At 61.0% G+C, this 115,343-nt stretch carries 105 protein-coding genes, 1 tRNA gene and 2 rRNA genes (2 of these 108 only partly in view); 33 read left to right on the top strand and 75 right to left on the bottom strand.

Annotated elements, in window-relative coordinates; all coding sequences use genetic code 11:
* Positions 1-212, bottom strand: the start of a protein-coding gene (locus AC1PQG_RS08040) for a pyridoxal phosphate-dependent aminotransferase (RefSeq protein ID WP_481122076.1). The gene continues 949 nt to the left of window position 1, outside the view; the window shows 212 of its 1,161 coding nt (coding positions 1-212); it begins with the start codon at positions 210-212; the stop codon falls past the left edge of the window.
* Between the two features lie 109 nt (positions 213-321).
* On the opposite strand from AC1PQG_RS08040, the gene mtnA reads away from it, so the two are divergent.
* From mtnA to AC1PQG_RS08015, 5 genes are all read left to right on the top strand, one after another.
* The gene (gene mtnA / locus AC1PQG_RS08035; protein ID WP_481122075.1) at positions 322-1,377 is read left to right on the top strand and encodes an S-methyl-5-thioribose-1-phosphate isomerase; all 1,056 of its coding nucleotides are present in this window, start codon (positions 322-324) and stop codon (positions 1,375-1,377) included.
* Between the two features lie 22 nt (positions 1,378-1,399).
* Positions 1,400-2,086, top strand: coding sequence for a class II aldolase/adducin family protein (locus AC1PQG_RS08030; RefSeq protein ID WP_481122074.1), 687 nt, complete (start codon positions 1,400-1,402; stop codon positions 2,084-2,086).
* A gap of 11 nt (positions 2,087-2,097) precedes the next feature.
* Positions 2,098-6,744: a response regulator gene (locus tag AC1PQG_RS08025; protein WP_481122073.1), complete on the top strand. Its 4,647-nt coding sequence runs from the start codon at positions 2,098-2,100 to the stop codon at positions 6,742-6,744.
* Positions 6,745-6,767: 23 nt separating this feature from the next.
* The gene (locus AC1PQG_RS08020) at positions 6,768-7,922 is read left to right on the top strand and encodes an HD-GYP domain-containing protein (RefSeq protein WP_481122072.1); all 1,155 of its coding nucleotides are present in this window, start codon (positions 6,768-6,770) and stop codon (positions 7,920-7,922) included.
* 91 nt (positions 7,923-8,013) lie between these two features.
* Positions 8,014-10,818 (top strand): putative bifunctional diguanylate cyclase/phosphodiesterase, encoded by a 2,805-nt coding sequence (locus AC1PQG_RS08015; protein WP_481122071.1) that lies wholly within the window; start codon positions 8,014-8,016, stop codon positions 10,816-10,818.
* Here AC1PQG_RS08015 and AC1PQG_RS08010 read toward each other — a convergent pair whose 3' ends face one another.
* From AC1PQG_RS08010 to AC1PQG_RS07990, 5 genes are all read right to left on the bottom strand, one after another.
* A complete protein-coding gene (locus tag AC1PQG_RS08010) occupies positions 10,819-11,274 on the bottom strand; it encodes a glycine zipper 2TM domain-containing protein (protein ID WP_481122070.1) in 456 nt (151 codons plus the stop codon).
* A 151-nt stretch (positions 11,275-11,425) separates the two neighbouring features.
* Positions 11,426-11,965 (bottom strand): LEA/WHy family protein, encoded by a 540-nt coding sequence (locus AC1PQG_RS08005; RefSeq protein ID WP_481122069.1) that lies wholly within the window; start codon positions 11,963-11,965, stop codon positions 11,426-11,428.
* A 2-nt stretch (positions 11,966-11,967) separates the two neighbouring features.
* The gene (locus AC1PQG_RS08000; protein ID WP_481122068.1) at positions 11,968-12,837 is read right to left on the bottom strand and encodes an NAD(P)-dependent oxidoreductase; all 870 of its coding nucleotides are present in this window, start codon (positions 12,835-12,837) and stop codon (positions 11,968-11,970) included.
* Between the two features lie 2 nt (positions 12,838-12,839).
* A complete protein-coding gene (locus AC1PQG_RS07995; RefSeq protein WP_481122067.1) occupies positions 12,840-13,712 on the bottom strand; it encodes an NAD(P)-dependent oxidoreductase in 873 nt (290 codons plus the stop codon).
* A gap of 75 nt (positions 13,713-13,787) precedes the next feature.
* Positions 13,788-14,933: a PQQ-dependent sugar dehydrogenase gene (locus tag AC1PQG_RS07990; protein ID WP_481122066.1), complete on the bottom strand. Its 1,146-nt coding sequence runs from the start codon at positions 14,931-14,933 to the stop codon at positions 13,788-13,790.
* 180 nt (positions 14,934-15,113) lie between these two features.
* On the opposite strand from AC1PQG_RS07990, the gene AC1PQG_RS07985 reads away from it, so the two are divergent.
* From AC1PQG_RS07985 to AC1PQG_RS07970, 4 genes are all read left to right on the top strand, one after another.
* Positions 15,114-16,013, top strand: a complete 900-nt coding sequence (locus AC1PQG_RS07985; RefSeq protein ID WP_481122065.1) for a hypothetical protein — start codon at positions 15,114-15,116, stop codon at positions 16,011-16,013.
* A 98-nt stretch (positions 16,014-16,111) separates the two neighbouring features.
* Entirely contained in the window at positions 16,112-17,044 is a 933-nt protein-coding gene (gene ybiB, locus AC1PQG_RS07980; RefSeq protein ID WP_481122064.1) for a DNA-binding protein YbiB, read from the top strand.
* A gap of 131 nt (positions 17,045-17,175) precedes the next feature.
* Positions 17,176-17,973: a caspase family protein gene (locus AC1PQG_RS07975; RefSeq protein WP_481122063.1), complete on the top strand. Its 798-nt coding sequence runs from the start codon at positions 17,176-17,178 to the stop codon at positions 17,971-17,973.
* Between the two features lie 187 nt (positions 17,974-18,160).
* The gene (locus AC1PQG_RS07970; protein ID WP_481122062.1) at positions 18,161-20,893 is read left to right on the top strand and encodes a nitrate reductase; all 2,733 of its coding nucleotides are present in this window, start codon (positions 18,161-18,163) and stop codon (positions 20,891-20,893) included.
* Positions 20,894-20,927: 34 nt separating this feature from the next.
* On the opposite strand, the gene AC1PQG_RS07965 is transcribed toward AC1PQG_RS07970, so the two are convergent.
* The 3 genes from AC1PQG_RS07965 to AC1PQG_RS07955 are packed head-to-tail and all read right to left on the bottom strand — an operon-like array spanning position 20,928 to position 22,882.
* Complete coding sequence (locus AC1PQG_RS07965) at positions 20,928-21,806, bottom strand: hydrolase 1, exosortase A system-associated (protein WP_481122061.1); 879 nt, start codon at positions 21,804-21,806, stop codon at positions 20,928-20,930.
* On the bottom strand, positions 21,803-22,633 hold the full coding sequence (locus AC1PQG_RS07960; protein WP_481122060.1) for a hydrolase 2, exosortase A system-associated: 831 nt from the start codon (positions 22,631-22,633) through the stop codon (positions 21,803-21,805). The genes AC1PQG_RS07965 and AC1PQG_RS07960 overlap by 4 nt, the downstream gene beginning before the upstream one ends.
* Positions 22,634-22,882 carry an acyl carrier protein gene (locus AC1PQG_RS07955; protein WP_481114879.1) on the bottom strand — a complete coding sequence of 83 codons (249 nt, stop codon included), beginning with the start codon at positions 22,880-22,882 and terminating at the stop codon, positions 22,634-22,636. It abuts the gene before it with no gap.
* A 175-nt stretch (positions 22,883-23,057) separates the two neighbouring features.
* Between AC1PQG_RS07955 and AC1PQG_RS07950 the strand changes: the two genes are divergently transcribed.
* The 4 genes from AC1PQG_RS07950 to AC1PQG_RS07935 all read left to right on the top strand — a co-directional run bounded on the left by AC1PQG_RS07950 (position 23,058) and on the right by AC1PQG_RS07935 (position 28,176).
* Positions 23,058-23,834, top strand: a complete 777-nt coding sequence (locus tag AC1PQG_RS07950; protein WP_481122059.1) for an N-acetyltransferase family protein — start codon at positions 23,058-23,060, stop codon at positions 23,832-23,834.
* Positions 23,835-23,947: 113 nt separating this feature from the next.
* Entirely contained in the window at positions 23,948-25,198 is a 1,251-nt protein-coding gene (locus tag AC1PQG_RS07945) for a glycosyltransferase (RefSeq protein WP_481122058.1), read from the top strand.
* 132 nt (positions 25,199-25,330) lie between these two features.
* Positions 25,331-26,935, top strand: a complete 1,605-nt coding sequence (locus AC1PQG_RS07940; protein ID WP_481122981.1) for an acyl-CoA ligase (AMP-forming), exosortase A system-associated — start codon at positions 25,331-25,333, stop codon at positions 26,933-26,935.
* Positions 26,932-28,176 carry a pyridoxal-dependent decarboxylase, exosortase A system-associated gene (locus AC1PQG_RS07935; protein ID WP_481122057.1) on the top strand — a complete coding sequence of 415 codons (1,245 nt, stop codon included), beginning with the start codon at positions 26,932-26,934 and terminating at the stop codon, positions 28,174-28,176. Before AC1PQG_RS07940 ends, AC1PQG_RS07935 begins: the two co-directional genes overlap by 4 nt.
* Positions 28,177-28,280: 104 nt before the next feature.
* Here the strand turns inward: AC1PQG_RS07935 and AC1PQG_RS07930 are convergent, their stop codons facing one another.
* From AC1PQG_RS07930 to AC1PQG_RS07800, 27 genes are all read right to left on the bottom strand, one after another.
* Positions 28,281-28,574 carry a DUF3579 domain-containing protein gene (locus AC1PQG_RS07930; protein ID WP_079433608.1) on the bottom strand — a complete coding sequence of 98 codons (294 nt, stop codon included), beginning with the start codon at positions 28,572-28,574 and terminating at the stop codon, positions 28,281-28,283.
* Between the two features lie 290 nt (positions 28,575-28,864).
* Positions 28,865-29,164, bottom strand: a complete 300-nt coding sequence (locus tag AC1PQG_RS07925; RefSeq protein WP_481122056.1) for a DUF2818 family protein — start codon at positions 29,162-29,164, stop codon at positions 28,865-28,867.
* A 49-nt stretch (positions 29,165-29,213) separates the two neighbouring features.
* On the bottom strand, positions 29,214-30,680 hold the full coding sequence (gene nuoN, locus AC1PQG_RS07920) for an NADH-quinone oxidoreductase subunit NuoN (protein ID WP_481122055.1): 1,467 nt from the start codon (positions 30,678-30,680) through the stop codon (positions 29,214-29,216).
* Between the two features lie 40 nt (positions 30,681-30,720).
* Positions 30,721-32,202 (bottom strand): NADH-quinone oxidoreductase subunit M, encoded by a 1,482-nt coding sequence (locus tag AC1PQG_RS07915; RefSeq protein WP_481122054.1) that lies wholly within the window; start codon positions 32,200-32,202, stop codon positions 30,721-30,723.
* Positions 32,203-32,289: 87 nt separating this feature from the next.
* A complete protein-coding gene (nuoL, locus tag AC1PQG_RS07910) occupies positions 32,290-34,359 on the bottom strand; it encodes an NADH-quinone oxidoreductase subunit L (RefSeq protein ID WP_481122053.1) in 2,070 nt (689 codons plus the stop codon).
* A 12-nt stretch (positions 34,360-34,371) separates the two neighbouring features.
* Entirely contained in the window at positions 34,372-34,677 is a 306-nt protein-coding gene (gene nuoK, locus AC1PQG_RS07905) for an NADH-quinone oxidoreductase subunit NuoK (protein WP_481114889.1), read from the bottom strand.
* A 32-nt stretch (positions 34,678-34,709) separates the two neighbouring features.
* Entirely contained in the window at positions 34,710-35,312 is a 603-nt protein-coding gene (locus tag AC1PQG_RS07900) for an NADH-quinone oxidoreductase subunit J (protein WP_481122052.1), read from the bottom strand.
* A 42-nt stretch (positions 35,313-35,354) separates the two neighbouring features.
* Positions 35,355-35,843, bottom strand: a complete 489-nt coding sequence (gene nuoI, locus AC1PQG_RS07895; protein ID WP_481122051.1) for an NADH-quinone oxidoreductase subunit NuoI — start codon at positions 35,841-35,843, stop codon at positions 35,355-35,357.
* A 10-nt stretch (positions 35,844-35,853) separates the two neighbouring features.
* Positions 35,854-36,903, bottom strand: a complete 1,050-nt coding sequence (gene nuoH / locus AC1PQG_RS07890; RefSeq protein ID WP_481122050.1) for an NADH-quinone oxidoreductase subunit NuoH — start codon at positions 36,901-36,903, stop codon at positions 35,854-35,856.
* The gene (gene nuoG, locus AC1PQG_RS07885) at positions 36,903-39,251 is read right to left on the bottom strand and encodes an NADH-quinone oxidoreductase subunit NuoG (protein ID WP_481122049.1); all 2,349 of its coding nucleotides are present in this window, start codon (positions 39,249-39,251) and stop codon (positions 36,903-36,905) included. Before nuoG ends, nuoH begins: the two co-directional genes overlap by 1 nt.
* A 7-nt stretch (positions 39,252-39,258) precedes the next feature.
* On the bottom strand, positions 39,259-40,569 hold the full coding sequence (gene nuoF, locus AC1PQG_RS07880; RefSeq protein ID WP_481122048.1) for an NADH-quinone oxidoreductase subunit NuoF: 1,311 nt from the start codon (positions 40,567-40,569) through the stop codon (positions 39,259-39,261).
* Entirely contained in the window at positions 40,566-41,042 is a 477-nt protein-coding gene (gene nuoE, locus AC1PQG_RS07875) for an NADH-quinone oxidoreductase subunit NuoE (protein WP_481122047.1), read from the bottom strand. Before nuoE ends, nuoF begins: the two co-directional genes overlap by 4 nt.
* Positions 41,043-41,110: 68 nt before the next feature.
* The gene (locus AC1PQG_RS07870) at positions 41,111-42,364 is read right to left on the bottom strand and encodes an NADH-quinone oxidoreductase subunit D (RefSeq protein ID WP_481122046.1); all 1,254 of its coding nucleotides are present in this window, start codon (positions 42,362-42,364) and stop codon (positions 41,111-41,113) included.
* Entirely contained in the window at positions 42,357-42,959 is a 603-nt protein-coding gene (locus AC1PQG_RS07865; RefSeq protein ID WP_481122045.1) for an NADH-quinone oxidoreductase subunit C, read from the bottom strand. The genes AC1PQG_RS07870 and AC1PQG_RS07865 overlap by 8 nt, the downstream gene beginning before the upstream one ends.
* A 12-nt stretch (positions 42,960-42,971) precedes the next feature.
* The gene (locus AC1PQG_RS07860) at positions 42,972-43,448 is read right to left on the bottom strand and encodes a NuoB/complex I 20 kDa subunit family protein (RefSeq protein WP_079433620.1); all 477 of its coding nucleotides are present in this window, start codon (positions 43,446-43,448) and stop codon (positions 42,972-42,974) included.
* A gap of 45 nt (positions 43,449-43,493) precedes the next feature.
* A complete protein-coding gene (ndhC, locus tag AC1PQG_RS07855; protein WP_481114897.1) occupies positions 43,494-43,868 on the bottom strand; it encodes an NADH-quinone oxidoreductase subunit A in 375 nt (124 codons plus the stop codon).
* An 83-nt stretch (positions 43,869-43,951) separates the two neighbouring features.
* A tRNA-Leu gene (locus AC1PQG_RS07850) sits at positions 43,952-44,036 on the bottom strand.
* Positions 44,037-44,099: 63 nt separating this feature from the next.
* Positions 44,100-44,450, bottom strand: a complete 351-nt coding sequence (gene secG / locus AC1PQG_RS07845) for a preprotein translocase subunit SecG (protein ID WP_481122044.1) — start codon at positions 44,448-44,450, stop codon at positions 44,100-44,102.
* A gap of 21 nt (positions 44,451-44,471) precedes the next feature.
* A complete protein-coding gene (gene tpiA, locus AC1PQG_RS07840) occupies positions 44,472-45,233 on the bottom strand; it encodes a triose-phosphate isomerase (RefSeq protein ID WP_481122043.1) in 762 nt (253 codons plus the stop codon).
* A 104-nt stretch (positions 45,234-45,337) separates the two neighbouring features.
* Positions 45,338-46,177, bottom strand: a complete 840-nt coding sequence (gene pstB, locus AC1PQG_RS07835) for a phosphate ABC transporter ATP-binding protein PstB (RefSeq protein ID WP_481122042.1) — start codon at positions 46,175-46,177, stop codon at positions 45,338-45,340.
* Between the two features lie 10 nt (positions 46,178-46,187).
* A complete protein-coding gene (pstA, locus tag AC1PQG_RS07830; RefSeq protein WP_481114901.1) occupies positions 46,188-47,033 on the bottom strand; it encodes a phosphate ABC transporter permease PstA in 846 nt (281 codons plus the stop codon).
* Positions 47,033-47,968, bottom strand: coding sequence for a phosphate ABC transporter permease subunit PstC (gene pstC, locus AC1PQG_RS07825; RefSeq protein ID WP_481122041.1), 936 nt, complete (start codon positions 47,966-47,968; stop codon positions 47,033-47,035). Before pstC ends, pstA begins: the two co-directional genes overlap by 1 nt.
* Positions 47,969-48,165: 197 nt before the next feature.
* Positions 48,166-49,203: a phosphate ABC transporter substrate-binding protein PstS gene (pstS, locus tag AC1PQG_RS07820; RefSeq protein WP_481122040.1), complete on the bottom strand. Its 1,038-nt coding sequence runs from the start codon at positions 49,201-49,203 to the stop codon at positions 48,166-48,168.
* A gap of 146 nt (positions 49,204-49,349) precedes the next feature.
* On the bottom strand, positions 49,350-50,702 hold the full coding sequence (gene glmM, locus AC1PQG_RS07815; protein ID WP_481122039.1) for a phosphoglucosamine mutase: 1,353 nt from the start codon (positions 50,700-50,702) through the stop codon (positions 49,350-49,352).
* 63 nt (positions 50,703-50,765) lie between these two features.
* Positions 50,766-51,587 (bottom strand): dihydropteroate synthase, encoded by an 822-nt coding sequence (gene folP, locus AC1PQG_RS07810; RefSeq protein WP_481122038.1) that lies wholly within the window; start codon positions 51,585-51,587, stop codon positions 50,766-50,768.
* Between the two features lie 71 nt (positions 51,588-51,658).
* Positions 51,659-53,551 (bottom strand): ATP-dependent zinc metalloprotease FtsH, encoded by a 1,893-nt coding sequence (gene ftsH / locus AC1PQG_RS07805; protein WP_481122037.1) that lies wholly within the window; start codon positions 53,549-53,551, stop codon positions 51,659-51,661.
* Between the two features lie 113 nt (positions 53,552-53,664).
* Positions 53,665-54,285, bottom strand: coding sequence for an RlmE family RNA methyltransferase (locus tag AC1PQG_RS07800; RefSeq protein ID WP_481122036.1), 621 nt, complete (start codon positions 54,283-54,285; stop codon positions 53,665-53,667).
* A 38-nt stretch (positions 54,286-54,323) separates the two neighbouring features.
* Here AC1PQG_RS07800 and yhbY point away from each other — a divergent pair, with 38 nt between their 5' ends.
* Complete coding sequence (yhbY, locus tag AC1PQG_RS07795) at positions 54,324-54,779, top strand: ribosome assembly RNA-binding protein YhbY (RefSeq protein ID WP_481122035.1); 456 nt, start codon at positions 54,324-54,326, stop codon at positions 54,777-54,779.
* Between the two features lie 10 nt (positions 54,780-54,789).
* On the opposite strand, the gene AC1PQG_RS07790 is transcribed toward yhbY, so the two are convergent.
* The 7 genes from AC1PQG_RS07790 to AC1PQG_RS07760 all read right to left on the bottom strand — a co-directional run bounded on the left by AC1PQG_RS07790 (position 54,790) and on the right by AC1PQG_RS07760 (position 64,224).
* Positions 54,790-55,251, bottom strand: a complete 462-nt coding sequence (locus tag AC1PQG_RS07790) for a DUF4149 domain-containing protein (RefSeq protein WP_481122034.1) — start codon at positions 55,249-55,251, stop codon at positions 54,790-54,792.
* A gap of 11 nt (positions 55,252-55,262) precedes the next feature.
* Positions 55,263-55,739: a transcription elongation factor GreA gene (gene greA / locus AC1PQG_RS07785; protein ID WP_481122033.1), complete on the bottom strand. Its 477-nt coding sequence runs from the start codon at positions 55,737-55,739 to the stop codon at positions 55,263-55,265.
* Complete coding sequence (gene carB, locus AC1PQG_RS07780; protein ID WP_481122032.1) at positions 55,736-58,960, bottom strand: carbamoyl-phosphate synthase large subunit; 3,225 nt, start codon at positions 58,958-58,960, stop codon at positions 55,736-55,738. The genes greA and carB overlap by 4 nt, the downstream gene beginning before the upstream one ends.
* Positions 58,961-59,031: 71 nt before the next feature.
* Positions 59,032-60,174 (bottom strand): glutamine-hydrolyzing carbamoyl-phosphate synthase small subunit, encoded by a 1,143-nt coding sequence (gene carA / locus AC1PQG_RS07775; protein ID WP_481122031.1) that lies wholly within the window; start codon positions 60,172-60,174, stop codon positions 59,032-59,034.
* A gap of 158 nt (positions 60,175-60,332) precedes the next feature.
* The gene (locus AC1PQG_RS07770) at positions 60,333-62,906 is read right to left on the bottom strand and encodes a response regulator (RefSeq protein WP_481122030.1); all 2,574 of its coding nucleotides are present in this window, start codon (positions 62,904-62,906) and stop codon (positions 60,333-60,335) included.
* A gap of 116 nt (positions 62,907-63,022) precedes the next feature.
* The gene (gene dapB / locus AC1PQG_RS07765) at positions 63,023-63,829 is read right to left on the bottom strand and encodes a 4-hydroxy-tetrahydrodipicolinate reductase (RefSeq protein ID WP_481122029.1); all 807 of its coding nucleotides are present in this window, start codon (positions 63,827-63,829) and stop codon (positions 63,023-63,025) included.
* A gap of 47 nt (positions 63,830-63,876) precedes the next feature.
* Positions 63,877-64,224: an outer membrane protein assembly factor BamE gene (locus AC1PQG_RS07760; protein WP_481122028.1), complete on the bottom strand. Its 348-nt coding sequence runs from the start codon at positions 64,222-64,224 to the stop codon at positions 63,877-63,879.
* 122 nt (positions 64,225-64,346) lie between these two features.
* Between AC1PQG_RS07760 and fur the strand changes: the two genes are divergently transcribed.
* A complete protein-coding gene (fur, locus tag AC1PQG_RS07755; protein ID WP_481122027.1) occupies positions 64,347-64,799 on the top strand; it encodes a ferric iron uptake transcriptional regulator in 453 nt (150 codons plus the stop codon).
* 12 nt (positions 64,800-64,811) lie between these two features.
* On the opposite strand, the gene recN is transcribed toward fur, so the two are convergent.
* Together recN and AC1PQG_RS07745 are read right to left on the bottom strand one after the other, a co-directional pair.
* The gene (gene recN / locus AC1PQG_RS07750) at positions 64,812-66,479 is read right to left on the bottom strand and encodes a DNA repair protein RecN (protein WP_481122026.1); all 1,668 of its coding nucleotides are present in this window, start codon (positions 66,477-66,479) and stop codon (positions 64,812-64,814) included.
* Between the two features lie 26 nt (positions 66,480-66,505).
* Positions 66,506-67,390 (bottom strand): NAD kinase, encoded by an 885-nt coding sequence (locus tag AC1PQG_RS07745; RefSeq protein ID WP_481114918.1) that lies wholly within the window; start codon positions 67,388-67,390, stop codon positions 66,506-66,508.
* Between the two features lie 131 nt (positions 67,391-67,521).
* Here AC1PQG_RS07745 and hrcA point away from each other — a divergent pair, with 131 nt between their 5' ends.
* From hrcA to AC1PQG_RS07730, 3 genes are read left to right on the top strand one after another with little or no spacing between them, the layout of a single operon-like run.
* Positions 67,522-68,550, top strand: coding sequence for a heat-inducible transcriptional repressor HrcA (gene hrcA, locus AC1PQG_RS07740; protein ID WP_481122025.1), 1,029 nt, complete (start codon positions 67,522-67,524; stop codon positions 68,548-68,550).
* Between the two features lie 11 nt (positions 68,551-68,561).
* Positions 68,562-69,662 (top strand): ferrochelatase, encoded by a 1,101-nt coding sequence (gene hemH / locus AC1PQG_RS07735; protein WP_481122024.1) that lies wholly within the window; start codon positions 68,562-68,564, stop codon positions 69,660-69,662.
* A 46-nt stretch (positions 69,663-69,708) separates the two neighbouring features.
* Complete coding sequence (locus AC1PQG_RS07730) at positions 69,709-70,053, top strand: phage holin family protein (protein WP_481122023.1); 345 nt, start codon at positions 69,709-69,711, stop codon at positions 70,051-70,053.
* 9 nt (positions 70,054-70,062) lie between these two features.
* On the opposite strand, the gene AC1PQG_RS07725 is transcribed toward AC1PQG_RS07730, so the two are convergent.
* Entirely contained in the window at positions 70,063-70,587 is a 525-nt protein-coding gene (locus AC1PQG_RS07725; RefSeq protein WP_481122022.1) for an AP2 domain-containing protein, read from the bottom strand.
* Positions 70,588-70,741: 154 nt separating this feature from the next.
* On the opposite strand from AC1PQG_RS07725, the gene trxC reads away from it, so the two are divergent.
* Positions 70,742-71,191 carry a thioredoxin TrxC gene (gene trxC / locus AC1PQG_RS07720; RefSeq protein ID WP_481122021.1) on the top strand — a complete coding sequence of 150 codons (450 nt, stop codon included), beginning with the start codon at positions 70,742-70,744 and terminating at the stop codon, positions 71,189-71,191.
* A 7-nt stretch (positions 71,192-71,198) separates the two neighbouring features.
* Here the strand turns inward: trxC and AC1PQG_RS07715 are convergent, their stop codons facing one another.
* Positions 71,199-72,560: a protein kinase domain-containing protein gene (locus tag AC1PQG_RS07715; RefSeq protein ID WP_481122020.1), complete on the bottom strand. Its 1,362-nt coding sequence runs from the start codon at positions 72,558-72,560 to the stop codon at positions 71,199-71,201.
* Positions 72,561-72,723: 163 nt separating this feature from the next.
* Between AC1PQG_RS07715 and grpE the strand changes: the two genes are divergently transcribed.
* From grpE to AC1PQG_RS07695, 4 genes are all read left to right on the top strand, one after another.
* Positions 72,724-73,314: a nucleotide exchange factor GrpE gene (gene grpE / locus AC1PQG_RS07710; RefSeq protein WP_481122019.1), complete on the top strand. Its 591-nt coding sequence runs from the start codon at positions 72,724-72,726 to the stop codon at positions 73,312-73,314.
* A 92-nt stretch (positions 73,315-73,406) separates the two neighbouring features.
* Positions 73,407-75,344, top strand: a complete 1,938-nt coding sequence (dnaK, locus tag AC1PQG_RS07705) for a molecular chaperone DnaK (protein ID WP_481122018.1) — start codon at positions 73,407-73,409, stop codon at positions 75,342-75,344.
* A 105-nt stretch (positions 75,345-75,449) separates the two neighbouring features.
* Positions 75,450-76,577 carry a molecular chaperone DnaJ gene (gene dnaJ / locus AC1PQG_RS07700; protein ID WP_481122017.1) on the top strand — a complete coding sequence of 376 codons (1,128 nt, stop codon included), beginning with the start codon at positions 75,450-75,452 and terminating at the stop codon, positions 76,575-76,577.
* A 127-nt stretch (positions 76,578-76,704) separates the two neighbouring features.
* Positions 76,705-77,868, top strand: a complete 1,164-nt coding sequence (locus AC1PQG_RS07695; protein WP_481122016.1) for an ABC transporter substrate-binding protein — start codon at positions 76,705-76,707, stop codon at positions 77,866-77,868.
* Positions 77,869-77,927: 59 nt separating this feature from the next.
* Here AC1PQG_RS07695 and cysS read toward each other — a convergent pair whose 3' ends face one another.
* The gene (cysS, locus tag AC1PQG_RS07690) at positions 77,928-79,310 is read right to left on the bottom strand and encodes a cysteine--tRNA ligase (protein ID WP_481122015.1); all 1,383 of its coding nucleotides are present in this window, start codon (positions 79,308-79,310) and stop codon (positions 77,928-77,930) included.
* Between the two features lie 225 nt (positions 79,311-79,535).
* Here cysS and AC1PQG_RS07685 point away from each other — a divergent pair, with 225 nt between their 5' ends.
* The 4 genes from AC1PQG_RS07685 to AC1PQG_RS07670 are packed head-to-tail and all read left to right on the top strand — an operon-like array spanning position 79,536 to position 81,982.
* Complete coding sequence (locus AC1PQG_RS07685; RefSeq protein WP_481122014.1) at positions 79,536-80,138, top strand: tetratricopeptide repeat protein; 603 nt, start codon at positions 79,536-79,538, stop codon at positions 80,136-80,138.
* Positions 80,135-80,704, top strand: a complete 570-nt coding sequence (locus AC1PQG_RS07680; RefSeq protein WP_481114931.1) for a peptidylprolyl isomerase — start codon at positions 80,135-80,137, stop codon at positions 80,702-80,704. The genes AC1PQG_RS07685 and AC1PQG_RS07680 overlap by 4 nt, the downstream gene beginning before the upstream one ends.
* A 27-nt stretch (positions 80,705-80,731) precedes the next feature.
* Entirely contained in the window at positions 80,732-81,226 is a 495-nt protein-coding gene (locus AC1PQG_RS07675) for a peptidylprolyl isomerase (protein WP_481122013.1), read from the top strand.
* Positions 81,227-81,247: 21 nt separating this feature from the next.
* On the top strand, positions 81,248-81,982 hold the full coding sequence (locus AC1PQG_RS07670) for a UDP-2,3-diacylglucosamine diphosphatase (protein ID WP_481122012.1): 735 nt from the start codon (positions 81,248-81,250) through the stop codon (positions 81,980-81,982).
* 147 nt (positions 81,983-82,129) lie between these two features.
* On the opposite strand, the gene purF is transcribed toward AC1PQG_RS07670, so the two are convergent.
* From purF to fdxA, 25 genes are all read right to left on the bottom strand, one after another.
* Positions 82,130-83,659, bottom strand: coding sequence for an amidophosphoribosyltransferase (gene purF / locus AC1PQG_RS07665; protein WP_481122011.1), 1,530 nt, complete (start codon positions 83,657-83,659; stop codon positions 82,130-82,132).
* Between the two features lie 10 nt (positions 83,660-83,669).
* Positions 83,670-84,161, bottom strand: coding sequence for a CvpA family protein (locus AC1PQG_RS07660; protein WP_481122010.1), 492 nt, complete (start codon positions 84,159-84,161; stop codon positions 83,670-83,672).
* A 12-nt stretch (positions 84,162-84,173) separates the two neighbouring features.
* Entirely contained in the window at positions 84,174-85,037 is an 864-nt protein-coding gene (locus AC1PQG_RS07655; RefSeq protein WP_481122009.1) for an SPOR domain-containing protein, read from the bottom strand.
* Positions 85,038-85,050: 13 nt separating this feature from the next.
* Positions 85,051-86,325, bottom strand: coding sequence for a bifunctional tetrahydrofolate synthase/dihydrofolate synthase (gene folC, locus AC1PQG_RS07650; RefSeq protein ID WP_481122008.1), 1,275 nt, complete (start codon positions 86,323-86,325; stop codon positions 85,051-85,053).
* 3 nt (positions 86,326-86,328) lie between these two features.
* Positions 86,329-87,204: an acetyl-CoA carboxylase, carboxyltransferase subunit beta gene (accD, locus tag AC1PQG_RS07645; RefSeq protein ID WP_481122007.1), complete on the bottom strand. Its 876-nt coding sequence runs from the start codon at positions 87,202-87,204 to the stop codon at positions 86,329-86,331.
* Positions 87,201-88,013, bottom strand: a complete 813-nt coding sequence (gene trpA, locus AC1PQG_RS07640; protein WP_481122006.1) for a tryptophan synthase subunit alpha — start codon at positions 88,011-88,013, stop codon at positions 87,201-87,203. The genes accD and trpA overlap by 4 nt, the downstream gene beginning before the upstream one ends.
* Positions 88,014-88,072: 59 nt before the next feature.
* The gene (gene trpB, locus AC1PQG_RS07635) at positions 88,073-89,284 is read right to left on the bottom strand and encodes a tryptophan synthase subunit beta (protein WP_481122005.1); all 1,212 of its coding nucleotides are present in this window, start codon (positions 89,282-89,284) and stop codon (positions 88,073-88,075) included.
* Positions 89,271-89,894 (bottom strand): phosphoribosylanthranilate isomerase, encoded by a 624-nt coding sequence (locus tag AC1PQG_RS07630; RefSeq protein ID WP_481122004.1) that lies wholly within the window; start codon positions 89,892-89,894, stop codon positions 89,271-89,273. Before AC1PQG_RS07630 ends, trpB begins: the two co-directional genes overlap by 14 nt.
* Before the next feature lie 5 nt (positions 89,895-89,899).
* Positions 89,900-90,694 carry a tRNA pseudouridine(38-40) synthase TruA gene (gene truA / locus AC1PQG_RS07625; protein ID WP_481122003.1) on the bottom strand — a complete coding sequence of 265 codons (795 nt, stop codon included), beginning with the start codon at positions 90,692-90,694 and terminating at the stop codon, positions 89,900-89,902.
* Positions 90,691-91,296, bottom strand: coding sequence for a CbiQ family ECF transporter T component (locus AC1PQG_RS07620; RefSeq protein ID WP_481122002.1), 606 nt, complete (start codon positions 91,294-91,296; stop codon positions 90,691-90,693). The genes truA and AC1PQG_RS07620 overlap by 4 nt, the downstream gene beginning before the upstream one ends.
* A 29-nt stretch (positions 91,297-91,325) precedes the next feature.
* Positions 91,326-94,199, bottom strand: coding sequence for a motility hub landmark protein FimV (locus AC1PQG_RS07615; RefSeq protein WP_481122001.1), 2,874 nt, complete (start codon positions 94,197-94,199; stop codon positions 91,326-91,328).
* A 253-nt stretch (positions 94,200-94,452) separates the two neighbouring features.
* Positions 94,453-95,577 (bottom strand): aspartate-semialdehyde dehydrogenase, encoded by a 1,125-nt coding sequence (gene asd, locus AC1PQG_RS07610; RefSeq protein WP_481122000.1) that lies wholly within the window; start codon positions 95,575-95,577, stop codon positions 94,453-94,455.
* Positions 95,578-95,613: 36 nt separating this feature from the next.
* Positions 95,614-96,675: a 3-isopropylmalate dehydrogenase gene (gene leuB, locus AC1PQG_RS07605; protein WP_481121999.1), complete on the bottom strand. Its 1,062-nt coding sequence runs from the start codon at positions 96,673-96,675 to the stop codon at positions 95,614-95,616.
* A gap of 45 nt (positions 96,676-96,720) precedes the next feature.
* Positions 96,721-97,359 (bottom strand): 3-isopropylmalate dehydratase small subunit, encoded by a 639-nt coding sequence (gene leuD, locus AC1PQG_RS07600; RefSeq protein WP_481121998.1) that lies wholly within the window; start codon positions 97,357-97,359, stop codon positions 96,721-96,723.
* Entirely contained in the window at positions 97,359-97,484 is a 126-nt protein-coding gene (locus tag AC1PQG_RS07595; protein ID WP_481121997.1) for an entericidin A/B family lipoprotein, read from the bottom strand. Before AC1PQG_RS07595 ends, leuD begins: the two co-directional genes overlap by 1 nt.
* A gap of 20 nt (positions 97,485-97,504) precedes the next feature.
* Positions 97,505-98,914 carry a 3-isopropylmalate dehydratase large subunit gene (gene leuC / locus AC1PQG_RS07590; protein ID WP_481121996.1) on the bottom strand — a complete coding sequence of 470 codons (1,410 nt, stop codon included), beginning with the start codon at positions 98,912-98,914 and terminating at the stop codon, positions 97,505-97,507.
* Between the two features lie 34 nt (positions 98,915-98,948).
* Complete coding sequence (locus AC1PQG_RS07585; protein ID WP_481121995.1) at positions 98,949-99,791, bottom strand: M48 family metallopeptidase; 843 nt, start codon at positions 99,789-99,791, stop codon at positions 98,949-98,951.
* Positions 99,792-99,829: 38 nt separating this feature from the next.
* A complete protein-coding gene (locus AC1PQG_RS07580) occupies positions 99,830-100,972 on the bottom strand; it encodes an MFS transporter (RefSeq protein WP_481121994.1) in 1,143 nt (380 codons plus the stop codon).
* Positions 100,973-101,053: 81 nt separating this feature from the next.
* A complete protein-coding gene (locus AC1PQG_RS07575) occupies positions 101,054-101,296 on the bottom strand; it encodes an HP1242/YdcH family protein (protein ID WP_481121993.1) in 243 nt (80 codons plus the stop codon).
* A gap of 87 nt (positions 101,297-101,383) precedes the next feature.
* On the bottom strand, positions 101,384-102,523 hold the full coding sequence (gene aroC, locus AC1PQG_RS07570; RefSeq protein ID WP_481121992.1) for a chorismate synthase: 1,140 nt from the start codon (positions 102,521-102,523) through the stop codon (positions 101,384-101,386).
* 99 nt (positions 102,524-102,622) lie between these two features.
* Complete coding sequence (gene ilvN / locus AC1PQG_RS07565; RefSeq protein WP_481121991.1) at positions 102,623-102,958, bottom strand: acetolactate synthase small subunit; 336 nt, start codon at positions 102,956-102,958, stop codon at positions 102,623-102,625.
* A 19-nt stretch (positions 102,959-102,977) separates the two neighbouring features.
* Positions 102,978-104,642, bottom strand: a complete 1,665-nt coding sequence (gene ilvB, locus AC1PQG_RS07560; protein ID WP_481121990.1) for an acetolactate synthase large subunit — start codon at positions 104,640-104,642, stop codon at positions 102,978-102,980.
* Between the two features lie 273 nt (positions 104,643-104,915).
* Positions 104,916-106,592, bottom strand: a complete 1,677-nt coding sequence (locus AC1PQG_RS07555) for a long-chain-fatty-acid--CoA ligase (RefSeq protein ID WP_481121989.1) — start codon at positions 106,590-106,592, stop codon at positions 104,916-104,918.
* A gap of 228 nt (positions 106,593-106,820) precedes the next feature.
* The gene (locus AC1PQG_RS07550; RefSeq protein ID WP_481121988.1) at positions 106,821-107,270 is read right to left on the bottom strand and encodes a CBS domain-containing protein; all 450 of its coding nucleotides are present in this window, start codon (positions 107,268-107,270) and stop codon (positions 106,821-106,823) included.
* A 161-nt stretch (positions 107,271-107,431) separates the two neighbouring features.
* Complete coding sequence (fdxA, locus tag AC1PQG_RS07545; RefSeq protein ID WP_481114957.1) at positions 107,432-107,755, bottom strand: ferredoxin FdxA; 324 nt, start codon at positions 107,753-107,755, stop codon at positions 107,432-107,434.
* Positions 107,756-108,108: 353 nt separating this feature from the next.
* Between fdxA and trxA the strand changes: the two genes are divergently transcribed.
* The 6 genes from trxA to tnpC all read left to right on the top strand — a co-directional run bounded on the left by trxA (position 108,109) and on the right by tnpC (position 113,620).
* Positions 108,109-108,435, top strand: a complete 327-nt coding sequence (gene trxA / locus AC1PQG_RS07540) for a thioredoxin TrxA (RefSeq protein ID WP_481121987.1) — start codon at positions 108,109-108,111, stop codon at positions 108,433-108,435.
* Between the two features lie 164 nt (positions 108,436-108,599).
* Positions 108,600-109,859, top strand: a complete 1,260-nt coding sequence (gene rho, locus AC1PQG_RS07535; RefSeq protein WP_481114959.1) for a transcription termination factor Rho — start codon at positions 108,600-108,602, stop codon at positions 109,857-109,859.
* 205 nt (positions 109,860-110,064) lie between these two features.
* The gene (locus tag AC1PQG_RS07530) at positions 110,065-111,156 is read left to right on the top strand and encodes an IS5 family transposase (RefSeq protein WP_481120044.1); all 1,092 of its coding nucleotides are present in this window, start codon (positions 110,065-110,067) and stop codon (positions 111,154-111,156) included.
* Positions 111,157-111,350: 194 nt separating this feature from the next.
* Positions 111,351-111,710, top strand: coding sequence for an IS66-like element accessory protein TnpA (gene tnpA / locus AC1PQG_RS07525; RefSeq protein ID WP_481121986.1), 360 nt, complete (start codon positions 111,351-111,353; stop codon positions 111,708-111,710).
* Positions 111,707-112,048 carry an IS66 family insertion sequence element accessory protein TnpB gene (tnpB, locus tag AC1PQG_RS07520; RefSeq protein WP_481121985.1) on the top strand — a complete coding sequence of 114 codons (342 nt, stop codon included), beginning with the start codon at positions 111,707-111,709 and terminating at the stop codon, positions 112,046-112,048. Before tnpA ends, tnpB begins: the two co-directional genes overlap by 4 nt.
* A 66-nt stretch (positions 112,049-112,114) precedes the next feature.
* Complete coding sequence (gene tnpC, locus AC1PQG_RS07515; protein ID WP_481122980.1) at positions 112,115-113,620, top strand: IS66 family transposase; 1,506 nt, start codon at positions 112,115-112,117, stop codon at positions 113,618-113,620.
* Positions 113,621-113,757: 137 nt separating this feature from the next.
* Here the strand turns inward: tnpC and rrf are convergent.
* Positions 113,758-113,870 (bottom strand): 5S ribosomal RNA (gene rrf / locus AC1PQG_RS07510).
* 117 nt (positions 113,871-113,987) lie between these two features.
* Positions 113,988-115,343, bottom strand: a 23S ribosomal RNA gene (locus AC1PQG_RS07505); it runs 1,528 nt beyond the window's last position.

The raw sequence follows: 115,343 nt of genomic DNA, 5'->3' as shown, positions 1-115,343 counted from the left end.
GCCGGCGTTCCGGCCATCGGCGCATACTGATTGTGGCCGCTGCGCATCCAGTGGGCGACCCGCTCGAACAGCAGGTCCTCCGCGTTGAAATCGGGAAAGCCCTGGGACAGGTTGATCGCCCCGCACTCCTGGGCCAGGCGGGACATCACGGTGAATACCGTCGTTCCCACTTCGGGCAGACGGGAAACGAGCGGCATGGGAAAAGACGGCATCGCAAATACACTCCGGATCAGGCTCTCCGATTCTGGCAGATCGACCGCGGCAGAGCCAACCGGTGTCAGGCGCCGCTACAATCGGGCCGCCATCCAACAAGGAACCACCGTGTCCGACACCTGCCCTACCCTGCGTCGCGACGGCGACCAGGTCGTGATTCTCGACCAAACCCGCCTGCCTTACCGGGAAGTCTTCCTCCGCCTCGACAGCCTCACCGACGCTGCCACCGCGATCCGCGACATGCAGGTGCGCGGCGCCCCGCTGATCGGCGCCACCGCTGCCTTCGGCATCGCGCTGGCCTTGCGTGACGACGCCTCCGATGCCGCGCTGCAGGCCGCCGATGCCTGTCTGCGCCAGACCCGCCCCACCGCCGTCAATCTGCATTGGGCACTGGACCGCATGCACGCGGCGCTCGCCCCGCTGCCGGCCGGCGCGCGTAGTGCCGCCGCCTGGGCCGAGGCCGAGGCGATCCGCGCCGGCGACGCCGCCGCCAATGCAGCCATCGGCCAGTACGGCCTCGAACTGCTGCGCCAGCTGCCAGGCGCCGGCGAACGCCCGCTGCAGCTGATGACCCACTGCAATGCCGGCTGGCTGGCCACCTGCGGCCACGGCACCGCGCTCGCACCGATCTACGCCGCCCACACCGCCGGGCTGCCGGTCCACGTGTGGGTCAGCGAGACCCGGCCGCGCAACCAGGGCCTGCTCACCGCCTGGGAGCTGGCTCGCGCCGGTGTGCCGCACACGCTGATCGCCGACAACGCCGCCGGCTGGCTGATGGCGGAAGGACGCGTGGACGGCGTGATCGTCGGCGCCGACCGCATCGCCGCCAACGGCGACACCGCCAACAAGGTCGGCACCTACCTCAAGGCTCTGGCCGCCGCGGCACATGAGGTTCCGTTCTACGTGGCCGCACCGCGCTCGACCATCGACTTCCACTGCCCCGACGGCCGCCACATCCCGATCGAGGAGCGCAGCGCCGACGAAGTGCGCACGATCAGCGGCCTGGCCGACGACGGCGAGGTGCATCGTGTGCAGCTGATACCGCCGCGAGCCTCCGCATGCAATCCGGCTTTCGACGTCACGCCCGCGCCATTGCTGGATGGCATAATCACCGATCTGGGCATATGCCCACCCGACGCGCTGGGCCCACTGGCCCACCGATGATCCCGTCCCCAGGGGGCCTCTGATGAACGAAAACGTACTTCGCGAAGGTCTGCTCGCCACCGCCCGCAGTATGGCTGCCAGTGGACTCAATGCCGGCACCGCCGGCAATGCCAGCGTGCGCTGTGCGCGAGGCTTCCTGATCACCCCCAGCGGCCGCCCCTACGAAGACTGCAGCGGTGACGACATGGCCCTGGTGGCGATGGACGGCAGCTGGACGGGCCCCTATGCGCCGTCCAGCGAGTGGCGCATCCATCGGGACATCTTCATCGCGCGGCCTGAAGCGGGCGCCGTGCTGCATGCCCACTCCCCCTTCGCCACCGCGCTGGCCTGCCACCGGCGCGACATCCCGGCCTTCCACTACATGATCGCCCGCTTCGGCGGCGACAGCATCCGCTGCGCCCCGTACGCGACCTTCGGCACCCAGGACCTGTCGGCCTCCGCCATCGCCGCACTGGAGAACCGCAACGCCTGCCTGCTGGCCAACCACGGCATGCTGGTGTTCGGCGAAGACCTGCGCCACACGCTGGCCCTCGCCATCGAGTTCGAGACCCTCTGCGAGCAATACTGGCGGGCCTGCCAGCTCGGCACGCCAGTCGTGCTGGGCCCCACCGAAATGGCCGAGGTGATCACGAGATTCAAGACCTACGGCCAGGCCAAGGCCGCCAACGTCCCGGAAGCCATCAATCCTCCGTCCCCGGACCTGGACTGACGGCCCGGCCGATGCCCCACCCGACCTCCAGCGCCGCCCCGCGGCAAAGCCTTGCGCGCAGTCTCCTGTGGCGCATGTCGGCCGTTTTCGTGGCCTGTCTGCTGGTATTCGGCGGCGCCTTCCACTACCTGGTCGTCGCACCGGCCACCCAGACGCTGGCGCGCGTCCAGCTCGACTTGGCGACGCGCCAGATCCAGGCCGAAGTCGAACGACGCTTCCGGCACATCGAGATCGAACTACGCACCGCACGTTCGCTAGGGGAAGCCGGCCGCCTCGATTTCAACGACGTCGAAGCCTTCAACACCGCCCTGCTGCCGGTGCTGAATGGCGGCACCTTGATCACGGCCATCCACCTGGCCGCTGCCGACGGCCGGGAATTGAGCCTGAGGCGGGATGGAAAGGGCTGGACCAACCTCATCACGCCGCCCGTGGGCCAAGGCGGCGGTAGCCGCTGGTGGCACTGGACAAGTGCCGGCAAGCTGCAGCACGAACAAACCGGCGAAGAACGGGAGGATCCGCGCCGGTCCCCGTGGTTCGATACGGCCCTGCAGGCTCCCGCCAACGACCCGCTGGCCTGGTCGTCCCCCTACCGCAACACGCCCGACGGGGACGGCGGGATTGCCATCGCGACGCGCTGGAAAGGCGGCGACGGCAAGGCCCGGGTCCTCGCCTTCGAGATCCAGCTCGCCGACATGTCACAGCTGACCATGGACAGCCCAATCGGAGAACGGGGTGGCAGTGCAGTGCTCACCGCGGCCGGGGAAGTGGTCGGCGTCCCGCGCTACCCACGCTTCGCCAACCGGGCAGACCGGCACGGCGCCATCCTGCGCCCGGCCGCCGAGCTCAATGTGGACTTCCTCACCCATGGCTATGCCCGCTGGCTGGACAGCGAGCGGCAAAGCGAAAAGATCCTTCACTTCGAGAACGAACACGAAAGCTGGCTGGCGGAATTCATCCCGGTTCAGCTGGGTAGCCAGCAGTGGTGGGTCGGCGGCTTTGCCCGCGAGGCGGACTTCATTCCGGCACGCCTGCGCGACGTGGCACCGGCCCTCGCCTTGCTCATCGTACTGGCTGCGCTCGCCGCGGCCCACCTGGCCCGCCGCGTGTCCCGACGCATCGAAGCGGATCTCGCCACCCTGGTCGAACGCAGCGAACGCATTGGCCGCCTCGATCTGTCGCCCGGCCCCCCCATCGACACGCCATGGCGGGAGGTCGCCGAACTGGCCGAGTCTCACGAGAACATGCGCGTCCAGCTGCAACGGGCGGCGGACGAACTGCTCCAGGCGCGCAGCCAGCTCGAAGAAAAGGTCGACGAACGCACCCACCAACTGGAAGAGAAGACCCAGGCAGCGGCCAACCAGCTGCTGTTCATCGAAGTCCTCATCGATGCCCTGCCCAACCCGGTGTTCTACAAGGACCCCGCTGGACGCTTCCTGGGCTGCAACCTGGCCTACGAGGACGCCTTCGGCACCACCCGCGCCTTCCTCCTCGGCAAGACGGTGCTCGAACTCCCCTACCTGCCGCCGACCGAACGCATGGCCTTCCACGAGGAAGACCTGCAGATCATCGCAAACGCCGGCGCATCCCACACGGAGCGCAGCCTCCCCTTCGCCGACGGCCGCGAGCACGACGTCCTCTACTGGGTCTCCGGCTTCCGCCTGGCCAACGGCGAGCCCGGCGGCCTGCTCGGCGTCATCGTGGACATCTCTGCGCAGAAGACCGCCGAACGCAAGGCTCGCAGTGCCGACGAGTGGAGCCGGCGCATGCTCGAATCGAGCCCGATCGCCGTGGTCATCAACCGCCCGGACGGCACTCCGTTATTCGCCAACACGCGGGCTCTGGTGCTGGCCGGCACCGACATGCAGACCTTCATGCAACGCTCCGTCACCGGCTGGTTCCGCGACCCGTCAGTGGGCGAACGGGCCCTCGGCCGTTTACGCGACGGATGGCCGGTACAGGACATGGAGGTCGAGTTCCAGAACGTCGACGGCACGCCGTTCTGGACACTGATGACCATGGAGCAAATCGAGATGAGGGGCGCACCGGCCCTGATCAGCTGGAGCTATGACATCACGGCCCGCAAGGCGGCCGAACAGGAGCTGCGCAAGCTTTCCCTGGCCGTCGAGCAGAGCCCGTCGATGCTCGTCATCACCTTGCCAGGTGGTGCAATCCAATACGCCAACCCACGCTTCCGCCAGGTCTGCGGTTTCAGCACCGACGAGCTTAGCGGCACGCAACCGGACTTGCTCGACGCCCAAGGCCTCCCCTTAGACTTCCACGCCGAACAGTGGGACGCACTGCGCACCAATGGTATCTGGCGACGCGAATGCCAGCTCCGGCGGCGCAGCGGCGACCCCTTGTGGGTCGGCCTGTCGGTCAGCGGGCTGGCCGAGGACAACGGCGAGATCACGCACTGCATCTGGGTCTTCGAGGATCTCGCCCTTTACCGCCAGGCCGTGGTGACGCTGCGCGAAGCCAAACGCCTGGCGGAAGAGGCGGCCGAGTCCAAGGCCCGCTTCCTGGCCAACATGAGCCACGAGATCCGCACCCCGATGAACGCCATCATCGGACTCGCCAGCCTGTGCCTGGGCACCGAACTGCCGCCGCGCCAGCACGACTACGTTACGAAGATCCACGCCGCCGGCACCTCGCTGCTGCACGTGGTCAATGACATCCTCGACTTCTCGAAGATCGAAGCCGGCAAGCTGAGCCTCGAACACATCACCTTCGCCCTCGATCAGGTGCTCGACAACGTACTCACCTTCGTCGGCCAGAAGGCCCGCGACAAATCCCTCGAGCTACTACTGCAACTCGCGCCGGATGTTCCGCAGGACCTCATCGGCGATCCGCTGCGCCTGGGCCAGATCCTGACCAACTTCCTCGGCAACGCCGTCAAGTTCACCGAAAAAGGCGAAGTGGCGGTCCAGGTCGATGTAGCGGAACAGGCCCTGCGCCATGCCGTACTGCGCTTCACCGTCCGCGACACCGGGATCGGCATGAGCACCGAACAGCTTGACCGTCTGTTCGAGGCCTTCGCCCAGGCAGACGACTCGATGACCCGCCGTTTCGGTGGCACCGGGCTGGGCCTGTCCATTTCCCGTCATCTGGTCGAGATGATGGGTGGAAAACTGGCCGTACGCAGCATTCCCGGCCAAGGCAGTTGCTTCAGCTTCGATCTCCGTTTCGAACTCGCCGAGCCCCGCGCACCGCGCGCCTTGCCGGGTGTCCTCGAGGGCCTGCGGGTCCTGGTGGTGGACGACCATCCGGTGGCCCGCACGGTGCTGCTGGACCTGCTGCGCAACTTCCCCTTCCGCAGCGAGGCCGTGTCCTCCGCGGCCGAAGCCGTGGCCGCGGTGCGCCGGGCCGACGGCGGCGATCGCTTCGGACTGGTGCTGATGGACCTGCGCATGCCCGAGCAGAACGGCATCGAGGCAACCCGCCGCATCAAGCAGGACCGCAGCCTCACCTCCCCACCGACGGTGATCCTGCTGACCGCCTTCGGCGATGAAAACACCTCGGCCGACGCCGCCGAAGCCGGCGCCGACGGTTACCTGCACAAACCCGCCACGGCCTCCACCCTCCTCGACGCCATCGTCAGCGCCTTTGGCACCGACGCTGCACTGCCGGCCCGTGGCGCACTCGCCCACGCCCCCAGCCTGGCCGGGCTGCGCGTGCTCGTCGTCGAAGACAACGACATCAACCAGCAGATCGCCTGCGGCATTCTGCAGCGGCTCGGTGCCCAGGCCGACGTGGCCGACAACGGCCGGATCGCCGTCGACACCCTCAACGCCATGCCGGACGCCTTCGATGTCGTGCTGATGGACCTGCAGATGCCCGAAATGGATGGGCTCGAGGCCACCCGGCGGATCCGTCGCAATCCGCAGCTGGCCCGGCTGCCGGTGATCGCGATGACCGCCCATGCGATGGCCGACCAGCGCCAGCGCTGCCTCGAGGCCGGCATGAACGACCACGTGGCCAAACCCATCGTGCTCGAACACCTGGTCGAGGCCATCCTGCGCCACACCCGTGGCGGCTGCACCACCCTCACCCCACGGCCGCCGGCCACCGTCGGCCTGCCGCCGCTCCCCGGCCTCAACGTGGCCGCGGCCCTGCGCCGGGTCGGCAACGACGCCAGCGAATACCTCGCGCTGTTGCGCCACTTCACCCGCAGTCAGGCCGACTGCCCGCAACGCATCGATACCGCAGTGTCCGCCGGCGACCTCACCACCGCCGAACGCCTGGCCCACACCCTGCGTGGCACTGCAGCCAACCTCGGCGCCACGGCCTTGCAGGAAGCTGCGGCAGCCGTTGAAAGCGGCCTGCGCAAGGGCCAATCCACCGATACCGCACGCAGCACCCTGCACGCCGAACTGAACGCACTGCAGGCATTGCTGATGCGCACCCTCCCGCCCGAGGAGGAAGCCGATGCAGGCAGGCAGCTCAGTGACGAAGCGTTCGACGCCGCCCTGCGGGAGCTGGCCCATCTTCTCGACACTGCCGACGGTACGGCACCGACCCGCTTCAAGCAGATCCGCGCCGATCTCACCGCCCGCCTGGGCAACGAGATCGCCGGAGAAATCGCTAGCGCTCTGCAGGCTTACGATTATGATCAGGCTTTGGCCTGCCTGTCCCCGCATACCCAGCCGAACGGCGCTTAGCACTCGCCCGGAGCCTCTCACCGATGCCCTCTACCGACCCTCGCAATCCGCTGATCCTCGTGGTCGATGACGCGCCCGACTCCATCGAGCCGATCGTCCACTGCCTGCACCGCGCCGACTTCCGCACCCGCATCGCCACCAACGGCGCCCGCGCGTTGGCACTGGCGGCCAGTACGCCGCAGCCCGACCTGATTCTGCTCGACGTGACGATGCCGGACATCGACGGCTACGAGGTATGCCGGCGCCTGATGGGGGACCCGCAGACCGCGAGTATTCCAGTGATCTTCCTGACCATCCGTAACGAGGAAGTGGACGAGCAACTCGGCTTCGATGCCGGCGCGGTGGACTACATCACCAAGCCGATCAGCCCGCCGCTGGTCCTCACCCGGATCCGCAACCACCTGACGCTGAAAGCAGCTAGCGACTTCCTGCGCGACCGCAATGCCTACCTGGAGCAGGAGGTCGTGCGCCGTACCCGCGAGCTGGGGCTGATGCAGGACGCCACCATCGTCGCAATGGCCTCCCTGGCCGAAACCCGTGACAACGAAACCGGCAACCACATCCGGCGCACGCAGATGTATGTGCGCACCCTCGCCCGCCACCTGCAACACCACCCGCGCTTCGCCACCGAGCTGAACGACGAGAATATCGAGCTGATGTACAAGTCGGCACCGCTGCACGATATCGGCAAAGTCGGCATCCCCGACCGCATCCTCCTCAAACCCGGCCGCCTGACTCCAGCCGAGTTCGAGATCATGAAGACCCACACCACCCTGGGCATGGAGGCCATCAGCAAGGCCGCGTCGCTGTTTGGCCTGTCCGCCAGCTACCTGCGCTACGCCAAGGAGATCGCCCATTCCCACCAGGAAAAATGGGATGGCAGCGGCTATCCCCAGGGCCTCGCCGGCGAACGCATTCCGTTGTCGGCCCGCCTGATGGCCGTTGCCGACGTCTACGACGCACTGATCAGCAAGCGCGTCTACAAGCCGGCCTTCACCCACGACGAAGCCAGCGAACTCCTGCTCCGTGGACGCGGCAACCACTTCGACCCGGACATCCTCGACGCCTTCATCGAGCTGCAGGACGAATTCCGCGCCATCGCGCAACGCTTCGCCGACGTAGAAGTAGACCACGAACACGAAGCCGAGCGGCTGCGCCTGGTCTTCGGCGAGGACTAGGACGGTCCGGGACTCAAGATTGGGCGGCTGCGACCGTTAAGTCCGCGGGAGGATCCGCCGACAGAGATCCGTTCATCCTTCAGGAGACTCGATGACCCGCAGCACGACATCCGCTCAGGTTGTCAACGTGTTTCGCCGCTACGGGCTGGCCGTACTCGTCTTTACCCTGGTTCTTGCCTTCACGCTGAACAGTTACCACGCCACCATCCTCGAGGAGCGGGAGGCGGCAGGCGTGCGCTTCCAGCAGCTGGCTCGACAGCACATTGCCCAGTTGCGCGAAAGGACGGAGGGCCTGGTCACCCTCAGCGAGGTCATGCGTCGCCACGTGGCCCAGGCGCCGCGGATCGACGAACGGGAGTTCGCGGATTTTGTCGCTCCGCTGCGAGCCCACTATCCGGAAATCCGCCGGCTCGGCGTACTCCGCCTGAGCGGCGACGACGCCTTGGTGAGCGTATCAGTGGAGTCCGATGGCGAGCCACCGTCCGGCGCAGCCTTCGTCGCCCCATCCCACCTTCCGGACGAACCCAGCCGCACCGCCCTCCGCCAGTTGATCGTTGACACCGCCAACGGCGAGGCCGGCGTCGCCAGCCATCTGCACACACAGCGCCAGGGCAAGGCCGACGACGGCGACGACCTCCTACTGCTCGCCCCCGTAAAATCTCTCGCGACGCCCCATGCAACCGCCCATGAGCTGGTGTTCATCGAAGTCCCGCTGAGCCGGCTGCTTCGCGAAATGCTCGTCCCGGCGACAGGCGAAGGCCGCACTCCGCTGGAATTCGAGCTCATCGATGCCGATGACGGCGCCCACCGCCTGTTCGCGACCCCGAACTACCGCCTGAGCGACCAATCCTACGCGGAAGCCATCCAGCTCTACGGTCGCCGCTGGCTGCTGATTGCCGCCCCCGACGCCCGGGAACTGCTCCTGGATCCGGGGCCGGATGCGGGTGCCCAGCTCTTTTCCGGCCTGTCCCTTGGGCTGCTGGCCGCGCTGATCCTGTACGTGCTGCAAACCCGCGCCGACGCGATCCGCAAGCAGGTCACCGAAAAGACCCTCGCACTGGCGGACGCCAACGAGGCCCTCGGCCAGTACATCAGTGCGCTGGCCGAAACCAACCGCCTGCTGGAAACCGAGGTCGAGAAGCACGCCCGCTCCGAAGCCCTGCTGCGGGAGACCACCTCACTGCAACGGGCGATTCTGGACTGCGCCGAATACGCCATCGTTTACACCGACTCCAACGGCATCATCCGAGTCGTAAACCCGGCCGCCGAACGTCTGTTCGGCCATTCGGCCGAAGAACTCGTCGGGCTGGAAACACCGTTGGTCTTCCATACCGCCGAAGACATCGCCCGCTGGACCCTCGCCCACCGCAACAACGGCTTTGCCGCCCTCGCCGAAGAAGCCAGCGCCAGCAACCACACGGAGCCACGGGAGATCAACCTGCGGCGACGGGACGGCAGCATCTTCCCCGCCAACATCGCCATCTCAGTGGTCCACGACAGCAGGAAGCAGATCCGCGGCTACCTGGGCATCATCGCCGACATCACCCAGCGACGGGCAGCCGAAAGCCGCATCCGCCACCTCGCCCACTACGACAATCTCACGTCGCTGCCCAACCGCACCCTGCTCAACGAACACCTGGCCGAAGCAATCGGCCTAGCCTCCCAGCTGCAACGGGGCGTAGCCGTGCTGTTCACCGACCTTGATCGCTTCAAGTTCGTCAACGACACCCTCGGTCACCAAGCCGGCGACCAACTACTACTGCTGGTTGCCCAACGCCTGCGCGCCTGCGTGCGCGACGGCGATCTGGTGGCACGCACCGGCGGCGACGAATTCGTGGTTGTCCTCGGCGACCTCGAGGAAGGCTCCATGCCGGAGGACGTAGCTGAGCGCATCCTTACCAGCCTGGCCCGCCCCTTCGATCTGTCCGGCCAACAGTGCACGGTGACCCCGAGCATCGGCATCGCCCTCTACCCGGGCGACGGCCTTGACGGCCACGCGCTGATAAAAAACGCCGACGCCGCCATGTACCTGGCCAAGGAGCGGGGGCGCAACAACTACCAGTTCTTCGACCATAGCTTGTCTGCCCGCTACAGCGAGCGCCTCGAACTGGAGAACCGCCTGCGCCAAGCCGTCGACGCCAATCAGCTCGAACTGTTCTACCAGCCCCAGGTGGACACGCTCTCCGGCGAACTGATCGGCCTGGAGGCGCTGATCCGCTGGCGGCAACCGGACGGCACGATGGTGTCGCCGGACGTCTTCATCCCGATCGCCGAAGAGTGCGGCCTGATCGTACCGATCGGCGCCTGGGTGCTCCACGAGGCCTGCCGGCAGAACCATGCCTGGCTGCAGGAAGGCATCTGCCGCGTGCCGGTGGGCGTCAACCTGTCCGCTCGCCAGTTCGACGACGCGGACCTGCTCGACACCATCAAGGCCGCACTGGCAGGCGCGCGCCTGCCGCCAGCCTACCTCGACCTGGAGCTGACCGAGAGCCTGGTTATGCGCAATCCGGAACACACCCGCAGCCTGCTGGCCGAATGCAAGAAGCTTGGCCTGCAGCTGTCGGTGGATGACTTCGGAACCGGCTATTCCAGCCTCGCCAACCTCAAGCGCTTCCCGATCGACCGCCTGAAGATCGACCGTTCCTTCATCAAGGACATCGTCAGCGAACCCGACGACGCCGCCATCGCCCAGACCATCGTTGCAATGGCCCATACGCTGCGGCTGGAAGTGATCGCGGAGGGCGTCGAGACCGAAGCCCAACTGGCCCTGCTGCGCCGCTGGCGCTGCGACGCCTACCAGGGTTACCTGTGCAGCAAGCCGATCAGCGCCACCGAGATGACCTCCATGCTGCGCGGCCTGCGCGCTTCACGGCTGGTGTCGTTGACGCCGCTCTGATCAGTACGGGTAGCCGGCCATCCGGCCGCCGACCACGCTGCCCAGCACCGCACCGACTGCAGTGGCCGCCACGCGGCCACCGCCGCGGCCGATCTGGTTGCCGATCACCCCACCCGCCAAAGCGCCCACCGCCTGACCAACCACCCGGTTGCCGTCGTAGCGCGGATAGGCGACGGCCGGCTGCGGCGGGTAATAGGCCTCGGGTTGCGGCTGGGCGTAATACACCGGCCGGTCGCGATACACGATGCGTTCCCGGTACACCACTTGCGGCGGGGCTTGATAGACAGCCGGCGGCGCCTGATACACCACCTGCGGCTGCTCATAGACCACCACCGGACGGCCACCGTGACGGTAGCGATGATCGCAGTGATCGTCATCATCCCAACCATGGTCGGCAAAGGCGTTGGCGCTGAAAACGACAGCGGCCAGAACCGCCGGGATCATGAGCTTTTTCATCGTTCTACTCCTGCTGGAATCGGGCGGCGCAATTGCCGCCCCTTGCAGGAAATAACGCGGCACCCACGCCGGCGTTGGCGTCGGGTTGTAAGCCGATGTTCGTTTGTAAGCGGACCGCAGCTAACCTGTCGCCGGTCCGGCGTCCAGCGCTTCAGAAGCTCTCCGACGGCCCCTTGTCCGGCGTCGGCTCGGTCTTCGGCCCGTTGCTGCCGCCGAGGATCTTCGGGAAGGCTACCTCACCGCTCTTGTCGAAGTCGAAGCCGCCCAGGTTGCCGGTCACCAGGCGCCCGCGGATGCGGTAATCGACCCTGTCGCGGCCCCGGCCCAGCCCGCCGAACTGACGCAGCAGCTTGTCCAGCCCGGTGGTGGCGGTCACCTCCAGCACCGCCTCGCCGAGCCGTGGCACCACCACCGGCTGATTGCTGACGCCGTGCGCAAAGGGCTGGCCATTGATATCCACATTGAAGTTGAGCCCTTCGATGGGAATCTCGGCGTTGTTCGGGTTGGTGATGCGCAGGCTCACGATGAAGCGCTGTTCGAACAGGCCGGCGTCCAGCAGCCGGATGCCGGCCACCTTCACGTCGGGCTTCTTCAGGCCCAGCGACAACCCGGCGCAGCCACCCAGTACGGTTGCCCCCACTGCGGCGCCCAACAACAGCGCAAAGCGTCGGCGTGAAATTGGCGTCGTCACGATCATTCTCCCGCGGGTTCGAGCACTTTCAAGAGGCTCGCCGTATCGTCCCGGCCGCCGCCCAGCGCCATCAGCGCGTTGAGCTGCTGCCAGGTCTGGGCCGCCACCGGCAAGGGTGCGCCGAGCTGACGGGCCTCTTCCATCAGGATAGCGAAGTCCTTGTGATGCAGCCGCGACTGGATGCCGGCGACAAAATCCCGCCGGGCCATGCGGTCGCCCATCACGTCGAGCACCCGCGAACCGGCCGAGCCGCCCAGCAGGGCCTCCCGCACACGGGCCAGGTCTACACCGTGGGCACCGGCCAGACGCATGGCTTCCGCGCAGGCCTGGATCGCATTGACCATGATCATCTGGTTGCAGGCCTTGGCCACCTGGCCAGCACCGGCCGGCCCGATGTGCACCACCGTCTTGCCCATGCAGGCCAGCACGGGCCGCACGCGCTCCAGCACCTCGGCTTCGCCGCCGGCCATGATCGCCAGCGTCGCATCCCGCGCGCCGATCTCGCCGCCGGACACCGGCGCATCCAGCCAGCCGATGCCGCGCTCCGCATAGCGAGCCGCCACCTTGCGCGCAGTCCCCGGCGCGATGGTACTCATGTCCACGTGGATGCCGCCCGGTGCGAAACCCTCGATGAGGCCATCCGCGCCGAGGGCCAAGTTCTCCACGTCGGCGCTGGCCGTCACCACCGAGATCACCACCTCGCAACGGCTGGCCAGTTCGGCCGGCGTCGCACACACCCGCGCGCCGGCTTCCACCAGCGGTGCCGCCGATTCCGGCCGCCGTGCCCACACGGCCAGCTCGTGGCCAGCCGCCAGCAGGTGGCCGGCCATTGGCCGGCCCATCACACCCAGTCCGACAAATCCGACCCGCACCGTCACTCTCCCGACAGGTTTTCCAGCAGCTTGAGGGCGGCAATAGAGTCTTCCTCGCCCATGCCGCTGCCGACCAGCGCGTTGAAGAGCTGGGCCGTGGCCGCGCTGCTCGGCAGCATCAAGCCGAGGCGGTGGGCTTCCTGCATGACGATGTTCATGTCCTTCTGGTGCATCCAGGCCTTGAAGCCCGGCTTGAAGTTGCGATCGAGCATGCGCTGACCATGGTTCTCGAGGATGCGGCTATAGGCAAAGCCGCCGAGCAGCGCCTCACGCACACGGCCAGCATCGACACCGCTCTTGCGGGCGAAGTTGAAGGCCTCGGCCACCGCCATCACGCCGACGCCGGTGAGAATCTGGTTGCAGGCCTTCGCCACCTGACCGGCGCCGGGCCCGCCGATCAGCGTGGCGGCCTTGCCCATGCAGGCGAACAGCGGCTTGGCCGTCTCAAAGGCCCCCTCATCGCCGCCAACCATGATGGTCAACGCGCCATTGATTGCCCCGACCTCGCCACCGGACACCGGCGCGTCGAGCATCATCACACCCCGCTCGGCGAGCCGTGCCGAAATCGACTGCGCAGCAGCCGGCGCAATGGTGCTCATGTCCACGTAGATCAGCCCAGCCTTGGCGCCTTCGGCGACACCACCGGCGCCGAGGGCTACCTGCTCCACATCGGCAGCGTCCGCCACCATCGAGAACACCACATCACAGGCCGCAGCCACCGCCGCACTGTTGGCCGCCCCCTTGGCACCGGCTTCCAGCAGCGGGGCCATGGACTCGGCGCGGCGCGCCCACACGGTCACGTCATAGCCGCCCTTGAGGAGGTTGAGTGCCATCGGGCGCCCCATGATGCCCAGACCGATGAAACCGACTTTCATTGCTTGCGTCCTCGCGACTGAAAAGGACGCAGCCTAGCCGCCGCCGCCCGGTGATGCAATCGGGGAAACGCGCGCTTACGAACCGCCGCCGTAGCTCACCCGATAGATCGCGCCGGCCTGATCGTCGCTGATCAGCAGCGAACCGTCCGGCAACACCAGCACATCGGCCGGCCGCCCCCACACGCTTTCCTGGCCGCCGGCGTCCACCTGCAGCCAGCCTTCGGCAAAGACCTCCTCGCGCAGGACCTTGCCGGCCTGGTCCACTTCGACGCGCACGACGCGGTAGCCGGACTTGCGGCTGCGGTTCCACGAGCCGTGCTCGGCGATGAAGATGTTGTTGCGGTAGGCCGCCGGGAACATGCGGCCGGTGTAGAAGCGCATGCCCAGCGCCGCCACGTGGGCCCCCAGCTTCGCTACCGGCGGCGTGAACTCCTTGCACGTGTGCTTCGCGCCGAACTCCGGGTCGGTGGTATCTCCCTGGTGGCAATAGGGATAGCCGAAATGCTCACCACTCTTCGTCACCCGGTTCAGCTCGTCGGACGGCAACTCGTCACCAAGCAAGTCGCGGCCGTTGTCGGTGAACCACAGGCTGCCATCCGCCGGGTTCCAGTCGAAGCCGACGGTGTTGCGCACGCCCCGCGCCACCACCTCGGCACCGCTGCCGTCAGGGCGGATGCGCTGAATGTTGGCGTAGCGCCGCTCGTCCGGCTCGCAGATGTTGCACGGCGCGCCGACTGGCACGTAGAGCCAGCCATCCGGGCCAAACGCGATGAACTTCCAGCCATGGTGCGTCTCGGTGGGGAAACGGGCGCTCAAGGCCCGCGGCGCCGGCGGTTTGTCGAGATGGCGGCCGACGCCGTCGAGGACCACGATGCGCGACACCGCCGACACGAACAGGCTGCCGTTCCGGTAGGCTACGCCCACCGGCTGCTCCAGCCCGCTGGCCAGCGTGTGCACGCGCGTCGCCCGCCCCTTGTCGATCTCCACCCCATAGACCTTGCCAGCCGTGCGGCTGCCAACATAGATCACGCCGCGCCCATCGGCGAAGTCACCGAGGCTCATCCCGCGGGCGTTTGGCACCTGATCGGTGAGCACTTCGACCCGGAAACCCGGTGGCAGGCGCAGCGTATCCACCTGCGGCGCGGCCAGCGCCGGAACGCACAAGCCCACGCCCAACAGCGCGGCAGCGTTGCGCAGAACTCTCCAGAAAACGGATCTCACACCCTTTCTCCCTTTCGATTCACGTCAGCCGCCAGCATGCCGCCGCGGTGGCGCAGCTGCCACCGGCCACGGCACCCAGACGAAGACGTGACATCGTCATTGTCTTTGGCGCTGACGGCATCTATCTTGGATGCGGGGCGGCTCCACAGCGTAAGACCCCTCCATCGAGGAGAGTTCATCATGGCCGAACGCGCTTTGCCCCCTTACGCCGCCGGAGGCAGCTACCTGAGCATCGACGGGGCCATCTTCCCGCTAGTGGATTACACGCTGCCCGAGATCAACTGGTCGGTTCACGAACCCGGCACCGGCGTCCCAACGTCGCGAAACGACATCCAGATTGGCGAACCGGAGCTCGGCAAGCTGATCCTGTCCCTGCAACCGCAGTCGTTCCCGTTGCTGGCGAAGTGGGTGCTCGAACTGGGCGGTGGCGGTCATCACCTGCTCGACCTGGAAGTGCTGCGCACGGATCTCAACGGCAATGTCCAGGAAGGCTTTCGGCTGGCCGGCTGCGTGCTCACCGAACTGCACTTCCCACCCTGCTCCGCCACGCTGAAGGATGTCTACGTGGCCCGCGCCGTCCTCCAGCCCGAGCGGATCGCCGCACTCCCGCCCGGCAATCCGGTGAAGCCACCCCTCGGCGTCAAGCAGCGCCCGTGGCTGGTGTCCACCTTCGGCTTGAGCGTCGATGGCCTGCCCACCAGCGGCACCCTGAAGATTGATGGCCTCGATCTGACCCGCGACATCTCTGCCCGCAAGGTCGGGGAACAGCGCGAGCCCCTGACCTACTACGGCGTCGCCCGCTGCTCGCCCCTGATACTGACGATCGGCGGCCGGGACTACCCCGCGTGGCGCGACTTCGCGCTGAGGCAGCTCGGCAGCGGCGCACCAACCAACGCCCTGGGCGCCAGGCTGGTCTTTCTCGATGCCAGCCTCAAGCAGGAACTGGGCAGCCTGAAGCTCTCGCTGGCGGGCCTCGCCGGATTCCAGTTTGCCCGCGTGACGTCCCGCGGCGACGAGGCGGTGGGCCCGCAGGGAGTGGCCCGGTTGCCGATCCGGGACATCGCGCTGGACATCCCATAGGCCCTACCCTCACCGCCCGACGCGACCCCGTATCGCCAGCCGGAGCGGCGCTTCCGATACACTTCGGCGGTCATCCACCGATACGCGCACTCTTCCCCATGTCCTACGCCCCATTCATCAAGGAGATCGGCCGCGGGCCGAAAGGCTCCAAGCCCCTCACCATCGACCAGGCCGAGTCCCTGTTCGGCGACATGCTCGACGGCCGCGTGCCCGATCTGGAACTGGGCGCCATCATTCTGTCGATGCGCATCAAGGCCGAGTCTACAGACGAATTGCTGGGCTTCCAGCGCGCCCTCGACGCCCGCACGGCCCGCATCCGCGTTCCCGCCGGTCCCCGCATGGTGGTGTTGCCCACTTACAACGGCGCCCGTCGGCAGGCCAATCTGATGCCCCTGCTGGCCCTGCTGCTGGCGCGGGACGGCGTGCCGGTGCTGATCCAGGGGCGCCACGACTTCGACAGCCGGGTCAGCCCCTTCGAACTACTGGCGGCCCTCGACATCCATCCGGCGGCAAGCCTCGCAGAGGCGGAAGCCCAACTCGCCGAAAAGCATCTGACCTGCCTTCCGCTGGAAGCCCTGGCGCCGGGGCTGGCGCCGCTGCTCGCCCTACGCCCGCGTCTTGGCGTACGCAACAGCGGCCATACGCTGGCCAAGCTGCTCGATCCGGCGCCGGGCCACAGCGTGCGGGTCGCCTCGATGACCCACCCCGAGTACCTGGAACGCATCCACGAGCACCTCGTCGCCACCGGCGGCGTATCCATGCTGCTGCGCGGCACCGAAGGTGAAGCCTTCGCCAATCCGCGCCGCCGACCGCGGCTGGAAGTCTTCGTGAATGGCAGCGCACAGATCGCCTTCCCGGCCGAGGAAGGCGGCGCGCCGCCGGTCGAAGGACGTGCCGACGATCCGGAAGTCGCCGCCAACGCCGCACTGATCCACGCCATGCTGGCCGGCGAGATGGCGATTCCGCAGCCAATCCTCGATCAGGCCAGCGCGCTGAAGGAACTCAGCCGCGTCCCCCGCGCCACGGCCTGAGGCCGCGCCCGCACAGGCTGTCATTGACCTTTCCCCGCCCCGTGCTTAAATCCAAGGGCCATGCCAGTGCAATGATCTGGGCCGCCAGGCTCTGCATGGCCCAAACGACATGAGAGAGGGGGGAGAAGATCATGAGCAAGAAAGCCTTGTGTATCGGCATCAACGACTACCCGGGCACGCAGAACGACCTGAGCGGCTGCGTCAACGACGCCACCGACTGGGCCGCCGCACTCACTGCGCGCGGCTTCGCCGTCACCAAGCTGCTCGACAGCCAGGCCACCAAAGCCGCGATGGTCGGCGCCATGACCGACCTGATCGGCGGCGCGGCCAAGGGCGACTCCATCATCATCACCTACTCCGGCCACGGCACCTGGGTGCCGGACCAGAACGGCGACGAACCCGACGGCCGCGACGAGGGTCTGTGCCCGTGGGACATCAGTTCCGGCAATGTGCTGCTGGACGACGAGATCGCACCAATCTTCACCCACCATGCTGCCGGCGTGCGGGTAGTACTGATCTCCGACAGCTGCCACTCGGGTAGCGTCACCCGCGGCAACTCACTCGACCTCGACCCAGGCTTGCCCCGCGCCCGCTTCCTCCCGCCCGAGGCATGGATGAAAGCAGCTGACCTGCCGGCCCCACGCGTCGCTAAGCTACCCACCTCGGGCGGCCTGTCGCGCAGCGGTGGTGACCTGCTGCTGGCCGGCTGCACCGACAGTCAGTTCAGCTGGGACACCAGCTTCAAGGGCCGTCCGAACGGGGCCTTTACCTACTACGCACTAAAGGCGCTGGCTTCACTGCCGGCCACCGCCAGCTATCAGGACTGGTTCAAGAAGATCACGCCGGGCTTCCTGCCGACCAATCAGTTGCCACAGGCCCCGCAGATCTTCGGCACCCGCACGGCCCGTTCCTGGAAGGTGTTCGCCTGATCGACCGCCTTCATCGACCCTGAGCCGCTGTAGCCGCGCCCATTCCTGGTGCGCGGCTACAGCGGCCGCACCATTTAGACACCACGCCGCCACTCTTTGGTGCGCGCGAATGGAGCCAAGCAAGGAAAACAGCGACTTAGGCGGATGGCACGACGCTTGCTGGACTCCCTCCACCAAAGGAGTCGTGATGGCAGAAACCAAATCCACCTGTTGTTACTGCGGCGTCGGCTGCGGTGTCGTAATCGAACATGAAGCCGGTCGCATCACCGGCGTCCGGGGCGACCCGGACCATCCGGCCAACTTCGGCCGCCTGTGCACCAAGGGCGCCACACTACACCTGACCGCCGCGCCCGACACCCAGATCGCCCGCGCCCTGTACCCAGAGCTGCGCACCGATCGCAGCAGCACCCGCCAGCGCGTGAGCTGGGACGCGGCCCTCGACACGGCCGCCGAGCGCTTCGCGGCGATCATCGCCGAACACGGCCCCGACGCGGTCGCCGTCTATGGCGCCGGCCAGCTACTGACCGAGGACTACTACGTCTTCAACAAGCTGATGAAGGGCCTCGTCGGCAGCAACAACCTCGATACGAATTCCCGCCTGTGCATGTCCAGCGCGGTGGCCGGCTACAAGCTGAGCCTGGGCGCCGACGCGCCGCCCTGCAGCTACGCGGACATCGCCCACACCAACGCGCTGTTCATTACCGGCAGCAACACCGCCTTTGCGCACCCGATCGCCTTCCGCCGCATCGAGGACGCCCGCAAGGCCAACCCGGACATGAAGCTGGTCGTCATCGACCCGCGTCGCACCGATACAGTCGAAGCCGCCGACCTGCACTTGGCCCTGCTGCCCGGCACCGACATCGCGCTGTACAACGCGATGCTCCACGTGATGCTGTGGGAAGGCTGGGTGAACCGGGACTACATCGACGCCCATACCGAAGGCTTCGACGCGCTGAAGAAGACCGTCCGCGAATACACGCCAGCGATGGCGGCCACCATCTGCGGGCTGGACAAGAAGCGCATCGAGGAGGCGGCACAGATCTTCGCTACCTCGAAGGCCACGATGTCCATGTACTGCCAGGGGCTCAACCAGTTCTCCTTCGGCACCCATAACAATTCGGCCCTGATCAACCTGCACCTGGCCAGCGGCCAGATCGGCCGCCCTGGTGCCGGCCCCTTCTCGCTGACCGGCCAACCCAATGCGATGGGTGGCCGCGAAGTCGGCGGCCTGGCCAATCTGTTGTCCGCCCACCGGGACATGGCCAACCCCGAGCACCGCGCCGAAGTCGCCGCCTTGTGGGGCGTGGACAGCGTACCCGACAAGCCGGGCAAGAGCGCCGTCGAACTGTTCCGCGCACTGAAGTCCGGTGAGGTGAAGGCCGTCTGGATCGCCTGCACGAACCCGGCTCAGTCCATGCCAGACCAGGCCCTGATCCACGAAGCCCTGCAGGCCGCCGAATTCGTCGTCGTGCAGGAAGCCTTCAACCAAACCGAAACCTGCGCCTACGCCGACCTGCTGCTGCCCGCCACCACCTGGGGCGAGAAGGACGGCACCGTCACCAACTCGGAGCGCGCCATCAGCCGCGTCCGACCTGCCGTGTCCGCGCCGGGCGAGGCCCGCCACGATTGGGCGATCGTGGTGGACTTCGCCCGGCGTCTGGGCGCCCGCCTCGGCAAGGGCGAGCTGGCCGCCCGCATGTTCCCCTATGGCAAGCCGGAAGAGATCTGGAACGAGCACCGGGAATCCACCCGTGGCCGTGACCTGGACATCACCGGCCTGAGCTATGCGACGCTGGAGAACGTCGGCCCCCAGCAATGGCCCTTCCCCGAAGGCGCCAGCCAGGGCAAGGTCCGGCTCTACGAAGACGGCGTCTTCCCGACCCCGTCCGGCAAGGCCCGCTTCGTCGTCACCGAGCACCGCATCACCGCCGAGTCGCCGAGCGCCCGCTACCCGCTGCACCTCAACACCGGCCGCCTGCGCGACCAATGGCACGGCATGAGCCGCACCGGCCTGGTGGCCCGCCTGTACAGCCATGAGCCGGAGCCCATGCTGCACATGCACAAGGACGACATGGAACGCCGCAGCCTCGCCACCGGCGATCTGGTCAAGGTGAAGAGCCGGCGCGGTGAAGTAGTGCTGAAGGTGCTGGAAACGGCAACGCTGCGCCCCGGCCAGTGCTTCGTGCCGATGCACTGGGGCGGCAACACGATGGGTGGCCAGGGCGTTAACGTCCTGCTGCCCGGCGATTTCGACCCCTACTCGAAGCAGCCCGAACTCAAGCACGCCGCCGTGCAGGTGGAGAAATACACGGCCGGCAAGGCTCTGGTGGCGATGCGGCGCACCGAGATGGGTGAGGACGGACAACTCCATCCCAACCCGCTCGCAGTCATGGAAGGGCTGCGCCGCTGGCTGCCCCACTTCCCCTACGCCAGCCTGACGCTGGCCGGACGCACTGCTCCGGTGGTCGTGCTGAAGGCCCGCGGCGAGGAGCTGGAACCCGCACTGCTGGAAGCCCTGGACAAGGAACTGGCCCTCGACGACCCCACCAAGGTGCTGTCCTACCAGGACAGTCGCAAGGACATCGCCAAGCGCGCCCTCGTGGAAGGCGACTCCCTCACCGCGGTGCGCCTGGCCGGCGAGACCAAAGCCGCCGACTGGCTGGCCGACATGATGGTGCAGGGACACTCCGCCGCGGCCGTCCGCCAGTGGCTGCTGGCACCGCTGACCCAGCCGCCCGCAGGCCAGGCCGCCCGCGGCAAGGTGATCTGCAACTGCTTCGACGTGGCCGAGGACGACATCCTGGCCGCCTTCCGGGCCGGCGAATCCCTCGAGGCTCTGCAGACCCGCACCAAGTGCGGTACCAACTGCGGCTCCTGCGTGCCCGAACTGAAGCGTCTGCGTCAGAGCGTCTCGAACTGATGACGACGGGTCGGGCAAACACCCGGCCCGTCGCTCACACCTGAGCGAACCCCTTGGCCACGAGCCAGCTCAAGGTTGCCTCCGATACGGCAGCCACGTCACCAGGCCCGGACAAGGTGTGATCGGCATCCGGGAAGCGTTTCACATCCGCCCCCCGACATGCCACCAACCTCTGCCACCCGGGACTGGCTGCCAGGACGTCATCGAACTCGCGCGCCACGTAGTCACGGCCACTCAGAAAAATGGCCAATGGCTCGTTTTCCCGCACTGCCAGACCACGCATCATCCGCTCAGGCAGCACTACATCATGATCCTTGGACGGCACCGGTCCCTCAGACACGGCACCTCGTGCGGCCTTCGCGGTCGAAAAGAAGGAACGCACCGACTGCCCAATATTGACTCCGCCGCCCAGCAGCTTTTTCCAGAATGAAGGGTCAGTGAGTCTCTGCAGATAATAGTGCTTGAGAAACACCTTCGCCTCACCCACTTCGGTGTGGACCCAAGGGTTCAGCAGGATGGATCCCGCGACACGCGGATCATTGGCGGCGGGATAAAAGCAGATCGCACTGGCGCCGTCACACAGCCCCCATAACACGATCTGCCGCAAGCCGGGCTGGGTCTCGAGGAAGGCGCCGATTGCCGCCTCGATATCTTGGCTTACGTTCTCGAAACTGCGTTCAACACCACGGGAGTCGCCCATGCCTCGATAGTCAAAACGCATGCATGGAACCCCATGCGCCGATAGATATCTTGCCAGCAAGACGAACTGCCGATGAGAACCGACCCGGTATTGAGGCCCACCCACCACGACAAGGACACCGACCGCGGCCTCCTTCTGGGGCGCCGAGACAATACCCATCAGAGATTCGCCAGCACATTCGAAGATGACTGGAACATCGCGCCAAACGCTCATGAGAACGTCTCCAGAGCGCGTACGGACGCATCGATCAGTGCCGAACTGGTTTCGATCTCCAGCGTCTGCCAAAAAGCAGCACCTGCCACGGATTCGGCTCTCGCCTGAATTCCAGCACTCTGCCAACGGTCAATGAGTATCCGCAACGCTGGCGTCACGTCCTCGCGGCCTTCGCTCCCCACTTCAAGTGCCACCACCGGCGCCGGATAAGCATCCGGCAAGCCCAGGCTTGCCGTCTCCAGACCGTTAGCGACCGCGGGCGGCAAGGCATAACCGGCCACCAGCACGGATTCACCAGCCTTCAACGACGACCTGGCCGCATCCATGGCGGATTTGGCATCGGTGTCGGCCATCATTTCAGCCGCTGCCTTGAGACGCAGAAACTGGGTCAGATGCTGGCGCCCGTTACCCACCGGTTGCCATAGCAACAGCGGAGCTGCAATTCCCGTGGAACGAAGCAGATCAGCCAGAAGCAAAGCCCCCGTGCGCATCCCCCACAACACGAGTCGTCCCGGCAGATTGGCCGTCGCCCATACCCAAGCATCATGGCAATCCTGGACCCAAGCACGCCAGGAGGCTTCACCAAACTCCCCGCCGCTATCCCCACAACCGGTCAGATCGATCTGCAGCGTCGACCAGCCCTGCGAAGCAAAGGCCTCGGCAGCCAGTGCCACCATTCGCCGGGATTTGTTCATCTCCTCGGCAAACGGGTGCACAAAAATCAGCGTACCGATCGGATCGGGAGCACGAGTCAGAAGACAGAACCGTCCACCGAGCAGGGGCCCCGGGAGATAAAAAGCCTCCCGCCGCGGCCTCGGCAGAGTCATTCAGGCAAGCTTTCCATTCACAAAGGCAATGACGGAACCAACGGTCTCGAAGGTCGAGCCATCGATCTCGTCATCCTCGACGATGAAACCGAACCGCTCTTCCAACATGTTGATCACACCGACGACGGCCATCGAGTCCAGGTCCGGCAAAGCACCCAGCAACGGGGTGTCTACATCGAACTGGGCCGTATTCCCCCCCAGGCTCAAGACTTCGTCGAGAATCGACAGAACTTCCTTCTTCGTATCCAAAAGCTAACTCCAATCGGGTAAGCAAACACTAAAACAGCATCCGGAACACAAGGCCCGGCAACAGCAAGACTGATATCATTATATGCGAGCCGATCATCGTACGGACCGTGATATAGGTAGCAAGCTTAGCGCATGCTCTTGCCTCCTCCGCTTCCACGCGCTCCACGCACCGTCTTTGAACGCGAACAGCGCCAGTTCGGCCATCGCCCAGTCGTTCCATCGCGAAACCAACCACATGCCTCTCAAGCGCATTCGCAATAACTTCATTCAACTGGGCACCTTGAATGGCGGCCTGTATCTCCTCGACTACGCATTGCGCAAACTCAGCGCCGGTCGCGCCTATATCAAGCGCTACTACCTCGTCGCTCAACCGGTACAAGACCGACCTGCCTGCCGCCCATCGACCAAGAATCCGGTCGTTTTCCTTGAGCCTGGCTCTCCGCTGACGTCGGCCTTCCCTCGCCCACCGGAGGTCATTGCCAAGCGCATGAGTGATGGCGCCCATTGCTTCGTTGCCTTATCCGGGGAAGAGTTTGCGGGATTCCTGTGGCTGGCCTTCAATGCCTATGACGAAGATGAGGTACGTTGCCGCTACGAACTTGCCGACCCCCAGCATTGCGTCTGGGACTACGACGTTCATGTGGAACCGAAATATCGGATCGGTCGCACCTTTGCCCGGCTGTGGGACAGTGCCAATGCTCACCTGAGTGGACATGGCATCAGTTGGAGCATCTCACGCATCTCGGCCTTCAATCCAGCATCACTGGCCGCACATGGTCGCCTTGGCATTCGCACTCTCTTCAGTGCCAATTTCCTGTGCTTGGGCCCGATTCAGATCACCATCATCAGTGCTGCGCCCTGGTTCCATGTAAGCCTGTCGTCGTCATCGCGCCCTTGCGTGCGGCTACAGGCGCCGAAATGCGCAAATGAACGTAGCTTGTCGCGGAATTAGCACATCCACTCGGTTACACTGCCGCAGCTTATCCACAATCAATTTTTCAGCCATTGCCACTCTCTGCGAGGCTGCGCTACAAAGCGCCCTTTCAAGGAGCGAGACACGTGCCCATGCCTGATCGACGCGTACTGATGATCGCTTACCACTACCCCCCCGTGCGGGTCAGTAGCGGAATCCAACGTACACTGAAGTTCTCCCAATATCTTCGCGACCACGACTGGGAGCCAATGATCCTGACGGTTTCGCCTCGGGCCTATGAGGCCATCGGCGATGATCAGATGAAAGAAATCCCACCGGGCCTTATCGTGGAGCGCGCCTTCGGTCTCGACACGGCTCGCCACCTCTCGCTCAAGGGACGTTACTTCCGATGGATGGCTCAACCAGACCGCTGGGTGAGCTGGTGGCCGGCGGGAGTGATAAAGGGCCTCAAACTGATTCGCAAACATCGCCCCAAGGCAATCTTTTCGACCTTCCCCATCGCCACGGCCCACCTCATCGCGCTGACCCTCCATCGCCTCTCCGGACTTCCGCTCATTGTCGACTTTCGAGATGCCATGACGGAGCCGGGCTATCCGACCAATCCTGCCACTTGGCGGGCCCACAGGCGGCTGGAACAGGCGCTGATCAAGCATTGCACCCACGCGATATTCACCACTACTGGCACACGGGACATGTACGCGGAGCGCTACCCGAACAAGCCAGCAAGTTGCTGGGCGGTCATCGAAAACGGGTTTGACGAAGACAATTTCCGCGACGCAGAAACAGGACTCGACGCCAGCCGTATCGGCCTTCCAGGACAGATGGTCCTTATCCACAGTGGTCTACTCTATCCAGAAGAACGAGATCCCAAGCCGTTTTTTGCTGCACTGAAAGAGATGAAGGCTGCTGGAGAAGCATCCGAGGAAACACTGCATGTCATTCTGCGTGCTACAGGCAGCGACAGTTACTACACCAAACTGCTGTCAGAGTATGGCATCGACGATATTGTCTCGATTGAGCCTTCAATTGCTTATCGGAGTGCCCTGCAAGAAATGATGCGCGCCGATGGCTTGCTGCTGCTGCAAGGCGCAAGCTGCAACAAGCAGATCCCAGCCAAACTCTACGAGTACGCACGTGCCGGTCGGCCGATCATCGCGCTGACAGACTCCGCCGGCAGCACTGCAGCTCTGATGAAGAAGCTGGATGCCCCCTGGATTACTGATATAGCCAATACTTCCGCTATTCGAAGTCTGCTGAACGAGGCTCTGCACCAGTGGCACAACCAGCAATTGAGCGGAGTTCTGCGCAGCTTGGCCGACACCTGCTCACGCCGCTCAAGAACTGCCGAACTTGCGCGCCTGTTAGACGGCCTTCCTCAATAGCCAGTCAAGATTTGTCATATGGTGTAATCCTGCACGCAGCCCACAGAGGAAAGCTAGGATAGACTTCAACAGCCCCGATGCTTGATGCATCTGCCCCGCACCCACGTGGCTCGACAATCGTTCTCTCAATCAATGCTCAACACCACCCTACTCCACGAACTGATCAGTGCCTCGGCCGAGCGAGCACCCACATCACCAGCTCTGACAGCGGGCGCCACAACCCTAAGCTATGCGGACCTGGACGCACAGGTGGGCGGATTTTCTGCCGGCCTAGTTGGCCTAGGGCTTGAACGCGGTGAAAGAATCGGCATTTTTCTGGAAAAGCGCATCGAGACAGTCGTCGCCAGCTTCGGCGCCGCCCGCGCCGGCTGCGCCTTCGTTCCGATCAATCCAATTCTCAAGGGCGAGCAGGTCATGCATATCCTGCGCGACTGTAACGCCCGTGTGCTGGTGACCTCTGCAGAGCGCTTGCCCCTGCTCGCGGATACACTGCCCCATTGCCACGATCTACGCCATATCGTGCTGATCACCACACCGGCAACCGCGCCCAACCTCACGGGCGTGAACATCGTGCATTGGAAAGATCTCCTCTCTGCCAGCAAGCAGGCGGGACATCGGATCATCGACACAGATTTGCTGTCCATCCTGTATACATCAGGCAGCACTGGACGACCGAAAGGCGTTGTACTGTCCCATCGGAACATGGTGGCCGGGGCCAAGAGCGTAGCCAGCTATCTCGGCAACAGTCCGGATGACACGCTACTGGCCGCTCTGCCCCTGTCCTTCGATGCGGGCTTTTCCCAGCTCACAACGGCCTTCCACTCCGGCGCAAAAGTCGTGCTGTTGAACTACTTGCTGCCGCAAGACGTACTCAAGACCGTCGTCCGCGAGAGAGTCACCGGCCTTACCGCTGTCCCTCCGCTATACATTCAGCTCGCTCAGCTAAAATGGCCAGCCGAGGTTACAGACCATCTGCGCTACTTCGCCAATACTGGCGGACGCATGCCGCTGGAGACCCTCAAGCTGCTCCGTAGCCAGTTACCCAAGACAAAGCCCTTCCTGATGTACGGGCTCACCGAAGCATTCCGCGCCACCTTCCTGCCACCTGAGCAAGCCGATATCCGGCCAGACTCGATTGGCAAAGCCATTCCCAACGCCGAAGTGATGGTGCTGCGGGAAGACGGTTCTGAGTGCAGCCCCAATGAGCCTGGTGAGTTGGTCCAACGCGGTGCATTGGTTGCAATGGGCTACTGGAATGACCCGGACAAGACTGCCGAGCGCTTCAAGCCCCTGCCGAACACTGCTCCCGGCCGTCAGTCGGGCTTCGTCCTGCCGGAAATCGCGGTGTTCTCGGGAGACACCGTTCGCCGTGATGAAGAGGGCTATCTTTACTTCATCGGACGCCGTGACGAAATGATGAAGACCTCCGGCTATCGCGTCAGTCCTACTGAAGTCGAAGAGATCCTGTACAGCACCCAACTGGTCGGCGAATGCGTGGCCTTCGGCGTGCCGCATCCTAGCCTCGGTCATTCCATCTGCGTCATCGCCACTGGCAAGGACGGCGCACCGCTTGACACCGCGGCCTTGCTCAACGAGTGCAAACAGCGCATGCCCGCCTACATGGTTCCTGCCGCAATCGAAGCTCGCGAGGGTCCGCTACCGCGCAATCCCAATGGCAAGATCGACCGCAAGGCACTTTCCACCGAATACGAAATGGCCCACAAGGTACAGCAATGAGTGATGCAAGCCGCGACAAGCCGGTCCATGTCGCCATGGATCAATTCCAGTCCGCCGACGGCGAACTGCTGATCGGCGGTATTCCCCTCCGCCGCCTGGCTGAGCGTGTCGGACAGACCCCCTTCTACGCCTACGACCGCAGCCTGCTGACCCGACGTGTCGCTGAGCTGAGAGCCGCCTTGCCGACCGGCATCAAGCTCCATTTCGCGATGAAGGCCAATCCGATGCCTGCGGTGGTCGATCATATGGCCCGTCTGGTGGACGGCATCGACGTGGCCTCAGGACGCGAACTGAGGATTGCCCTTGACAGCGGCACCAATCCCCGCGACATCAGCTTCGCAGGGCCGGGCAAGCGTCATGAAGAACTGCGCCAGGCCGTCGCCGCGTGCATCCTGATCAACGTGGAATCCTTCCGCGAAGTGACAGAACTGGCCGCCATTCGCCAGGAGAGCGGCTGGCCGGTGCGCGTAGCTGTGCGCGTAAATCCCGATTTCGAATTAAAGAGTTCCGGCATGAAGATGGGCGGCGGCCCCAAACAGTTCGGCGTCGATGCCGAACGCGTACCCGACCTGCTCGCCGACATCGGTCGGGCCGGTCTTGCGTTCGAGGGCTTCCACCTCTTTGCGGGATCCCAGAACCTGCGCCCCGACGCCATCGTTGAAGCCCAGCGCAAGTGCTTCGATCTGGCCCTGAGGCTTGCCGAGGCTGCTCCAGCGCCGGTCAAGTTTCTGAACCTTGGCGGAGGCTTCGGAATCCCGTATTTCCCCGGCGAACAACGCTTGGACCTTGCTGCAATCGGTGCGAATCTCAAGACCATAGAAGAGGAAGCGGCCGCCAAACTTCCTGGTGCCGAGATCGTCATCGAACTGGGGCGCTATCTGGTGGGCGAAGCCGGTGTGTATGTCTGCAAGATCGTAGACCGCAAAGACTCCCGCGGTCATACCTTCCTCGTTGCTGACGGCGGCCTGCATCATCACCTGTCAGCCTCCGGAAATTTCGGCCAAGTCATCCGCAAGAACTACCCAGTCGCCATTGGTGATCGCATGGATGAGCCCTCCAGTCAGAGCGTATCCGTTGTAGGCCCTCTCTGCACACCGCTCGATATCCTGGCCGACCGGATGCATCTTCCCGATGCAAAGCCCGGCAATCTCGTCGTGGTGTTCCAGTCGGGCGCCTACGGCGCAAGCGCAAGCCCTCAGGCTTTCCTCGACCATCCGCGCGTCGTAGAAATTCTGGTCTGAGCAGACCACATCCCCAATGATAATGGGCCACGCACAGCGTGGCCCATTATCATTTCACGACATCAATTAGAACACCGGCAAACCGACAACGCCGCTGAACACTGTCAACCAAAATGGTCATCAGGCAGTGACTCCACCTGCAGATCGTTGTCCTTTGCAAAATTACGCAGGAAATTGTAGGCCAGCGGTTCAATATCGTGGATTCTCGCATCCACCAACACCGTCTTGTCTCCCCTCAAATTACACGCAGGCCTTACATAGGGCGAATAAGTCATGCGATTGTCCGCTCCGAATACGGACATTATCCCGCACAAGCGATCCGCCCAATCACTAGGACGAAAAGTCCTGCCATCACTAGTGCGCCCAACAATAACGAAATTTTCGATTTTTTGAATCATGTGCGATGACTGAAATGATTTCGCCAAACTACGGCCTTACCACAAGCACTCCCCTCGTCTCCCTTTCGATGAGAGGCCCCGAAAATTTCATTTTGAAACGTAATTCTATCCAGCTCCAATAAGCAAAAAACACGGTTGACTGAATGCTAGACGATCGTTTCAGGACATACAAACACGCCCCGTGCCCCAAAAAGCAAAACTGTGGACCAAGGTCCACAGTTTCACATGATCACTTCATCCATCTGCATACACATGTATCCGATACCCGATGGGACACGCAATGCGCGCGCCTAGGAATTCAACTCACGTGACCACAGGTGACGATAAACAAACCCTGGGTATGCAAAAACAGCAAACAGGCACATCGTGATCGCAAAGAACTCCCAATTCTGGGCATAACGGGAGCCATTCTCAGCCACTTCCCTGGCGCCAAGAAATACGCCCGCCACGAAGTAATAGGCCACAAGCTCCAGCATTCTCAGAAAAACCGCCTTCTTCTTCGCCAGACGGATTACGAAGAACAGCCGCTCACTGAAGAAAGGCAGGTTCGCCAGAGCAAATAACAGGACGAACTCTCCAAAATTCTTCACTTGCCGCCTGCCTTTTCAGTGATGTTAGAAATTATTGCCTCAAACGCGCCTAGAGCGAGCCCAGCAGCGAATAGGCACACAGAGACATCAATGCCTGCGGAGCCAAGCCCAACACAGCGATGGCGATACCGTTCAGGGACAGCAGCGCCCGCATGTCAGCCGGAGCAGAAATGGGCGTCGCATCCAGCGGCTCGTCGAAGAACATGATCTTCACGACGCGCAGGTAGTAGAACGCACCAATCAGCGACATCACCACAGCCAGGATCGCGACCCAGATATAACCAGCCGCAACGACGGCCTGCAGAACGGAAAACTTCGCAAAGAAACCCACGAAGAACGGGATACCCGCCATGGAGAACATCACCATGGCCATCACGCCGGCAAACCAGGAATTACGCTTGTTCAAACCCTTGAAATCGTCAAGCGCTTCGGCCTCGAACCCTGCACGCGACAGCAGCAGCAGCACACCGAAAGACGCCAGGCTCATCAGTACGTAGGACACGACGTAGAACATTGCAGAGCTATAGGCGTTGAGCGCGAAATGACGATCACCGCCAACTACGCCGGACACCAGGCCGAGCAACATGAAACCCATGTGGGAGATACCGGAGTAACCCAACATGCGCTTGAGGTTCGACTGGGCGATCGCAGCCAGGTTACCCAGTACGATCGACAAAACAGCCAGCACCATCAACATCGACTGCCATTGCTCGGCGAACTCGAAAAGACCATTGACCAACAGACGCATGGCCATCGCAAACGCGGCGAGCTTCGGGGCGGAGGCGATGAAGAGCGTGATGGACGTCGGGGCGCCTTGATAGACGTCCGGAATCCACATATGGAACGGAACCACACCGAGCTTGAAGGCCAGACCAGCAACGACGAACACCAGGCCGAACAGCAGCACCGTCTTGTTGCCGGCCTGCTGGTAGATGGCCTGGGCCACGCCCGAGATCTCCAGCGTGCCGGCGGCGCCGTACAGCATCGAGATGCCATACAGCAGCAGACCGGAAGCCAGCGCACCCAGCACGAAATACTTCATGGCCGCTTCGGTTGCACGAGCGGAATCGCGCAGCAGAGCAACCATCGCGTAAAGGGCCAGAGACAGCAGTTCAAGTCCCAGGTAGATGGTCAGGAAATGGTTGGCGGTGATCATCACCATCATGCCCAGCGTCGCAAAGATCGCCAGCACATAGTACTCGGTGGTCTCGATCTTGCGATCGTTCATGTAGCTGCGCGAATACAGCAGCGCGATCGCCACAGCGAAGTAAACGACGAGCTTGAGGAAATCGCCCATCAGATCATCCACGTACATGTTACTGAACGTGAAGCTCACCTGCCCGTCCATCGTGAACAGCGTGATTGCTGCCGCACCGATCAGCGTGAGCTGGCTCAGAGCGTAAACCACGTTGCGCGGCTGCTTCGTGAACGTCCCCGCAAGGAGGATCACGAAGGACATTGCAACGACGAATAACTCAGCCGCTGCCGGGTAAAAATCAGGGATTACAAAGTTCATCTTAAGGCCACATTCCGCTGGTTTCGTATCCGTTACAGGCTCAAAGCTTGCTCACCGCAACATGCTTGAGCAGTTCATTGACCGACGCGTGCATGACTTCCGTTACCGGGAAGGGATAGATACCCATGGCCAGAACACACACGGCAAGGATCGCAAGGAAAACGAACTCGCGATTGTTGATGTCGGTCAGTTCGGCCACGTGATGGTTGGCAACTGCACCGAATACCACACGCTTGTACATCCACAGCGTGTAAGCAGCACCGAGGATCAGCGTGGTAGCGGCGCCGAAACCGATCCAGAAGTTGAACTTCACGGCACCGAGCGCAACCATGAACTCCCCGACAAAACCAGACGTAGCCGGCAGCCCGGAGTTTGCCATCGCGAAAAGCATGAATAGTGCAGCGAACTTCGGCATCACATTTACCACACCACCGTAGTCCGAGATCTGACGGGAGTGCATGCGGTCGTACAGCACACCGATGGAGGCGAACATCGCTGCAGACACGAAGCCGTGGGAAATCATCTGGACGATCGCCCCTTCAATACCCAGCGGGTTGAAGATGAAGAAGCCCAGGGTCACAAAACCCATGTGGGAGATGGACGAATAAGCAACCAGCTTCTTCATATCCGTCTGCACCAGCGCCACGAAACCGATGTAGATCACCGCAATCAGGGACAGGGTGATGATCAGCGGTGCGAAGGCGTGGCTAGCATCAGGAGCGATCGGCAGGGCAAACCGCAGGAAACCGTATGCGCCCAGCTTCAGCGCAATGGCTGCCAACACGATCGAGCCGCCGGTTGGTGCCTCCACGTGGGCATCAGGCAACCAGGTGTGCACCGGGAACATCGGAACCTTGACAGCGAAGGAAACAAGGAAGGCCAGGAAAATCAGACTCTGCACATCCATGCCGAGCTTGAGTTGATGCCAATCCAGAATGTTGAAGCTACCACCGGACTCCATGAACAGGTAGAGCAGCGCGATCAGCATCAGCAACGAGCCGGCAAGGGTATAGAGGAAGAACTTGATCGCGGCATACACCCGGTTAGCCCCGCCCCACACACCGATGATGATGAACAGCGGAATCAGCGAAGCCTCGAAGAAGACATAGAACAGCACGCCGTCGAGCGCGGAGAAAATGCCGTTGATCAGGCCGGACATGATCAGGAAGGCCGCCATGTACTGGGCGACTTTCTCCTGGATCACCTCCCAGCCAGCCACCACGACGATCACGGTGATGAAGCTATTGAGCAGAACGAAGAGCACCGAAATGCCATCGACACCGAGTACGTAGTTGATGTTGAAGCGCGGAATCCACGGATAGGCTTCCACGAATTGCATGGAGCTCGTGGTGACATCGAAGCCCGTGTAGAGCGGTATGCTGACGGCCAGACCCGCTAGCGCGAAAAACAGCGCAACAAATCTCGCGACCGACGCATTACGGTCCGACCCCGAAGCGAGCGCTAATAGGCCACCAACGATCGGAACCCAAATCGCAAGGCTGAGGAATGGAATACCCGTCATCTCTACTTTCCGTTCTATGCGCCCCCTGAGGGGCGCAAAAGTCCTAAATTATGTGAAGTGGTTTCAAGCCGTTTTTTATCGAGCGGATCAGCCCCGATTGACCCAGAAGGCCAGCAGCAGGAAAACACCAATAATCATCGAAAACGCATACTGATAGATGTGGCCGCTCTGGAAGAGGCGCGACAGTTGGGCGATCAGGCCCACAGCCTTGGCGGTACCATTCACCGCGATGCCGTCGATAATGGTCTGGTCGCCGACCTTCCACAGCAGGCGGCCGATCAGTCGGGCACCTGCGGCAAAAACCGCTTCATTGATCTTGTCGAAGTAGTACTTGTTTTCAAGCAGGCGATGGATCGGGCTAAAGACGCGGGCGATCACCGGCGGCACCGACGGAACGACCAGATACAGCAGGCCGGCGAGTGCAACGCCACTCATCGCCAGGATGAACGGCAGCGACGTGAAGCCATGCAGCGCCATTGCAGCCGAACCGTGGAACTCCTCGCCAAGTTCGGCCATAGCGTGGTGGTGCTCGGCGAAATGAATGACGCCCTTGAAGAAATCACCGAAGAGCATCTTGTCGATCGACAGGTAACCGATCAGCACTGACGGAATAGCCAGCAGCACAAGCGGAACAGTAACCACCCACGGAGACTCGTGCGGCTTCTGGCCCGGAGCCAAACCATGATGATGCTCGTCGTGATGATCGTCATCATGACCGTGCTCGTCATGGGCGTCGTCGTGCTCATCCGCATGGACATCGTGGCCATGAGCGGCGTCCTCATGGTCATGGTGAGCCTTGCCGAAGCGCTCCTCGCCGTGGAAAACCAGGAAATACATACGGAACGAATAGAAAGCCGTAACGAAGACCCCGGCAATCACGCAGAAGTAGGCATAGCCCGAGCCGTACAGCTCCGAGAGTTGCACCGCTTCGATGATCGTGTCCTTGGAATAGAAACCGGAGAAGAACGGGAAACCAATCAGCGCCAGGGAACCCAGCAGCGACGTGATCCACGTAACCGGCATGTACTTCCACAGGCCACCCATGTTGCGCATGTCCTGATCATGGTGCATGCCGATGATCACGGAACCGGCACCAAGGAACAGCAGAGCCTTGAAGAAGGCGTGGGTCATCAGGTGGAACACGGCAGCGGAGTACGCCGACACGCCCAGCGCGACAGTCATGTAGCCCAGCTGAGACAGCGTCGAGTAGGCAACCACACGCTTGATGTCGTGCTGCACGATGCCCAGGAAACCCATGAACAAAGCCGTGGTGGCGCCGATGATCAGTACGAAGGACAGCGCTGTCTCGGACAGCTCGAACAGCGGGGACATGCGGGCAACCATGAAGATACCCGCGGTCACCATCGTCGCTGCGTGGATCAGTGCGGAGATCGGCGTCGGGCCTTCCATCGAATCCGGCAGCCAGACGTGCAGGGGAACCTGCGCCGACTTACCCATGGCGCCGATGAACAGACCGATACAGATGGCGGTGATCAAAGGCCAGCCGGTTTCCGGAATCGTCATGCCAGCGAGTTCACCCGCCTTCGCGAACACTTCCGTGTAGTTCAGGGTGCCGGCGAAAGCCGCGATCAGACCGATGCCAAGCAGGAAGCCGAAGTCACCGACACGGTTGACCAGGAAGGCCTTCAGGTTTGCGAAGATCGCCGTCGGACGCGTATACCAGAAGCCGATCAGCAGGTAGGACACCAGACCCACCGCTTCCCAGCCGAAGAACAACTGCAGGAAGTTGTTCGACATGACCAGCATCAGCATCGAGAACGTGAACAGCGAGATGTAGCTGAAGAAGCGCTGATAGCCAGGATCCTCAGACATGTAGCCGATGGTGTAGATGTGCACCATCAGCGACACGAAGGTCACCACCAGCATCATCATCGTGGTCAGGGAATCGATCATGAAGCCGACTTCAAGATCGAGACCACCACTGGAAGCCCAGTGGTACAGGGTTCCATTGAAGGTATTCCCCGCCTGGACGTCCTGGAAGATGATCACCGACAACGCGAACGCAGCCGCGACGCCTGCGATGGTGACGGTATGAGCCCCTCGCCTGCCGATGATCTTCCCGAATAGCCCCGCCATGATCGCGCCGAAGAGCGGCGCAAGCGGAACCAGCAGATATAGCTTTTGCATCCCAGTCATTCGAACGCTTCCTTATCCCTTGAGGCTATCCAGGTCATCAACGTGGATGGTCCGCAGGTTGCGGAACAACGCAACCAAAATTGCCAGACCAATGGCCGACTCCGCGGCCGCCACAGTCAAGATGAAGAACACAAAAATCTGGCCTGAAGCGTCCCCGAGATAATGCGAGAAGGCGACGAAGTTCAAATTAACGGCCAACAACATCAACTCGATCGCCATCAGCAGCACGATCAGGTTCTTACGATTCAAGAAGATGCCCACCACGCTTATCGCGAAAAGAATGGCACCCAATATCAGATAGTGAGACAACGAAAGCATTACTAGGCCCCCCTGACGATCGCCAGCAGAAATTATTCTTTTTCTGCACGCATCGAAACGATGCGCACACGATCATCACGCTTGACAGCAACCTGCACCGCGGGATCGATGATCTTCACGTTCTTGCGCTTGCGCAGCGTCAGTGCCACGGCAGCCACCATCGCAACCAGCAGCACGATCGATGCCAGTTCGAACGGATAAACGTACTCGGTATAGAGGAGACGGCCGAGTTCCTTGGTGTTGCTGTAACCCTGCTCCACCTCAGCGGGTTTGGGCATCGCTTCGAGACCGAAGTAGCGCCCGCCCAGCACCATGACCATCTCGATCACCATCAGCACACCGATCAGCGCGCCGACGGGCAGATAGCTCCAGAAGCCTTGCCGAATCCGTTCGAGATTGATGTCGAGCATCATCACGACGAACAGGAACAGCACCATCACCGCCCCGACGTAAACCATCACCAGCGCGATGGCCAAGAACTCGGCGTGCAGCAACATCCAGATCCCGCCTGCGCTGAAAAATGCCAGTACCAGGAACAAGGCGGCGTGCACCGGGTTGCGTGCCGTGATGACTCGCAGCGAGGCGAGCACCATGACCGTCGAGAAGAAGTAAAAGACTACCGACTGAAAATCCATCTGCGTATTCCGATGTGTGTGTCCGTATCCGCTTCCGCGTTTTTACCGGTACTTAGAATCGATCTCTCGATCCTTGGCGATCTGCGCCTCGTACCGATCCCCAACCGCGAGAAGCATCTGCTTGGTGTAATACAGATCACCCCGCTTTTCGCCGTGATATTCAAAAACACGGGTTTCAACGATGGCATCCACCGGACATGCTTCTTCGCAGAAACCGCAGAAGATGCACTTGGTCAGGTCGATATCGTAGCGACTGGTACGACGGGAACCATCATCCCGCTGCTCGGACTCGATCGTAATTGCCATCGCCGGACAGACTGCCTCGCACAGTTTGCATGCGATGCAGCGCTCTTCCCCGTTGGGGTAACGACGCAAGGCATGCAAGCCGCGGAAGCGGGAGCTCTGGGGCGTCTTCTCGTCGGGGAACTGGACCGTGATCTTCCTGGCAAAGAGATGACGTCCGGTCAGTGCCAAGCCCTTAAGCAACTCCTTAAGGAACAGGCTCCCTACGTAATTCTTCATAGAACCCATATTGATCCCCTTACTTCCACAACGACAACGGCGACATGATCCACACCGCAACCACTACCACCCAGAAGAGGGTCAGCGGAATGAAGACCTTCCAACCCAGCCGCATGATGTGGTCGTAGCGGAAGCGCGGGAACGTTGCGCGGAACCAAAGAAACAAGAACAGAATGAACGCGATCTTGATGGCCAGCCAGATGAAGCCATCCGGCAGGAAACTCACCGGCGACAGCCAGCCACCCAGGAACAGGATGGAGGTCAGCGCGGAAACGAGGATCATGTTGGCGTATTCACCGAGGAAGAACAGCGCAAAGGCCATCCCCGAATATTCGACCATGTGACCCGCGACGATTTCCGATTCACCTTCGACAACGTCGAACGGTGCGCGATTGGTTTCCGCAATACCGGAAATCAGATAGACGATGAACATCGGGAAGAGCGGCAACCAGTTCCAGCTCAGGAAGCCAAGACCGAGATCTGCGCCCTGCCCCTTGCCCTGCCCCGCCACGATGTCGGACAGGTTCAGGCTGGACGAAATCATCAACACGCAAACCAGCGCAAAACCCATCGCGATTTCGTAGGAAACCATCTGGGCCGCGGCGCGAACTCCACCTAGGAACGCATACTTCGAGTTGGACGCCCAACCCGCGATGATCACGCCATACACTTCGATGGAGGTCACGGCCAGCAGGAACAGCAAACCGGCATCGACGTTACCGATAACCCAGCCGTCGCTGAAGGGAACCACTGCCCAGGCAGCCAGCGCCGGACCAAGAGCCAGAACCGGCCCGACGATGAATAGCCCCTTGTTGGCGCCGGAAGGAACGATGACTTCCTTCAGCAGAAGCTTCACGCCGTCGGCGATCGGCTGCAGCAAGCCGCGCGGCCCCACGCGATTGGGACCGATACGGACCTGCATGTAACCGATGACTTTGCGTTCAGCCAGCGTCAGATAGGCAACACACAGGAAAAGCGGCGCAATGATGCCGATGATCTTCAGCAGTGACCACACCAGGGGCCACGCACCACCAAAAAAAGTCGCTACGGGTTCGATGACGGCTTCCATCACACACGCTCCACGCTAACTTCGCCATGTAGGCCACCCAGCGCCGAAGTGTCTGCGTGGGCACCAGCCAGACAAATGCTTCCTTCGACGACGCCATCATCCACCACGACGGGAACGGTCACGGCACCGGCTGCGGACTTCACCTTCGCCATGCCGCCTGCCTCCAGGCCCAGCTTGGCGACCGTGGATGCATTAGCCCGCAGCACCGGTGCCTGGCCATCCCGGGTCTTCTGCAGCGGCGCGGAACGCCGTGCGATGGGATCTGCGGCATAAATCGGAATGTCCGCAACCCGTTCCACACCCTGCGCGGCTGCTCCGAGCGCGAAGGAATCAACGGCCAGCGCGTTGTTCAGACGGGCGCGATCAACTTCCTGCGCGGCCCCGAGAATGATCTGACGCACATCCTCGACCTTGTCGAAACCGAAGCCGTCAAGCCCCAGCAGTTCCCCGAGGACCCGCAGCACCTTCCAGCCCGGGCGCACCTCGCCGGCAGCCTTCACTACCGGGTAGAAGGCCTGAGCACGCCCTTCGGCATTTACGAAGACACCGGCCGTTTCGGTGAAAGGCGCGATCGGCAGCAGCACGTCGGCGTAGGCCAGCGCGCTCTCCGACTTGAAAGCCGACAAGGCGATGACCGTGTCGGCCTTGCCCAACGTGTCGACCGCGGCCTGACCGGCCTGGGTATCCAGTTCAGCATCAATACCGAACAGCACGTATGCCTTCAGCGGCGCCTTCAGCATCTCCGCGGCGTTCTTGCCGCCCTTGGCGGGCAGGCTGCCGACCAAGTAGCCACCGACGGAGTTGGCAGCCTCGCCGAGAATACCGAAGCGGCCCTTGCTGAGACGGGCGATTTCCTGGGCAATTGCTTCAATGCTGGCGGCGCCTGCATGCTGTTGCGCGTAGTTGCCGATCCAGACGGCCACTTGCTTGCCGGACGCGAGGCTGTTGGCCAAGGACAAGGCTGCAGCATCGACCTCAACCTCGGCGGCGGCAGATGCGAAGACCTCAGCCAGATCCTGACCGGTCTTCTGCGCGAGGGCCTTTGCCACGCCGACCAGCGCACCGGCAACAGCCGACGGCTTGACCTGGATCTTGTTCTCGACCTTGAACTGCCAGTCGTCGATGACCGGGTTCAGCACGCTGACCTTCAGGCCACGCTTGACGGCCTGACGCACGCGTTGGGCAACGAGCGGATGATCCTTGCGGAAGAAGCTGCCGACAATGAACAGGCGATCGAGGCTGCCGATCTCCGCCACATTCAAACCGAGCCAGGGCGCGCCGGCGCGACGCGTGTCAGCCGAAAAATCGGTCTGACGCAGACGGAAATCGATGTTGTCGGAACCCAGCCCACGCATGAGGGCCTGGAGAAGATGCATTTCCTCTAGGGTGCTGTGCGGAGAGACAAGCGCGCCGATGGCCTCGGCACCATGCTCGCTGCGGACGGACTTGAGACCATTGGCAACGTATTCGAGCGCAGACTGCCAGTCCGTCTCGATCCACTTGCCGCCCTGCTTGATCTGCGGCCGGGTCAGACGCTCTTCTCCATTCAGCGCCTCATAGGAAAAGCGATCCTTGTCGCTCAGCCAGCACTCGTTAAGAGTCTCGTTCTCCAGCGGCAGAACACGCTTCACGACATCATTCTTGACCTGCACGACAAGGTTGCTGCCGAGGGAGTCGTGAGGACTCACGGACTTCCGGCGGGACATCTCCCAAGCGCGAGCACCGAAGCGGAAAGGCTTGGAGGTCAGCGCACCAACCGGGCACAGATCGATGATGTTACCCGACAGCTCGGAATCAATGGTCTTCTCGACGAACGGCATGATTTCGGCATGCTCGCCGCGAAAAGCCTGGCCGAGTTCCATCAGACCGGCAATCTCGGTCGTGAAACGAACACAACGGGTGCAGTTGATGCACCGGGTCATGTCCGTCAACACCAGCGGACCGAGGTCCTTGTTGCCGACCACACGCTTTTCTTCTTCGTAACGGGACTGCACGCCACCGTAACCGACTGAGAGGTCCTGCAGCTGGCACTCACCGCCCTGGTCGCAAATCGGGCAATCCAGCGGGTGGTTGATCAGCAGGAATTCCATGACGCCCTTCTGCGCCTTGACAGCCTGCTCGGAATGGGTCCAGACCTTCATCCCATTGGTGACCGGCGTTGCGCATGCGGGCAACGGCTTCGGGGCCTTCTCCACCTGCACCAAGCACATGCGGCAGTTCGCCGCGATGGAGAGTTTCTTGTGGTAGCAGAAATGCGGCACATAGGCGCCGACTTGGGAGGCAGCCTCCATGACGGTGCTACCGTCAGGAACCTGCAACTGCTTTCCGTCAATTTCGATTTCTAGCATGTCGAGCCTACGCCACGTAAATCTTGCTGCCTTCGCGCTGTACGTCCTGCGGGACAAGGCATTTCTTATGTTCGATATGGAATGCGAACTCGTCGCCGAAGTGCTTAATGAAACTCTGCACCGGCATCGAGGCTGCATCGCCCAGAGCACAAATCGTCCGGCCCATGATGTTCGCCGTGACGCTGTTCAGAAGATCCAGATCGTCCGGACGGCCGAGACCGTTCTCGATTCGATGAACGACCCGGTACAACCAGCCGGTACCTTCCCGGCACGGCGTGCATTGGCCACAGGATTCTTCGAAGTAGAAATAGGACAGCCGTTCGAGCGCCTTGACCATGCAGGTGCTCTCGTCCATCACGATCACTGCACCGGAGCCGAGCATCGATCCCGCCTTGGAGATCGAGTCGTAGTCCATCGTGCAATCCATCATGATGGATGCCGGCAGCACCGGAGCCGAAGAGCCGCCGGGAATGACCGCCTTGAGCTTGCGACCGCCGCGAACCCCGCCCGCCATCTCCAACAGATCGGCGAAAGGCGTACCCAGCGGGATCTCGTAGTTGCCGGGCTTGTTCACATGACCCGACACCGAGAAGAGCTTCGTGCCGCCATTGTTCGGCTTGCCGAGCGCCAGGAAGGCATCGCCCCCCTCACGGATGATGTAGGGAATGGACGCGAAGGTTTCGGTGTTGTTGATCGTGGTCGGCTTGCCGTAAAGACCGAAGCTCGCCGGGAAAGGCGGCTTGAAGCGCGGCTGCCCCTTCTTGCCTTCGATCGACTCGAGCAAGGCGGTTTCTTCACCGCAGATATAGGCGCCGTAGCCGTGGTGGGCGAACAGATCGAAACTGAAATCCGAACCCAGGATGTTCTTGCCCAGGAGGCCCGCCTCACGCGCCTCCTGCAGCGCTTCCTCGAAACGGCTGTAGACCTCGAAGATCTCACCGTGAATGTAGTTGTAGCCCCGCTCACAACCCATTGCATAACCAGCGATGATCATGCCTTCGATCACGGAGTGCGGGTTATAGCGGAGGATATCGCGGTCCTTGAACGTGCCCGGCTCACCCTCGTCGGAATTACAGGCCAGATACTTCGCACCAGGAAAAGCCCGCGGCATGAAGCTCCACTTCAGACCCGTCGGGAAGCCCGCACCGCCCCGACCACGTAGGGACGACTTCTTGACTTCAGCAATGACGTCATCGGCAGAAATCTTCTCGGCAATGATCTTTTTCAGCGCCTCGTAACCACCGCGCTTGATGTAATCGGCTAGGCGCCAAGTACGGTCACCGTCGAGACCGGAAAGAATAATTCCTTGAGAACTCATTTTTTCAGATCTTCGAGCAATTGATCGATTTTCTCTTCCGTCATCCAGCTGCACATATGGTGATTATTCACCAGCAGGACGGGCGCATCACCGCAAGCCCCCATGCACTCACCCTCCTTGAGGGTGAATTTGCCGTCGGGCGTCGTCTCGTTGAAGTCGATGCCGAGACGCTTCTTGATGTAGTCAGCCGCATGCACGCCACCGGAAAGCGCGCAAGGCAGATTGGTGCACACGGTGATCTTGCGCGCGCCAACCGGCGACAGGTCATACATGTTGTAGAAGCTGGCCACCTCGTACACGGCGATTGCCGGCATCTCGAGATACTTGGCGACGAACTCGATGGTCTCGCTGGACAGCCAGCCTTTTTCTTCCTGCGCAATTCTGAGCGCTGACATAGAAGCGGACTGCTTTTGATCAGGAGGATACTTAGCGATCTCTCGATCAATTTTCTTCAGGGATTCCGGACTCAGCATTTTATGTGTCTACTGTCAGCAGAATTACGATATGACTTTTGGCAACTGCGTGTTCTGGGCGAGACCGATCAACGGTCCACGTCACCAAACACGATATCCATGGTGCCGATGATCGCAACCACGTCAGCAATCATGTGCCCGCGGGACATTTCATCCATTGCCGAAAGGTGGGCAAAACCCGGGGAGCGGAGCTTGAGGCGATACGGCTTGTTCGCGCCGTCAGACACCGCATAGACACCGAACTCACCCTTGGGATGCTCAACAGGTGCATATACTTCACCTGCCGGGACATGCATGCCTTCCGTGAACAGCTTGAAGTGATGGATCAACTCCTCCATGCTGCCCTTCATGCGCTCCCTGGACGGCGGGGCCACTTTGTGGTTACCCGAAATCACTGGACCAGGATTCTTGCGCAGCCAGTCGATACACTGCTTCACAATTCGATTCGACTGACGCATTTCTTCGATACGGCACAGATAGCGGTCGTAGCAGTCGCCTTCCACGCCAACCGGAATATCGAAATCCAGCTGGTCATACACGTCGTACGGCTGCTTCTTGCGGATGTCCCACTCGATACCGGAACCACGCAGCATCACACCGGAGAAACCCAGCGCCAGCGCCTTTTCGGGCGTCACAACACCGATACCGACCGTACGTTGCTTCCAGATACGGTTATCGGTCAGCAGCGTCTCGTACTCATCGACATACTTCGGAAAGCGGCTGGTGAAGTCTTCCAGGAAATCGAGCAGGGAGCCCTGCCGATTCTCATTCAGCTCAGCAACGGTCTTCGCGCTCTTCCACTTGGAGACTTCGTACTGCGGCATGCGATCAGGTAGATCGCGATAAACGCCACCCGGCCGGTAATAAGCAGCATGCATGCGAGCACCGGAAACGGCCTCGTAAGCATCCATCAGATCCTCGCGCTCACGGAAGGTATACAACACCATCGTCATGGCGCCGATATCCAGAGCATGCGTACCCACCGCAAGGAGGTGGTTCAGAATCCGGGTGATTTCGTCAAACATCACGCGGATGTATTGAGCACGAAGCGGCACTTCAAGCCCGAGCAGACGCTCGATCGCCATGCAGTACGCATGCTCATTACACATCATCGACACGTAGTCGAGACGATCCATATAAGGAACGGACTGCACCCAGGTCCGCGTCTCAGCGAGCTTCTCAGTCCCCCGGTGCAGTAGACCAATATGGGGATCAGCACGCTCAACAACTTCACCATCGAGCTCAAGAACCAGTCGGAGCACACCGTGCGCTGACGGGTGCTGAGGACCGAAGTTGATTGTGTAATTGCGGATCTCAGCCATTTCCGACGTTCCCATAATTCTCGTCACGCACGATACGTGGCGTATTTTCCCGCGGCTCGATCGTCACCGGCTGATAGATTACCCGGCCAAGATCTTGGTCGTAGCGCATTTCCACATAACCCGTAACAGGAAAATCTTTGCGGAAGGGATAACCGACAAAACCATAATCGGTGAGAATGCGACGCAAATCCGGATGACCGGCAAAGGTAATACCGAACAAATCGAACGCTTCTCGCTCGAACCAGTTCGCACTCGGCCACAATTCCACCAGCGACAAAAGAACCGGGAAGGAGTCATCGTCAGCAAAAGTCCGCAAACGAAGACGTTGATTCTTGCTGACGGAAAGGAGGTGAACCGAAACAGCAAAACGCGCTGAAATCTCGATACCAGAATAGGAAGAGTAGTCCAGCCCGGTCAGATCAACCAGCTGCTCAAAGCGAAATTCAGGCTCATCCCGAAGTGCCTGAGCAATACTGAAATAATCGGAAGCAGCCACCACAACCGTCACCTCTTCGCGGGCGACGATAATCTCTTTCAGCTGCTCACCAAATCTGTCTGCCAGCGACTGGCTGAGGCGCTCAAGTTTCTCACTCATGATGTTCGGCAATCAGCGAGCAATCGTGCAGTCGCGCTTGATCTTGTTCTGCAATTGAACAATCCCATAAAGCAGCGCTTCCGCGGTAGGAGGACACCCGGGCACATAGACATCGACCGGAACAATACGATCACAGCCACGGACCACCGAGTACGAATAGTGATAGTAACCACCGCCATTCGCGCACGACCCCATGGAAATCACCCAGCGCGGCTCGGACATCTGATCGTAAACTTTGCGCAGTGCAGGCGCCATCTTGTTGCACAGGGTGCCCGCAACAATCATCAGGTCCGACTGACGCGGACTGGGACGGAACACTACCCCAAAACGGTCAAGGTCATACCGGGAACACCCAGCGTGAATCATTTCCACCGCACAGCAAGCGAGACCGAAGGTCATCGGCCACAGAGAACCCGTGCGAGTCCAGTTGATTACCGTATCAAGCGAAGTGGTTACAAACCCTTCCTTGAAGACACCTTCGATACTCATAGACACCCTTCAAGCAACAATTACCGCCCAAGGCAACTGGACAATTTATTCCCAGTCGAGCGCACCCTTCTTCCAGACATAGACATAGCCGAGAAGCAGGATACCCAGGAAGACGATCATCTCGAAGAATCCGAAAAGCCGGATGCTTTCGCTGGCTGCAATTTCCCGCAGAATGGTTGCCCACGGAAAAAGAAATGCAATCTCGAGATCAAACAGAATGAAAAGAATAGCCAGAAGATAGTAACGCACATCGAACTTGATACGCGCATCTTCAAATGGCTCAAAGCCGCACTCAAAGGGAGAGAGCTTTTCCGCGTCAGGCTTACTCGGGCCAAGGACCCGACCTGCGACAATGGGAATTAAACCAAAGACAGCCGCAAACAGGATGAAAACAAGAACTGGAAAATACCCTTCCAACATACCTGACCCCTTCCCAACCGCAAGCAGTTACTAGCACCACCTGCAAGCAAACGCCCGCATTTGCGGGCGACTAGCTTAATCCATGGTGCCGACGATGAGACTCGAACTCATACGGCTTTCGCCACTACCCCCTCAAGATAGCGTGTCTACCAATTTCACCACGTCGGCCTGTTTGTTTGACGCCCGAAATTATAAGGGTAATCACCCCTTGGCGCCAAGCATTACTTTGATTTATCGAGGAATGTCCTTGGACTTGGAATCCTGACCCTCACCCGCCGCAGGCGCCGCGGGCGCGGCCGCAGGGGCAACGCCATCCATGATGCTCTTAGCCGCCGGAGCTTTTTGCCCGGCGAGATAGCTCAGACTCAAGCTCGTAACAAAAAAGATAGCAGCAAGAATCGCCGTCGCGCGGCTCAGAAAATTGGCAGAGCCAGACGACCCAAAGAGGCTGCCCGATGCACCACTTCCAAATGCTGCCCCCATGTCAGCCCCCTTGCCATGCTGCATAAGCACCAAACCGATCACACCAAGACCGGCCAATACATGCACAACCAGCACAACCGAAAACACCACACCGCTCATCAAAATCTCCAACAAGAAAACCTATGCAGCAACCGAAGATGCTGCACGACAAATTCCCAAAAAACCCGGAGCAACGAGAGACGCACCACCAACAAGCGCCCCATCGATATCGGGCTGCACAAACAACGAAGGGGCATTCTCCGCGGTGACGCTACCGCCATAAAGGATGCGCACACCAGCCGCAGCAACGCCAGCCAACTCAAGACGAGAACGAATAAACCGATGCATCGCCTGAGCCTGCTCCGGCGATGCAACCCGCCCCGTTCCAATCGCCCACACAGGCTCATAGGCCACCGTCAGTTTTGCCGCGCAATCCAACCCAAGAATCGAAACCACGCCATCAATTTGCTTGCCAACAACCTCTTCAGCCCTACCTTCTTCGCGCTGCAGAAGCGTCTCCCCCACGCATACAATGGGATTCAGACCCGCCTCAAGCGCAACCTGGGCCTTGATGGCCACAGCCTCGTCGTCCTCCCCAAACAAGGAGCGACGCTCAGAGTGCCCCACGATCACCCAAGCACACCCAAGATCGACCAGCATGGAAGCCCCCACCTCACCGGTATAAGCCCCCGCACTGAACGAGCTGAGATTTTGCGCACCCAGCGCAACCCAAGAGCCCTCCAAGGCCTGCCCTACCTGCCCGAGATAAGGGTACGGCGGACACACAACGACCTCAACAGCCGCATCCTGCGTCCCCTCTTCCTTCAGAGCGGACAGCAAAACATCATTCCGGGCATGGCTGCCATTCATCTTCCAGTTGCCGACTACGAGCTTTTTCCTCACCTTAGGCACCAGGCTAAATTTTTCGATTCTATCTTGACGACATCAAAACGTCAAAAAGGCCGGCAAGAGCCGGCCTCCAGACTGCCACCCACCAGACAGATCGATCAACCGAATCGGCCAGTGATGTAGTCCTCGGTTTCCTTGCGCTTGGGCTTGATAAAGATCTCGTCAGTCAGGCCAAACTCGACCAACTCCCCCAGGTACATGTAGGCCGTGTAGTCCGAGACACGGGCAGCCTGCTGCATGTTGTGCGTAACGATGGCGATGGTGTATTCGCTCTTCAGCTCATGCACCAACTCCTCAACCTTGGCCGTGGAAATGGGATCCAGTGCCGATGTCGGCTCATCAAGCAGAAGCACCTCCGGCTTGACAGCCACGCCGCGCGCGATGCATAGACGCTGCTGCTGACCGCCGGACAGAGACAGACCACTCTGATTGAGTTTGCCCTTGACCTCATCCCACAGAGCCGCCTTACGCAGGGCCCATTCGACACGGTTATCCATATCGGCCCGAGACAGGCTCTCATAAAGACGAACACCAAAGGCGATGTTCTCGTAGATCGACATCGGGAAAGGGGTCGGCTTCTGGAAAACCATCCCGACCTTGGCACGCAGGGCATTCACATCCTGCCCCTGATCGAGCACGTTCCTTCCGTTCAGGAGAATCTCGCCGGTCGCCCGTTGCCCCGGGTAGAGGTCGTACATCCGGTTCAGCGTACGCAGCAGCGTCGACTTGCCACAGCCCGAGGGTCCAATGAAAGCCGTGACCATGCCTTCATTGATATCGAGATTGATGTGCTTCAACCCCTGAAAGGAACCGTAGAAGAAATCGAGGTTACGGATGCGGATTTTCGGGGTCTGCTCCGCCCCCGCCACCTGCGACGTCTGCTCGCCCCGCAGCTGCGAGAAAGACATGTCACGCTTGGTTACTGCAGAAGATTGCATGATGAATTTCCTAGATCTTTTTGCGGAACAGGGTGCGAACAACAATGTTCAGGCACAGCACGCCGAAAGTAATAATGACCGCACCACCCCAGGCAAGGGAATTCCAGTTCTCATAAGGGCTCATTGCAAACTGGAAGATGACAACCGGAAGGTTTGCCATCGGACCGTTGAGGTCCAGACTGGTGAATTGGTTATTGAGCGCAGTAAACAACAGCGGGGCTGTTTCGCCGCTCACCCGCGCGAGCGCCAGCAGGATACCGGTCAACACCCCCGCCTTCGCCGCACGCAAAACCACGTGCAGGACCACTTTCCAGCGCGGCGCCCCCAATGCCGCAGCCGCTTCACGCAGGCTGGCGGGAACCAGATTCAGCATGTTCTCAGTCGTTCTCACCACAACTGGAATTGCGATCAAAGTCAGCGCAAGCGATCCCGCCCAGCCGGAAAAGTGCTGCACCTGAGCGACATAAACGGTGTAAATGAACACACCAATGACAATCGAAGGTGCGGACAACAAGATGTCGTTGATGAAGCGGGTTGCCGGTGCCAGCCACCCTTTTCGCCCATATTCAGACAAATAGACGCCAGCAAGAATACCAATCGGGGTGGCAATGAAAGTGGCCGAACCGACCATCATTGCGCTACCGAGAATGGCATTGGAAAGCCCACCTTCGGACCCCGGCGCCGGCGTCGGCAGCGTGAACAAGCTCAGGCTCAGTGCTCCCACTCCTTTGTAGAGCAGCACGATCAGGATCCAGGCCAGGAAGCCCATACCAATGCCCATCGCCAACATCGACATTACCAACGCAAGCTGGTTGGTACGCTTGCGCTTGCGGTAAAGAGCAGACGAATCAATCATCAGGTTTTCTCCCCTTCCATCCGGCCAAGGCGCATCAGCAGCAACTTGGAGAGCGCAAGCACGACGAAGGTCACGAAGAACAAAATGAGACCCAGGGCGATCAAGGACGCTACGTGAAGATCAGATGCAGCTTCGGCAAACTCATTAGCCAGTGTCGAGGCAATGCTGTTGCCCGCCTCGTACAGGGACGGACTGATGCGGTGAGCATTGCCAATGACGAAGGTGACAGCCATTGTCTCACCCAACGCGCGCCCCAAACCCAGCATGACCCCGCCAATAACGCCGACACGGGTATAGGGCAGCACGACATTCCAAACCACCTCCCACGTCGTCGCCCCAAGGCCATAGGCCGACTCCTTCAGAATCCCTGGCACGACTTCAAATACATCACGCATCACGGAGGCAATGAAAGGAATGACCATCACCGCGAGGATCAGGCCTGCGGAAAGAACACCGATACCATTCTTGGGCCCCTGAAACAGGGCGCCCACAAAAGGAACGTTGCCTAACGTCGCCGACAAGGCCGGTTGTACGTAATCGGCAAACAGAGGCGCAAAGACGAACAGGCCCCACATACCATAAATGATGCTCGGCACGGCAGCCAGCAATTCCACTGCAACCCCCAACGGACTACGCAGCACAGGCGGGCACAGCTCAGTTAGAAAGACCGCAATCCCAAAACTGACAGGAATCGCAACCACCAGCGCAATAACGGATGTACTGAGCGTTCCATATACGGAAATAAGGCCACCGAACTTATCGGTAACCGGGTTCCATTCGGCACTAAACGGAAAGCCGAAGCCGAACTCCTTGATCGCTGGCCAGGCACCATAAAGCAGGGAACCGAGAATCGCCGCAAGAATCGCAAGCACGGAGAACGCAAAGAAACGCGTCGTCTGATGGAACAAAGCGTCCTGAAAACGCTGGGCACGCATACGATCTCTTGGCGGTTCCGGTTGCTTCACACCGGAGACGGTGTCAGCAAGGCCAGGAGCACCACCAGCCGTAGTACCGCCGGTGCCTAACACAGAGCTATGGGAAGACATTGCAGCTTACCGTTTCAATCTAGCAAACAAAACAGATGGATGAGCAACAATCCAGCCGCCCATCCATCCTGTCTAATTGGAACCGCTTACTTCCAGATCGGGTGACCCGATGCATCCTTCAGACCCGAACGCCATGCCACATCAATTTGCTTGACGAGAGCAGCAGGCAGTGCCACGTAATCTAGATCTTCAGCAGTCTTCTGACCGTTCTTGAATGCCCAATCAAAGAACTTGAGCACCTCACCCCCCTTTGCCGCATCAGCTTGAACCTTGTGCATCAACACGAAGCTAGCACCAGTAATCGGCCAGCTGGTCTTGCCCGGCTGCTCGGTCAGGATTTCACCAAAGCCCGGAACCTTCCTCCACTCGGCATAAGCGGCAGCAGCCTGAAAGGTCAAGTCGTCGGGCTGGACATACTCGCCCGCCTTGTTCTTGAGGGACAAATGGATCATCTTGTTCTTCTTGGCATAGGCGTATTCGACATAGCCGATACCACCCTTGATGCGCTGAACGTAAGAGGCCACACCTTCGTTGCCCTTACCGCCCACACCTTCAGGCCACTGGACTGCGGTACCCATACCAACCTTGTCTTTCCACTCCACACTCACCTTGGAAAGATAATTGGTGAAGAGGAAGGTCGTGCCGGAACCATCCGCACGACGGACCACAGTAATGTTCTCGTCGGGCAGCTTCACGCCCGTATTCAGGGCGACAATTGCCGGATCGTTCCACTTCTTGATCTTGCCGAGATAAATGTCGGCAAGAACCGCACCGGTCATCTTCATGGCGCCAGGCGCAACCCCATCCAGATTCACAACGGGGACCACACCACCGATCACAGCGGGGAACTGCACAAGACCATCCTTCTCAAGCTCTTCTGCCTTGAGCGGCATGTCCGACGCACCGAAATCAACTGTCTTAGCCTTGATCTGCTTAATGCCGCCGCCGGATCCGATGGACTGATAGTTTAGGCCGACATTAGTCTTGGCCTTGTAGATCTCCGCCCACTTGGAATAGATGGGGTACGGAAAGGTGGCGCCAGCACCGGTGATATCGGCGGCCTGGACGACGGCGGCACCCCCCAGAGCGACAACGAACGAACAGGCACGAACGAAACCTTGCATGAAATTCTCCATCGTAGAGACGAACTGCGAAACAGTTGGCTACACATTTAACCAACCGTCCCAAGAATCGCGACGCGCGCTCTTGGGACGGATTGAATTCTACGATTGGAAAATTTCAAATTTGTGACATGTTGCACTGCAGCATGTCACATTGCCGAAGCTCTCACCACTTCTGCAAGCCCGCTGGCGATACGCCCCACGATTTCCGCATCACTCCCCTCCACCATGACTCGCAGCAGCGGCTCTGTTCCAGAAGGGCGCAAGAGCACCCGCCCCCGAGTCCCAAGCTCCTGCGTCGCCACATCGACGGCAGCATTGATCTCGGCGCAATCGGACCACACGAAGCCCTGCTTCACGGGCACGTTGATCAGTTTCTGCGGATAGAACACTAGGTCGGCACACATCTCCTTCAGCGACACACCCTGCTGACACAGCGCCGCAAGGACCTGCAGCCCGGCAATGATCCCGTCGCCGGTCGTATGCCTATCCAAACAGATGATGTGCCCGGAGTTCTCGCCCCCAAGGCGCCACCCTTTCTCATGCATGAGCTCGAGCACGTATCGGTCCCCCACCTTCGCCCGCGTGAAAGGCAGGCCCAGGCGGCCGATTGCATGTTCAAAGCCCAGGTTGCTCATCAAGGTGCCAACCACCCCCCCGCGAACACCCGCGAGGCACGCAGCTTTGGCGATGACGTACAAGAGCTTGTCGCCATCATAGATATTGCCTTCCGCATCGGCCATCACGATGCGGTCACCATCGCCATCGAGCGAGACACCAACGTCAGCCCCACTCTTCAGAACCGCATCACGAATGCTGGCCGGAGCGGTCGCACCCACACCGTCATTGATGTTCGTACCGTTGGGCTCGACGCCCACCAGTACCGTTTCAGCCCCCAGTTCGTGGAAGACCTTCGGCGCCACCATGTAAGCGGCGCCATGCGCGCAATCCAGAGCGATCTTGAAGCCCCGCAGATCCAGTTCATTAGGAAAGGTGTTCTTGCAAAACTCGACGTAACGTCCCCGCGCGTCATCGATGCGACGCGCCTTGCCCAAGGCGATAGATGGTTCGCACCCCATGGGCTCGTCGAGACGCGCCTCTATCTCGAGCTCTACAGCGTCCGGCAGCTTGGTACCTGCGGCACTGAAGAACTTGATCCCGTTATCCTCGAAAGGATTGTGAGAAGCGGAAATCACCACACCGACCTGCAGCCGGAGGGCTCGCGTCAGATAGGCGATCGCCGGAGTCGGCAATGGCCCTGCCAGATAAACATCCACGCCAGCCGCAGAGAAACCGGCCTCCAAGGCCGACTCCAGCATGTAGCCTGAAATACGCGTGTCTTTGCCGATGATCACGGCGGGGCGCTCTCCCTGGCGCAACGCTTCATGCGCGACCAACGTCTTACCGGCTGCATAACCAAGCCGCAAACAGAAATCCGGCGTAATTGGCGGCTCGCCCACGCGGCCACGTACGCCATCGGTTCCAAAATAACGTCGAGACATCTTTCCCCCACTTCTGCGGTGCCACTCGGGCACGAATCTCGTCACTGCTTGCTCGCCACCGTCTCAGGCAAGCCTCTCCCACAGCCTCAATACGTCGCGCGTCGCTCCCACATCGTGGGTCCGCACGATTCGAGCGCCATTCTGCACGGCCACCAAAGCGGCGGCCGCACCGACAACCACCCTATCCCCAACCGGTCGACCGCTGATCTCACCAAGCATGGTCTTGCGGGAAATGCCGACTAACACAGGTAGACGTCCGCCACAAACCCCCCCCAACCCCTTGAACAAGGCCAGATTGTGGTCAAGCGTCTTACCGAAGCCGAAGCCGGGATCGAGAACGATACGTTCCTCTGACACCCCGGCATGCTGCAATACCTCAAGCCGCTGCACCAGAAACTGCTCCACATCGACAAGGACATCGCCATAAGTCGGCGCAAGCTGCATTGTGCCCGGCTCTCCCTGCATGTGCATCACACACAGGGCGGCCCCGCTGTCTTTTACGGCCTCGAGCGCACCCGGAGCCCTGAACGCGGCGATATCATTGATCATATCCGCCCCTGCACGGATCGACTCACGCATCACAACCGGCTTCACCGTATCCACAGATATCGGGGTGTTGAGCTGCGCCAACGCCTCCACGACAGGAATGACCCTGTCGAGCTCCTCCTGCTCGGAAACCGCTTGCGCCCCAGGGCGTGAAGACTCACCACCGACATCGAGAATTTCCGCGCCATCGGCAACGGCCTGCTCGGCCGCTCGTAGCGCAGCATCCCTGCTCAAATACCCTGGCCCCGAAAAGGAATCCGGGGTCACATTGATGATCGCCATGATCTTGGGCTGACCGAGATCCAGTTGAAAACGGCCACATGTGAGAACTGAAGACATAAGGTGATCTTTAAATGAAAGGGCCGGCTCACACAGGAGCCGGCCCGTCAATCAATGCAGAAATCCGAGACTCAAGCCGCAGGCGCAGGTGCCGTCGGCGCAGCGCCCGTATTGTCGTCACTCGGACGCTTTGGGAGCTGGGATGAAGGCTTGGGCGGCCGCGGAGCCCGCCCCGCCATGATGTCATCGATCTGGTCCGCATCGATGGTTTCCATCTCCAGAAGCGCGGCAGTCATCGCCTCGGCCTTGTCACGGTTTTCCTCGATCAGACGACGTGCCAAGGCGTACTGCTGATCCAGAATTCTCCGGATCTCCGCATCCACCTTCTGCAAGGTGGCCTCGGACATGTTCTTGTGGGTCGTGACCGAGCGCCCGAGGAACACTTCGCCCTCTTCTTCGCCATAAACCATTGGGCCAAGGTTGTCCGACATCCCCCACTGAGTCACCATCCGACGGGCAAGGTCGGTCGCACGCTGAAAATCGTTCGACGCACCAGTCGTCATCTGATTCATGAAGATCTCTTCGGCGATCCGCCCGCCGAACAGAACAGCAATCGTCTGCAGCAAACGCTCGCGATCTTGGCTATAGCGATCCTGCTCGGGCAACTGCATCGTTACGCCGAGAGCACGCCCCCGCGGAATGATCGTGACCTTGTGCACCGGATCCGTCTTGGTCAGACACTTTGCGACGATCGCATGGCCAGATTCATGGTACGCAGTATTGCGGCGCTCTTCCTCAGGCATGACCATCGAACGGCGCTCCGCACCCATCATGATCTTGTCCTTCGCGCGCTCGAAATCATCCATATCCACGAGACGCTTGTTGCCACGGGCCGCAAAGAGCGCTGCCTCATTGACCAGGTTGGCTAGATCAGCACCGGCAAACCCTGGACAACCACGAGCAAGGATCAACGCATCGACGTCAGGTGCAATGGGGACTTTACGCATGTGGACCCGCAGAATCTGCTCCCGCCCACGAATATCAGGCAAAGGAACCACAACCTGCCTGTCGAAACGGCCTGGACGCAGCAAGGCCGGATCAAGAACGTCAGGGCGGTTGGTCGCAGCAATCACGATTACACCCGAAACGCCTTCAAAGCCATCCATCTCGACCAGCAACTGGTTCAACGTCTGTTCACGTTCATCGTTGCCGCCACCCAAGCCTGCCCCACGTTGCCGACCCACTGCGTCAATTTCGTCGATGAAGATGATGCAGGGAGCCTGCTTCTTGGCCTGCTCGAACATGTCGCGCACACGTGCAGCCCCGACGCCAACAAACATTTCCACGAAATCCGAACCGGAGATCGAGAAGAACGGAACCTTGGCCTCACCCGCAATCGCTTTCGCCAACAAGGTCTTACCAGTACCCGGAGAGCCAACCATCAGCACACCCTTGGGAATGTGGCCTCCGAGCTTCTGGAACTTGGAGGGATCGCGAAGGAACTCGACCAGTTCACCAACCTCTTCCTTAGCCTCGTCGCAGCCGGCCACATCGGCAAAAGTCACCGTATTGGCAGTCTCATCAAGCATTTTGGCCTTGGACTTCCCGAACGAGAACGCGCCGCCACGTCCTCCCCCCTGCATCTGGCGCATGAAGAACACCCATACACCGATGAGCAGAATCATTGGAAACCAAGACACGAAAATATTCATTAGGAAGGACTGCTCTTCCTCAGGCTTCGAAGCCGTGACCTTCACACCGTAGCGCATCAGGTCTCCGACCATCCAGATGTCCTGCACCCCCGGCGTATACACCGTGATCTGCCGTCCGTCCTGAGTCGTGGCTCGTACGGTGCGCCCATCCACAACCGCCTTCGAGATCTTGCCCTGCTTCGCGTCCTCCATGAACTGGGAGTACTCGACCGAATTCTGAGCCGCCTGACGATTGTTGAACTGGTTGAAGACCGTCATCAAAACGACGCCTATCACCAACCAGATCGCGAGATTCTTGAATAAATTGTTCAAAACGATTCCTTGAAAGCCCGACTGGGGCCACAGCCTAGTGGACTGATTCTATGTCTGATCGTTCGCTGGATCAAATGATCGTAACCATAGCCTGAATCAATGGCATACCCAACCTAAGCCCGCAATCCGAAGCCCAGCAGATACACCTCGGAACTACGCCCGCGGGATGCCTGGGGCTTGCGCACGACGACAGACTTGAAGACACGCTCCACCTCCTTGCGAAACTCATCAAAGCCCTGCCCCTGGAACACCTTGACCAGGAATTTCCCACCCGGATTCAAGTGTTGATTCGCAAACTCCAAGGCCAGTTCAGCCAGATGAATCGAGCGTGCCTGATCGCTGGTAGGGATGCCTGAAATGTTCGGCGCGATATCCGACATCACGAGATCAACCCCCCGCCCTTCCAGCTGTGCCTCGAACCGAGCCACAAATTCCTCGTCATGGAAATCGCCCTGCATGAACTCGACACCATTGATGGGCTCGATCGGCAGCAAATCCAGCGCGAAGACCCGGCCCTGCGCGCCCACCCGCCCAATGGCGACCTGACTCCAGGAGCCCGGAGCCGCCCCAAGATCAACGACCACCATACCGGGGCGGATCAACTTGTCCTTTTCATCGATTTCCATGAGCTTGTATGCCGCCCGCGCACGCCACCCTTCAGTCTTGGCGCGCTGCACGAACGGATCATTCACATGCTCCATCATCCACGATTTACTGGTCTTGGTACGCTTCATCGCGCTACAATTACGCCCTTTTTTCAATGAGTTGCAAAATGATTGAACTGTCGCCCGCACAGCGCCGCGCATTCCGCGCACAAGCCCACCACCTTCACCCCGTGGTCAGCGTTGCCGGCAATGGCCTGACGCCTGCCGTGCTCAAGGAGATCGATCACGCCCTGCAGGCTCACGAACTCATCAAGGTCCGCGTCTACGGTGACGATCGCAGTCTTCGGGAATCCATTCTCGCCAGCATCTGCACCGAACTCGGCGCCGCCGCTGTTCAGCATATCGGTAAGACTCTGATCGTATGGCGGGAAAAGCGCGAACAGGAAACCACTCGAACTCCTTCCACCGATCGGCCGAAAAAACCGCTGGCCAAGGCGAAGTCCGCCAAGGCGCTGTCCTCCCACCGGGGCATCGCTTCTTTGAAGAAGAAGGCTGGCGCCAAGAAGGATTACTGGTTCGCGACTCCCGGCAAAGGGCCGCGGCGCCAATCCGACGACTCCTGAACGACGTCGATCAGCGCAAACCCTTGTCCTGCCAAACCACCAACAGCAGGCCAAGCAGACTTTCCACCAAATAGACAACACTGGAAACGCCATGCCAGGCCATGAACCGGCTGCGCAGGGCGCTTTCCATGACTTCGCGCGGCATGGAGTCCTCCTTGAGCTGCGCCAGAATAGGCTGGATTCCGAAATGGCCGGCCACGGTCAGCAGCAGCATGAGGAAAACCACCCAGAAGACGCCGCTCTTGAAAGCAGCAGCATTCTTGCGGAGCGCCACGAACACTAGCAGGTAGCCGGCGGACGCCAAGCCCAGCCATGCGACATAGGTAAACATCTCGCCCGCCAATCGCCCAGCGAGCATCCGATCGTCGAGCAACCGGAACAACGTGGGCGCGGCAAGGTAGCCGATCGCCCACAGCGCCCCGACCCACAGGGTGATCAGGGTGCTGTAAACGTATTCGGCAAATCGGGGCATGAGCTGGTGACTTACTCGTAACGAACGTTGATCAGTTCAAGCTCACGCACACCGCCTGGCGCCAGTACCTCGGCAACGTCACCTGCGAACTTGCCGATCAATGCACGGGCGATAGGAGAGCTAATCGCGATCTTGCCTGCTTTGATGTCGGCCTCGTCGTCACCGACGATCTGGTAAGTCACCGATTCGCCGTTATCCAGGTCCTCAAGCTCCACCGTGGCACCGAAGACACAACGCCCATCCGCATCAAGCAACTTGGGGTCGATGATCTGGGCGTTGGAAAGTTTCCCTTCCACCTCCCGGATACGCCCCTCGATGAAGCCCTGCCGCTCTTTGGCCGCGTCGTACTCGGCGTTTTCGGAGAGATCGCCATGAGAACGCGCCTCGGCAATCGCCGCGATAACGTCCGGACGGTCGACGGTCTTCAGACGGTGCAACTCCTGGCGCAGCAGCTCTGCGCCAGCAACGGTCAGCGGTACCTTGTTCATGCCTTCACCAGCTCGCCGTGGAGGTTCTGCAGGGAATAAGCCTCAAGCCCCACCAGATGGCGCATGCCCATGCAGGCCGCGCGCGCACCTTCGATCGTCGTGTAGATGGTGACCTTCGCCGCCAGCGCGCTGGTACGGATCGAACGGGAGTCCGTCACCGCCTGGCGCTTTTCTTCAACGGTGTTGATGACGAGGCTGATCTCGTTGTTCTTGATCATGTCCACGATGTGCGGACGGCCCTCATTCACCTTGTTCACCGCGGACACCGGCAAGCCGGCAGCGGAAATCGCCGCGGCGGTCCCGCGGGTAGCGACCACGGAGAAACCCAGGTCGATCAGCTCGCGCGCCACCTCGACTGCCTTCGGACGGTCAGTGTGCTTAACGCTGATGAAGGCCTTGCCCGAGGTGGGCAGGCGCACGCCAGCGCCGAGCTGGCTCTTCACGAAGGCTTCAGCAAACGTGCGTCCGACACCCATGACCTCGCCGGTGGACTTCATCTCGGGCCCAAGGATGGTATCGACGCCCGGGAATTTGACGAATGGGAACACGGCCTCCTTCACGGAGTAGTACGGCGGTACGACCTCACCGACAACGCCTTGGTCGTCGAGGCTGCGGCCGGCCATGCAGCGGGCGGCGATCTTCGCCAGCGGCAGGCCACAGGCCTTGGAGACGAACGGAACAGTCCGGGACGCGCGCGGGTTCACTTCGAGCACGTAGACCACCGCGTCGTCACCCTCGCCCTGAATCGCAAACTGCACGTTCATCAGGCCACACACGTTCAGCGCGCGGGCCATCGCCTCGGTCTGGCGACGCAGTTCGCCCTGCAGCTTCTGCGACAGGGTGTAAGGCGGCAGGGAACAGGCGGAGTCGCCCGAGTGCACGCCGGCTTGCTCGATATGCTCCATGATGCCGCCGATCATGACGCGCTTGCCGTCGGACAAGGCATCCACGTCCACTTCGGTCGCGTCGTTCAGGAAGCGGTCGAGCAACACGGGAGAATCGTTGGAGACCTTGACGGCCTCGCGCATGTAGCGCTCAAGATCCTTCTGCTCATGGACGATTTCCATCGCCCGACCACCCAGCACGTAGGACGGGCGAACCACCAGCGGGTAACCGATTTCAGCAGCCAGGCGCACGGCATCTTCCGGCGTGCGGGCCGTGCGGTTGGGGGGCTGCTTCAGGCCCAGTTCGAACAGCAGCTTCTGGAAGCGCTCACGATCTTCGGCAGCGTCGATCATGTCCGGACTGGTGCCGATGATCGGCACACCGTTGGCTTCGAGCTCACGGGCACGCTTCAACGGCGTCTGGCCGCCGAACTGAACGATCACGCCAACGGGCTTCTCGACAGCGACGATCTCGAGGATGTCCTCAAGGGTCAGCGGTTCGAAGTACAGGCGATCCGAGGTGTCGTAGTCAGTGGACACGGTTTCCGGGTTGCAGTTGACCATGATGGTCTCGTACCCGTCTTCGCGCATTGCCATCGCCGCGTGCACACAGCAGTAGTCGAACTCGATGCCCTGGCCGATCCGGTTCGGACCGCCACCCAGCACCATGATCTTCTTGTTGCTGGTCGGCAGCGCCTCGCACTCGTCCTCGTAGGAGGAGTACAGATAGGCGGTGGAGGTAGCGAATTCGGCGGCACAGGTATCCACGCGCTTGAACACCGGGCGCACGCCGGCGGCGTGGCGGTGCAGACGCACGGAGGTTTCGTCGGTGGCCAGCAGCTTGGCCAGGCGACGGTCGGCGAAGCCCTTGCGCTTCAATTCGCGCAACTCGGCCGCATTGATGCCCTTGAGGGAACGCCCCACCAAGGACTTCTCGGTCTTGATGATGTCTTCGATCTGGATCAGGAACCACGGATCGATGCGGGTCAGTGCATGCACCTGCTCGAGGGTCATGCCTTCGCGGAAGGCCTGACCCACGTACCAGATACGCTGGGAACCCGGCTCGCTGAGTTCGCGCTCCAGGTCGTCCTGATCGGCCTCGACCTCATCCAGGCCGTAAGCGCCGGTCTCGAGACCACGCAGGGCCTTCTGGAAGGACTCCTGGAAAGTACGCCCCATGGCCATCACCTCACCCACGGACTTCATCTGGGTGGTCAGGCGATCATTGGCTAGCGGGAACTTCTCGAAGGCGAAACGCGGGATCTTGGTGACCACGTAGTCGATGGACGGCTCGAAGGACGCCGGCGTCGCACCGCCGGTAATGTCATTCTTCAGTTCATCGAGAGTGAAGCCGACGGCGAGCTTGGCCGCCACCTTGGCGATCGGGAAACCGGTCGCCTTGGAAGCCAGCGCGGAAGAACGGGACACACGCGGGTTCATCTCGATGACGATCATGCGACCGTCCTTCGGGTTGATCGCGAACTGCACGTTGGAGCCGCCAGTATCCACGCCGATCTCACGCAGCACCGCAATGGAGGCGTTGCGCAGGATCTGGTATTCCTTATCAGTCAGCGTCTGGGACGGTGCCACGGTAATGGAGTCACCGGTGTGCACGCCCATCGGATCGAGGTTTTCGATGGAGCAGACGATGATGCAGTTATCCGCGGTATCGCGGACCACTTCCATCTCGTATTCCTTCCAGCCGATCAGCGACTCTTCGATCAGCAACTCGTTGGTCGGCGACGCTTCCAGACCGCGCTTGCAGATTTCCGCAAACTCTTCCGGGTTGTAGGCGATGCCGCCGCCGGTGCCACCCAGGGTGAAGGACGGGCGGATGATGACCGGGAAGCCGATGTCGGCCTGCACCTGCAGGGCCTCTTCCATGCTGTGGGCAACGCCGGAACGCGCGGAGCCAAGACCGATCTTGGTCATGGCATCCTTGAACTTCATGCGGTCCTCGGCCTTGTCGATGGCCTCTTCCTTCGCACCGATCAGCTCGACACCGAACTTCTCGAGCACGCCGTTGCGCGCGAGATCGAGCGCGCAGTTGAGTGCGGTCTGGCCGCCCATGGTGGGCAGCACGGCGTCCGGCCGTTCCTTCTCGATGATGCGCTCGACGACCTGCCAGGTAATCGGCTCAATGTAGGTAACGTCGGCCGTTTCCGGATCCGTCATGATGGTGGCCGGGTTGGAATTGACCAACACGACCTTGTAGCCCTCTTCACGCAAGGCCTTGCAGGCCTGAGCGCCAGAGTAGTCGAATTCACAGGCCTGGCCGATGATGATCGGGCCGGCGCCGATGATGAGAATGGTCTTAATGTCTGTACGTTTGGGCATGGTTCTTCAGAGACTGGAAAGCGGTTGATCGAGAACTGGTGCGGCGCGGCGCACCACCGTGACGATCGGCTTCAGCTCCTCGCCTCCATCAGCGCAATGAATCGATCAAACAGGTAGGCCACGTCGTGCGGACCGGGGCTCGCCTCCGGGTGTCCCTGGAAGGAGAAGGCCGGCACATCGGTACGCGCCAAGCCCTGCAGGCTGCCATCGAACAGCGACACATGGGTCACCCGCACGTTAGCGGGCAGCGTCGCGACATCAGCAGCAAAACCATGATTCTGGCTGGTGATCAGCACCTGGCCGGAATCGAGATCCTTCACGGGATGGTTCGCGCCGTGGTGGCCGAACTTCATCTTCATGGTCCTGGCCCCGGACGCCAGGGCAAGCAGCTGGTGGCCCAGGCAGATGCCAAAGGTCGGAATACCCTTTGCAAGCACCTGCTGGATCGCCGCGATGGCGTAGTCGCAGGGCTCCGGATCGCCAGGCCCATTGGACAGGAAGACGCCATCCGGATTAAGGGCCAGCACGTCCGCAGCGGGAGTCTGGGCGGGCACCACCGTCAGGCGGCAACCGCGCTCGGCCAGCATGCGCAGGATGTTGCGCTTGACGCCATAGTCGTAGGCCACGACGTGGAAACGCGGGTTTTCCTGAGCCACATAACCGGCGTCCAGGCGCCACTCGCCATCCGTCCAGGGATAGGACTCGGTGGCGGACACAACCTTGGCGAGATCCATGCCGGCGAGCCCCGGGAATGCCCGGGCCTGCGCCAGCGCGGCCTCCACGTTCAGTTCGGCAGCCGTTGCCGCCGTGACGATACAGCCGCTCTGGGCACCCTTTTCACGCAGGATGCGCGTGAGCTTGCGGGTGTCGATACCAGCGATCGCGACGATGTTCTCGGCCTTGAGATAGGCATCCAGCGACTGCTCGCTACGCCAGTTGGACGCCACCAGCGGCAGATCTCGAATCACCAGGCCGGAAGCAAAGACCTTGGTGGCTTCATTGTCTTCCCGATTGATGCCTGTGTTTCCGATGTGCGGATAGGTGAGCGTGACGATCTGGCTACAGTAGCTCGGGTCGGTAAGGATTTCCTGGTAGCCGGACATGGCGGTGTTGAACACCACCTCGCCGACCGTTGCACCAATGGCCCCGATGCCTTTGCCGTAGAACACCGTCCCGTCGGCAAGAACAAGAATGGCGGGCGGGAAAGCTGACACGGCGAACTCCTCGAAATCTTGTGATTGGACGACTTGCATGCGTAGCCGGGCTACACATGAAAAACGGGATCGCCCTGAAGGCCATCCCGTAAGAAACTTTCTAATTATAGCCTGAAGCCACTTCTCCCGGCAAACCCGACTGTAGGAATACAGACAAACTACGTCGCCTTCCGCGCCCTGCGCAGCACCCCCGCAAGGTGGCCGAGCGCCTCAAGAAGTTCCGGCAACTCACGGCACACGGCAGCCCCGTCATCATTCTTCCCCGCCACCTCCAGGCGCTGCGCGACAGCCACGACAAGCTCGGCGTTGAACACCCCTGCCGAACCCTTGATCGAATGAGCGAGATTACGGATCCCAGCAAAATCGCCAGCACGCTGAGCCTGCTCCAGCGCCTTGCGATTGCGCTCCAGATCATTGAAGAAAAGTGTGATCAGCTGCTGCAAGGCAGACTCATCCCCGTCGAGCAATTCCAGCGTAGCGGCCAAGTCTGCCACATCGCTTCCACCCCCAAGATCGATACAGGGCGCCCCCCCGTCTTCCTCCCGCTCTCCCCCCATGACGCGCCCGATCGCCGCAAAAAGCTCTGCCGGTTTGATGGGTTTGGCAATGTAATCGTCCATTCCGGCCATTAAACAGCGATCACGATCGCCCTGCATTGCATGTGCCGTCATGGCGATGATCGGTGTGAACTTCCAGTGACCTCCAGCTGCCCAACTGCGCCTAGCCTCCCGCGCCCGGATAGCCTGCGTAGCTTCGAACCCCCCCATGACCGGCATCTGGACATCCATCAGAATCAGGTCAAAGCGACCCCTGTCGAAACAGTCGACCGCCTCCTGGCCGTTCGATGCCAAGGTGATCGAGTGCCCCGCCTTCTCCAGCATCTTGACGGCCACGGTCTGATTAACCGGGTTGTCCTCGACCAACAGGATGCCGTACGCACGCCCAGGAGGCGTGACCGACCGCGGAACCACAGGGAGTTCATCGACAAGGAAACGCTCTTCCTCGACTACCCCCCCCTGCAACGACAGGCGTAGCGCATCGATCAGATCAAGTTCGGAAAATGGCTTGATCAGACGAGCGCCGATCTTGAACTGCTCACACTTCGCTGAATCACCACGCTGCGCATTGCCATCAAGCATCATGACCAGACGATCTAGGCGCGACCACCCCTTGATCAGCCTTTCAGCCAACGCATAACCGCCCGGCGCCGGCATCGCCGCATCCATCAGCAGCCAGTCATACGGCGCATTCCCCGCCTGTGCCGCCTGCAGCTGCGCAAGAAGCGCCTCTCCATCCGCCACATCCCTGACATCCAACCCCAAGGACCTGAGCTGCAATCCAACACAACGGCGCAGCGCCTGATTTCCAGCAGCCACAAGGACACGGCGCGCGCCAAAGACAGGCCTATCGGCGAGCGGCTGGGCTGGCACATCGACGTGCACCGAGAAACTGAAAGTGCTGCCTTGACCGAGCCCGCTCGATACGCTGATGACGCCTCCCATCAGCTCGACAATCCGCTTGCTGATCGCCAGGCCCAGCCCTGTCCCACCATACTTTCGGGTCGTCAACTCGTCAGCCTGGGAGAACGCGCCAAAAATCGCAGTGTGCTTGTCCTCGGCAATACCGATCCCGGAGTCACGCACATCGACTTCGAGGAGCGCGCCGCGATCTTCCAGCAGCCGGGCACGAACGACGACCTCAACCTCCCCCTTGTCAGTGAATTTGATTGCATTCCCGACAAGATTGGTCAGCACCTGGCGCAGGCGGGTGGGATCCCCGATCAAGACAGCTGGAACCTCGGGCCCCACGTAGTAGAAGCACTCAATCCCCTTTTGATACGCCCGCAGGGCAAGGGATTTCATGGTGTCGCCGAGCAGGCCAGGCAAGGAGAACTCGACCTGCTCAAGATTCAGCCACCCGGCCTCGATCTTCGAAAAATCGAGCACATCATTGATGATGTGCAACAGGGAATCCGCCGAACTCTTGACGGTGTTCAGATACTCCCGCTGCTCGTCATCGAGTCGCGTATCGAGCACCAACTCCGTCATGCCGATGATGCCATTCATTGGCGTGCGGATCTCATGGCTCATGTTGGCCAGAAAATCACTCTTGGCCCGATTGGCCGCCTCCGCCTGCTCCTTGGCGTGCAACAGCTCGAGCTCGGCGCTCTTGGCGCGGGTGATGTCCCGGTATATCCCCATCATGCGGAGCCAGCGACCGTCGCTACCGCGACCACTCGCCCGCCCCTTGACGAGAATCCACCGCCACGTGGAAGTCTTGTCGAGGATCCGGAACTGCGCTTCGAAGCAATCCAGCTCTCCACGCAGATGCGCCACCACGTGGTGATGCAGTAACTCCCGGTCGTCCGCATGCAACAGCGGCATCCAGGAGGAAAAATCGCTGGACAGTTCCGCGACACCATAACCCAGCATTTCCTGCCAGCGCGCATCCATGACCAGCGTGCCATCGAGAAGGTCCCAGTCCCACAGGCCTGCCTCGGTATTCTGCATGGCAAGCCCCAGACGCTCGCGCAGATCCTGCGCCTCCCGCCTTGCGGCCTCCTGGGATAGAAGCAGCCCCCGCAAGGCCTCAAGGATTTCCCCTGCCGGCGCACACAGAACGTCACCCATCGGCTGGATCGCTCCCGCCGCAACACCTCCGGCCACAAAGGCCCTCAGCGCCTGCCCAAGTTCGGCATCGGCAAGAAAGGGGGTGATCGCTGGATCGGTCAAAACGGCGGCCTCACGACGACAAACGTATGGATGCGAGGGCACCCCCTCCACAACCACGGTTGGACACCCTGCCATATCGGCAGGATGTCCCGCGGCTTGAACCGCGATTGGCCGATTTACTTCAGGCCAAGCACATCCTGCATGTCGAACAGCCCCGCCTTGCGCCCAGCGATGAAACGCGCAGCGCGCAGACTCCCCAGCGCGTAGGGCATGCGGCTGCCCGATTTGTGAGTGATCTCGATGCGCTCACCGATCCCCGCAAACAGCACGGTATGGTCACCCACGATGTCCCCACCCCGCACGGTCGCAAAGCCGATGGTCTGCCCGTCGCGCTCCCCGGTCACGCCTTCGCGGCCATAAACAGCACACGACTCGAGATCGCGCCCCAGCGCCGACGCAACCACTTCCCCCATGCGCAACGCGGTGCCGGACGGTGCATCGACCTTGAGGCGATGATGCGCCTCGATGATCTCCACGTCGTAGCCTTCGTTGAGAATCCGCGCGGCCACGTCCAGCAGCTTGAAGACTGCGTTCACTCCGACCGCCATGTTCGGCGCAAAGACTACGGGGATGTCTTGCGCTACGGCGCCAATCACGGCCTTTTCCTCAGCCGAGAAACCCGTCGTGCCGATCACAATGCCGCAGCCGGCTGCCTTCGCCAGCTGGAGATGATGCAAGGTCCCTTCCGGCCGCGTGAAGTCGATCAGGCAATCCGCCTGCACCAGCCCGACGGCCACATCGCTGGTGATGGCCACGCCGCACGGAGCACCGACCAGATCGCCGGCATCCTTGCCGATGAAGGCACTCTCCGAGCGCTCGAAGGCGGCGACCAGCACGGTCTCCGGATCCTTCAGGGTTGCCTCGATGAGCATCCGCCCCATTCGGCCGGAGGCACCGGCAATCGCGATACGAACTTGAGTCATGAAAATTCCGGAATAAACATATTAAGAGGTTCCGCCGGACCCGCCCGTCAGGGTTGCGAAGGCGCCTCGCCTGCGCGGACATCTCCTTCGAGTCGCGCGAGCTTGCCGTCCTCGAAAATCACGGTAAGGCGGCGCTCCTGCAGGCTGCCCTTGCCTGGCTGAAAACGGTAGATGTAGTCCCAGCGATCCGAATGAAAGACATCGGTCACCAGCGGCGTCCCAAGCACGAAACGCACCTGATCCCGCGTCATTCCGGACTTGAGCTGAGACACCATTTCCTGGGTCACGAAATTGCCCTGCCGGACATCGATTCTGTAGGGTTTGAAAAAGTCGCCGACGGCAGTGCAACCGGAAAGGGCAGCTACCAGCAGTACAGAAGAGAACAGTTTGCGCATGGCGTTTCTGGAAGGCGGAATGAGCATCGGCCGAAAGGCTGCATTCTCAAGGTTGGTCTGAAACTATATCATACGGGGCTGGTCGGACTTTCGACCGCCGCATCCAAGTTTTCGGGGCTCCCATGTCCAGTAATTCGCAGAACCTAAAGAGTATCGGCCTCAAGGCCACCTTCCCGCGACTCAAGATCCTCGATCTGTTCCAGAAGGTGGAAAACCGCCATCTGACAGCAGAAGATGTCTATCGCCTGCTGATCGCCGAAGACATGGACATCGGACTGGCCACGGTTTATCGCGTGCTCACCCAGTTTGAACAGGCCGGCCTTCTCGAACGCCATTACTTCGAGTCCGGCAAGGCGGTCTTCGAACTCAATGAAGGGCACCACCACGACCACCTGGTATGCCTGCAGTGTGGCAAGGTGGAAGAATTCTTCGACCCGGCCATCGAGGAAAGGCAGAACCGGATTGCAGAAGAGCGTGGCTTCGTCGTTCGCGAACACGCACTTTATCTGTACGCGGACTGCAAGAAGGACCCCTGCCCCAATCGCCCGGGCAGCGGCCCAATCACCAGCACCTGAACATTGCAGCCCTCAGCTGGCGCGCTGCAGGCCCAACATCTCCGCCGCATGGTCGCGGGTGGTATCGGTGATGTGTACTCCACCCAACATGCGGGCAATCTCCTCAACGCGCTCGGCAGGCGCCAGGCGCTTCACACGGGAAAGCGTCTGGCCATCGCGGGTTTCCTTCGAGATGGTCCACTGCCAGTCAGCCTGAGCCGCCACCTGGGGCAAGTGGGTCACACACAGCACCTGACGATCGCTTCCGATCTGCTTGAGCAGGCGTCCGACGATCTCTGCCACCCGCCCTCCGATACCGACATCGACCTCGTCGAAGATCAGCGTCGGCGTAGCCGCATTGCGGCTCGCAATGACCTGAATCGCCAGACCAATCCGCGACAACTCCCCGCCCGACGCAACCTTGGCGAGAGGACGAAGGGGCTGGCTGGCATTGGCGGTCACCAGGAACTCCACGGTCTCGAGCCCGCTGGCACAGCCCTCCGCCACTGGCCTGACGGCAATTTCAAAGCACGCGCCGGCCATCGCCAGCGACTGCATTGCATCGGTCACGGCCGCCGACAGTGCCTCCGCCACGCTCCGGCGTGCCACGGACAAACGTCCGGCGGCCTCCATGAAGCGCACTTTCGCCGTCGACTCCTCCCGGGCCAACGCCTCCGGATCGGCCTCCCGCGTAAGGCGCTCCAGGCGCAGCACACTATCGGCCTGCAGATCGGGCAAGGCCTCGGGCGCCACCTTGTGCTTGCGCGCCATACCGGTTACCGCCTGGATGCGCTGATCGATCTCGGCCAGACGCTCAGGATCCACGTCAAGCCGGTCCCTATAGCGACGCATCGCATGCAGGGCTTCATCGAGCTGGATGCTCGCGCTTCCCAACAGTTCCTGCACGTCGGCAAGCTGCCCGTCGTGCTGCGCCATATCTGCCACTCGCGCGAGCAGGTGATCGAGTAGCGATACCAGCGCATAGTCGCCGTCCGCCAAGCCTTCCAGCACCTCCGCACTGCCTGCAATCAACCCTGCCGCATGAGCCAGGCGGGTTTGTTCCTGGTTGAGCGTCGCCCACTCATGAGGATCAAAGGCCAGCTCACGCAATTCACTGACCTGCCAGGCCAGCAGTTCGCGCTCCCTCTCGGTACTCAAGGCCCCGTGCTCTGCCACCTCCCGCGCACGCCGCAGGGCGGACCAGGCGCGGTACAAGTCGGCCACCTCGGACGCCAGCCCTGATAAGCCGCCATGGGCATCCACCAGCTCCAGTTGAGCATCCGTGCGCAACAGCGCATGGTGGGCGTGCTGGCCGTGAATATCCGCCAGCCACTCTCCGGCCGCTCGCATCTGGGCCAGCACAACGGGAACACCGTTGAGCCATGTTTTGGAACGTCCGCCGCTGTCGATGACCCGACGCATCAAAACCGAGCCGTCACCGGAATCAAGTTCCTGAGCAACCAGCCAGTCCCGCAACGCGCCATCTTCCGGGAGATCGAATTCCGCCAGGATCTCCGCCTTGGCCTGCCCCGCACGGACGACTCCGCTCTCGGCCTTGCCGCCCAGCACCAGCCCCAGGGCATCCAGCAAGATCGATTTGCCGGCACCGGTCTCGCCGGTCAATGCACCGAAACCGGCCTCGAACTCGAGTTCGAGTTGATCGACGATCACAAAGTCGCGAATGGAAAGATGACGCAGCATGAAGACAGAGAAAGAATTTGAGCAGATCAGCCGTGGCGGGGTGCGGAGCTCCAGTGCAGCTTTTCACGCAGCATGGCGAAATAACTGTAGCCCACCGGATGCAGCAGGCGAACCCGGTGGGGCGAACGGGTGATCTGCAGGGTGTCGCCCGCCCGCGTGTCGTACCGCGTCTGCCCGTCGAAATGCACGCGGGAGTCGTGTGGTGGCAGCAGCACGATCTCGATGCGGCAGCGATCCGGCAGCGTGATGGGACGCGCGGTCAGCGTATGGGGGCACATCGGCACCAGTGCTATGCCGTCTACGCTCGGATGCAGGATCGGGCCATTGGCCGACAGGGCGTAAGCCGTCGAGCCGGTCGGCGTCGAAATGATCATGCCGTCCGAACGCTGGGTATAAACGAACTCTCCGTCGATACGCAGATCGAACTCGATCATGCGCCCGAGATCGCCCTTGTTGACCACCACATCATTGAGCGCCACCGTATGAAACACGCGCTTTCCATTGCGGAGCACTTCGGCGTCGAGCAGCACGCGGCTTTCTTCCGAATACCGCCCCTCGAGCACCTCGCTGATCTTTTCCAGCGCGACCTCCCGGGATATGTCGGTCAGGAAGCCGAGCCGCCCTTGATTGACGCCAACCAGCGGCACCTCATACTCGGCCAGCCGGCATGCACTATTGAGAAGCGTGCCATCGCCCCCAAGTACGACTGCGAGATCCGCCTGGACACCGATCTCCTCGTAGCTGGCGACGGAGAAACCCGCCGTCAGCCCGGTGGAACTGGCAGTCCCCTGCTCGATCAGCACCTGGAGCCCCAGGCCGCGCAAATGATTGGCCAGCCGAAGCACCGCTTCAGCCACTTCGGGGCTCTGATACTTGCCGATCAGCGCAATCGTCTTGAACTCACAGGTCATGCGCCGATTAAACCACATTATTCATGGACGTCGCAGGCGACCAAGACAAAACAGAGCCAACCGGCACCATTCATGCTTCTCATGAGCGCGTCCCTTCCTTAGAATCCCAGCGTCTCTCCGAGTCTTCCGCCATGACCAGCCTCGATCAACGTTCGCAAATCCTCCTCAAGACCCTTGTGGAGCACTACATCGCCGAAGGCCAACCGGTTGGCTCGCGTGCCCTGTCGCGCCATTCTGGCCTCAAGCTGTCCCCCGCGACGGTGCGTAACGTCATGTCGGACTTGGAAGAGCTCGGCTTCATCACCAGCCCGCACACTTCGGCCGGCCGCGTACCCACCGCGCGCGGCTATCGTTTCTTCGTCGACAGCCTGCTCACGGTGCAGCCTATCGACTTGGGCCAGATGCGGGAGATCAAGGGGCAGATCCAGCCCGGCGAGCCGCAGCGGGTCATCAACGCCGCCTCCCAGCTACTGTCCGGCCTCACCCACTTTGCTGGCGTCGTGATTTCTCCGAAACAGGACGCCATCAAGATCCGCCAGATCGAATTCGTCAGCCTGTCGGAAACCCGCGTCCTACTGATCCTCGTCACCACCGGCGGCGACGTGCAGAACCGCATCCTGTTTACCAAGCGCCAATACAGCCCGGCCGAACTGGTCACCGCCGCCAACTACCTCAACCAGCACTTTGCCGGCCTGGCATTCCCCGAGATCCGCACACGCATCCAGGACGAGCTCAAGCAACTCCGCTCCGACATGACCGACCTCATGAGCGCGGCCGTCGAGGCCGGCAGCGAGGCCCTCGAAGAAACCCAGAGCACCTACGTGATCTCCGGCGAAACCAACCTGCTCGATGCGGAAGACCTGTCCTCCAACATGGCCCGCCTGCGCGAGCTCTTCAAACTGTTCGAACAGAAGACCGGCCTCATGCAGCTCCTCGACATCTCCAATCGCGCTCAGGGCGTGCAGATCTTCATCGGCGGCGAGAGCGGGCTGAGCCCCCTCGACGACTGCAGTGTCATCACCGCACCTTACGAAGTAAACGGCCAACTGGTCGGCTCCGTAGGCGTCATCGGCCCGACCCGCATGGCTTACGAGAGGGTGATCCCGATCGTCAACGTCACCGCCCGCCTCCTAACCAGTGCCCTTTCGGGCCACAACTGACGAAAGCCGCCATGTCCCGCTACTGGCAGGAGCCAGCCCATACCCATGGCCAGACACCCCGCATCGGCATCCTGCTGGTCAATCTTGGCACACCGGCCGCGGCAAGCGCCGATGCGCTTCGCCCCTATCTGAAGCAGTTCCTGTCCGACCCACGGGTCGTCGAGATTCCGCGCCTCATCTGGTGGCCGATCCTCAACGGCATCATCCTACGCACCCGGCCCGCCAAGTCCGCCGCCAAGTACGCCAGCGTGTGGACCGATGAAGGCTCGCCGCTCAAGGTCCATACCGAAAAACAGGCAAAGCTGCTGGCCGGCTTCCTGACCCACGCGGGTCAGCCGAACCTGCAGGTGAGCTGGGCCATGCGTTACGGCCAGCCGTCCATCCGCAAGCAGCTCGATGCACTGCGCAGCGCCGGCTGCAACCGCATCCTCGTGGTCCCGCTCTACCCCCAGTTCGCCGCCAGCACGACCGCAACGGTCATCGACGACGTGGCCGACTGCCTGCGCCATTGGCGCAACCTTCCCGAAATCCGCTACGTACGCAGCTTCGGCGACGATCCGGGCTACATCGCCGCCCTGGCCCAGTCGGTGCGCGACCACTGGAAAAAAGAGGGGCAGGCCGACAAGCTCGTGCTCAGCTTCCACGGCATTCCGCGCCGCAGCCTGGATCTGGGCGATCCGTACCACTGCGAATGCCACAAAACCGCCCGCCTGCTGCGCGAGGCCCTGCAGTTGCCCGAGGAGCGCGTCATCGTCAGTTTCCAGTCGCGCTTCGGCAAAGCCGAGTGGCTCACACCCTACACACAGCCGACGCTGGAGCAGCTGGCACGCAGCAAGGCCGCCGCATCGGTGGATGTCATGTGCCCCGGTTTCGTATCCGACTGCCTCGAGACACTCGAAGAGATCAACATGGAATGCCGGGAGGCCTTCCTCCACGCCGGCGGCCAGCGCTTCAGCTACATTCCCTGCCTGAACGAGCGAGAGGACTGGATCGAAGCCTTGATGAAGCTGAGCCTCCGCCAGTTGGGCCACTGGCTCGACGAAGCAAGCCCGGACCGGGACCAACTGGCCCGCCAGACGGAGCGTGCCCGTGCCATGGGCGCAGCATCATGACCACAATCGGCACGCCGCCGGCCAGCCGCGGCAGGAACGGGCAATCATGAAACTCCTCTTACGCTGGGTTCTCAACGCGGTCGCGCTGATGCTGATCCCGGAAGTGCTCACCCGCATCCACGTCGACAGCTATTCCGCCGCCCTGGTGAGTGCGCTGCTACTGGGCTTTGTGAACGCGATAATCCGGCCGATCCTGATCATCGTGACCCTGCCGATCACGATCCTGACCCTCGGCCTGTTCACGTTGGTCATCAATGCCCTGATGTTCTGGTTCGTGTCCGGCCTGGTGCGCGGCTTTGTCGTACCGGACTTTCCGACGGCGTTCTTAGGCGCGTTGCTATACAGCCTGCTGACCTGGATGGTCAGCATGGCCTTGGGCGACAAGGATTAGCCGCAGAAGTCAGCGCGTAGTAGCAGAGCCTACGGCTGCTGTACGGCGCTTCACGGGCTTGCGCCGCACAGCGCCGGGATCGAAAGCTCCGACCAGTTTTCCCAGGGCCACAGACCTAGCGTCCATCGCCATCTGGAAGGCGCCGTCTTCGCCGTACTTCTTGACGGAGAACTTGACCCGTTTGCGCTTCCCGTCTGGCAAGGGCCACGACGCCACCCAGAACCAGCGCTGCTTTTCCTCCGGCAGATCGCGGGTTTCGGAGGCGCAGTACCGACAAACCCCCACGACGCCCGAACGGTTGTTCTTCTTGACAATATTGGAGTATTCCTGCATCGACAGCGGTGGATGGGCGGCGATGATCTCGTCCCGATACGCTTTCGCGGCCACGAACGAATGCTGCCGCCCTCCGAAGACGCCGTCGCTGAAGTGCTTCCGATAGATCACGCCGCGCCGCTGGATCGTCACCAGCCAGCCATGGGTACGACTTGTTTCGTTATCGACCCGACTGATCCCGTATGTGCTGCCCCGCCCCACGCGCCACCTCCCTCCGCCCCGCACAAATATTGCGATACAAGCTGGATTTCGGCCGAATTTAGTGGAACTTTAGATTTTCACAACACCCTGCCCGCTGCCACTTGAAACCCCGGATTACCCCACAATATAGGCTGAAATCTCCCGGAGCCCCACCATGAGCGTCCCCTTGCTGATCGCCTGCCCCCACTGCAACGCACTCAACCGCATGCCTGCAACACGCCTAGGAGACGCCGGACATTGCGGCAAATGCAAAGGCCCCCTCTTTACCGGGCACCCGGTCCATCTGACAGGAAACAATTTTTCTGCTCACGCAGAACACAGCGACATTCCCTTGCTGGTGGACTTCTGGGCTCCCTGGTGCGGACCGTGTCGCAGCATGGCCCCGGCCTTTGAAGCCGCGGCAACGGACCTTCAACCGCAGATCCGGCTAGGTAAGATCGATACGGAGGAAGAACCCGGTCTGGCGGCACGCTTCGGCATCCGCAGCATCCCTACGCTGGTTCTCATGCAAAAAGGCAGGGAACTTGCACGACACTCCGGCGCCATTGGCAGTCAAGATATCCAGCGCTGGGCTCGGGCAAATCTCGGCAGCCCCGCCCCATGACTCCGGGTCAGTTATCGACCAACTGGAGTTCCATCCCGAAACCGCTCGCCGTGATGCGCTCTGCCGGCGGCCCATTCTTCGCCAGATCCCGCTGAGCCTGCCCCAGCCGGCGTGCGACGACGGTAACGAGTCTGGAACGGAATGCCTCCTGGCATTCATCCGTAGCAAGGGACAGCGAAGCCGGATTCAACTCCAGATACACGGTGGATGTTGTCGTGACCACCGTATTCATGTGTTTGTGGTCCTGCTGGTCGAGATAGGCCAGTGCGCCAAACACCTCGCCGTAGCCATACTCGCTGACGCGATGCCCATCGACAGAAATCTCCACACGCCCGTCAATGACAATTCCGAAACGCTGGTCGGAATCCCCCTCCCGCATCAACAAAGTGTTCGAATCCACCTTGCGCCAGCGAGAAATACGCAGAATCTCCCAGATTTCCACATCTTCAAATTCCACAAAAAACGGCATTTTCCGCAAAATTGAAAAACGCGTCGTATCCTGCGGCAGACTCGTGTCGTCGAGGATCTTGTACCTGACGGCTGACAAGTCCTTGGCGAAGTCGGCGCCATTTTTGTAGCGGGAATACAGATCCTTCTCAAGCGCCTTGCGGATGACGGTATCCAACTGCTCCGGCAAATCTGCGTTGATCTGCGAGACGAGCGGAGGCTCGGTATTGAGGATCTTGTAGATCAGCTGGGCCGGATTCTTGGCACGGAACGGCAGGCGTCCCGTCAGCATGTGGAAGAGCACGACACCGAGCGAGAACAGGTCGGTCTTCTGATTCAACGGGTAACCCTTGATCTGCTCCGGGCTCATGTAAGCCGGAGAGCCAACCCCCATGATGAAAGTCGAGTCGGACTCGCTCTTCTTGCTGATATTGAGGGCAAGGCCGAAATCCGTAATTTTGATGTTGTCCTGCTCATCGATCAGGATATTGGCCGGCTTGATGTCCCGATGTACGATGCCCTGGCGGTAGGCGTAATCCAGCGCCATACAGCACTTGAAAATGATGCCGATCGTCCGGTGCTGCGGTAAAAGATTCTGAAAGGTGCAATACGGCTCGAGCGTCGTGCCCGGGAAGTACTCCATGACGATATAGGCGTAGTCCTTCTCGACCGCCGTATCGAAGATCTTGATGATGTTCGGGTGGTCCAGACGACGGGACACATCCATCTCCGCCCTCAACAGCTTGAGCAGCCGACGGTTCCATTTCGCCTCGTCCTTCGACTTATCATCGAAACGGATCAGCTTGAGGGCAACCGGCTCCGGGTACTGGGGGTGCTCGGCCAGATAAACGGTTGCCGTAGCGCCACGCCCCACCTCGCGGAGCAGCTTGTATTTGCCGATCTTGCTGGGTTCTTGTTCCATACCTGTTTTACGCCCCAGAGCCTGGAAAGATGACCGGGACACGCCGGATTTATCGCAATTTTACACCCACAGTGGATACAAGGCGGCATCGATGAAAAATTGCCCCTTGAAATCTTAACCTGCGCCCCCAAGTTACCGCGAGTCCCAAAAAGGAGCCTTACCCATGCAAGATCAAGACACCCCGCGGAACGCAGAAGAAACGCGGACCCCGGAACTCGCGGAAAACGCCACCGGCACTGAGGCCGAGCATGTTTCCCAACCCGTGGATGCGCCGAGTGTCGACACCCTGCCCAACCTGACCGAACAACTCCGCCAGGCCGAACTGAAGGCTGCCGAACACCATGATGCGTGGCTGCGAGCCAAGGCCGAGACTGAAAACGTCCGCCGCCGGGCCCAGGACGACATCGCCAAGGCCGGCAAGTTTGCCGCCGACAAATTCGCCCAGGCCATGCTGCCGGTCAAGGACAGCCTCGAAGCCGCCCTCGCCACCGAGAATGCTACCCTCGAGAGCTTCAAGCAGGGCGTCGAACTGACACTCAAGCAGCTGGTCTCCGCCTTCCAGGGCGCCAATGTGGTCGAGGTCAATCCGGTCGGCGAGAAGTTCGACCCGAACAAGCACCAGGCCATCAGCGCCATCGAGGCCGACGGTGAGCCCAACACGGTGATCAATGTGCTGCAGAAGGGCTACCTGCTGCACGATCGAACCATCCGTCCGGCGCTCGTGGTCGTGTCGAAAGCCAAATCCGCTGCTTGAAAGCGGCGACGGCATCCCCATATCGGTAACAAGCCAACGCACCGACCCCGTCGGAGCGTATGTCAAACAGAATTCGAACTGAAGGAAAACTCATGGGCAAGATCATCGGCATCGACCTCGGCACCACCAACAGCTGCGTTTCCGTGATGGAAGGCGGCAAACCGAAGGTCATCGAGAACTCCGAAGGTGCGCGCACCACCCCGTCCGTCGTCGCCTACGCTGACGACGGTGAAATCCTGTGTGGCGCCCCGGCCAAGCGCCAGGCCGTCACCAACGCCCGCAACACCCTCTACGCCATCAAGCGCCTGATCGGCCGCCGCTTCGAAGAGAAGGAAGTACAGAAGGACATCGACCTGATGCCCTTCACCATCGCCAAGGCCGACAATGGCGACGCCTGGGTTGAAGTGCGTGGCAAGAAGATCGCCCCGCCGCAGGTTTCCGCCGAAGTGCTGCGCAAGATGAAGAAGACCGCCGAAGACTACCTCGGCGAAGAAGTCACCGAAGCGGTCATCACCGTTCCGGCCTACTTCAACGACAGCCAGCGCCAGGCCACCAAGGATGCCGGCAAGATCGCCGGCCTCGAAGTCAAGCGCATCATCAATGAGCCGACCGCGGCCGCGCTGGCCTTCGGCATGGACAAGAAGCCGGGCGACTCCAAGATCGCCGTGTTCGACCTTGGCGGCGGCACTTTCGACATCTCCATCATCGAAATCGCCGACATCGACGGCGAGCACCAGTTCGAAGTGCTGGCCACCAACGGCGACACCTTCCTGGGCGGCGAAGACTTCGATCAGCGCATCATCGACTACATCGTCACCGAGTTCAAAAAGGAGCAAGGCGTCGATCTCAAGAACGACGTGCTGGCCCTGCAGCGCCTGAAGGAAGCCGCCGAAAAGGCCAAGATCGAGCTGTCCTCCGGCCAGCAGACCGAAATCAACCTGCCCTACATCACTGCCGACGCCACCGGCCCGAAGCACCTGGCCCTGAAGATCACCCGCGCCAAGTTCGAATCGCTGGTCGAAGACCTGGTCGAGCGCACCATCGAGCCCTGCCGCGTGGCCCTCAAGGATGCCGGCGTGAAGGTTTCCGACATCGACGACGTGATCCTGGTCGGCGGCCAGACCCGCATGCCCAAGGTCATCGACAAGGTGAAGGAGTTCTTCGGCAAGGATCCGCGCCGTGACGTGAACCCGGACGAAGCCGTCGCCGTTGGCGCCTCCATCCAGGGCGGCGTGCTGCAGGGCGAAGTGAAGGACGTGCTGCTGCTCGACGTCTCCCCGCTGTCCCTCGGTATCGAAACCCTGGGCGGCGTGATGACCAAGCTGATCCAGAAGAACACCACGATCCCGACCAAGGCCTCGCAAGTGTTCTCCACCGCCGACGACAACCAGTCCGCCGTGACCATCCACGTGCTGCAGGGCGAGCGTGAAATGGCCAGCGGCAACAAGAGCCTCGGCCAGTTCAACCTGTCCGACATTCCGCCGGCCCCGCGCGGCATGCCGCAGATCGAAGTCACCTTCGACATCGACGCCAACGGCATCCTGCACGTGTCCGCCAAGGACAAGGCCACCGGCAAGGAAAACAAGATCACCATCAAGGCCAACTCCGGCCTGTCCGATGACGAGATCCAGCAGATGGTCCGCGACGCCGAGGCTCACGCCGAGGAAGACAAGAAGGCCCACGAACTGGTCGATGCCCGCAACCAGCTCGACACCCTGGTTCACTCCGTGAAGAAGGCCCTGGCCGAGCACGGCGACAAGATCGGTGAAGACAAGGCCAAGATCGAAGCCGCCATCAAGGACGCCGAAGACGCCATCAAGACCGGCGACAAGGCCGCCATCGATGCCAAGAGCGAAGCCCTGGCCGCCGTCAGCCAGAAGCTCGGCGAACATATCTACGCGCAGGCTCAAGCTGAAGCCGGTGCCGCGGGCGCTGGGGCTGGTGCCGGCGCAGCCGGTGGCAGCAGCTCCAAGGCCAACGATCCGGACGTCGTCGACGCCGAATTCACCGAGGTGAAGGACAAGAAGTAAGCCTGTCCGGCATCACTGCCGCATAGACAGCTCCGGCCGAGCCATGCCGGCGCCCCGTGCGCCGCTCGGCTCGGCCTTTCCACAAGATAGCCAGAGCACCCAAAAATGGCGAAACGGGATTTATACGAGATCCTCGGCGTCAATCGCGACGCCTCCGAGGATGAATTGAAAAAGGCCTACCGCAAGCTGGCCATGAAGTACCACCCGGACCGCAATCCGGACAACAAGGAAGCCGAGGAGAAGTTCAAGGAGGTCAAGGAGGCCTACGAGATCCTCACCGACAGCAACAAGCGCGCCGCCTACGACCGCTACGGCCATGCCGGCGTCGATCCGTCCATGGGCGGTGGCGGAGGCGGCGGCCAAGGCTTCGAGGGCTTCGCCGACGCATTCGGCGACATCTTCGGTGACATCTTCGGTGGCGGTGGCGGACGCGGGCGCTCCAACGTCTATCGCGGCGCCGACCTGCGCTACAACCTGGAGATCAGCCTCGAGGAAGCCGCCCGTGGCGCCGAGAAGACCATTCGCATTCCCGCTCTCGAGGAATGCGACAGCTGCCACGGCAGCGGCGCCAAGCCCGGCACCCAGCCCAAGACCTGCCCTACCTGCGGCGGAGCCGGTCAGGTGCGTATCCAGCAGGGCTTCTTCTCGATCCAGCAGACCTGCCCGAAGTGCCACGGCAGCGGCCGCATCATCCCCGAGCCCTGCACGTCCTGCGGCGGCGCAGGCCGGATCAAGCGCCAGAAGACCCTGGAAGTGAAGATCCCTGCGGGCATCGACGACGGTATGCGCCTGCGCCACAGCGGCCATGGCGAGCCCGGCGTCAACGGTGGCCCCGCCGGCGATCTCTACGTAGAGATCCACATCAAGCAACACCCCGTCTTCCAGCGGGATGGCGACGATCTCCATTGCGAGATGCCGATCAGCTTCACGACGGCGGCGCTGGGCGGCGAGATCGAGATTCCGACGCTGGACGGTGCAGCGGCCATTCGTATTCCGGCCGAAACCCAGAGCGCCAAGGTCTTCCGCCTGCGCGGCAAGGGCATCCGCAACGTACGCAGCCACGCCCCCGGCGACCTGATGGTGCACGTCATAGTGGAAACTCCGGTCAAACTGACGGAACGCCAGAAGGAGCTGCTGCGGGAATTCGATGAGATCGCATCGTCCAATGCGGAGCGTCACAACCCGAAGGCGAAGTCCTGGATGGACAAGGTGAAGGACTTCTTCGGCGCCTGATAATTGCCGCACTGCAGCAGTCTGACACGCGGGCCGACGTTGTTTCAACGTCGGCCCGTGCGCTTTCCGAAAGGCATTTTTTTTGTCCTATACTCGTGGCCGGCTCCGATTTGATTAACAAAAAATAATGACAATGATGCCCTTCCACACCATAAGAAAACTGATCACCTGTATTGGCGCCGGCTTGATGCTGGCGTCAGGCACACCGGCCCAGGCGGCCGATCCAGGCGTAGGAGACACCACCATCACGCTGGGCATGTCCGCCCCTTTCAGTGGTCCCAACGGGGCCTATGGCAAGGAGATGAAGGAAGGCGCCCTGGCCTATTTCGCACAGCTGAACGCCACTGGCGGCATCAATGGCCGCAAGGTAGAGTTGGTCACCCTCGACGACGGTTACGAAACCGACAAGGCCGTCGCCAATACCCGTAAGCTCATCAACGAGCACAAGGTCTTCGCACTGATGGCCTTCTATGGGTCTTCCCCGACAACAGAGGCGATGAAGGTGTTCAGCGAAGCCAAAGTGCCCCTCGTCGGCACCATCAGCGGCGCCGGTAGCCTACGTAGCCCGGTCAATCGCTACATGTTCCACCTGCGGGCCAGCTACGCCGACGAAACGGAGGCCATCGTCAATCACCTCGTCGGTCTGGGGATCACCAACATCGCGGTGTTCTACCAGAACGATGGATTCGGCAAGTCGGGGCTGGAAGGTGTGACCGCCACGCTGGCCCACCACAAGCTGAAGCCGGTCGCCGTCGGCTCGATCGAACGCAACTCACTCGATGTCGGTCCCGCCGTCGCCCAGATCTCCAAGGCCGATCCCCAGGCCGTCATCATGGCGACTCTTTACAAGCCCAGCGCCGAGTTCATCCGGCAAATGCGCAAGGCCGGGCAGATGCCCCAGTTCTCGACGCTATCCCCCATCGGTGCCGATCTTTTGGTAAACGAACTGGGGGCCAAGGACGCACACGGCATCGGTATTTCCCAAGTCATGCCCTACCCCTGGAACGACACCGTGCCCGTCGTCAAGGAATATCAGAAGGCACTACAGGCCTTCGCAAAACACGGCAACTACAGCTATTACGGCATCGAGGGCTACATCAACGCCAAAGTGGTCGGCGAAGCCTTGAAGAAAAGCGGCAAGGAGCCCAGCCGGGAAAAACTGGTTTCGGTTCTCGAAAGCGGCAACATAGATGTCGGCGGCTATAGGGTCAGCTACACCCCCAGCAGCCACAATGGATCGCGCTTCGTCAACCTGACGGTACTAGGCCGCGACGGCCGCGTCCTGCACTGAGCGCCCTACTCCACGGCCCCACAAACTTGAAGGCCCCGCCGGAAGCGGTATGTAGAGGATCAGGCACGCCGCCAGATCGTTCCCTGGGGCGTGTCTTCGAGAACGATTCCGTCCGCAAGCAGTTCGGCCCGGATCCGGTCCGCGTCGGCAAAGTTCTTTGCCTTTTTGGCCGCGATCCGCGCCGCGATCTTCTCCTCGATCACTGTCGCGTCCCCTTCATCACCCTCGATGCCGGCCTGCAGGAAGGCCGTTGGATCCTGCTCCAGCAGCCCCAGCACGCCGCCCAGGGCCTTGAGTTCGGCCGCAGCCTCCGCCGACCGGGACCGATTCACCTCATTAGCCAGGTCAAACAACACCGACAGAGCTTCCGCCGTGTTGAAGTCATCGTCCATGGCCGACTTAAAGCGCGCTGCGGCCGGCGTAGCCCAATCGATCTCGGCCGCATCCGCCGCCGGAACATTGCGCAGCGCCGTGTACAAGCGCGACAGCGCACTGCGGGCATCTTCCAGATGAGCATCCGAGTAATTGAGCGGGCTACGGTAGTGGGCCCGCAGGATGAAGAAGCGCACTACTTCCGGCGCGTAGTCCTTGAGCACATCGCGAATGGTGAAGAAGTTGCCGAGGCTCTTCGACATCTTCTCGTCGTCCACCCGAACGAACCCGTTGTGCATCCAGTAATTGACGAAGGAACATTGATGTGCCCCCTCACTCTGGGCAATCTCGTTCTCATGGTGAGGGAACTGCAGGTCAGCGCCGCCGCCGTGGATATCGAAGTGATCGCCAAGTAACTCGGAGCTCATCGCCGAGCACTCGATGTGCCAGCCCGGGCGGCCAGGTCCCCATGGAGAATCCCACTTTACCTCCTCCGGCTCCTCGGCACGCGCATGCTTCCACAGCACGAAATCGAGTGGATCGTGTTTGCCCCCCGCGACTTCGACCCGCTCGCCGGCGCGCAGTTCGTCTAGGGACTTGCCGGACAACTTGCCGTAGCCATCGAATTTGCGCACCGAATAGCACACATCCGCATTGGCGGCCTGATAGGCCAAGCCGTGGCGCTCCAGATCGCTGATCAGGCGCTGCATGGACGGTACAAACTCAGTGGCACGCGGCTCATGGTCTGGACGCAATACACCCAGTGCATCCGCGTCTTCATGCATCGCAGCGATGAAGCGGTCCGTCAGGGCCCGGATGCTCTCCCCGTTTTCCTGCGCACGCTTGATGATCTTGTCGTCGATGTCGGTGATGTTGCGCACATAGGTCACGGCGTAACCGCTTGAGCGCAACCAGCGCGCCACCATGTCGAACACCACCATAACGCGCGCATGCCCCAGGTGGCAGTAGTCATAAACCGTCATTCCGCAAACATACATGCGGACCTTGCCAGGTTCGATGGGGCTGAACTGCTCCTTCTTGCGTGAAAGGGAGTTATGAAGTTTCAACATGGGGGAAATCGCTAGCCAGAAAGCCGATTGAAAATGAGAACGGCATCACGCCGCCAATGGCAGGCAAACAGACCTTGCCAAAATCGAAAGGAAAAACCCTTGAACCTGGGCCATGAGGGGGCTCATGGTCGGCAACTACGCTTCTTGGTAAAATGCCGCGCTTGTAGCTGAACCGCTCCTGCCACAACGCCTGCGTGCCTTACGCACGGACCCTAATCATAACACATGTCAAAACGAGCCCTGGCCGCCACCCTGTTCCTCCACATCCTGGTGTGCAGCTCGGTCAAGGCCGAATCCGTGCAAGACCTGCAGGGCCTACTCTCCCAAGGAAAGTTCGCACGTGTTGCTGAACGCACCGACGCGCTGCTGGCAAGCAAGCCACAAGATGCGCAGCTACGTTTTCTGAAGGGGATTGCCCTCGCCGAACTCAACCGCAACGCCGACGCGATAGCCGTTTTCCAGAAACTCACTGAAGACTATCCCGACCTGCCTGAGCCGTATAACAATCTGGCGGTCCTGCATGCCAAGCAAAAGCAGTACGACAAGGCACGCCTTGCGCTGGAAGCGGCCATCCGGCTGCGTCCCGGCTATGCTACCGCCCACGAAAACCTCGGCGACGTCTACGCAGGGCTGGCCGGCCAAGCCTACGACAAAGCACAAACCCTGGATCCTTCCAACGCAGCGGCTCGACACAAAGTATCGATCATCCGCGAGATCACGAGTATCTCGCCCGCCAAAGCCATCGCGCCCTCTTCTCTGGCCACGACACCTGCAACCTTGCCCACTCGCCCCGCCCCGCCCATCACTGCTCCCAAGGACACCCAATGAAGAAAGCCCTCTTGGCCCTCGCGCTCGCTGGCCATAGCCTGTTCGCCCTGGCCGCCAATCCTCAGGTCGAGATGAAAACCAGCGAAGGCACCATCGTGCTCGAGCTCTACCCGGAAAAGGCCCCCAAAACGGTGGCCAACTTCCTCGAGTACGTGAAAAGCGGCTTTTACGACGGACTGATCTTCCACCGCGTCATCGACGGCTTCATGATCCAGGGCGGCGGCATGAATACCCGCATGGAAGAAAAAGCCACCCGTGCGCCGATCCCGAATGAAGCCCGCAACGGCCTCAAGAACGACGCCGGCACCATTGCCATGGCCCGCACCCAGGATCCGAACTCCGCCACCGCGCAGTTCTTCATCAACCTCGAAGATAACCGCCCCCTGAACTACCCGTCGCCTGACGGCGCCGGCTATGCCGTCTTCGGCAAGGTCACCAACGGCATGGACGTCGTTCGCAAGATCGGCAAAGTGCCCACCGCCAATCGGGGCTTCCACCAGAATGTCCCAGCCACGCCTGTCACCATCCAGTCTGTCCGGCAACTGCCCGAGCAGGCTGGCAAGTAAACCCCACACCAACCAACAGGAGCACTCATGGCTGTCAAACTCAGCACCAACCACGGCGACATCGTCCTCGAACTGGACGCCGAAAAGGCCCCCGAAACCGTCAAGAACTTCCTCGCCTACGTGGAAGCCGGCCACTACGACAACACGATCTTCCACCGCGTGATCAACGGTTTCATGATCCAGGGCGGCGGCTTTGAGCCGGGCATGAAGCAGAAGGCTACCCAGGCACCGATCAAGAACGAAGCCGACAACGGTCTGAAGAACGAAATCGGCACCATCGCCATGGCTCGGACGCAGGATCCGCACTCCGCCACGGCCCAGTTCTTCATCAACGTGGGTGACAACGACTTCCTCAACTACCGCTCCCCCGACATCCAGGGCTGGGGCTACTGTGTCTTTGGCCGCGTCACCGAGGGCCTCGACGTCGTAGAGAAGATCAAGGGTGTCAAGACCGGCTCCGCCGGCTTCCACCAGGACGTGCCGAAGGAAGACGTGGTCATCACCCGCGCCGAAGTCATCTAAGGCTCCAGGGCGACCAGCACCATGCAAATCCATTTCATCTCCGATCTGCACCTGAGCGCTGATCGCCCTGAACTCACCGCCCTGTTCGAACATTACCTGGCCGGCCCCGCCCAGGCAGCCGACAGCCTGTACATACTCGGTGATCTGTTCGAATACTGGGCCGGCGATGACGATCTGGACGACCCGCTCAACCACGGCGTTGCCGAAGTACTCGCCGTCTTTGCCGAAGGTGGCTGCAAGGTCCACTTCATGGCAGGCAACCGTGACTTTCTGCTGGGCAGCAAATTCGCGACCCGCGCACGCCTGCATATCCTCGATGAACCGACGCTGATCCAGTTGGGCGACCAACGCACCCTGCTGTGTCACGGCGACAGCCTGTGCACCGACGATCTCGCCTACCAAGCCTTCCGCACCCAGGTGCGCAACCCGGCCTGGCAAACCCAGTTCCTGGCCCAGCCACTGGCCGTCCGTAAGCAGATCATCGCCGGCGCGCGCATGAAGAGTGAGACCGCCAAGTCCGAGAAGGATGCGGCGATCATGGATGTCAATGGCGATACGGTTGCGGCACTGCTGCGCGAGCACGGCTTCCCGTTGCTGATTCACGGGCACACCCATAGACCGGCGGTCCACCAGATCGAAGTGGACGGACACCACTGCGAACGCTGGGTGCTGGCTGACTGGAGAGTCGAGGCCGAACGGGCCTCTGGAGAAGTACTGACATGGGCAGACGGGAAACTCTCCCGCCAGCCTCTGTGAGCTGACTGACAGCCGCGCGCTTAGACCAGCGCCGGCCTTAGCAGACTTTCACGCCCCTGTGGCCCCACGTGCTTGCAACGAGACGACCAAGGTTGGTGGGTGCTGGACATGCCGGCGTGGCATCCAGATCACCCACCGGGTTCATTATCAGCTTTCGCTGCGGGAGATCAGGTTGAGGTCCATCTGGCCACCACCTTCTTCACCGGCCGGCTTGCCCGCAGCACCACTACGCTGGTTTTCGATGCCGCTCAGGTACTCCTGGGTTACGTCGCCAGTTACGTAAGTGCCATCGAAACAGGAGGTTTCGAAGACGGAAACCGCCGGATTCAGCGCCTTCACCGCATCCTTTAGGTCTTCCAGATCCTGGTAGATCAGTGCATCGGCGCCGATCTCTGCACAGATCTCCGCTTCGGTACGGTCGCTGGCGATCAACTCGGCCTTGGTCGGCATGTCGATGCCATAGACGTTCGCATAGCGCACCGGGGGCGCCGCAGAAGCCATGTACACCTTGGTCGCCCCGGCATCCCGCGCCATCTGCACGATCTCGCGGCTGGTGGTGCCACGTACGATGGAATCGTCCACCAGCAGCACGGCCTTGCCCTTGAACTCCTGGTGAATGGTATTGAGCTTCTGGCGCACCGACTTCTTGCGGATCGCCTGCCCAGGCATGATGAAGGTCCGGCCGATGTAGCGGTTCTTCACGAAACCTTCGCGATACGGCACATTCAGGCGATGGGCCATTTCCATCGCCGACGGACGGCTGGAGTCGGGGATTGGGATGACCACGTCGATCTTCAGATGCGGCAGAGTCTCGCGCAGCTTCTTGGCCAAGGAGCTGCCCATGTTGATACGCGCGTCGTAAACCGAGATACCGTCGATCAACGAGTCTGGACGAGCCAGGTACACGAACTCGAACATACAGGGAGCGTGCACGGTGTGGGTCGCACACTGCCGACTATGGAAACGCCCTTCGGTGTCGATGAGGATCGCCTCGCCCGGCGCCACGTCCCGCACCAGCTTGAAGCCCATAACATCCAGCGCTACGCTCTCGGAGGCAATCAGCCACTCGACGCCGTTCGGCGTGTCGTTACGGCCGATGACCAGCGGGCGGATCCCGTAGGGGTCACGGAAAGCCAGCAGGCCGGTACCGGAGATCATAGCCACCGTGGCATAGGCGCCGCGGCAACGGCGATGCACGCCGGCCACGGCGTCGAAGACGGTCTCCTCATCCAGGCGGAAGCTCTTGGCAGCCGCCTGCAGTTCGTGGGCCAGCACGTTGAGCAACACTTCCGAATCGGAGTTGGTGTTGATGTGCCGCAGATCGGACAGGAACATTTCCTTCTGCAACTCTTCCGCATTGGTCAGGTTGCCGTTGTGGGCCAACATGATGCCGAAGGGCGAGTTCACGTAGAAAGGCTGAGCCTCTGCAGCGGCCGAGGCCGAACCGGCAGTCGGATATCGAACATGGGCGATACCCATGTTGCCGGGCAGATCCCGCATGTTCCGGGTCCGGAACACGTCGCGCACGAGGCCCGACGCCTTGTGCATGTGAAATCGCCCACCTTCCGCAGTGGCGATACCCGCTGCGTCCTGGCCACGGTGCTGAAGCACCTGCAGGCCATCATAAAGGAGCTGATTGACGGGGGTTGTCGCTACTACGCCCAGAATGCCACACATTTCAAACCACCTATCGGTATCTAAGTCTCTTTGCCAGAAGCTCGGGGAGCCACGGTTTGGAAGCCAGCGCAGCGGCTTCGAGGGGCGCAGAGAAACTCGCCTCCTGCCACCACCGGCTTCCGGCGAAGCCGCCGAGGCCGACGAGCAACGCCACTGCAAACACAATCACGCCACCTCGGACTGCACCGAAGCATGCACCGAGGAAACGATCCGCGAAGCCCAGCCCTGCCGCTCTCACGAGTTCACCCAGGGCCCAGCGCAGGATCGCCACCAGAATCAGGACGACCACAAAAATCGAAATAAATGCCGCCGGTACCTGCAACACCGGCTCCTTCACCAGGAGCGCCACGAAAGGCTGCACGCTGGCGGTCAGGGTCTTGGCCGCCAGGAAGGCCAGCACCCACGCACACAGCGCCACCAACTCCGAAAGCAGGCCCCGCCAAAAACCCAAAACTGCCGACACGCCCACGACGGCCAACAGGAAATAATCAAACCCGTTCAAAGGAATTGCACATCAGGGTTTGGACGCCACGGAAGCCGGCACCCCAAGGATCTTGCTGATCCGGGCAGCCGCCTTGTCGGCAGCCGCCTTGTTGGGAAAAGGGCCCGCGCGGACCCTGATCTTGTCACCCAACGGCTCCACATATGAAGCGTAGCCTTCCGCCTTCAACTTGGCGCGCAGACTTGTCACGTTCGCTGCTTCGCGATACGCGCCGAGCGATACGACGTGGGCTCCGCCCGCGTTCGGTTCCTTGGGCGCAGCACCACTCAACAGGGCCTTGGCGCGCTCGGCGTCGGCATGGGCCTTGTCAGCCTCAGCCTTCTCTTTTTCCTTTTCCCGCTCCCTTTCCTTCTGCTTGGGATCGGACTTGGCTTCGAGCCTGGCCTCGGGCTTCTTTACATCGGGCTTGGCATCCACCTTCTTTGGTGGCTCGAGTTTGGGTTCCGGCTTTTTGGCAGGCTCGGACCTGACTTCCGCTTTCTTGGGCGGCTCGGGCTTCGGGTCCGTCTTGACCGCCTCTTTCTTGAGCTTGGACGGCGGGAGCAGTTCCTGCCCGGGCTTCAACAGCGGGGGGGGCATGTCGGCGTCATCCTTGTGGTGCGCCCCGTCGTCCACCTCCGGCACAATCGTCTCTTCGGCAACCGTACCCGCCACGGGCTGGGACGGCGCCGGCGCCTTGCCGGTAATCACCCGCGACGTGAAATTACCCCCCTCCTGACTCGGAAGGCGGATCTGCACATCGGGCACCGTTTGTCGCGGCTCGTGGTCCATCACCATTGGCAGGACGATCACCGCGGCCAAGGCCAGCGCAGCAGACCCCACCAGGCGGCGACGTGCGCGCTTCTTCAGGTCGATCTGGGAATCGTTATCGGCCATCGTGCAGCAATACCTATTTGGATGCCCCGGCAGCTGCCAGAACATCGGCTACCGTGAGGAAGGAGCCAAAAACGACAATTCTATCACTCTCGGCCGCCCGACCACGTGCTGCCTGATAAGCAGCGCCTGGCGACTCGAACTCCGAGATGTTGACACTTACCCCGGCCTCCCGCAGGATTCCGGCAAGGCGCTCAGCATTCAAGCCGCGCGGCCCGGGCAGCGTTGCCACCAGCCAGTGATCCACCCGGTCTCTCAGCAAACGGATGACGCCGGACACATCCTTGTCGGCCAACATGCCGATCACCGCCCAGGTCTCCGGGAAGAAACCCATGCTGGCGAGATTCTCGTTGAGCACTCCGGCAGCCTGCGGATTGTGAGCCACGTCCAGAATCACCGATGGACGCCCCGGCAACACCTGAAAGCGCCCGGGCAGATCCACCAGCATGAAGCCCTGGCGGATCGCCTGCATCGGTACCGGCAGGATATCCCGCACAGACTCGCACGCTGCCATCACGGCCGAGGCGTTGAGCAGCTGATTGGTACCGCGCAGTGCCGGATAGGCGAGCCCCCCGCGGCGAGAGCCACCCGCCAGCCAGAACGCCCACTGCTGCTGGTCACCGGAAAAACCGAAATCACGGCCGCTGACAAGCAGCCGCGCACCGATGGCCTCTGCGTGGGCCAACAGGGATGCGGGCGGCAGCGGATCGCTACAGATCGCGGGCTTGCCGGCTCGAAAGATGCCGGCCTTCTCAAAGCCGATCGTCTCCCGATCATTACCCAGGAACTCCATGTGATCCAGGGCCACACTGGTAACGATGGCGCAGTCAGGCTCGAACACATTGACCGCGTCGAGCCGCCCGCCAAGGCCAACCTCGAGGATGACTGCATCGAGTCCGGCCCGGCAGAATGCCACCCAGGCCGCCAGCGTGCCGTGCTCGAAATAAGTCAGTGGAGTCTCGCCGCGAGCGCGCTCGACCTCGGCAAAAGCCTCGACCAAGGCTTGGTCGTCCACCTCGCGGCCATCGATACGCACACGCTCGTTGTAGCGCAGCAGATGGGGCGAGGTGTAAAGGCCCACGCGGTAGCCGGCGGCCAACAACACCGACTCCAGCAGCGCACAAGTGGAGCCCTTGCCATTGGTTCCACCAATGGTGAAGACCGGGCAGGTCTGGGGCAGATTCAGCGCATCACGGACCAGGCGGACGCGGTCCAGGCCAAGCTGGATGGCCTGGCCGTGACGTGCTTCCAGCAGGCCAAGCCAGCCTTCAAGGGTTTCGGGCAATTGCATGGATCAGACCACTCCGCCGACCGACGGCTGGCGTGTGAGGAGAGTAATGAGTTCAGGAAGTCGATCGCGCAGTTCACGCCGATCGATGATCATGTCCAGAGCCCCCTTCTCAAGGAGGAACTCGGAACGCTGGAAGCCCTCGGGCAGCGTTTCGCGCACGGTCTGCTCGATGACGCGCGGACCGGCAAAGCCGATCAGGGCTCCCGGCTCGCCGATCACCAGATCGCCCATGAAAGCGAAGCTGGCGGACACCCCACCCATCGTCGGGTCGGTCAGCAAGGTGATGAAAGGCAGACGACGCTCGGCAAGGCGCGTAATAGAGGCCGTGGTCTTGGCCATCTGCATCAGGGAGAACAGCCCCTCCTGCATCCGTGCCCCACCAGTGGCCGTCGCACAAATGAAAGGCAGACGCTGCTCTTGGGCGGCCTTGACGCCGCGCACGAAACGTTCGCCGACCACCGAGCCCATGGAGCCGCCGAGAAACTCGAACTCAAAGCAGGCCAGCACGACCGGCACGGTCTTGATCGCCCCCTGCACCACCACCAGCGCATCGGCTTCACCGGTATCTTCGTTCCCCGCGGCGAGCCGGTCCGGATAACGCTTGGAATCCTTGAACTTCAGCGGATCGACGGGCACCACTTCGGCGCCGATCTCGAAACGGCCTTCAGGATCGAGCAGGTAATCGATGCGCTGACGCGCCCGGATGCGTTGATGGTGCCCACACTTGGGGCAGACGTTGAGATTGCCCTCCAGATCTGAACGGTAGAGCACCGCCTCGCAGGAAGGACATTTGCTCCACAAGCCTTCGGGGATCGACTTGCGTGCAGACGGCACATCCCGCTTGATCTTGGGGGGCAGCAGCTTGGTCAGCCAGCTCATTGTTGCTCCCCAGCGGCGTCTATTGCTTCACGAATAGCGCGGATGAAAGCCTGCACGCGAGCCGGCGCCTCGCCGTGCGCGCTCTGCTCGATCTCCTCGATGATGCGGCTGCCGATCACCACTGCGTCGGCAAGGCCGGCAATGCGCGCCGCAGTTTCCGCATCGCGGATGCCGAAGCCAACGCCGACCGGCATGCCGACCTTTTCACGGATGACGGGGATACGGCGGGCGACCTCATCGAGGTCGAGCGTAGCCGATCCCGTCACGCCCTTCAGGGAAACGTAATAGATGTAACCACTGCCGGCCGCCGCCACATCGGCGAAGCGTTGCTCAGTGGACGTCGGCGCCAACAGGAAGATCGGATCGAGGCCGGCAGCACGGCAGGCCTCGGCAAAGCTCTGGCACTCCTCGGGCGGGTAATCCACTACCAGCACACCATCGACACCGGCATCCGCGGCTGCACGCGTGAAGGCCTCCAGCCCCATGGCCTCGATCGGGTTGGCGTAGCCCATCAGCACGATCGGGGTTTCATCCCCCGCTGCCCGGAAGGTGCGCACGATGTCGAGCACCTTGCGCAGACTCATACCGGCGGCCAGCGCACGTTCAGACGCACGCTGAATGGTCGGCCCATCGGCCATCGGGTCGGAGAACGGAACGCCGAGCTCGATGACATCGGCCCCGCCCGCAACCAGCGCCTGCATCAGCGGCAGGGTCATCTCGGGTGCGGGATCTCCGGCGGTGATGAAGGGAATGAGCGCCTTACGGCCTTCGCCTTCGAGCCGCTTGAAGGTTCGTTGAATTCTGGACATGAATGGGTACGAATGATCAACGGCCTTGCCGACTTTGGGCCGGCAAGGCCGTGAAGAGGTTAAAACTGGATGCCGGACTTTTCGGCGACGGTATGCATATCTTTGTCGCCCCGGCCGGAAAGATTGACGAGCAGAACCTTGTCCTTCGGCAGTGTGGGAGCCAGCTTGGCCGCATAAGCCAGGGCATGGGACGACTCCAGCGCCGGGATGATGCCTTCGAAGCGGCACAGGTCATGGAACGCCTGCAGCGCCTCCGCATCGGTGATGCCCACATACTCGGCGCGCGCGATGTCCTTGAGCCAGGCGTGCTCGGGGCCAACCCCTGGGTAATCCAGACCGGCGGAAATAGAATGGGTCTCGATGATCTGGCCGTCGTCGTTCTGCAGGAGGTAGGTCCGATTGCCGTGCAGCACACCGGGGCGCCCCGCCGATAGGGAGGCCGCGTGCATGCCCGTTTCGATGCCGCTACCAGCTGCTTCGACCCCCACGAGACGAACATCCTTGTGCTCGATGTACGGGTAGAAAATCCCCATCGCATTGGAACCGCCGCCCACGCATGCAATCACGTAATCGGGCTGACGACCGGCCATCTCGGGCATCTGCTCGATGCACTCCACGCCGATGATCTTCTGGAAGTCGCGGACCATCATCGGATAGGGATGCGGGCCGGCGACCGTACCGATGATGTAGAACGTGTTGCCGATGTTGGTGACCCAGTCGCGCATGGCTTCGTTGAGCGCATCCTTGAGGGTCTTAGAGCCGCTCTCCACCGGCACCACCGTGGCGCCCAGCAGCTTCATGCGATAGACGTTGGCAGCCTGCCGCCGCACGTCTTCTGACCCCATGTACACAACGCATTCCATGCCGTAGCGAGCCGCCACCGTAGCCGTAGCCACCCCATGCTGCCCGGCGCCGGTTTCGGCGATGACCCGCGGCTTGCCCATGCGGCGGGCCAGCATGGCCTGGCCGATGCAGTTATTCACCTTGTGGGCGCCGGTATGGTTGAGGTCTTCGCGCTTCAGGTAGATCTGCGCACCGCCGAGCAGTTCGGACCAGCGCTTGGCATGGTAGATCGGGCTTGGCCGCCCCACGTAGTGCTTCAGCTCATAAGCGTATTCGGCCATGAAGGCCGGATCCTGCTGGGCCGCTTCGTAGGCCTGACGCAGTTCGGTCAGTGCCGGAATCAGGGTTTCCGCGACGAAGACGCCGCCATAAGGACCAAAATGGCCGCGTGCATCGGGTAGATCGTAAGGGGCATCAGCCATGTGCATGTCGAACTCCGGCAACAAATTCGGTGATCCTGGCGGCGTCCTTGACGCCCTTCGCGGCTTCCACGCCGCTGGACACGTCCACGGCCCAAGGCCGGACGCGCCGCACCGCCTCCTCCACATTGCCCGCGTGCAGCCCACCGGACAGAATCAGCGGCACAGGCAGCCCGGAAGGAATCAGCGACCAGTCAAAAGTTTCCCCCCCGCCGCCATAGCCTTCGACGAAGGCATCAAGGAGCAAACCTTGGGCTGTGGGGTAGCAAGCCGCGTATTTTAGCAGATCAAGCCCTGGCCGCATCCGCGCCGCCTTGATGTAGGGCAAACCGTAACCGAGGCACTGAGCCTCGCTCTCGTCGCCATGGAACTGCAGCACCTGCAGCGGAACCGCAGCCCTGGCGGCCTCGACATAGCTGCGCTCAGCATTGACGAACAGACCGACGACAGTAACGAAGGGCGGCACCAAACGGGCCAATTCGGCCGCCCGCTCGAAACTCACGAAGCGCGGGCTAGGTGGATAGAAAACGAAGCCGATAGCGTCAGCCCCGGCATTCACAGCTGCGAGGACGTCCTCTTCCCGGGTCAAACCACAGATCTTGATACGCGTCCGATGCATTGCGCTCACGGCACGAGGAGTTGGGGAGGCGCGATGATACGCCCGCCACCCGGCAAGGGCCACCGCTCGGGATACTCGACCCCCGACAGGTACAAACCGCCGGGGGCGAATGTCGGCGCAGCCTGGGTTCGGTCCCGTGCGGCGAGCACTTCCGCCATCCATTCGACGGACTTCCGCCCCAACCCCACATAGACCAGTGAGCCCACGAGGTTACGGATCATATGGTGCAGGAAGGCGTTGGCGTGGAAGTCGAACAGCACCACCTCCCCTTCACGGCGGACACGTACCGCATGCATCTGCCGCACCGGCGATTTGGCCTGGCATTCGGCCGCCCGGAACGACGTGAAATCGTGGACGCCGATCAGGCACTCCGCCGCCCGGATCATCCGCCCCACATCGAACTCGCCGTGGATCCAGCCGACACGCCCTTCCAGCAGACTGGGACGCACCCTCCGGTTGAGCAGCACATAACGGTAATGGCGGGACTCAGCACTGAAGCGCGCATGAAAATCCTCGTCCACCTCCACCGCCCACAGCACACCGACAGTGGCCGGCAGATGACTATTAACACCCCGCACCCAGGCTTCGAGCGGGCGCTTGGCGACCGTATCGAAATGGGCCACCTGCATGCTGCCGTGCACACCGGTATCCGTCCGCCCAGCGCACACCACTGCGACCGGATGCTGCGCGATGACGGCCAGCGCCCGCTCCAGCGCATCCTGAACCGTTCGCCCGTGGGGCTGCGTCTGCCAACCCAGAAATGCATTTCCAGCGTACTCAACGCCTATCGCAATCCTCAACGGAAAGCTCCCAACAAGATCAACACCACCACACTCCCGGCAACAAGCCCATCCCACCAGCGTAGAGGAATCGTTTGAATACGCAGGTTTTCCACGGCAGGCGATGTTCCGTCATGAACAAGCAACGCACGCCATCCACCACCGGGGGGGGTTTCCACATAACGAAAGACCAGCAACACCCGGACAGCAAGGCGCTCTACCGGCAACCCAAACCTGCCCAAGGGTCTGGCCAGTACCATCAAACCGGCAACCAGCTCCTGATCCCGCGTCGACTCCAGCAGCACCGCAACCAGAAGCACCACGACGAGCAACTGCACGCAATGCATGGACGCCGCCGCAATGCCTTCCTGCGTCGGGCCGGCGCCCCCCAGAAACGGGACGATCAGTTCTCCGGGGGTGAACAGTGCGAACAACACCCACAAAACCAGCAGCAACACACGCACGCGCTTGACGAGCCGCCACGCACGATGCCGAGCAAATAAAAAGGCACCAACAAGAACAACAAGCCCGAGGCCCCATAACCAGGGACCTCGGGCCAGTTGCGCAAAGACTACCAGCGCAGCCCAGGCGACAAGACGCGTCGCCGGGTGTAGAGAAATCATCTTGCTCCCATCAAACGACCCGCAACACCTCACGAAAGACGAGCCAGGATCTTACGGGCCTCATCCTTTTGCAGTGGGGCCCCTTCCCGCAAGACTTCCTCGACCAGTTCTCTCGCTCCATCCTTGTCGCCCATCTCCTCATAGGCACGCGCCAGTTCCAGCTTGGTCGCCACCTCCTGCTGCAGCTCCAGATCGAGCGGCGGTTCGGTCGGGGGGCCTGCATCGGGAAGCTCCGCCACGGTGTCGAGATCCGAAGGTAGATCGAGGTCAATCGAGTCCAAATTAACGACCGGATCGAAAGGACGCGTCGCCGTCATCTTCTTGTCGTCCAGTTTCTCATCGAGCTCGAAATCAAAGTCCAGCAGGCTGCTATCGAAACTGGTTTTCTCCAGATCCATCGTAGAGGCCCCAGCCTCGTTGCGAAGCGGCTCGTCAGCAAGCGTGGCGGTGAGGTCCACATTGACCGTCACATCAGACGCGGACTCTAGGTGATGCTCACCGAACTCTGAACTAATTTCGAAGTCGAGGTCACTGGGGTCGGGCAGGCTGTAGTCGTCAGTCATACGCTGAGGACGCGTTGACGTGGCCTCCAGGCTCGCCGGCATACGCTCCTCCTCCACCCGGGTCGTTTGCGGGGCCGGCTCAGGTTCGTGATCGAATCCCAGATCGAAATCCAGGGCACTGACCGTCGGGGAGTGACCGCCTTCCGAAAGCGCTTCAGCACGCGCGACATCCTCTGAATTGAGATCCAGATCAAAATCGAGCACTCCGACATCCGGCACCTCAGCACCTGATGCAGGTGTAGATGCAACCCTGTCAATATCCTCAAGACTGGCGTACTGATTGAGCTCCCCCGGCAGAGCCCAAGTGTCCTTCAACTGCGAAGGCGACTCCAGCGGATCTTCTCGCCCCATAACGGGCGCAGGCTCACGCAACTCGGGCGCCTTGGTCTGAGCCTGTGTCTGCACGAACCCCGGAGCGATCGCCTGCGCAACCGGAGGCGTAGCCACACTTACGCCTGCTGCCGCACCTGGAGTCGGGAGACGGTACAAAGGGCTATCAGGATCGACTTTGCGCCCGAGAGCGGCCGCCTTTTCCCAATCCTGTCCATTCCCCCCCGTCAACGAATAGAGCTCTGTTGCCGTCGTCTCGAACTGCTTCAAGTTCTTTCGCTGGGCGTAAATCTCGAGCAGCTTCAGATGGACTCCGGTACGCCCCGGATCGGTCTTCAAAGCATCGAGCAGAATCTCCTCGGCCTGCGCATCCCGGCCATAAGCCATGTACACGTCGGCCTCAGCGACCGGATCGACCCCCTCATCGGTGTCAATCGACGACAGGCCGGACTGGCTGAAATCCGTCTGGATCTGGCTGCTGCTTCCGGTATCCACACTCTGACCGCCCGAACTGCCGAAGACAGAATTGGAAGCCTCCCCGAATTCCGACAGCGCGGAAGTCGTGCTTGGAGCTGCCTGCGCCTTACGACGCTGGTAAACCTTGTACCCCCCCCAACCCAACAACAGCGCCAAAATCCCTCCTCCTCCCAAGAGCAGGGAAAGATCTTCGGGCGGTGCAACCTGAGGCGGAGTAACTTCGGCAGGCTTCGGCGGAGGCGGGACAGGTTGAGGAGCAGGCGGCGGCACCTGCTGGGCCAGCTTGGGCTCAGGCTCAGGAGCGGACTCCGGCGCCTTCGCAGCGGGCGGAGTCTCGGCCACAGCGCTCGCCGGGTTCGCCGGAGCAGCGACTGGTGGTTCGGCAGGCGCAACCGGCGTAGCCGGCTTCGCTTGTTCAGCCGTCTGCGCCAAGCCCTGGCTCTTCAGCTCGACAAGTCTTTGAAGCTCCTTGATGCTCTTTTCAAGATCAGCAAGTCGATTGTTCGCCTCTTTCAACGCCTTGTCACGGGAGACGATATCTTCTTCCAGAGCCTGCAGGCGTGCACCGGCTTTATCGCCGCCAAGTCCACCGGCACGCCCTTCATCGCTCTTCGAAACCTTCAACTGATCCGTCGAGCCAACCGACGCCGCCGCCCGGTCATCGACCTTGGCCCCGATCCGGCCACCACTGCCCTGACGCGCCGGAGCTTCCTTCGCTGGCGCGTTGACGGCTTGCTCGGCCAGTTTCTGCCGATAGCGTCCAAAGTCAGCAGCCTTGCCGACGATCTGCCCACGCTCGCCACCGCCAGCCTGCCGAGCAGTCTCTGCATCGGGAATGCGCAGGATCTTGCCGGCTTGCAGCCGATTGACATCGTTGGCTTCAAAGGCGGAACGGTTCCCTTGGAACAGGGCGGCAAGCATCTGTTCCATCGAAACACCATCCGGTCGATTGTCAGCCGCAATCCCGTGAAGCGTATCCCCCGGCTTGACCAGATAGGTCTTCCCTGCGCCGCCACTCTCCCGCGCGGCGCGCGTAGTCGACGCCGGACGTCGCACCGCGGCAGGAGCTTCGGCGCGACGCGCACCGAAATCGGAACGAATCTCCGGAGCGGCCACCGGAGCCGCATGGCGCCCTGCTCCGGTATCAGGTGGATCCAAAAGGAATGTGTACTCGCGGATCAGTCGCCCGGCCGCCCAGTTCAACTCCACCAGCATATCGACGAACGGCTCGTTGATCGGCCGGTCACTGGAGACCTTGACAACGGCACCACCACTCCGCCGTTCGATGGCCATACGCAGGCCATTGATCGACGGCGCGTAATCGACACCGGCCTGCCGGAAAGCCTCCGCTGACGCCAGACGCGCCGTCATGTTCTGGAGTTCTTCGGGGGTGGCTGCGACCTCCACCTCGGCCCGCAAGGGCTGCCCCAGCCCACTCAGGACGGTGATTCGCCCCAGACCTGCCGCGTTGGCACCGAGAGAGACCGCGCCGATTGAAGCAGCGAGCAGGGTGAGCTTGAGCCGGCTATTCACAGAGTTCTTATGCACGAAGGCTGATCATCAGAATCAAGTTATTGATGAACATAACATCATGGGTTTGGAGTGGCAAGTTCAAGCCGTTTTTGAAGTTACCACCTCAAGCCCGGCATGCATATTGCAAACTCAACACACTAAAGTCCTTTCCGTCTCGACAACCAAGTCGCTTGTCCAACACAGCATCCAGTACAAAAAGAAAATGCCGTTCAGCTAACGCGGAACGGCATTCGAACAACGGTGCGGCGAGGTATCAGTCCTCGAGCAGGATGCGCAACATGCGCCGCAGCGGCTCCGCAGCACCCCACAGGAGCTGGTCACCGACGGTGAAGGCCGACAGGTACTCCCCGCCCATCGCCAGCTTGCGCAGGCGGCCGACAGGGACAGTCAAGGTGCCGGTCACAGCAGTCGGCGTCAGATCGCGCACGGACTCTTCACGCTTGTTCGGAACGACCTTGACCCAGTCATTGGCGCTGGCCAGCATGCCTTCGATCTCGTCGATCGGCAGGTCCTTCTTCAGCTTCAGCGTCAAAGCCTGGCTATGGCAGCGCATCGCACCGATACGCACGCACAGGCCGTCGATGGGCACGACCGGCGTCCCAAAACCCTCGCCACGGCCGAGGATCTTGTTAGTCTCGACGCCGCCCTTCCACTCTTCCTTCGACTGGCCGTTACCCAGATCCTTGTCGATCCACGGGATCAGGGAGCCGGCCAGCGGCACGCCGAAGTTCGAGGCCGGGAAGGCGTCGTCGCGCATTGTGCCGGCCACTTCGCGGTCGATGTCGAGGATCGCGGAGGCCGGATCATCCAGCAATTCCTTGACCGAACGATTCAGCTCACCCATCTGAGTCAGCAACTCACGCATGTTTTGCGCACCGGCGCCGGAGGCAGCCTGATAGGTCATGGAGGTCGCCCACTCGACGAGGTCGCGTTGAAACAGGCCGCCCAGAGCCATCAGCATCAGGGACACGGTGCAGTTGCCGCCGATCCAGTCACGACCGCCCTTGACCAGGGAGTCCTTGATGACGTTCTGGTTCACCGGATCAAGAATGATCACAGCGCGGGGATCCATGCGCAGGGACGACGCGGCATCGATCCAGTGGCCATTCCAGCCTGCCTCGCGCAGCTTCGGATACACCTCATTGGTGTAATCACCGCCCTGACAGGTGATGATGATGTCGAGCGCCTTCAGCTCGTCAATGTTCTTCGCATCCTTCAGCGGGGGCGCCTCCTTGCCAAAACTCGGCGCCTTGCCGCCCGGGTTGGACGTGGTGAAGAACACCGGCTCGATCAGCGCAAAATCGTTTTCCTCGCGCATGCGCTGCATGAGCACGGAACCGACCATCCCGCGCCAGCCAACCAGACCTACTCTTTTCATATTGATCCCCAATCAGGCTTGAATTGTCTTTTGTGCTCAGAGGGACGCGATGACGGCGTCGCCCATCTCCTTGGTGCCCACGCGGCGGGTACCCGCCTCATAGATATCACCGGTGCGATAGCCGGCAGCGAGCACCTTCTTGACGGCGGTCTCGATACGCGTCGCATGCGCCTCAAGGTTGAAGGTATAACGCAGCAGCATCGCCGCGGACAGAATGGTAGCCAGCGGATTGGCCAGGTTCTTGCCGGCGATATCGGGGGCCGAGCCGTGGCTGGGCTCGTAGAGCCCCTTGTTGTTGGCATCGAGGGAGGCCGACGGCAGCATGCCGATAGAGCCGGTGAGCATGGAAGCCTCGTCCGACAGGATGTCACCGAACATGTTGCCGGTCACCATCACATCGAACTGCTTCGGCGCGCGCACGAGCTGCATCGCAGCGTTATCCACGAGCATGTGGGACAGCTCGACGTCGGGATAGTCGGCCGACAGCTCGATCATCACGTCACGCCAGAGCTGGGTGCACTCCAGGACGTTCATCTTGTCCACGGAGCACAGTTTCTTGCCGCGCTTGCGGGCGGCCTCGAAGGCCACCTTGCCGATGCGACGGATCTCGGACTCCGAATACACCATGGTATTGAAGCCGACGCGTTCGGCATTCTCCTCGCGGATGCCGCGGGGCTGGCCGAAATAGATGTCACCGGTCAGTTCGCGGACGATCAGGATATCCAGGCCAGACACCACTTCGGGCTTCAGCGTGGAGGCGTTGGCCAGCTCCGGGTAAAGAATGGCCGGACGCAGATTGGCGAACAAGTTGAGCTCCTTGCGGATGGCCAGCAGGCCACGCTCGGGACGCTGCTCACGCGGCAGGGAGTCCCACTGCGGGCCGCCCACCGCACCCAACAGGATCGCGTCGGCCTCCTTGGCCAGCTTGCTGGTCGCCTCGGGGTATGGCGTGCCGGTAGCGTCGACGGCGCAGCCGCCGATCAGAGCCTTTTCGACCACAAAGTCGAAACCGTCACCGCGCACGGCCTCAAGCACGCGCAGCGCCTGCTCCATGATTTCGGGACCAATGCCATCACCGGGCAGAACACAAATCTTCATCGTCATTTTCTAAATCAAATCCGTTACAGGGGCGCCAGGCGCCAATCAGGCAAACAGCCAGGGTTGGTCGATGCGCCGACGCGCCTCGAATTCCCGGATCTTGTCGGCGTGCCGCAGCGTGAGACCGATATCGTCCCAGCCGTTGAGCAGGCACTCGCGGCGGAAGGCATCCACGTCGAAGGGGATAACCTTGCCGTCAGGGCGGGTGATCGTCCGGGCTTCCAGATCCACCATCAGGCGATAGCCGGCGGTTCCCTGACACTGGGCAAACAGCGCGTCCATTTCCGACGCCACCAGTTTGATCGGCAGCAGGCCGTTCTTGAAGCAATTGTTGTAGAAGATGTCGGCAAAGCTCGGCGCGAGAATCACGCGGAAACCGAAATCCTCCAGCGCCCACGGCGCATGCTCGCGTGAGCTGCCGCAGCCGAAGTTGTCACGGGCAAGCAGGATCTGCGCGCCCTGATAACGCTGTTGATTGAGCACGAAGTCCGGGTTCTTGGGGCGCCCGGATGCATCCTGGCCAGGCTGGCCGACATCCAGATAACGCCACTCATCGAACAGGTTGGGGCCGAAACCACTACGCTTGATCGACTTCAGGAACTGCTTCGGAATGATCGCATCGGTATCCACGTTGGCGCGATCCATCGGCGCCACGAGACCGTCGAGTTTACGGAAGGGATTCATTACTTGACCGCCTTCTGGATGGCTTCGCCACCCTTTTCAATATCCTTGCCAATGCCCTGAACGGTGTTGCAACCGCTCAGCAGCACGACGACAAATGCACCGAGCAACGCGGTGAACTTACGCATAGCGCAACCTCTCCGGACGCTCAGGCCAGTTCGCGAACGTCAGCGAAATGCCCGGCGATCGCCGCAGCAGTCGCCATGGCGGGGCTCACCAGATGGGTACGACCACCGGCGCCCTGACGCCCTTCGAAGTTACGGTTGGACGTGGACGCACAGCGCTCGCCAGGCTCCAGCCGATCCGCGTTCATGGCCAGGCACATGGAGCACCCCGGCTCACGCCATTCGAAACCAGCGGCTATGAAGATCTTGTCGAGCCCTTCGGCCTCGGCCTGACGCTTGACGAGACCCGAGCCCGGCACCACCAGCACCTGCTTGACGTTGTCGGCCTTGCGGCGACCGCGCGCAACATAAGCAGCGGCGCGCAGATCCTCAATGCGCGAATTGGTACAAGAGCCAATGAAAACCTTGTCGATGGCAATGTTCTTGATCGGCGTCCGCGGCGTGAGGCCCATGTACTGCAGCGCGCGCTCCATGCCCTCGCGCTTAACTGGATCCTTTTCGAGGACCGGATCGGGCACGATACCGTCGATTGGCGCGACCATCTCGGGCGAAGTACCCCAGGTCACCTGCGGCTTGATCTGCGCAGCATCGAGTGCAACGACTGCGTCGAACTGGGCGCCGTCATCAGAGTGCAGAGTGCGCCAGTACTCGACGGCGCGATCCCACACGTCGCCGCGCGGCGAGAACGGACGATCCTTCAGATAGGCGATGGTCTGCTCGTCCACCGCCACCAGGCCGGCACGAGCCCCTGCTTCGATCGCCATGTTGCAGACGGTCATGCGCCCTTCCATCGTCAAGCTGCGGATCGCGCTGCCGCCGAACTCGATGGCATAGCCGGTACCGCCAGCGGTGCCGATACGACCAATGATGGCCAGGACCACATCCTTGGCGGTCACGCCCACACCAAGCACGCCGTCGACCCGCACGAGCATCGTCTTGGACTTCTTCTGCAGCAGGCACTGCGTCGCCATAACGTGTTCGACTTCGGACGTACCGATACCATGGGCCAGACAGGCAAACGCGCCGTGAGTCGAAGTGTGCGAATCACCACACACGACGGTCATACCGGGCAGCGTCGCGCCGTTCTCGGGTCCGATCACGTGCACGATGCCCTGGCGCTCGTCCTTGAACGGGAAGTAAGCCAGCGCACCGACTTCACGGATGTTGCTGTCCAGGGTTTCAACCTGCTGACGGGACACCGGGTCCTGAATGCCCATTTCCCAGTGATCGGTCGGCGTGTTGTGGTCAGCCGTCGCAACGATGGAGTTCACGCGCCATGGCTTGCGCCCGGCCAGCTTGAGGCCTTCGAAGGCCTGCGGGCTGGTGACTTCATGAACCAGGTGACGGTCGATGTAGATCAGCGCCGTGCCGTCATCCTCGACGTGCACCACGTGGCTCGACCACAATTTTTCGTAAAGCGTTTGCGCTTGCATGGGCGAAGTAGAGCTGAGGGCGGAAAAACTTTAATTATTTCACAGGCCTTGCGCGCTGAGTAGCTTGCTCGTAAAGGGGCATCACGCGAGCCGCGTACTCAGTGAGATCACGCTGACGAGTTTCGTTGGACGGGTGGGTCGACAGCCACTGGGGCTGGGCGCCGTTGGAGACCTTGGCCATTTTCTGCCAAAGACTGATCGCAGCCCGCGGGTCGTAGCCTGCTCGCGCAGCCAGTTCGACGCCCATGCGGTCAGCCTCGGTTTCATGTTCACGGCTGTTGGGCAGTTCGAAACTGAGCTTCGCCGCACCACCAATCAAGTCTGTTCCCGCCCGGCCAACACCGAGAGCTGCGCCGAGCACGTTGACGCCAATATTGGTTACCATCGCCTGAGAGGCCCGCTCCCGCGCATGCTCACGCAGGGCATGGGAAATTTCGTGCCCCATGATCGCAGCGATCTCATCATCGGTCAGATCCAGACGCTCGATGATTCCGCTGTAAAAAGCGATCTTTCCACCGGCCATGCACCACGCGTTTAGCTCTTTCGAGCTCAACACATTCACTTCCCATTTCCAGCCTGGCGCATCAGGACGGAAAACTCCCGTCACCGGAATCAGGCGACGAGCGACGGCACGCACTCGTTCGACCTCCTCCTTGTCGCGGTTCAGGGCATTCTTCTGCGCAGCTTCTTCGACAATCTTCTGGTAACTCTGGGCGGAAGCTTGCTCCATCTCTCTGGAAGAAACCATCATCATCTGCCGACGCTCCACGCCGACGGCACCGGACTGCGTCGTCTGCACGGATTGACAGGCCACCAGGCCGCTCACCGCCAACAGCGCCGTGCCCAGCGTACGCCACCATTCGAACCCCGCTCTCATCCCGCTCCCGACACCCTGTTCAATTGACCTTCGACAGTCTAGACGGCCAAACGATCCCGCCAGCAGCGACTCAGGACCACCAACCCCATCAATGCAAAGACCGACGCGAGGGTATAAGTCCACCCGGCGCCAACGAGTTCCCACGTATAGCCACTGACCAGCCCTCCGAGTACCCCACCGGCGCCAAAGGAAATGCTCCCATAAAGGGCTTGCCCTCGTGCCTGGTGCTGAGCACCAAACCAGCGATTGACAGCGGCTACGGCCGCCGCATGGTAGGAGCCGAAGGTCGCACCGTGCAGCAACTGCGCCAGCGCCAGCACGATCAGTGAATCAGCCCCCCAGCCGATCATCACGAAACGGACGACGGCAGCAGCAAAACTGAAAAGAAGCAGATTACGCAGGGAAAACGCTTTCAGCAATTGGGGCATACCCATGAAAACCAGGATCTCGGCCAGCACCCCAAGGGTCCACATCCAGCCAACCAGGGTCTTGCTGTAGCCATGGGCAACGAGATGCAATGAGTAAAAAACATACAAGGCCCCATGGGCAGCTGACATGAAAAAACAGGCCGTCAGCAGCGCCCTCACCTCCGGACGACGGAGAATGCTCCCAAGCGAGACGGACGCCACCGTTTCCCGCACCTTGCGGACCTCGGGGATTGCCAGAGCGCACGCCAGGATGCCCGCAAGGATGGTCAACGTCACCCACAACAGGTTCCTGATCGGCATTTCATCAAGCAGATAGCCCAGCCCAAGCACCGCCAGCACAAAACCGACGGAGCCCCATACCCGGATGCTGCCATAGCGACTCGCCCGCCCTTCCAGGTGCGCAAAGGTCAAGGTTTCCACCAGCGGCAAGGCGGCACTCCAGAAGAAAGCGAGAAAGGCCATGCTCACAAAAAGTGCCACATAGGCATTGCTGAGCAGAAAACCGGAGAAACCCAGAACGGACAGCACCGCCGACAGACGAACGATCGGCGCGCGCGTGCCGAATCGATCGGCCAGCCACCCCCACAGGGTCGGCGCTAGCGTCCGCATAACCGACATCAAAGACATCAGCACCGCAATCTCCGCCGCCGAGCTACCGACGGACTGCAGGTAAAGGCCAAAGTACGGCGAAAAAGCGCCAACAAAGGCAAAGTAGAAAAAGTAATAACCCGACAGGCGCCAATACGGAATCATCAGAGAATTAGGGGCAACCCCAGTCGCTAACAAGAAAAAGAGCGCCCGAAAGCGCTCTTTCTATCTGCCGGAATCCTCAGCTCACACTGGCGAGGCACTCCTCAGCAGTTCATGCAGTTGATCCTTCAGGCTCAGACGGCGTTTTTTCAGATCTTCCAGCTGCACGGCCGTGGCCAGTTCGGCATTGACCTCGACGCGTACCACGTGACGATTGACATCATGGTACTCATCGAAAAGACGGGAGAAATGACCGTCTGACATCTTCAAAACGTGAATCTGTTCGCGATACTCAGGGAATTCATGATTGAGATCGTGTTGCTCCATAGAGTGACTCCCACCTGTTGATAGATCTTTTCGGTATCAGGTTGAAATCACTCTACGCCGCCCCCTTGACTGCAAAGTTGACCGGGGTCAAACCTTCGGACGTGGCGATGGCACCACCTGTACGCCCGTTGGCGACAAGCCGTTCACCTTCGGCGTAGTACACACCACATCACCGTTTTGGGCGCGATGACGCAAGGCATGATCCATCAGCACGATCGCGAGCATGGCCTCGGCGATGGGCGTGGCCCGAATGCCGACGCACGGATCATGGCGGCCATGGGTATTGACGACCACCGGCTCCCCGGCCTTGTTGATGGAGTGCCGATCGAGACGGGTGCTGGATGTGGGCTTGATGGCCATGCTGACCAGGATGTCCTGCCCGGTGGATATCCCGCCCAGTACACCACCGGCATTGTTCGACAGGAAACCTTCGGGTGACATTTCATCCGAGTGCTGCGTCCCGAGTTGCGCGACACTGGCAAAACCGGCGCCGATCTCGACGCCCTTCACCGCGTTAATGCTCATCATCGCATAAGCGATGTCGGCATCGAGACGGTCGAAGACGGGCTCGCCCCAGCCAACCGGCAGACCGGTCGCGACGACATTGATGCGCGCGCCGACAGAATCACCGGACTTGCGCAGATCGTCCATGTAGCTTTCGAGCTGCGGAACGATGGCCTGATTCGGTGCAAAGAAAGCATTGCCGTCCACCTCGTCCCACGAGACGAAGGGAATGTCGACGGGGCCGAGTTGCGCCATGTAACCCTGAATCACCACGCCGTAGCGCTCCTGCAGCCACTTGCGCGCAATCGCCCCAGCCGCCACGCGCACCGCGGTTTCGCGGGCCGACGAACGGCCGCCGCCGCGATAATCGCGAATGCCATACTTCTGCCAGTAGGCGTAATCGGCGTGCCCCGGGCGGAAACTCTCCGCGATGTTGCCGTAGTCCTTGGAGCGCTGATCCTGGTTGCGAATCAGCAACGCAATGGGCGTACCGGTCGTAACGCCCTCAAACACCCCCGACAGGATCTCGACCTCGTCCGGCTCCCGGCGCTGGGTCACATGCCGGGACGTGCCCGGCTTGCGTCGATCCAGCTCAGCCTGAATGTCGGCCTCGCTGATCTTCAATCCCGGCGGACAGCCATCCACCACACAGCCGATGGCCGGACCATGGGATTCGCCGAAGGAAGTGACGCTGAAGAGTGTGCCAAGGGTATTACCGGACATGGGAAGACTCGCGAAAACAGGAGATTAAAGACTAGGCAAGCAAGGCAGCGGAGTCTAGCACGCCGCCGGCACGAGGCCGGCGGCACATGAAGAACGCGCTTACTTGAAGAACTCGTCCAGACGACCGAACACCGGGTGCTCGCCATCATGCTGCTTCACGTAAAGGACGTCCTCGAGCTTCTCGACTTGCCGGATCATCTTCTCGAGACGTTCGTCTTCGAAGATCAGCAGCCAGATGCGGCTGGTTTCGCCTGAGCCAACAGGCATGCACAGAATGCCTTCCACGTTGAAAGCCCGCCGGGCAAACAGGCCACAGATGTGGCTCATCACCCCAGGGTGGTTGGCCACACCCAGTTCGAGGACAACCTTCTTGAAGCCCGCATGTTCGGGCACATCCGGAATGTATTCGGAAAGATTGGTGTTTTGTTCGGACATCGTGTTCTCTCCTGCGGGCTTAGCCGATCATCTCGGAGTTGGCGGCGCCCGGCGGCACCATGGGGTAAACGAATTCGTTCGGGTCGATGGTTGCATGGATCAGGCAGGGCCCCGGCGTATTGAGCGCCTCGGCCAGCACGGCGCGGGGATTGGGCGCCGGATCCAGGTCGACAGCCCGCATGCCAAAACCCTCAGCAATCTTCAGGAAGTCGGTGGGACGCTCGTAGCGGGAAGCCATGATGCGCTTGCCGTAGAAAAGATTCTGCTGCTGATGCACCAACCCCAGGGACTGGTTGTTGAACAGCACGATCTTCACATTGGCGTTTTCCTGAGCTGCGGTAGCCATTTCCTGAATGTTCATCTTCAGGCTGCCGTCGCCGGAGAAACAGACCACCGTACGTTCAGGCTCGGCCAGAGCCGCACCGATCGCTGCCGGGAAGCCGAAGCCCATGGTGCCGAGACCACCGGAGTTGAGCCACTGACGCGCCCGACGGAACGGATAGGCCTGCGCAACCCACATCTGGTGCTGACCCACATCGCTGGTGATGATGGCACTGTCGTCCAGACAGTTGGCAACCGCGTGAATGAGGCCATACGGCGAACGAGGATTGTCCACGCCGGGCATTGCCAGCGGGAAACGCCCTTTGAGGCTCTCCACGTGAGACAACCAGCGCTTGCGCAACTGGGGCTTCACGCGCGGCAGCAGTTCGGACAGTACCTGCCCCACATCACCAGCAATGGCCACATGTGCCGTCTTGACTTTGTGCAGCTCCGAACGGTCGATGTCGATGTGGATGATCTTGGCGTTCGGACAGAATTCGGCAGTCTTGCCGATGGCACGGTCGTCGAAACGGGCGCCGACACAGATCAGCAGATCGGCTTCTTCGAGGACATAGTTGGTATAGCGCGCACCATGCATGCCAAGCATCCCGATCGACAGAGGATGATCCATAGGCATGGCCCCGAGTGCCATCAGCGTCATCGTGGTCGGCAGGGAAGCCTGCTCAGCCAAAGTCACGGCGAGTTGCGACGCACCGGAATGGATCACACCACCACCGAGGTAAAGCACGGGCCGCTCAGCCGCCTCGATCATCTTCGCAATCTCTTCGATCGCGCCGATATCGAAGCTGGGCGCAGCATCCGGCACCACCACATCGGGGTACTCCTCGAAGCTCACCATCTGGTTTTGCACATCCTTGGGCACATCCACCAGGACTGGGCCCGGCCGGTCGGACATCGCGATACGGAACGCGGCCGGAATTGCCGTCAGCAGCTCCTTGGCGGAACGAACCAGGAAATTGTGCTTGGTGATGGGGATTGTTAGCCCGTAGGTGTCCACCTCCTGGAAGGCATCTGTGCCGATCATCGACAGCGGCACCTGGCCGGTCAGCGCAATGATGGGAATGGAGTCCAGTTTGGCATCGGCGATTGCCGTGATCAGATTGGTTGCCCCCGGGCCGCTGGATGCCAGACACACTTCCGGACGGCCGGATACACGCGCCATACCCTGGGCGATAAAGCCCGCACCTTGTTCGTGACGACACAGCACGTGGTGAATCTGCTCGCTCTTGGAAAGCGCGTCATACATCGGCAGGGCCGCACCGCCAGGAACACCAGCAATAGTGCTGATACCCTGCCGTTCGAGCAGCTTCACGATCAGGTCTGCTCCAGTCATTTGCATCATCAAAGTTCTCCTTAAGGCTTTGGAAGCCGTACAACGTTCCGGGCCAGGGGACAAAAAACAAAACCCCCGCCGGTTGCGCGCCGGCGGGGGTCTGAAAATTCTGTACCGATTACCTACGGACCCTTACGACGCGCGTACACCTACGCTTACTACGCGTACTACAACTACGTCGACAGGCAGGGGACGGGCAATCAGGTTCATAAGGTCATATACAAGACTACCTGGCAATTATTCTTCAGTTCCTGCCGCAAACACAAGCTCTTTTTTGTCAAATCACTTCGTCGCCTGCAAAGAGTCCCGCAGAACGCGCCTCAGGATCTTTCCCACGTTACTCTTGGGCAAGGACTCACGGAACTCCACAAATCGGGGTACCTTATACCCGGTCAATCCCGCACGACAGTGATCGATCAACGCCTCTGCGGTCAATTTTGGATCTTTGCGTACAACGAAGATCTTGACCGCCTCACCGGAGTGCTCGTCAGGAACCCCAAGCGCCGCGACCTCCAGCACACCGGGGTGACTTGCAACCACGTCCTCGACCTCATTCGGATAAACATTGAAGCCCGACACAAGGATCATGTCCTTCTTGCGATCAACGATGCGCACGAAACCGTCGGCATCGATGGTCGCTACATCGCCGGTTCGCAGGAAACCGTCATGCGTAAAAGCCCGAGCCGTGTCTTCAGGGCGCTTGTAATAGCCTTTCATCACCTGCGGCCCCTTCACGCACAACTCCCCCGCCTCCCCCGATGCAACCTCTCTCCCCTCGTCGTCACGCAGACTAATCGTGGTGGATGAGATCGGAAGTCCGATGGAGTGATTGAATTCGGGCAAATCAAGGGGATTGATACAGACCGCAGGAGACGTTTCAGTCAAACCGTAGGCCTCGGCCAAGGGCTTGCCAGTCACCTTTTTCCAACGGTCGGCCACCCCCTGCTGAACAGCCATTCCACCGCCCAGCGCAATTTTCAGCGATGAGAAATCGAGTTTGGCGAATCCAGGATCATTCAACAAAGCATTAAACAAGGTATTGACCCCGGTGATCACCGTGAATCGATGGCGCCCCAGTTCCATGACGAACCCTGGAATATCCCTCGGGTTTGTGATGAGTATGTTTGTTGCGCCGATCTTGAAGAAAGTCAGACAGTTCGCGGTGAGCGAAAAGATGTGATAAAGCGGCAGGGCGGTAATGATGACTTCTGACGCAACCTTCACATAAGGGCTAATCCACGCATGGGCCTGCTGTAAATTCGCAACGATATTCCGATGCGTCAGCATGGCGCCCTTTGCAACGCCAGTCGTGCCGCCCGTGTACTGCAGATAAGCAAGGTCGTCGTGACCAATAGCGACGGGCTTAAACTCGCAGCGGCGTCCCAGATCCAATGCCACGCGGAATCCTTTACACCCCGGCAAATCCCACGCGGGAACCATTTTCCGCACATGGCGGATAACAAAGTTCACAACCGCAGACTTTGGAAAACCCAGCAGATCACCCAACCCCGTCACAACGACATGGCGCACTGAAGTGCGCTCGATCACATCCTGAAGCGTATGCGCAAAGTTCTCAACGATGACAATCGCCTCACATTCGGCATCACGCAGTTGATGCTCCAACTCTCGCGCCGTATATAAGGGATTGACGTTCACCACCGTACCGCCCGCACGCAAAACCCCAAACATAGCAACGGGGTACTGAAGGCAGTTCGGCATCATGAGCGCAACCCGCCCCCCCTTGCCGAGGCCCAAGGTACCTTGCAGATAAGCCGCAAAGTCACGGGATTTCGCATCCAACTCGGCGTAGCTCATGGCCTTACCCATGCAGACATACGCGACGTGCGCCCCGAAAGCACGGACGCTCTTGTCGAACAAATCGACAAGGGAAGAAAATTCCGCCGGATCAATCTCCGCAGGTACACCGTGGGGGTAGCTCTTCAACCAGAGCTTATCCATGTGGTCTCCTCTGCCGTTGGTCGCACTAGAGGGAAAACCAGCAGACAAGGTATTGCCCTACCGCCGGCCCCCAACTTTACGAGCGCCTTAATCCATCATGCGCGGACCAGCTTCCAACATACCGCTTTGGGACGGTGCTCCTCTCGTGTAGCACACCTTATCAGTTCAGCCCCCCCGACACTGCACGCCAACCGCAACATGGGCCTGCAGTGCGGTTATTACTTCAAATCACACCTGATCTTCCTCAGCAGGCCAGTTCCGAATGTAGTTCTTAAGCATCCGGTTCTCAAAACTCTGCTCCTCGAGCACTGCCTTGGCCACATCGTGGAAAGAAACCACGCCAAGAAGAACTGCATCATCCATAACGGGAAGATAGCGCTGGTGGTGTTCGACCATTTGTCGACGCAACTCATCCATGTCCATATTGGGCGCAGCCACGACTGGAGTTGTCAGCATTGCGTCTGCCACGGGAAGATCCTGCCATGCCGCACCCGCCTTCTGGGTGCCGAGCAAAACCTCCCTGAAGGTCAACAGACCGGCCATGCGCCCTTTGTCAAACACAACCAAAGACCCGACATCCTGCTCCGTCATAATGGCAACCGCCTCGGAGAGCGCCTTGTTTGGTGCTATGGTGAAAAGGACCTTACCTTTGATCGCGAGAATTTCACTGACCAGCATTTTTTCGTTCCTATGGGTGGCGCCGACGCGCCTGAAGATGATTACTTCACCCGATGGTATTCGATTGCGGAGGCAGCGAAAAGTCCCCAGATATCAGGGCCTTCCCTTATACGCGGCACACACACCAGGAACTGTCTATTTTCGGTTCAGTCCTTCCGGCTTCAACGCTCCAGGAATTTCAGCTTATCCACCACGCCGCGCCACTGGTCAGCGTCAGCCGGAGGATCCTTGCGCTCCACGATCGGCGTCCACTGAGCAGCCAATTCGGCGTTAAGAGCGATGAATCCCTGCTGGCCGGCAGGAACATCATCCTCAGCAAAAATAGCCTCAGCCGGGCACTCCGCCACGCACAATGTGCAATCGATACACTCCTCCGGATCGATCACGAGGAAGTTCGGCCCCTCTCGAAAACAATCCACCGGACAAACATCAACGCAGTCGGTGTACTTGCAACGGATGCAGTTTTCGGTAACAACATAAGTCATGGGGCGTACTCCTGTATGTCTTGGAGCTGGCGGCTCGCAGATGCGGTCACGAAAGCCAGCTTTGTCGTAAATAGTTCAAGTATGGAAATATACCCCATTCGCCACTGCGGGAGCGCCCAGCGTACGCGTTCTCCGTCGTCCAAAGAGGTACGATCCAGCACATGAGACGCTCACCACACCACTATCGCTACCACAATTTTTGGCCAAGCAGGGGAGAAAAATGCTTTTCTTGCTGATCAAGATTCGCTAGCATCCCGCCAACCATCCTATCTCGTTGCGTGGATTGGGCGGCATCGAACAACTCCATACCTCCTCCTTCGCAACGTGGCCAACCCCCTGAATGCGTGAGGATCATGAGCGAACATATCCACTACGTCACAGATACAAACTTCGAAGCGGAAGTTCTCCAATCCACCAGCCCCGTGCTTGTAGACTACTGGGCAGAATGGTGCGGCCCATGCAAGATGATCGCTCCCATCCTCGACGAGGTGGCCCAAGAGTATGTTGGGAAGCTCAAGGTCGCGAAGCTGAACATCGATGAAAATCAGGAAACTCCGACCAAATATTGCATCCGGGGAATTCCTACGCTCATGCTCTTCAAGGGCGGCAACATCGAAGCAACCAAGGTTGGCGCACTGTCGAAGTCCCAACTTACTGCGTTTATTGACAGCAACCTGTAAATCGGGTTAAGTTAAAGAAATTCTTCGTAGCGGTCTGGACTGTCCTGAAAAGTGGCAGCACAGGCCGCTAGATGCAGTTCAGGTATCCTGCCGCTGCGCAAAATCGCGACAATTCTGTCGCGCTCCACGTCATTCACTTCCCTACCCCCTCACCGCTGCCCGCCATGCAACTCTCGGAGCTGAAGTCCCTCCATGTTGGTCAATTGCTTGAGATGGCAATCGCCAACGAAATTGAAGGTGCCAATCGCCTGCGCAAGCAAGAACTTGTCTTTGCGCTACTCAAGAACCGTGCCAAGAAGGGCGAACCCATCTACGGTGATGGAGTCATGGAAGTCTTGCCCGACGGCTTTGGTTTTCTGCGATCGCCGGATACATCGTACTTGGCGGGGACCGACGACATCTATGTTTCTCCAAGCCAGATTCGGCGCTTCAATCTCCATACAGGAGATACGGTCGAAGGAGAAATTCGTACGCCGAAGGACGGCGAACGATACTTCGCTCTGGTTAAGGTCAACAAAGTAAACTTCGAGCCTCCCGAGGCATCAAAGCACAAGATTCTTTTCGAGAACTTAACCCCCCTTCATCCTAACCAGTGCTTGAAACTGGAACGGGATATCCGTGGTGAAGAAAACATCACCTCTCGGGTGATTGACATGATCTCCCCGATCGGAAAAGGGCAGCGAGGACTTCTGGTCGCCCCCCCGAAGAGCGGCAAGACGGTGATGCTCCAACACATCGCTCACTCGATCACCTCAAATCACCCGGACGTCGTTGTAATCGTACTTCTCATCGATGAACGCCCCGAAGAAGTCACTGAAATGCAACGTTCAGTAAAGGGCGAAGTTGTTGCGTCAACCTTTGACGAACCCGCTATTCGGCATGTACAAGTAGCTGAAATGGTAATCGAAAAGGCGAAGCGCCTAGTGGAGCACAAAAAGGACGTCGTCATCCTTCTTGACTCCCTGACGCGTTTAGCGCGAGCCTACAATACCGTCGTCCCTGCTTCTGGCAAGGTTTTGACTGGTGGCGTAGACGCAAACGCACTGCAAAAGCCCAAACGCTTCTTCGGCGCGGCCCGGAATATCGAAGAGGGCGGCTCTTTGACAATTATCGCAACGGCTCTTATTGATACCGGCAGCCGCATGGATGATGTCATCTACGAGGAATTCAAAGGCACCGGCAATATGGAGATCCATCTGGATCGCCGGATGGCTGAAAAACGGGTTTACCCTGCAATTAACGTTAATCGTTCTGGCACCCGTCGCGAAGAACTTCTTCTCAAGGCGGATGTACTTCAGAAGGTCTGGGTGCTCCGCAAGTTGCTTTATGGGATGGATGACATCGATGCAATGGAATTCCTTCTCGATAAAATCAAGGCCACAAAGAATAACAATGAGTTCTTTGATGCAATGCGTCGCGGCTGATATATAAGCCCCAGAAGCCCATTCAGCAGAAGATAGAGGAAAAGCGCCGCCTAAAGCGGCGCTTTTTGTCAACTGTATGTAAGCCCCCGGCTAACCCATCTTCCGCCAGCCCCTTAGCTCGCTAACAGGTTGATGCAGAACCCAGTGAACGATCCGACCACCCATCTGTCCTAGCCGTATCTCCCGAACCCCAGGCACTGCACCGATGCGCGGCGAAGTCGATCCCCAGTCCTCGATGTTTCACTATTTCTCGGTCGAGTCCCGGATTCCGGCCGATCATCCGCTGCGGCCGGTGAAGAAACTGGCCGACTCGGCACTGTCGGCCATTTCGGCGGAGCTCGATGGGCTTTACGCCAAGGGCGGCCGACCGTCGATTCCGCCAGAGCGGCTGCTCAAGGCCCAATTGCTGATCGCCTTCTACTCGGTGCGCTCGGATCGGCAGTTCTGTGAGCAACTCGATTACAACCTGCTCTTTCGCTGGTTTCTCGATCTGGACCTGGAATCGGGTGGGTTGGATCAATCCAATTTCAGCCGCCTGCGCGAGCGCCTGGTGGAAACCGATATCGCCCGCCGTTTCTTCGACGAGGTGGTACGTCTGGCCCGCAAGGACAAGCTGCTGTCGTCCGATCACTTCACCGTGGATGGCACCTTGATCGACGCCTGGGCGTCCTTCAAGAGCTTCAAATGCAAGGGCGACAACGAACCTCCCAAGCCCGGCGACGGCACCGGCATGGTGGACTTCAAGGGCGAGAAGCGCTCCAACGCCACTCACCAGAGCACGACCGATCCCGACGCGAAGCTCATGAGGAAGGGCAACGGCCAGCCGGCCAAGCTCAGTTATGGCGGCCATGCGCTCATGGAGAACCGCAGTGGCCTGTGTATCGATCTGCTCATCACCGATGCCACTCTGGCCGAACACAAAGCCGCCCGCCAGTTGCTCACCCGCGCCCGGCGCCGCCGGATTCACCCCAAGACGTTGGGGGCCGACAAGGGCTACCACGTGAAGGACTTCGTCCAGCATCTGCGCGAGCACAAGATCAAGCCGCATATCGCCCGTATTGACGGGCGCAAGACACCGGGCCTCGATGGACGGACGACCTGCACCGAGGGCTACAAGGTCAGCCAGCGCAAACGAAAGCGGGTTGAAGAGATTTTTGGCTGGCTGAAGACGGTGGGCGGAATGAGAAAGACCCGTTTCATCGGCCAAGCTCGAACCCAGATCGCAGCCTATCTGTCGGCCGCTGCGTATAACCTGCTGCGGATTGCGAAATTGCAGGACGTGGGGAGCGCGGCATGAAGCGGTATCCGGGATTGGGTAAAAACTCATTCCCCAGCCCATTCGGCGGGCATCAAAACAGAATTGACAATCCATTTCGGGGAATGAAGTCATGAGACACCGGATGATGAGCGTCAGGCTGGACGTGGGCTCTGAGCTTTTTGCATCGGCCTGCTAACCATAGTGTCCACTACGCACTAGAAGTGGACACTTCCATGACCATCACGCAGCAGCCCCGCCGAACCCATTCCGAGGAGTTCAAGCGATCATTGATCGAAGCCTGCGGCGAGCCCGGCGCGTCGGTCGCCGGCGTGGCCCTGGCCAACAGGATCAACGCCAACCAGCTGCGGCGCTGGATGCGCGAACGGGGCATCGCGCCGCCCGAGTTGTCTTGCCTGCCGTTACGTGTGGCGGCCTCCGAGCCGGTGGGCGGCTTCGTCCCGGTGCAGCTTCCCTCCTGCCCTGATGCGCCGATCCGGATTGAATTGCGCAAGGGGGCTGCGTCGGTCACGGTCGAGTGGCCGGCGTCCTCGGCCGCCGCGTGCGGAGCCTGGCTGCGCGAGTGGCTCGGATGATCCGGGTCGAGGCGCTCTGGCTGTCGGTGGCGCCGCTCGACATGCGCGCCGGCATGGACACGCTCCTCGCCCAGGTGGTGCGGGTCTTCGGCGAGGCACGCCCGCATCACGCCTACCTCTTCGCCTACCTCTTCGCCAACCGGTGCGGCACCCGGATGAAGGTGCTGGTCCACGACGGCCAGGGGATCTGGCTCGCCTGCCGGCGGCTCCATCAGGGACGCTTCCGTTGGGCCGAGGGGGACGGTTCGCTGACGCTCACCCAGGCCCAGTTCGACGCGCTGGTGCTCGGCCTGCCCTGGCAGCAATTGGGCGGCGACGGCGCGATCCGGATGATTTGACGGATCCAGCAGCCATCGGGGGATGTCCCGATGGCTGGATCCGTGCCCCAGCGGCATGATCTGCGCATGGTTCTTCCCGCCAACCTCCACGAACTCGATGCCGACACCCTGCGCCAGCTGCTCATCGCGCAGGATCGGGAGCTCACCTGGCGCCAGACCAAGATCGATCAGCTCACCCACGAGCTCTCGCTGCACAAACGCTGGCGTTTCGGGGTCAAGACCGAGCGCCTGCCGCTGGAGCAGGCCCAGCTGTTCGAGGAGACGGTCGAGGCCGACCTGGCGGCGATGACCGAGGCGCTTGAACAGCTCTCCGGCAAACCGCTTGCTGCCAAGGGCCAGGCCAAGCGCAAACCCCTGCCGCCCGAGTTGCCCCGTACCGAGATCCGCCACGAGCCGGACAGCACCACCTGCGCCTGCGGTTGCCAGATGAGACGCATCGGCGAGGACGTGGCGGAGAAGCTCGACTACACCCCCGGTGTCTTCAGCGTCGAGCGCCACATCCGCGGCAAATGGGTCTGCCAGGCGTGCGAAACCCTGGTGCAGGCGCCGGTACCCGCCCACGTGATCGACAAGGGTATCCCCACCGCCGGGCTGCTTGCCCAGGTGCTGGTGGCCAAGTACCAGGATCATCTGCCACTCTACCGCCAGGAAGGCATCTTCGGCCGGGCGGGGCTCGCCATTCCCCAATCCACGCTGGCCCAATGGGTCGGCCAGATGGGCGTGCAGTTGCAAGCACTGGTCGATGCGCTGAAGGAAGAGCTTCTCGCCTTCCCGGTGCTGCATGCCGACGAGACGCCGGTGGCCATGCTCGACCCCGGGGCCGGCAAGACCCACCGGGCCTATCTGTGGTCCTACAGCATCGGCGCCCACGATCCGGTCCGGGCGGTGATCTACGACTTTGCCGAGAGCCGCGCCGGCAAGCACGCGCAGGACTTCCTGGGCGACTGGCGAGGCACCCTCGTCTGCGACGATTACTCGGGCTACAAGGCCTTGATCGCCAAAGGCGTGACCGAAGCCGGCTGCATGGCCCACGCGCGGCGCAAGTTCTTCGAGCTCCAGGAGCACGGGCAAAGCCAGATCGCCGGCGAGGCGCTGGACCGCATCGCCGCCCTCTACGGCATCGAGCAAGACACGCGGGAGCTGAAGGCCGAAGCCCGCCAGGCGCTACGAGAAACGCGTGCCCGGCCGCGGCTGGAAGACTTGAAAGCCTGGCTGCTGGCGTGTCGGGGCAAGATTCCCAACGGGTCATCCAGCGCCAAAGCCATCGACTACACCCTCAAACGCTGGACGGCGCTGACCCATTACCTGACGGATGGGCGCGTGCCCATCGACAACAACTGGATCGAGAACCAGATTCGACCGATTGCCATCGGCCGCAAGAACGGGCTCTTTGCCGGCTCGCTACGCGCCGGCAAGCGAGCCGCGGCGATCATGAGCCTGATCCAGTCGGCGCGCCTCAATGGGCATGAGCCCTTCGCCTACTTGAAGGATGTCCTCACCCGCCTGCCGACTCAGCCGCAGAGTCGGATCGGGGAGTTGTTGCCGCATCGGTGGCAGCCGGATTCAGCTTAAGGCTCGGTCGAGAGGGGATCGCCGGGCGCTTACCTTCGGCGTGAAGAGCGAATGGTTTTTCCGGGGGCTTGCTTTGTTTCGGAGCTTTAAAGCGCAAAGCCCCCGCACGATGGAGTGCGAGGGCTTTGATGGGGTAAGTCTGACGATGACCTACTTTCACGCACGGTTGTGCACTATCATCGGCGCGGTCTTGTTTCACGGTCCTGTTCGGGATGGGAAGGGGTGGTTCCAAGACGCTATGGTCGTCAGACTATAACTTGTACCGCTTTCCGCGTTTTCGCGGTTGAAGCGTCAAAGGGAAGAAGTGTTCTTTGGGATGTATGACTGCGCGTTGCGCTTTATTCGTCTTGCATTTTTGCAAGGTTATAGGATCAAGCCTCACGGGCAATTAGTACTGGTTAGCTTAACGCATTACTGCGCTTCCACACCCAGCCTATCAACGTCGTGGTCTTCAACGACCCTTCAGGGGAATCGAGTTCCCAGGGATATCTCATCTTGAGGCGAGTTTCCCGCTTAGATGCTTTCAGCGGTTATCTCTTCCGGATTTAGCTACCCGGCGATGCGACTGGCGTCACAACCGGTACACCAGAGATCCGTCCACTCCGGTCCTCTCGTACTAGGAGCAGGCCCCCTCAAATATCCAGCGCCCACGGCAGATAGGGACCAAACTGTCTCACGACGTTTTAAACCCAGCTCACGTACCACTTTAAATGGCGAACAGCCATACCCTTGGGACCGGCTACAGCCCCAGGATGTGATGAGCCGACATCGAGGTGCCAAACTCCGCCGTCGATGTGAACTCTTGGGCGGAATCAGCCTGTTATCCCCAGAGTACCTTTTATCCGTTGAGCGATGGCCCTTCCATACAGAACCACCGGATCACTATGACCTGCTTTCGCACCTGCTCGACTTGTCGGTCTCGCAGTCAAGCCACCTTTTGCCATTGCACTATCAGTACGATGTCCGACCGTACCTAGGTGACCTTCGTACTCCTCCGTTACCTTTTGGGAGGAGACCGCCCCAGTCAAACTGCCTACCATGCACGGTCCCCGATCTGGATTCACAGACCTAGGTTAGAACCTCAACGACACCAGGGTGGTATTTCAAGGACGGCTCCTCTGGAACTAGCGTCCCAGTCTCATCGCCTCCCACCTATCCTACACAAGTCCCGTCAAAGTCCAATGCAAAGCTACAGTAAAGGTTCATGGGGTCTTTCCGTCTAGCCGCGGGGAGATTGCATCTTCACAAACACTTCAACTTCGCTGAGTCTCAGGAGGAGACAGTGTGGCCATCGTTACGCCATTCGTGCAGGTCGGAACTTACCCGACAAGGAATTTCGCTACCTTAGGACCGTTATAGTTACGGCCGCCGTTTACCGGGGCTTCGATCAAGAGCTTGCACCCCATCACTTAACCTTCCGGCACCGGGCAGGCGTCACACCCTATACGTCCACTTTCGTGTTTGCAGAGTGCTGTGTTTTTAATAAACAGTCGCAGCCACCGATTCTCTGCGGCCTCTTCGCCCTTCGGATGTACTCCTACAAGCTACCGAGGCATACCTTCTCCCGAAGTTACGGTATCAATTTGCCGAGTTCCTTCTCCTGAGTTCTCTCAAGCGCCTTAGTATCTTCTACCTGCCCACCTGTGTCGGTTTGCGGTACGGTCACTCTATGACTGAAGCTTAGAGGCTTTTCCTGGAAGCAGGGTATCAATCACTTCGGTCT

Source organism: Zoogloea sp. GDB6 (genome assembly GCF_056724105.1).
This window is presented reverse-complemented; position numbering and strand designations above follow the sequence as displayed.

Excerpts from the sequence above, each read along its gene's own strand:
- nuoL (WP_481122053.1), bottom strand. The coding sequence starts at position 34,359 with ATGACTGGGATGCAAAAGCTATATCTGCTGGTTCCGCTTGCGCCGCTC.
- AC1PQG_RS07945 (WP_481122058.1), top strand. The coding sequence starts at position 23,948 with ATGCCTGATCGACGCGTACTGATGATCGCTTACCACTACCCCCCCGTG.
- accD (WP_481122007.1), bottom strand. The coding sequence starts at position 87,204 with ATGAGCTGGCTGACCAAGCTGCTGCCCCCCAAGATCAAGCGGGATGTG.
- AC1PQG_RS07745 (WP_481114918.1), bottom strand. The coding sequence starts at position 67,390 with ATGACCTGTGAGTTCAAGACGATTGCGCTGATCGGCAAGTATCAGAGC.
- AC1PQG_RS07585 (WP_481121995.1), bottom strand. The coding sequence starts at position 99,791 with ATGAGAGCGGGGTTCGAATGGTGGCGTACGCTGGGCACGGCGCTGTTG.
- trxC (WP_481122021.1), top strand. The coding sequence starts at position 70,742 with ATGAGCGTCCCCTTGCTGATCGCCTGCCCCCACTGCAACGCACTCAAC.
- dnaJ (WP_481122017.1), top strand. The coding sequence starts at position 75,450 with ATGGCGAAACGGGATTTATACGAGATCCTCGGCGTCAATCGCGACGCC.
- AC1PQG_RS07680 (WP_481114931.1), top strand. The coding sequence starts at position 80,135 with ATGAAGAAAGCCCTCTTGGCCCTCGCGCTCGCTGGCCATAGCCTGTTC.
- ndhC (WP_481114897.1), bottom strand. The coding sequence starts at position 43,868 with ATGTTGGAAGGGTATTTTCCAGTTCTTGTTTTCATCCTGTTTGCGGCT.
- yhbY (WP_481122035.1), top strand. The coding sequence starts at position 54,324 with ATGATTGAACTGTCGCCCGCACAGCGCCGCGCATTCCGCGCACAAGCC.
- AC1PQG_RS07730 (WP_481122023.1), top strand. The coding sequence starts at position 69,709 with ATGAAACTCCTCTTACGCTGGGTTCTCAACGCGGTCGCGCTGATGCTG.
- AC1PQG_RS07655 (WP_481122009.1), bottom strand. The coding sequence starts at position 85,037 with ATGGCCGATAACGATTCCCAGATCGACCTGAAGAAGCGCGCACGTCGC.
- AC1PQG_RS07960 (WP_481122060.1), bottom strand. The coding sequence starts at position 22,633 with ATGACTCTGCCGAGGCCGCGGCGGGAGGCTTTTTATCTCCCGGGGCCC.
- tnpA (WP_481121986.1), top strand. The coding sequence starts at position 111,351 with ATGACCATCACGCAGCAGCCCCGCCGAACCCATTCCGAGGAGTTCAAG.
- dapB (WP_481122029.1), bottom strand. The coding sequence starts at position 63,829 with ATGACTCAAGTTCGTATCGCGATTGCCGGTGCCTCCGGCCGAATGGGG.
- purF (WP_481122011.1), bottom strand. The coding sequence starts at position 83,659 with ATGTGTGGCATTCTGGGCGTAGTAGCGACAACCCCCGTCAATCAGCTC.
- AC1PQG_RS07580 (WP_481121994.1), bottom strand. The coding sequence starts at position 100,972 with ATGATTCCGTATTGGCGCCTGTCGGGTTATTACTTTTTCTACTTTGCC.
- hrcA (WP_481122025.1), top strand. The coding sequence starts at position 67,522 with ATGACCAGCCTCGATCAACGTTCGCAAATCCTCCTCAAGACCCTTGTG.
- ybiB (WP_481122064.1), top strand. The coding sequence starts at position 16,112 with ATGTCCTACGCCCCATTCATCAAGGAGATCGGCCGCGGGCCGAAAGGC.
- AC1PQG_RS07865 (WP_481122045.1), bottom strand. The coding sequence starts at position 42,959 with ATGAGTGAGAAACTTGAGCGCCTCAGCCAGTCGCTGGCAGACAGATTT.
- pstA (WP_481114901.1), bottom strand. The coding sequence starts at position 47,033 with ATGATTGATTCGTCTGCTCTTTACCGCAAGCGCAAGCGTACCAACCAG.
- asd (WP_481122000.1), bottom strand. The coding sequence starts at position 95,577 with ATGAAAAGAGTAGGTCTGGTTGGCTGGCGCGGGATGGTCGGTTCCGTG.
- nuoF (WP_481122048.1), bottom strand. The coding sequence starts at position 40,569 with ATGAGTTCTCAAGGAATTATTCTTTCCGGTCTCGACGGTGACCGTACT.
- pstB (WP_481122042.1), bottom strand. The coding sequence starts at position 46,177 with ATGCAATCTTCTGCAGTAACCAAGCGTGACATGTCTTTCTCGCAGCTG.
- AC1PQG_RS07530 (WP_481120044.1), top strand. The coding sequence starts at position 110,065 with ATGCGCGGCGAAGTCGATCCCCAGTCCTCGATGTTTCACTATTTCTCG.
- AC1PQG_RS07940 (WP_481122981.1), top strand. The coding sequence starts at position 25,331 with ATGCTCAACACCACCCTACTCCACGAACTGATCAGTGCCTCGGCCGAG.
- nuoN (WP_481122055.1), bottom strand. The coding sequence starts at position 30,680 with ATGAACTTTGTAATCCCTGATTTTTACCCGGCAGCGGCTGAGTTATTC.
- tnpB (WP_481121985.1), top strand. The coding sequence starts at position 111,707 with ATGATCCGGGTCGAGGCGCTCTGGCTGTCGGTGGCGCCGCTCGACATG.
- AC1PQG_RS07995 (WP_481122067.1), bottom strand. The coding sequence starts at position 13,712 with ATGAAAGTCGGTTTCATCGGTCTGGGCATCATGGGGCGCCCGATGGCA.
- cysS (WP_481122015.1), bottom strand. The coding sequence starts at position 79,310 with ATGTTGAAACTTCATAACTCCCTTTCACGCAAGAAGGAGCAGTTCAGC.
- trpA (WP_481122006.1), bottom strand. The coding sequence starts at position 88,013 with ATGTCCAGAATTCAACGAACCTTCAAGCGGCTCGAAGGCGAAGGCCGT.
- AC1PQG_RS07915 (WP_481122054.1), bottom strand. The coding sequence starts at position 32,202 with ATGACGGGTATTCCATTCCTCAGCCTTGCGATTTGGGTTCCGATCGTT.
- folC (WP_481122008.1), bottom strand. The coding sequence starts at position 86,325 with ATGCAATTGCCCGAAACCCTTGAAGGCTGGCTTGGCCTGCTGGAAGCA.
- carB (WP_481122032.1), bottom strand. The coding sequence starts at position 58,960 with ATGCCCAAACGTACAGACATTAAGACCATTCTCATCATCGGCGCCGGC.
- AC1PQG_RS08030 (WP_481122074.1), top strand. The coding sequence starts at position 1,400 with ATGAACGAAAACGTACTTCGCGAAGGTCTGCTCGCCACCGCCCGCAGT.
- AC1PQG_RS07760 (WP_481122028.1), bottom strand. The coding sequence starts at position 64,224 with ATGCGCAAACTGTTCTCTTCTGTACTGCTGGTAGCTGCCCTTTCCGGT.
- pstS (WP_481122040.1), bottom strand. The coding sequence starts at position 49,203 with ATGCAAGGTTTCGTTCGTGCCTGTTCGTTCGTTGTCGCTCTGGGGGGT.
- rho (WP_481114959.1), top strand. The coding sequence starts at position 108,600 with ATGCAACTCTCGGAGCTGAAGTCCCTCCATGTTGGTCAATTGCTTGAG.
- nuoG (WP_481122049.1), bottom strand. The coding sequence starts at position 39,251 with ATGCTAGAAATCGAAATTGACGGAAAGCAGTTGCAGGTTCCTGACGGT.
- AC1PQG_RS07685 (WP_481122014.1), top strand. The coding sequence starts at position 79,536 with ATGTCAAAACGAGCCCTGGCCGCCACCCTGTTCCTCCACATCCTGGTG.
- AC1PQG_RS07935 (WP_481122057.1), top strand. The coding sequence starts at position 26,932 with ATGAGTGATGCAAGCCGCGACAAGCCGGTCCATGTCGCCATGGATCAA.
- AC1PQG_RS07860 (WP_079433620.1), bottom strand. The coding sequence starts at position 43,448 with ATGAGTATCGAAGGTGTCTTCAAGGAAGGGTTTGTAACCACTTCGCTT.
- AC1PQG_RS07930 (WP_079433608.1), bottom strand. The coding sequence starts at position 28,574 with ATGATTCAAAAAATCGAAAATTTCGTTATTGTTGGGCGCACTAGTGAT.
- trxA (WP_481121987.1), top strand. The coding sequence starts at position 108,109 with ATGAGCGAACATATCCACTACGTCACAGATACAAACTTCGAAGCGGAA.
- aroC (WP_481121992.1), bottom strand. The coding sequence starts at position 102,523 with ATGTCCGGTAATACCCTTGGCACACTCTTCAGCGTCACTTCCTTCGGC.
- nuoH (WP_481122050.1), bottom strand. The coding sequence starts at position 36,903 with ATGGAAGCCGTCATCGAACCCGTAGCGACTTTTTTTGGTGGTGCGTGG.
- AC1PQG_RS08025 (WP_481122073.1), top strand. The coding sequence starts at position 2,098 with ATGCCCCACCCGACCTCCAGCGCCGCCCCGCGGCAAAGCCTTGCGCGC.
- grpE (WP_481122019.1), top strand. The coding sequence starts at position 72,724 with ATGCAAGATCAAGACACCCCGCGGAACGCAGAAGAAACGCGGACCCCG.
- leuD (WP_481121998.1), bottom strand. The coding sequence starts at position 97,359 with ATGAATCCCTTCCGTAAACTCGACGGTCTCGTGGCGCCGATGGATCGC.
- AC1PQG_RS07715 (WP_481122020.1), bottom strand. The coding sequence starts at position 72,560 with ATGGAACAAGAACCCAGCAAGATCGGCAAATACAAGCTGCTCCGCGAG.
- AC1PQG_RS07900 (WP_481122052.1), bottom strand. The coding sequence starts at position 35,312 with ATGGATTTTCAGTCGGTAGTCTTTTACTTCTTCTCGACGGTCATGGTG.
- secG (WP_481122044.1), bottom strand. The coding sequence starts at position 44,450 with ATGAGCGGTGTGGTGTTTTCGGTTGTGCTGGTTGTGCATGTATTGGCC.
- AC1PQG_RS08020 (WP_481122072.1), top strand. The coding sequence starts at position 6,768 with ATGCCCTCTACCGACCCTCGCAATCCGCTGATCCTCGTGGTCGATGAC.
- trpB (WP_481122005.1), bottom strand. The coding sequence starts at position 89,284 with ATGCACATGGCTGATGCCCCTTACGATCTACCCGATGCACGCGGCCAT.
- nuoE (WP_481122047.1), bottom strand. The coding sequence starts at position 41,042 with ATGCTGAGTCCGGAATCCCTGAAGAAAATTGATCGAGAGATCGCTAAG.
- AC1PQG_RS07870 (WP_481122046.1), bottom strand. The coding sequence starts at position 42,364 with ATGGCTGAGATCCGCAATTACACAATCAACTTCGGTCCTCAGCACCCG.
- AC1PQG_RS07985 (WP_481122065.1), top strand. The coding sequence starts at position 15,114 with ATGGCCGAACGCGCTTTGCCCCCTTACGCCGCCGGAGGCAGCTACCTG.
- AC1PQG_RS08015 (WP_481122071.1), top strand. The coding sequence starts at position 8,014 with ATGACCCGCAGCACGACATCCGCTCAGGTTGTCAACGTGTTTCGCCGC.
- hemH (WP_481122024.1), top strand. The coding sequence starts at position 68,562 with ATGTCCCGCTACTGGCAGGAGCCAGCCCATACCCATGGCCAGACACCC.
- nuoK (WP_481114889.1), bottom strand. The coding sequence starts at position 34,677 with ATGCTTTCGTTGTCTCACTATCTGATATTGGGTGCCATTCTTTTCGCG.
- fdxA (WP_481114957.1), bottom strand. The coding sequence starts at position 107,755 with ATGACTTATGTTGTTACCGAAAACTGCATCCGTTGCAAGTACACCGAC.
- AC1PQG_RS07630 (WP_481122004.1), bottom strand. The coding sequence starts at position 89,894 with ATGCATCGGACGCGTATCAAGATCTGTGGTTTGACCCGGGAAGAGGAC.
- fur (WP_481122027.1), top strand. The coding sequence starts at position 64,347 with ATGTCCAGTAATTCGCAGAACCTAAAGAGTATCGGCCTCAAGGCCACC.
- AC1PQG_RS07550 (WP_481121988.1), bottom strand. The coding sequence starts at position 107,270 with ATGCTGGTCAGTGAAATTCTCGCGATCAAAGGTAAGGTCCTTTTCACC.
- AC1PQG_RS07965 (WP_481122061.1), bottom strand. The coding sequence starts at position 21,806 with ATGAGCGTTTGGCGCGATGTTCCAGTCATCTTCGAATGTGCTGGCGAA.
- AC1PQG_RS07970 (WP_481122062.1), top strand. The coding sequence starts at position 18,161 with ATGGCAGAAACCAAATCCACCTGTTGTTACTGCGGCGTCGGCTGCGGT.
- leuC (WP_481121996.1), bottom strand. The coding sequence starts at position 98,914 with ATGCAAGCGCAAACGCTTTACGAAAAATTGTGGTCGAGCCACGTGGTG.
- AC1PQG_RS07695 (WP_481122016.1), top strand. The coding sequence starts at position 76,705 with ATGACAATGATGCCCTTCCACACCATAAGAAAACTGATCACCTGTATT.
- leuB (WP_481121999.1), bottom strand. The coding sequence starts at position 96,675 with ATGAAGATTTGTGTTCTGCCCGGTGATGGCATTGGTCCCGAAATCATG.
- nuoI (WP_481122051.1), bottom strand. The coding sequence starts at position 35,843 with ATGGGTTCTATGAAGAATTACGTAGGGAGCCTGTTCCTTAAGGAGTTG.
- AC1PQG_RS07975 (WP_481122063.1), top strand. The coding sequence starts at position 17,176 with ATGAGCAAGAAAGCCTTGTGTATCGGCATCAACGACTACCCGGGCACG.
- AC1PQG_RS07620 (WP_481122002.1), bottom strand. The coding sequence starts at position 91,296 with ATGATTTCTCTACACCCGGCGACGCGTCTTGTCGCCTGGGCTGCGCTG.
- AC1PQG_RS08010 (WP_481122070.1), bottom strand. The coding sequence starts at position 11,274 with ATGAAAAAGCTCATGATCCCGGCGGTTCTGGCCGCTGTCGTTTTCAGC.
- dnaK (WP_481122018.1), top strand. The coding sequence starts at position 73,407 with ATGGGCAAGATCATCGGCATCGACCTCGGCACCACCAACAGCTGCGTT.
- AC1PQG_RS07675 (WP_481122013.1), top strand. The coding sequence starts at position 80,732 with ATGGCTGTCAAACTCAGCACCAACCACGGCGACATCGTCCTCGAACTG.
- AC1PQG_RS07800 (WP_481122036.1), bottom strand. The coding sequence starts at position 54,285 with ATGAAGCGTACCAAGACCAGTAAATCGTGGATGATGGAGCATGTGAAT.
- pstC (WP_481122041.1), bottom strand. The coding sequence starts at position 47,968 with ATGCGTGCCCAGCGTTTTCAGGACGCTTTGTTCCATCAGACGACGCGT.
- ilvN (WP_481121991.1), bottom strand. The coding sequence starts at position 102,958 with ATGTCCGAACAAAACACCAATCTTTCCGAATACATTCCGGATGTGCCC.
- AC1PQG_RS07575 (WP_481121993.1), bottom strand. The coding sequence starts at position 101,296 with ATGGAGCAACACGATCTCAATCATGAATTCCCTGAGTATCGCGAACAG.
- ilvB (WP_481121990.1), bottom strand. The coding sequence starts at position 104,642 with ATGATGCAAATGACTGGAGCAGACCTGATCGTGAAGCTGCTCGAACGG.
- recN (WP_481122026.1), bottom strand. The coding sequence starts at position 66,479 with ATGCTGCGTCATCTTTCCATTCGCGACTTTGTGATCGTCGATCAACTC.
- AC1PQG_RS07595 (WP_481121997.1), bottom strand. The coding sequence starts at position 97,484 with ATGCGTAAGTTCACCGCGTTGCTCGGTGCATTTGTCGTCGTGCTGCTG.
- greA (WP_481122033.1), bottom strand. The coding sequence starts at position 55,739 with ATGAACAAGGTACCGCTGACCGTTGCTGGCGCAGAGCTGCTGCGCCAG.
- AC1PQG_RS07790 (WP_481122034.1), bottom strand. The coding sequence starts at position 55,251 with ATGCCCCGATTTGCCGAATACGTTTACAGCACCCTGATCACCCTGTGG.
- folP (WP_481122038.1), bottom strand. The coding sequence starts at position 51,587 with ATGTCTTCAGTTCTCACATGTGGCCGTTTTCAACTGGATCTCGGTCAG.
- tnpC (WP_481122980.1), top strand. The coding sequence starts at position 112,115 with ATGGTTCTTCCCGCCAACCTCCACGAACTCGATGCCGACACCCTGCGC.
- glmM (WP_481122039.1), bottom strand. The coding sequence starts at position 50,702 with ATGTCTCGACGTTATTTTGGAACCGATGGCGTACGTGGCCGCGTGGGC.
- AC1PQG_RS07555 (WP_481121989.1), bottom strand. The coding sequence starts at position 106,592 with ATGGATAAGCTCTGGTTGAAGAGCTACCCCCACGGTGTACCTGCGGAG.
- AC1PQG_RS07670 (WP_481122012.1), top strand. The coding sequence starts at position 81,248 with ATGCAAATCCATTTCATCTCCGATCTGCACCTGAGCGCTGATCGCCCT.